This window comes from Vibrio sp. 10N.222.47.A9, from assembly GCF_963872585.1.
Lineage (GTDB): Bacteria > Pseudomonadota > Gammaproteobacteria > Enterobacterales > Vibrionaceae > Vibrio > Vibrio splendidus.
The window spans coordinates 57,672-143,377 of sequence record NZ_CAWNBB010000019.1; the positions used below are offsets into that span (position 1 = coordinate 57,672).

The window sequence follows — 85,706 nt, forward strand, 5'->3', positions numbered from 1 at the left end:
TTCTTTGTGATGTTCTTACCACAGTTTGTGTCGACGAATATTGAAGCGACTTCTGGTGAGCAAATGCTCGTTCTGGGTTTATTGTTGAATGTTCTCGGCTTAACGTTCAACTTTTTGCTGGTGGCTTTAGTGGGTACGATTGGTAAGTCTCTCGTAGAGAATGCTAAGTTTCGTACCTATCAACAGAAAGTCATGGGCGGAGTCTTCATCGTGTTGGCTATCTGGATGTTGTCCTCTTTCTTTACTTCGTAGACGAATCAAACCAGACATCTTCTAGCGGTTAGTCGCTGAGACAAAAATGGACGCTTCGAGCGTCCATTTTTTATATCTAACCGTTACATGCTGAACATGTTAACTGCTATGAGTTCAACTCTTGTTGATGCTGTTCAATCAGTTTATTCATGTCTTCTTCACCGCGTAGGCGAGTGTCTTCGTAGGTTTCTGTCCCTTCGAACTTTGTCACAGTCTCATAATAGACTTTTACTTTTGGTTCTGTGCCTGAAGGTCGAACGATAATGCGTGTGCCATCTTCTAGGTGATAGATGAGAACATCACTTGAAGGCAGGTTAATCGCTTCAGTATTGCCACCAATGACGAAGCGTAAAGAAGACTGCAGATCTTCAATCACAGAGATAGCAACACCGTTTATTGCTTTAGGTTGTGCCGCTCTGAGTTTAGAACCAATCGATGGTGAATCTGGGTCAAGAGCAATGCTTCGCTGCGCGTTGGTATGAACACCATGTTCAAATGAAATTTGAGCGAGAAGATCCCAAACCGTTCGGCCTTGAGATTTCAACTCTTCAACCAATTGAGCAAACACGACGATAGCAGACAGCCCATCTTTATCTCGTACTTGGGTACCAATTGTGTAGCCTAACGCTTCTTCATAGGCGAACAAGAACTCATTCTGCTCATCCTCCAACTGCATCCCAATATTCGCCAACCATTTAAAGCCTGTCAGCGTTTGGAAATAAGTCGCACCATGGGACTGAGCCACTTTTTCAAGCAGAGTTGAAGATACGATACTGTTACCAACTAACTGGTTTTTGGTATGCGGCTTTGAGAGTAAATAATGAGCAAATAGCACGCCGACTTGATCGCCCGTTAGCATTTTATAGGTAGCATCATCAGTTCTAGCTGTATTGTCAGTTCTAACCGCAACGGCAAATCGGTCTGCATCTGGATCATTGGCGCAAGCAATGTCGGCATCAACACTTTTTGCTAAGTTAACCACGAGATCCATTGCCCCTTTTTCTTCAGGATTCGGGAAGTTCACGGTTGGGAAGTTGCCATCAGGCTCTCTTTGTTCGGCCACACTGAAGACTTTGTGGAATCCAGCATCGTGAAGAAGATCTTCCGCCATTTTTGCACCCACCCCATGCATTGCCGTGTAGGTGATGGTGGTATTCGCCGATTCAAGAGCGTTATTCACGTACGGACTTTGATTAATAGCAGCACGGTACGTTTGATAATAACCCTCAGTTAACCACACCAGTTTACCTTGCGTTTCGGCATCACTTAGGCTCATTAAAGGGATCGGCTTGGTCGATGCGATATCGATTTCAGCGGCAATGCCCGCATCGTGAGGGGGAATGATTTGAGCGCCATTCTCCCAGTATACTTTGAACCCATTGTATTCCGGCGGGTTGTGGCTCGCCGTAACAACAACAGCGGCAGCCGCATTGAAATGCTCAATACCAAAAGCAACGATAGGTGTTGCAGCGACATCGGAGGTTAGGTACACCTTAATGCCCAAAGCGGTGAGCACAGAAGCCGTATCAATTGCGAATTGCTTTGAATCTAAACGCCCGTCATAACCCACAACGACGCCACGAATCGAGGCATTGGCGACATGTTCAATCAAGTAATGGCCAAGGCCTGTTGCCGTTTCTTGTATCACCAAGCGATTCATTCTATTTGGACCGCATCCTACTTTGCCTCTTAACCCTGCGGTTCCGAATTCTAATCGTTGAGTAAAGCGGTCTTCTAGTTCGTCGTGCATTCCCTCATCAATGAGGTGTTGAAGCTCTTCACGAGTTCTTGGATCTGGGTCTCTCGCTAACCAGTTCATTGCATCTTGCATAATCACTAAACCTTTTAATGTCGGTATGACTTACTGTTGATTTAATTTAAGTGATATTGATTATCATTTCCATGAAAGCAATCGTAAAACTCAATATAAAATAATTTATAACGGCGAGGGCGCGTGGATTAAGCCACTCTCAATAATTGACTGTTTAATAAGTAAACTTACCTTGAACAATTGGATATTACTAACTAGCCTTTTACATAAATATAACAAAATTTAACAAATTCGCCGTTTTTGAGTCTTTCATGGAAACTTCCAACGCTTATAAGCCGTATTAGCTCTTAGGTTGAGATGAGGTCAGCAGCCCGTTTACAGGCTAGTTGCTGTGAGTTGTAGATTGAGATTCAGCCTTTCATGTGCATTTGGAATAACAATGAATGTTGTTCAGCTCGCAATGACATATAGCTCGTAATGAAATACAGCTCGTAGTGAAATACAGCTCGCAACGACATTTAGGTCGCAAGTATCCAATTAGGAAGGATAAGGAGAGATCTTTTGAAAAGATTACTGGTTAGGCTAGGGTGGCTTTTGAAAAGTTTTGTTGTGGTTTTGGTATCGCCTTTGGTGCATGCCAGCACTGAATACAACATGACTCAAGGTGTCACTGAGATCAGCGGTAAGGTATACGAACTTCATATGCTGATCTTCTACATCTGCTGTGCGATTGCTTTTGTTGTTTTTGGTGTGATGTTTTATTCAATTCTGAGACATCGAAAGTCGAAGGGGGCGGTTGCTACTCATTTTCACGAAAGTACGAAAGTCGAAATCCTTTGGACCATCATTCCTATTATTATCCTCATCGCTATGGCCATACCCGCGACCAAGACCTTAATTGCGATGGAAGACACCTCTCAATCAGAACTCACAATCAAAATTACAGGCTCGCAATGGAAGTGGCACTACAGCTACTTTGGCGAAGATGTTGAGTTTTTCAGTCTTTTAGCGACCAGTGATAAAGAGATTGAAGGCATTGAAGTGAAAGGCGCGCATTACCTGTTGGAGGTTGATAAGCCGCTTGTACTGCCTATCAATCGTAAAGTCCGCTTTTTGATGACTTCCGATGATGTTATTCATTCATGGTGGGTGCCAGCATTTGCCGTTAAGAAAGATACCATTCCGGGTTTTATCAATGAAGCTTGGACAAAGATAGATGAGCCCGGTGTTTATCGAGGCCAGTGTGCTGAGTTATGTGGTCGTGCTCATGGCTTCATGCCGATAGTGGTACAGGCTATGGAGGAAAACGAGTTTGATGCATGGTTAGCGGACCAGAAAGAATTGGCGATAACCGCACAACAAGCCGCGCAAGATGCATTAGATGCGTCACTTTCTTTGGCAGAGCTCAATACTATTGGCGAAGAGGTATATAAAACTCGTTGTGCAGTTTGTCACCAAGTGAATGGCGAAGGTATTCCCGGAGCATTTCCTGCCATCAAAGGAAGCCCTATTGCGCTTGGCGATGTGGGTGTTCATATCGACACCATTGTTTATGGTCGTGGCGGAACGGCGATGCAGGCGTTTGATAATCAGTTAACCGAGAAAGAGATCGCAGCGGTAGTGACCTACCAACGAAACGCTTGGGGTAATGATACGGGCGATATTGTTCAGGCTTCAGATGTAAACGCTTATAAAGCCAAGCAAGAAGGCGGAGGCCAAGCAGCTGACGAACAAGGTTCAACGGACGAAACGCAAGGTTCAACGGAACAAGCACAAAACGATGCTAAGGAGCAGTTATGAGTTCACCAATCAATAAGCCGGTGAAATCGGCTCCTGCAGAAGACCAAGTTCTGAGCCATTCTGCGGAAGGTACGCTGGGCAATGATGATTTGCCTGTTGACGATCACGACTCACATGCGGCACCTAAAGGCTGGGCTCGTTGGCTTTACTCAACCAATCATAAAGACATCGGTACACTTTATCTGTGGTTCAGCTTTGCGATGTTCTTAACGGGTGGTGCCATGGCAATGGTGATCCGTGCTGAGCTATTCCAACCCGGGTTACAACTTGTTGAGCCAGATTTCTTCAATCAGATGACTACAGTCCATGGTTTAATCATGGTATTCGGTGCCGTGATGCCAGCATTTACGGGCTTGGCTAACTGGATGATCCCGATGATGATCGGAGCTCCAGATATGGCGTTGCCGAGAATGAACAACCTCAGTTTCTGGATCTTGCCTTTTGCGTTTCTAATCTTGATCGGATCTTTGTTTACTGAGGGAGGTGGGCCGAGTTTTGGTTGGACATTTTATGCGCCACTCTCGACAACTTATGGCCCAGACAGTACGGCATTGTTTGTGTTCTCAGTTCATATTATGGGGATCAGTTCGATCATGGGGGCGATTAACGTCATCGTAACCATAGTGAACATGCGCGCACCGGGTATGACTTGGTTCAAGCTACCGATGTTCGTATGGACATGGTTAATTACCGCTTTCTTACTGATAGCCGTGATGCCCGTGCTCGCGGGTGCGGTGACTATGGTGCTGACCGACAAATACTTTGGGACGAGCTTCTTTGATGCCGCAGGTGGTGGGGACCCGGTGATGTTCCAGCACATATTCTGGTTCTTTGGGCACCCCGAAGTGTACATCATGATCTTGCCGTCTTTTGGTATTGTCTCGGCGATCATCCCAGCATTCAGTGGTAAGCGTCTGTTTGGTTATCACTCTATGGTTTATGCGACCTGTAGTATCGCATTGCTGTCATTCTTGGTTTGGGCGCACCACATGTTCACCACGGGTATGCCAGTATTTGCAGAATTGTTCTTCATGTATTGCACCATGTTGATCGCTGTGCCGACTGGTGTGAAAGTCTTCAACTGGGTCGCGACCATGTGGCGAGGGGCTTTGACTTTTGAAACTCCAATGCTGTTTGCGATTGCCTTCATTGTTCTGTTTACGATTGGTGGGTTATCCGGATTGATGCTCGCTATCGTGCCAGCTGATTTCCAATACCACGATACCTACTTTGTTGTGGCTCATTTCCACTATGTTCTGGTGACAGGTGCTGTGTTCTCAATTATGGCCGCCGCCTATTACTGGCTGCCGAAATGGACTGGGCATATGTACGACCACAAGCTCAGTCTGTGGCATTTCTGGACGTCGGTAATTTCAGTCAATGTACTGTTCTTCCCGATGCACTTTTTAGGGTTAGCGGGTATGCCGCGTCGTATTCCAGATTACGCGATTCAGTTTGCTGATGTTAACCAAGTGGTATCGATTGGTGGTTTTGCCTTTGGGTTGTCTCAGCTGATTTTCTTATGGCTGGCTATTAAGTGCGTAAGAGGGGGAGAGCCTGCTCCAAGCAAGCCTTGGGATAGAGCTGAAGGTCTTGAATGGACAGTACCAAGCCCTGCGCCTCACCACACCTTTACTCATCCACCTAAAGTGGATTAGAGGGCAGACCCATGAGTGATAAGCAAAGCGACCCCAATCAAGATAAAAAACAACTAAAGCGCCTGTCCAATAAGCGATCGACTAAAAAGCTGACGGGCTACTTGGTGTTGAGTGTAGTTGCGATGTTTGGCTTCGGTTTCGCTTTGGTGCCGCTCTACGATGTGATGTGTGAGGCTTTAGGGATCAATGGCAAAACTAATACCGTTTCAGCGGTGCAACCTCAGGGAATGCAGCCCGACTATTCTCGTACGGTTCGCGTTGAATTCATGTCCCACATCAAGCCAGATATGCCATGGCAGTTTTCGCCTGAGGTTCGAGTGTTAGAGGTTCATCCTGGAGAAGTGGTTCAAACTAACTACATAGCTAAAAACCTATCCGGAGCCTCATTAGTTGGCCAAGCAGTACCGTCGGTTTCTCCAGGTATGGGGGCAACTTACTTCAATAAAATGGAATGCTTTTGCTTTAATCAGCAGCCATTGGACGGGCACAAGAGCGCAGAAATGGGTTTGATATTTTACATTGAGCCAGATATTCCAGAATCGATACATACGCTTACGCTCTCTTATACGCTGTTTAACATCACGAGTCAGGTGAATGTAGAGGCAAGTAAGCCTGAAGTGAGCACATCAACATTGAACACACTACAATCTGGCTCACCAAAAGCGAGCACACTCGCAAGTAACTAGGGATTTACAGAACCAGTATCAACATAAGGAGTTGAGCGATGAGTTCTAAAAAGGAAGTTTATTTCGTTCCACATCAAAGCCACTGGCCATTGGTGGGTGCCGTCGCACTATTTTTGGTCGCGGTTGGCGCTGGCTTGACGGTGCAAAATATGGGTACAGACGCCGCTGGTGGTGTATTTGGCAAAGCGGTGTTGTTAGTCGGATTTTGTGTGTTGCTTTACATGCTCGCAGGATGGTTTAGTAATGTGATCACGGAATCATTAAGTGGTCTCTATTCTGAGCAGATTTCTCGTTCTTTTAGACAAGGAATGAGCTGGTTCATCTTCTCTGAGATCATGTTCTTTGGCGCTTTCTTTGGCGCGCTTTTCTATGCTCGAATGATTTCTGTCCCTTGGATTGGTGGGGCGGGCAACAATGCTATGACCCATGAAGTGTTGTGGCCGATGTTTCAATCAATGTGGCCGTTAACGACGACACCTGATGGCGTGACGACAGAAGCGATGTCTTGGCAAGGTATCCCGCTTAAGAACACCATTATTCTGCTGCTTTCTTCTGTGACTCTGCACATGGCACATATCAGTCTTGAACAAAATAAGCGCATGGCTTTGATCGTCTGGTTGGAGATAACCATCGTTCTGGCTGGCTTCTTCCTGTTCTTCCAGGTTGAAGAGTATCTTCACGCTTATCAAGAGATGGGGCTGACACTTCAGTCTGGCATCTACGGCAACACCTTCTTCTTGTTGACTGGGTTCCATGGTTTGCATGTCTGTTTAGGAACGATTTTTTTGATTGTGTTACTGGCGAGAGTTGCGAAAGACCACTTCACTCCGAAAGACCACTTTGCGTTCCAAGCGGGCAGTTGGTATTGGCACTTTGTTGATGTGGTTTGGTTAGGGCTGTTTGTGTTTGTTTATGTGCTTTAGCGGTTGAGCCTATAGGGGATTAATAAGGGCGAGGGTTGGGAGTTATCACTCCTGAACCTAAAGCCAGTAACAACAGTAGCACGACAACGGCTGACCACATGACTCGACGACCCAAGAAGTGACTCAGTCTTTTGCCATTGTGTTTACCTGAGGCGATTTGGATTAGACCTTTCATCAAATTGAAAGCGATAAAAAACAGCAAAGCGACCAATACAATTTTAAACAACAACACAAAGGTAGATGACGCCATAGTGATAACTCCAAACCGATTGATTGATGATGAACACAAGTTCCGCAGTAAAGGTTTTTGGATAGCGGTTGTTTTAACTGTGGTTTCAGTCGGCATTTTAATCAAGTTGGGTTTGTGGCAGTTAGAGCGTGGTAACGAGAAATTGCGTTATGAACAACAGCTATCAGAAAGAGCGCAGCAATCGCCTAGGTCATTGGACACGGTTATCTCTGAATGGAAGGACTCGCGTACACAAGCGCAAGGTGCATCTGAACAGCAGTTTTTAAATGGTTTGAAGGTTGATGTGGAATTGGAAACACCAAGTGGTTTGGTGGTCTTGTTAGACAATCAGATTAACCAAGGAGCGGTGGGGTATGTGATTTACATGTTGGGAAAGGTTCGTCTTGAAGATGAAAACAATTCCTTAGTGGCTGAAAAACAGTTGTTGATCGATCTGGGGTTTGTTGCGGCAAGTAATGACAGAAGAGAACTACCGCAATTAGGAAACACAACACTACCAACCAAAATGTCAGGGCGTTTGTACACTCGTTCAGTGAATCCTTTAAGTCATGAGTTGGGTTTAGAAAATACGACACCGAATAGAATCCAAAACCTAAACATAGCAGCGTTATCACTGTACACAGGACAAGCCGTTTTACCCTTTGTCTTCCAACCGCAAAGCTTAGAATCGTGGCCTTATGAGTTGTTATGGCGACCGACGGCAATGAAATCTGAGAAGCACTTCGGTTACTCATTTCAATGGTTTGTAATGGCAGCGGTACTTTTGTTTTTGATGTTGTTAATTGGCTATCGGTACCTAAAAACGACACCTATCACGGAGAACAACGATGGATAAGTCTCAAGCACAAGTGAACAGGGAAAGTACCGAGGCAAACATGGCTGAGCTTAGAAGCCGTCGTACTAAGGGACGTTTGGTATTAATCGGACTCGTTTTAATTTTCGCTTTGCCTGCGATTATCGCCAAAACAGTGTTGGATCAGAATTGGTATACGTCAGGTGTCACTAACTCAGGCGAATTGGTCGAACCAAGAATTACACTAGCGGATTTCGGCGTAACGGTACCCATGGCTGGAGAGGGTTGGGTTGTGGGTTATATCGCTCCCACAGAGTGTGAAAGCTTATGCGAACAACAACTCCATTATTTGAATCAAAGTTACTTGGCGCTAGGGAAAAACAAAGAGCGAGTGACCGCCGTTGTTTTCGTCTCAGAAGGTAACTCGTTGTCGGGTTCGCTCAACAAGCCTGATTTATCTTTGTTAGCAGGTGGTGATCAATTAAGTACTGAGTTTGCACCCGCTTCCATTGTCATAATTGACCCACTCGGGCAATTGGTTATGGAATACAAAAGTGTTTCTGATCCTTCGCAGCTAGTCAGCCAATCTAAAGGCATGATTCATGATCTAAGAAAGCTGCTTAAGCTGTCACGAGTTGGGTAGTTAATCAGCTTAAGTTGATAAGCTTGAGTTGATGAGCTTGAGTTGATGAGCTTGAGTTAATGAGCTTTAGCAGATTGCGTTAATGCTGAGTGTTGTTAGCGAAAAGGGAATAAGTATAGGGAGATAAACGATGCAGAATAAAGCCCCTGATTTACTCATGCACATGATGAGATTAACTATCTTGTTAACCCTTACCGTGATTGTGCTCGGCGCTTATACCCGTTTGTCTGATGCTGGCCTTGGCTGTCCTGACTGGCCTGGGTGCTATGGAAAGATCACCGTTCCCTCGAATACCCAAGCCGTTAATCAAGCCAATCTACAATTCCCAGAACGAGCTCTCGAAGCAGACAAAGCTTGGATAGAGATGATCCATCGCTACTTTGCTGGCTCGCTCGGGTTGCTTATCTTCGTTGTTGTTGCTTGGTGCATCAAAAAGAACATCACCTCTGTTGGACTTCCTTTGCTTATCTCCGCCACTGTGATTTTCCAGGCCCTGTTAGGTATGTGGACGGTGACTCTAAAGCTTATGCCTGTTGTGGTGATGGCACACCTTATGGGCGGGTTCACGCTACTGTCACTGCTCTGTTTACTCTATTGTCGTCTGTCTAATGTCCAACAGCACTTTGGTGAGTCTGTTTCCCATTCTCCTCTTAAAGCGTGGGCATTGTTTGGGTTAATCGTTGTGGTTGGTCAGATATTACTAGGTGGATGGACATCGTCTAATTATGCCGCTCTGGTGTGTACCCAATTACCTATTTGTGAAGGTAACTGGATGAGCTATTTAGATTTCAAGAATGCCTTCGATTTTGCTCAACACGGCCATGATAACTATGAGTTTGGTGTGTTGGAATATCCCGCGCGATTAACTATACATGTCATGCACCGGTTCGGGGCTATCGCCGCCACACTAACGGTGTTGATGATTGTTTATCAGCTTTGGCAGCTTGAAAAAGGACCGCAAAGAAAGCTGGCTGTCACTTTGGCGATAGTGTTGTTTACACAGGTCAGTTTAGGGATCAGCAATGTATGGTTTCACCTACCGATCTCGGTAGCCGTTTTGCATAATTTGGTGGCCGCTCTGTTACTTGTCACCATGGTTGTTACAAACTTTGTGGTTTGGCAACGTCAACCGAGTGAGTACTTGATGAAGAACGATGTATTACAAGGAGGTAATCATGGTCACTAGAACATCAACACAACAAGGAGTGGTGCTTCAAGACATAGCTTCAAGCCAAGATATCGCTGCCAGTCAAGAGATAGCAGCCAACGGAGAAAGTGTTCTAAAAAATGAGCTGGCATCGAAAAACAAAGCTACTTGGAAGGTCTATTTAACGCTGACCAAACCCAAGGTAGTGGCTTTGATGTTGCTAACGGCATTGGTTGGAATGTGTTTGGCTGTGCCTAATGGATTACCTTTACAGCAAACTGTGTTCGGGATGATTGGGATAGGGCTGATGGCAGGTTCGGCGGCTGCATTCAACCACTTGATCGATAAAAAGATCGATGGGCAAATGACTCGAACAAATCGACGCCCTTTACCATCCGGTGAACTGAGTAGTGTGCGTGTGTTCAGCTTTGCAGCGGGTATCGGCTTACTTGGGTTCGCTACGTTAGTAGTGTGGGTCAATCAACTCACCGCTTGGTTAACCTTTGCAAGCTTATTGGGTTACGCAGTGATTTATACCATGTACTTAAAACGAGCGACGCCGCAAAACATTGTGATAGCAGGGATCGCTGGTGCAATGCCTCCGCTATTGGGCTGGACGGCGGTTACCAATGAATTGCACTCAAATGCTTGGTTGTTGGTGATGATCATCTTTATTTGGACACCTCCTCATTTCTGGGCGTTGGCAATTCATCGTCGTGACGAATATGCCAAGGTGAATATTCCCATGTTGCCCGTGACCCACGGAATCGAATACACCAAGACTTCAATTTTGCTCTATACCTTGCTGTTAAGCATCGTGTGTGTGTTACCAGTATTAGTTGGCATGAGCAGTTGGATATATCTGAGCGCGTCTTTGGTGCTCAACGGTGGGTTTGTCTATCACGCGTGGGTTCTGAAATATCGTGATGAGCCTAATATGGCGATGAAGACCTTTAAGTTCTCTATCTATCATCTCATGATCTTGTTTGTGGCTCTGTTGGCAGACCACTATCTACTTTGATAACCGCATTTCTGCTGTTGCTGAATAAGAAAACGGATGCTCTGGGCATCCGTTTTTGTTTGGCTAATTACACAAGCTCACATACTTGAAAGTAAGTAACTCGCTAACAATTAGTCCACTTTGTTCCATGCATCTTGCCAGTGTGAACCGACACCTGGTTCGTACTGAGTTGCTGTTGGAGCCCATTGAACACAGTAGCCAGAGTATGGGAACTCTTTACACTGATAAACGCCATCATCGCTGCTTAGAACCTTTGTTCCTGCAGTGTAATATTCAATGCTTTCTGGGAAAACGAAGTCGTAGTCGCCCGCTGGTGGCGGCGTTTGCTCGTCCATAAGGTGGAAATCAAGCGTGTTCTGATCAACTAAGTTACCTTGGTCATCTTTGGTCACAACCACAAGCATGTGGTGACCAGCTTCTGACTTAGAAAGAGTCAGTTGAATATCTTCAACTTGTCCGTCTGTTAGGTCTGATTTCTGAGATGCAAGTGCTTCACGGTGATGGTTGTACACGGTAAGCTCGGCGTGGATATCGCCTGTTGCCGCTAGCGTAAGGTCAAGCTGAGTAGGTTGGCTCTCATCGATAATGTACTCTGACTCTAGACCTGTTACTTCTAGCTCATGCTCGGGTTCTGGAGTATCAATCTTGTAGCCGATTTCAACACTGTTAAAGCCAGAGCCTGCTTTTAGATAAACAGGGTTCGTGCCGTAAACGGGTGCGAAATCGCCTTGGTCATTCAATTGGCCTGCTTTGATTTGCGTCTGCTCTTGATTGATCTTAGAGGCAAGTGCGTAAGACCAGTTATTGGCTTTGCCTTGATCAGAACTTTCAATCACAAGCTCTGTGCTGTATGAAGCGTTCTCACCAGATTGGTCAAATACACGCGTATAAACAGCGTCACCAACATTCAGGTCTTGTGTCGGGTTGATTTGACCACCTTGATCCCAATCAGGAATGATAGGGCCGTCGCCATCAAACTTCACATCGATAACGTTGTAGAAAGCCGCTGCAGTGTCACCTACATCCCATACCGCAAGGATCACTTGATAACCTTCGCGTTCTGGCACATTACACAAGTGGCTTACTTGCATCGGTGGCTGTTCCATATTGCCTTCAACAACACAGAATGGCGTTAAGTTGAAAGAGCTGCGCGCCAAAGGTTGGTTTGGGTTCCAGTCGGGTTGAGTAATGTAGTATTTCCAGTCGCGAGTCTTGTGATTAGCAGTGAACGTCCACTCGAAGTATTGAGAACCAGACTTGATCGGGCGTTTAACCCAGCGATCGGCTGTCTGTTCGTCAAGCGCTGCTGCTAAAGATGATTGCGCGCTGGCAATTTTTCCATCTGCAGGGCCGACTTCAGGGAAGCCTTCAGGGCCTTCCACACTTTGTGGCTCATATTGGATACCACCACAGTTGGTGTTTTTTTGTTGTGTATCACTCGCTGGGAACTTACATAGGGCGACACGACTCTCAGCAACGCCATTATTGTATGCCGAAACATAACCGTGACCGAAGCTTGCTCCACTTACGCTAAGTAGCGATAGTGCGATGAGCGATTTTTTTGGGAGTTGTTTCATTATTTGTCCTTACTGTATTTGGCCGACAAAAAAGAGAACACTCCAGCATGCATTGACACTTAAATCCTATTAAGTGGCGGCCCCGCTATCATAGACAGAATAATTGTCGACAGACCGGTGGCTTTGCGTCCTATTCTTTCAAATAGTTTGCCAGAAGTGCGTTTGAGCAAGCGAAATGTAGCCAACCAGTTTTATAAATGCGAATCAATAGATTGAAATGTGGAATGCCAATCTCGAACTTTTAATTCTTAATACAAATTAACTTGCTATATGTTTAGTTCGCTAACGTATAAATTATTGATATAAATGAAGAAAGTATTTGCTCTAATCGCTTTTGTGAATGCTTTTCGATTGTGATGTTTTGTTCTGCACGACAATTGCGCGCATATCAAAACCAAACCTTTGGTTTCCACTAACCAAACCCTGACATGCTATGTATGAAAAGCCGGACAATTGATTGGTATGAATTATATAAAGGAGTCGGTATGGAATTCACAGAACTAGATAGAGACGCGTTATATCAAACGTGGATGTCACAAAAATCGAGAATGCGTATTACGCAGATGGAGTTTTCAAAAAAGCTTGGAATGAACCAGCTTGATTTCTCTAGAGTGCTAAGAGGCGAGACGCCATTAACGATGTCTTTCGTTAGTCACTTTTGTCGTTTACTTCATTTAGAGCCTAGGAATGTTTTTCCTTCACTTAAAGAAGGTAATGAGTCAGGGCCAAAGGTGGTCTACCTGAAAAGTAGAATGAGCGTTGATGGTGAGATCCAAAATGCTTATATCGAAGGAAATCAGGTAATCGTAGAGTATGCACACACCGTTCAGCATGATTAATTTTAAAGCTAGCTCTGATTTTTACCCCCCCCCCCTTTTTCTACAACCTTTTCACATAGGGTATGGCATACTTAGTTAGATTCCTTAATTTTAGCTAAGTGCGTTATGAACTCTTTAAAAGTCCTTTTGCTTGTTGCAACCAGCATTTTCTTGTTTGGTTGTGCAGGCGGCCCAATTAGAACCGCTACTAAATTTACCAGCTACGAAGATTTTCAGGCAGGGACTGACGGAGGTGTCGACTTGGTTTGGGCAAGGGTTGGGCTACGTGACGCACAGCGTTTGAAATCCAAGTTAGATGACTACGATTCTGTAGTGATCGACCAAATTTTTGTTTTAGCAGAAGAAGGTTCGTTGGATCAGGAAGAGATTCAGGAACTCACTGAGCACATGGTTGAACGCTTGGAAGAGAAAATATCGCCTCATAAAACGATTGTCGATGAACCGACAGGAAAAACGCTGCGCTTGAGTATCGCTCTGAGTAACGTTGAAACGCCCAATCCGATCTTAGCTGTGACCAGTAGTGTACTGCCGTTTGGCCTTGCGATGTCTACCATATCTAAGGTCACGACCGGTGAGCATACCAATGTGGGAAGCGCCAGTGTTGAACTCTTGGTAAGTGATGCTCAAGAGGGTACACCATTGTTTGCAGCCATCAACCGTGAAGCGGGTAATAAAGACTTTTCAACCATGATTGACTCGCTTGATGATGCCAAAGATGCGATCAACTATTGGGTTGAACGTTTAGGTGATACTCTACGTCATATCGATGACGCTTAGAAAGAGCCTGTAATGCTAGAGAAAGAGAACCTGATTAAACTTGCTAGAATGCAAATGCCATTTGGTAAATACGCTGGTCGTACGTTGATTGACTTGCCTGAAGAATATTTGCTGTGGTTCGACAAAAAAGGGTTCCCCTCTGGTGAGCTAGGTGACTTATTAAAACTGTGCCTTGCTCTGAAAATTGAAGGGCTTGATAGCGTTGTCAAACCATTGAAAAGAATGTAGTTGAATAGAGAGCTTGCGTTAATCACGTGAGCTTTTTTTGTTTTCAAGTGCTACACAATACTACATGTATGCTGAAGCTTGAAGAATAGCTGCTCTTGTCTTCCTTGAAATTACGCAATCGATAGCGTGTAAATAATGCTATACAGGGTGTTTCTAATATAAAACACAAAAAAAATTGCGTTTATTTTCAATTAGTGATTGAAACTAGAGTTTTTACTAGTTAAGTTACAAGGAACAAGAAGATTAGTGCTGAAAGAAAGTTACGTGAGACAACGTACATTCAGCTCAAGGATAGAAAAAAGGAAGAAGTAAGCAATGTTCCAGACTGATGATGTAAGAATTAACAAAGTAAAAGAGTTATTACCACCTGTTGCTGTTTTAGAAAAGTTTCCAGCGACAGAAGTTGCTTCTTCTACAACCTTTGAAAGCCGCAAAGCGATCCACAATATTTTAGAAGAAAGCGACGACCGCTTGCTTGTTATTGTTGGTCCATGTTCTATTCATGATACAGAAGCTGCTCTTGAGTACGGCAAGCGTTTGAAAGTGTTGCGCGACGAACTTGGCGATAACCTTGAAATCGTAATGCGTGTTTACTTTGAAAAGCCACGTACAACCGTTGGTTGGAAAGGTCTAATCAATGACCCGTACATGAACGACACGTTCAAGCTAAATGATGGTCTTCGTCTTGGACGTAAGCTACTGCTTGACCTAACTGATATGGGAATGCCGACGGCAAGTGAATTCCTAGATATGATCACGCCTCAATACGTAGCAGATCTAATCAGCTGGGGTGCAATCGGCGCACGTACGACAGAATCTCAAGTTCACCGTGAATTGGCTTCTGGCTTATCTTGCCCAGTTGGCTTTAAGAATGGTACGGATGGCAACATCAAGATCGCAACAGACGCTATTCGTTCGGCAAGTGCTTCGCACCACTTCTTATCTGTGACTAAGTACGGACACTCAGCAATTATTGAAACAGTGGGTAACCCTGACTGTCATATCATTTTACGTGGCGGTAAAGAGCCAAACTACAGCGCTGAGCATGTAGGTAAAATCAAAGAAGAACTAGCAGCGTCAGGCCTTCCACAAAAGGTAATGATTGATTTCAGCCACGCAAACAGCTCTAAGCAGTTTAAGCGTCAAATGAATGTATCTGATGACGTTAGTGCTCAAATCTCAGGCGGTGACAAAGCTATCTTTGGTGTGATGATTGAATCTCACCTTGTTGAAGGTCGCCAAGATCTTGTTGATGGTAAAGCTGCAACTTACGGCCAATCTGTTACTGATGCATGTATTGGTTGGGCAGATACTGAAACAGTACTTCGCCAGTTGGCAGACGCTGTTGAAGCTCGCCGCAACAAGTAATCTAATCATTATAGCCAGTCACTAAACGACTGAAAATTCAAAGCCCTTATTAGCAATCGCTAGTAAGGGCTTTTTTGTGGTTCTTAGTTGTAAGCGGAAAGTGCCTTGTACTCTTAAATGAGAAAAGACAGTAACTCGTCGACTTTAAGTGACAGTAAAGTTCTATCTTGCTTGGTTTCCACGTTGAGGCGTATCAACGGCTCTGTATTGGACTTTCTTAAATTGAAGCGCCATGTGCCCATATTCATGCTGAGCCCGTCTGTGAGATCGATCTCAACGGCATCAACTTGATAGTGCGACAACACATAAGCCATGACTTGTTCTGGGTCTGAAACCTTACGATTGATCTCTCCCGAAGAAGGGAATCTATCCATACTCGAATTGGTCAATTGGTGAAGAGATTGTTGAGTTTTCGACATCAGTTCGATAATAAGCAGCCAAGGAATCATTCCTGAATCGCAATACCCAAAATCACGGAAATAATGGTGCGCACTCATTTCACCACCGTACACAGCGTTTAATTCTCGCATCTTCTCTTTGATGAGCGCATGCCCAGCTTTGACTGCAACAGCCTTCCCACCAAGCTTATTGGCGACTTCAATTGTGCTCCATGTCATACGCATATCGTGCAACACTGTGGCGTTAGGCTCTTTTAACAAAAATGCTTCAGCGAGCAACCCGACAATATAGTAACCCTCAATATAATTACCGTTTTCATCAAAGAAAAAGCAGCGGTCAAAATCACCATCCCACGCAATCCCTAGATCGGCCGAATGTTCTAACACAGCATTTCGAGTCGCTATTTGGTTTTCTATAATCAATGGATTGGGAATACCATTAGGGAAATTTCCGTCAGGAGTATGGTGAACCTTGATGAAGGTGATAGAGGCACTGAGTTCTTTAAATTTCTTCTCTAAAGCATCAATGACACGTCCTGCAACGCCGTTTCCTGCGTTAACCACAATCTTCATTGGGGAAAGTTTAGAAGGTGTTATGTAGGAGAGTAGGTGGTCTATATAAGGGGCGAGAATACTGGTCGATATGCAGGAGTTATTTGATTGAACATGAACGATCGGCAAATCGGCGTTCAGCTCTTGATACAGTTCTTTAATGCGTCGTTTGATTTTATCTAAACCACTGTTTTTACTGATGGGGCTAGCGCCAGCACTGACCAGTTTCATTCCGTTGTAATTGATTGGGTTATGGCTGGCTGTGATTTGTATTCCGCCAATCGCTTTTAGGTGACGAGTCGCAAAGTAGACTTCTTCAGTGCCAGTCATCCCAAGATCAATGACGCTTATCCCGGACTCGATTAAGCCTGCAGTAATGGCTTCTTGCAGTGACAAAGACGTTTCACGGTTATCTCGACCAATAACGACTGGGTGCGATGCACTTGGGGTCTTGGCATTTCCTGACAGGAGATATTCGCCAAACGCCTTTCCAAGCAGATAGACAAACGGCTCATTGATTTGGCTACCAATGATGCCGCGAATGTCGTTGTTCTTAAAGCAGCTAAGATCTAATGTTGGTTTCATTTGATTGTCGCCGCTTCTATTTCGATTTCTTGTTCTGAGACGAAGAAGCTTGTTCGTTTCGAACATCTCGCCCATAGCTGTCTTGATATCGAATGATATCGTCTTCACTTAAATGGCTGCCAGTTTGAACTTCAATCATTTCAAGAGGTGTCTCGCCAGGGTTCTCTAGGCAGTGGATGTGACCTAAAGGGATGTAAGTCGATTGATCTTCTTCGATGAGATAGGTTTTCTCATCGTTGGTCACTTTCGCAGTACCTGCTACTACTACCCAATGTTCCGCTCTATGATGATGCATCTGTAGTGAAAGCTGATGCCCCGCTTTTACGGTGATACGCTTAACTTTGTCTCGCTTTCCTAAATCAATCACATCGTATTTACCCCAAGGCCTAAAGACCTCGCGATGATGTACATACTCCGTTCGACCAGCCTGATTCAGTTGGCTAACAATCGACTTAACACCCTGAACCTTGTCTTTGTTCGCAACCAATATTGCATCTTTGGTCTCGACAATAATCAGGTTATCGACACCTACAGTAGCAACTAGCTTGTTTTCAGCATGAATGTAGTTGTGTTGAGAGTCGACGGTTAACACGTCACCTTCAATGACGTTGTTATGCTCATCTTTGTCGCTTACATCCCAGATAGCAGACCATGAGCCAATATCATTCCAACCGACATCCATCGGGATCACAGCTGCGTGCGAGGTTTTCTCCATCACGGCATAATCGATGGAATCGTTTGGGCTACTTTTGAATGCTTCAGCGTCGATACGGATAAAGTCGAGGTCGGTATTTTGCTTTGCAAGAGCGAGTTTACAAGCCGCTAATATCTCGGGGTGGTGTTCGGCGAGTTCTTCAAGATAGCGTGATGCCTTAAACATGAACATGCCACTGTTCCATAGGTACTGTTCTGAGCGAATGTATGCTTCTGCGGTTGCTTTATCGGGCTTTTCTACAAAGCACTCAATGTTGTAAGCGTAATGGGTTGGTTGGTCTGTAGTGTTGGTTTCTAGTTGTAGACTAGAGACAAGAGGTTGCCCTTGTTTGATGTAGCCATAGCCAGTCTCTGGAGCATTTGGGGTTATACCGAATGTCACTAGTTTTCCTTGTTTTGCGTACTCAACACCACGGTTAATCGATTGTTGGAATTCAGAGGTTTTAGCGATGTGATGGTCGGCAGCAAGCACTAATAAGATTGGGTCAGCCGCTTCTCCTTTAGTGTCATGAGACTTGGTCAAAGCTTGCAAGGCTGCAAGTGCGATGGCTGGCGCAGTATTTCTACCGACAGGTTCTAACAGAATGCCACTGTGCAGAACGTTAGTTGAGCGAATTTGTTCAGCAGCGATAAAACGATGCTCTTCATTACAGATAATGAATGGCGCATCGCAGCTGCTATCCGTTAGGTGTGCGTCGATACCTTGCAGGCGTTGAAGTGTTTGCTGAAGCATCGATTGTTCGCCAGCAATATTCAGGAATTGCTTAGGATAGAGCTCTCGAGACAGTGGCCAGAGGCGGCTTCCAGAGCCGCCAGCTAGGATGACAGGTAAAATCATAGAGTGGTAATTGTGTGCATTAGAATACTGCCATCATATTACCACGCTTCACGCTTATTACTTATCGATAACCAAGAAGGATGTTGACTATCGATGACCTTCCGTAGGGGAGTTCAACATATCTTTGGGATCGCTAACATTCTGATTATCACCTAGGCTTTGAACGCTGTTATGACCTTGAACATTAGAAAAGTCTAGAGGGTCAATCTTGAGTGTCTGTGTTGGGAACGCGATGTCTGCATTGTGTTTATGAATAATCGCCAGAACCTGTAACAGAACGTCTTGCTTCACCTTGTGGTACCTGATCCAGTTGACCGTTTTTGTGAAGGTATAGATAAAGAAGTTCAGCGTTGATGGCCCAAATTTGTCAAAGTTAACGATCAACGTCTGTTTGGCATCAATATCTGGGTGGGCCTCGAGCATGGTTCTTACATCATCAACAATGAGCGCCAATTTGTCTGCATCTTGATAACGAAGACCAAAGGTTTCATTGATTCTACGATTCAACATTCTCGATGGGTTCTCTACCACAATACTACTGAACACCGAATTTGGAACGTACAAAGGACGCTTATCAAAAGTGCGGATAATCGTCATGCGCCAGCCAATGCGTTCGACAGTACCTTCGATTTGACGATCGGGAGAGCGTATCCAATCACCGACTTTAAAAGGGCGGTCGAAGTAAATCATCATGCCACCGAAGAAGTTCGACAGTAGATCTTTAGCGGCTAAACCGACGATTAAACCACCGACACCACCAAAGGTAAGCAAACCCGATAGGCTCAGCCCAAACGCCTGCATGATGGTTAAGCCACCCATCACCATAAAGAACAGTCGAGCCACCTTTGCGATAGCCTGTACTGTGGTTTCGTCTCTGGTTTTTTGCTCTAAGACATACTCTTCAGAGTTACTGATCATTCGCAGCGTAAACCAAACAAACGTAGATATGATCAGTATGTGTTTAAGTGTTCTTAGCCAGTTGATTTCATTACCAAACTGGTCTTGAAGAATCAAGCCAACAGACACGGTAGCAGGCCAGCACCAAAGCAACGTACTGACAGGTGTTTTTAAGGCCTCTAGCAGTAGGTCATCCCAATGAAATTGGGTTTTTTTGACCAAGATTTCCAGGCGATTATGGACAATTCGCCAAGCGACCCAAGCGAAAAAACTCGCAATAGTGATGAATAGGACGCTATTTGCCCAATCGCTATGGCTCTGGTTGATGTAGGTTTGTACTTGGGTTATGAATTCATTCATTGTGTGTACTGCCGCAGAAATTATGGGTTAGAAATTAGCAGAAATCACTTTTGTTCTCTACCTTTATAAATCAATCGATTAGCTGACAATTGTATCTCTATATGGATATATAGTCGTTTTTTTGTATGAAGACAATTTTGTTATTTGTTTTCGATGCTACGTAGCTTTGTAAGTGGAGTAATAAATGAGTGACAAACAATATGCAGTTATCGGCTTAGGGCGTTTTGGGTTATCTGTATGCAAAGAGCTACAAAGTTCAGGGGCGCAGGTGCTCGCTGTCGATATTGATGAAGAGCGAGTGAAAGAAGCGGCTAATTTTGTTTCACAAGCGATTGTTGCGAACTGTACGAGCGAAGAGACAGTTAAAGAACTAAGGCTGGACGATTACGATATGGTGATGGTGTCGATTGGCTCTGATGTTAACTCCAGTATTCTAACGACGCTAGTGGTAAAAGAATCAGGCGCAAAAGCCGTTTGGGTGAAGGCGAACGATAAGTTTCACGGCAAGATCCTTTCTAAGATTGGTGCCGATCATATCATCATGCCCGAACGAGACATGGGTATTCGCGTTGCGCGTAAAATGTTGGATAGACGCGTTCTTGAGTTTATCGACCTTGGCAGCGGTTTAGCGATGACTGAAATTGTTATTGGTTCTAATTTTTTGGGTAAGAAACTTGGTGACCTTAAGCTGTGCAAAGAAAATGGTGTTGAGGTACTTGGTTTCAAGCGAGGCCCGAACCTAACTAAAGCACCTGAACTGGATGTGAGTTTAGAAATTGGGGATGTGGTGATCATCGCTGGGCCGAAAGAGACCTTATCTAGAAAGCTACGCAATTGGTAACTGGCAATCGGAAATAAGGTAACAGTATGAATTCGTTGAAACGAAAAGGTACTTTCTACACACTTAAGAGTGATAAAAAGCCACGTAAAGGCTCTGAACCTAAGATTATCCTTACGAGCTTCTTAGGCGTACTTATCCCGTCTGCAATATTGTTGACCCTACCCGTGTTCTCTGTGACAGGTCTAAGCTTTACGGATGCACTGTTTACCGCCACGTCGGCGATCAGTGTGACAGGCTTAGGTGTTGTTGATACCGGTCAGCATTTCACCTTGGCAGGCAAAATCTTACTGATGTTCTTGATGCAAGTCGGCGGGTTAGGGCAGATGACCCTTTCTGCGGTGCTGCTCTATATGTTTGGTGTTCGGCTCAGTTTGAAACAGCAAGCATTAGCGAAAGAAGCATTGGGGCAAGATCGTAAGATTAACCTCAGGAAGTTAGTGAAGAAGATCATCATTTTTGCATTGGTGGCGGAATTTATAGGTTTCGTATTGCTCTGTTTTCGTTGGGTTCCTGAAATGGGATGGGCAACAGGGAGCTTTTACGCGTTATTTCACGCGATTTCCGCATTCAATAACGCAGGGTTTGCGTTGTTCTCAGACAGTATGGTGAGCTTTGTTGACGATCCACTGGTGATCTTTACCTTAGCTGGCTTGTTCATTTTCGGCGGATTAGGCTTTACTGTTGTGGGCGACCTATCGACTAACTGGCGGAAAGGCTTCCAACATCTGCATTTACACACCAAGATTATGCTAACGGCGACACCGACGTTATTGGCGGTGGGCACGGTGATGTTTTGGTTATTGGAGAGAAATAACTCAGCGACGATGGAGGGCTTGTCGACACAAGGGCAGTGGCTGGCGGCATTTTTCCAGTCAGCGAGTGCTCGTACTGCTGGTTTTAATAGTGTGGATTTGTCTCAGTACACTCAGCCTGCATTGTTGGTGATGATAGTACTGATGTTGATTGGTGCCGGTTCAACTTCCACTGGTGGTGGGATTAAAGTATCGACCTTTGCGGTTGCATTTGTTGCGACTTGGACATTCCTACGTCAGAAAAAGCATGTCGTGATGTTTAAACGTACTGTGACCTGGCAAGCGGTAACAAAGTCATTGGCCATTATTGTGGTAAGTGGGGCGCTATTAACCACTGCAATGTTTTTGTTAATGCTTACTGAAAAGGCGGCGTTTGATCGAGTGATGTTTGAGGTAATTTCGGCCTTTGCGACGGTCGGATTGACTGCTGGGTTAACCGCAAACTTAACTGAACCGGGGAAATACATCATGATTGTGGTAATGGTGATTGGACGAATCGGACCTTTGACTTTGGCTTACATGTTAGCTCGCCCTGAGCCTTCGTTGTTGAAATACCCTGAAGATACGGTGTTAACAGGTTAATAAGGTTAACAGGCTAAGGTTGACCCTTCTTGTTAGTGCGTTAGAAAAACAAAGCCAGCGAATATGCTGGCTTTGTTTTTTAGAGGTTCAGAGGTTTAAAGTAAGTTTCTGAATTCTTAGCCCTCGAACATCTCTACATATTCTTCGTAGCCTTCGTCTGCCAGTTTATCCGCTGGAATAAAGCGCATTGCGGCTGAGTTCATGCAGTAACGTAACCCTGTTGGTTTTGGACCATCTTTAAATACATGTCCCAGGTGAGAATCGCCAAACTTACTGCGAACCTCTGTTCTTGGGTAAAGCAGTTTGTAGTCAGTAGTTGTGACTACATAAGCCTCGCTGATTGGCTGTGTAAAGCTCGGCCAACCTGTACCTGATTTGTATTTGTCTTTTGAAGAGAATAAAGGCTCACCCGTTACGATATCAACGTAAATGCCTTCCTGCTTGTTGTCCCAGTACTTATTGTCAAACGGGCGCTCTGTTGCGTCGTCTTGTGTGACATCGTATTGCAGTGAAGTTAGAGAAGCTTTGATCTCTGCATCAGACGGCTTGCTGTATGTCTTAGCATTGGCTGTCGCATTCTTACCATTGATGATCTGACGGATCGTTTGCGGGTTTTCTTTTCTATCATCGCCGAAGACTTTATCTAGGTACTGATCACGACCAGAAGCGTAGCGGTAGTAGTTATAACGAACTTTGCTCTTCTTGTAATAATCTTGGTGGTAATCTTCTGCTGGCCAGAATTTTTCAAACTTAATCAGTTCTGTTTTTAGTGGTTCACCAAAGATCTGAGCTTTGTCTATCTCCATCATGAAGTTTTGAGCGACGTCTTTCTGTTCTTGGTTATGATAGAAAATAGCAGGTCGATATTGTGGACCTCTATCTACGAAAGAGCCTTTGTCGTCGGTTGGGTCGATGTGTTGGAAGAATTGGTCAAGCACCTGTTCATAGCTGACCACATCAGGGTTATAGGTCACATTGATTACTTCGATGTGGCCAGATTTACCCGATGAAACTTGTTTGTAGGTTGGGTTTTCTAATTTACCACCAGAATACCCAGAGATAACGTCTGTCACGCCTGTCAGTTTTTCTAGATCGGATTCTGTACACCAAAAACAACCACCAGCCAGTGTCGCGATTTCAGTTTTACCTGAACTAGCCGTTTTATCCATTGTATTGGCAGTGCCAGTCTGGCTTACAAACAGCGAAATCAGTGGTAGTGTAACCACGAGTGATACCAATATTTTAGATAATTTATTCATAGATACCTCATCTTGACGTTTTTCTCATTCGATTTTGAATGTACGAATAGAGACAGGTTTTAGATGGAAAAAATTACACTATTCATGAAAAAAATATCTCAAATAGAAAATCTTGCTCATAAATGCCGCCAGTAGTAGGGTGTAGGCATTGATATAAAATACCAAATAATGATGACGTTTTCGTACATCTAAGGAACAACATGCAAGCAGAAGTTAAATGGGTCGAAGGCTTTAAATTCCTCGGTCAATCTCAATCAGGCCATTCTATTGTTATGGATGGAAGCGGCGGTGCTACTGCGCCAAGCCCGATGGAAATGGTGTTAATGGCTGCTGGTGGCTGTAGCTCTGTTGATGTAGTGGACGGTTTGAAATCTGCGGGTCAAAGCATCACTGGTTGCAATGCAAAGCTTGAAACCAAACGTCGTGAAACAGCGCCGAAAATCTTTACTGTGATTAATATTCACTTTGAAGTGTCTGGTGACAACCTTGATCCTGAGCAGGTCGCTAAGGTGTGTGCGGATTCATTAGAAAAGTACTGTTCTGTATGTCTAATGTTGGGTGCTGGCGTAGAGATGACTCATAGTTGGGAAATCGTCTAGTCTTCTGATTGTACAGCTTGGCGGTAGGCTAATCTTTACGGCTTACGGCTTATCGCTTACGGTTTTTAGGCATAGCCAGACAAAGAAAAGGGCGGAGCACTTTAAAGTGCTCCGCCCTTATTATTTTAACTAAGGTAGAGTGCTATTATTCAGCAGCTTCTACGATAACTTCTTCAACTTTGACTTCTTCTTGGTATTCAAAACCAGGGATCGTTGCGTCAACACGACGGTTTTGAGCACGACCTTCAGCTGTAGCGTTTGATGCAATTGGATTCTCTTCGCCTTCACCTGACGCTGTAATACGGTCTGCTTCAATGCCTTGCTCTTCGATGTATGCGGCTACAGCAGCAGCACGTTTCTTAGAGATCATTAGATTATACTCAGCTGCACCTGTTGAGTCGGTGTGACCAACAACATCAACTGATGATTGAGGGTGAGCTTTAAGTACTTCAACTAATGGCATTAATGCAATTTTACCATCTGTAGACAGTTCAGTACTGTTTGTCTCAAACATACCTTGAGAGAAGCTCTCAGTTTGCGCTTTAGTAACAACCACGGTTGTCTTCTCTTCAACAACAACTGCTGGTTCTGTGATTGGCTCAGATGGCGCTTGAGTCACTGCTACTGCAGAAGCTGTTGCAGCCGCCGCTGATGCTGTTGTGTTGCCAGTACCGAAGTTGTAGCTAACACCAACTGATAGTAGGTTCGAGTTCAGGTCTTGAACGTAGTTGTCGTCGAAATCATCAAAGTATTGGTATTCAACACGTAATGCCCAATCAGAAGATAGTTGCTTCTCTACACCGATACCAGCAGAAAGAACGACGTCATCCTCGCCACCGTGTGAAATGTAAGCAGGACCTGCTTTAAAGAATACGTCAAACTCTTGTTGTACTGCTAGGCGGTACATTGGAGTTAGCGAGATTGCGATCAGTGGATCGCTGAACGCAGCTGTTGTGCCGTTCTTTGAAAAGCTTGTCTTGTAGTCGCCAAGGAAGTCTGAGCTTAGCTCAATACCAAACTTGTCATTAAAATTGTAGCCAGAGTAGATGCCTGCACCAATTGCATCATCATCACACTTTTCACCGCTTACGCATGCGCTGTCTAGCCAGCCCACGCCCACTTTTGCACCCACGTAAGTCGTTGCAGCAATAGAAGGCGCTGCTGCTAGGCCTGAAGCGGCTACAACAGCACACATGATTTTTGACAGTTTTTTCATAATTTTTTCCTTGGATTAACTCTTATTTTTATCTGAACTTACCAGTAAAACGATCACTTATTGGGTTACGACACTGCTTATAATAAGTAAATCAAGGTGTTGGTTCAGGTGAACCTGTTTCTTTCTCAGTACTTATATTGTTAATCTGATTGCGTATTGGAGTCAATGAAATTGTTAAATATTATATATTTAAGATGCCTTTATTGTTGATTTTATCATTTGTTGGAATGTTTATGTTTAAGCTATAGCCTAGCCTCGTCTATTTACCAGTGGCGCTACGGGTAATAAGTAAAAAACTTGCGCTTTATCATGCTTATAAAACAAAAATCCCCACCCAATATGTATAACTCGAATGAGTACATGATTGGATAGGGATTTGAATTAAAGCGATTGGAGATGTTTTTCACGTACTTTACGTCACGTGAACATCTCGCTTTTGCTTATGGGCACTCTCCTGCCAGTAAACGCTGTTCAATATCTGCAATGACGCCTGGTAGGTCTGCAATGGTATCGATCAAGTAGTGCGGGTTTGATTCGTTTAGCCTAACGCTTGCTTTTTCACGTGCAGCTGTAAGTGTTGTCTCGTCTGCATCTAAATATTCTTGATACGTTAAGCCTGCTTCGTTACCTGATAGTACAAGGCCTACTGTCCACATACCTGCGTTGTGACCTTCATCGATCCCAGGTGCTGCATCATCCACTTTCACACATGCTGAAACGCTGGTTACGCCAAGGTCGATTACGTTTTTAAGTGCCATAAATGGAGCAGGGCGACCGCCTTGAGGTAAGTCATCGGTCGCTACCACGTTATCTGGTCGGTAACCGTAATCTGCAGCAGCAGGAATTAAAACATCCATCACTTCACGTGGGTAACCTGAACAAGACCCGATCTTCACGTTCTTCTCTTTTAAGTTATTGACCACTTCTATCGCGTTTAAAATTGGAGCTGCGTGATCGGCTACTTTCGCTTTTTGAAGAGGCATGAATGCCGCGTAGATCGCGTCAACATCTTCACTTGTCATGGAGCGTCCGAATTGAGCCTTCCAACGAGCGTCAACGGCTGGAATTCGACCAACTGCTTGGATGTGGTCCCATTTGCCGATCCCCATAGGTTCACGCGCTTCTGCTAAGTCGATATCAAAGTCGAAACCTTGTCTGAATGCTTCAACGAAAATACTGGTTGGAGCAAATGACCCAAAATCAACGATAGTGCCGGCCCAGTCAAAGATAACCGCTTGGATAGGTGATGTTGTGTTCATAGTCGTGTCCTATTTCTGTTCTCTCCCAACTCAAGTTGTTCTGGGAGATGAATGATTGTTTTAGGTTATTGGTTGCTTGAAATTATTTCTTCAAGACATGCTTTAAAAGGTGGTTTAAAGGTACTCAAAGTCTTTGCAGACTTTTGCTATCGCTTTTTCGAATACAGACAGAGCGACTTCTAGTTCGCTGCGGCTGATGATCAATGGTGGGCTCAACTGAATCACATTACCTTGTGACACCTTAAAGCTCAGGCCATCGTTTAGACATTGGTAAAGCACGGCTTCTGCTTCATCGAAAGCTCGGGTTTTGGTGATGTGGTCAGTGACCAATTCCACCCCCCAGAGCAGGCCGATGCCGCGAACGTCACCAATGACTGGGTACTTCTCTTTCATTTTAAGCAGCTGTTCACGCACGAATGCGCTGTCCGCTTGTACTTTTTCAAGTAGGTTTTCTTGTTCAATTACTTCCATGGTTGCGAGTGCTGCCGCGCAACCAATAGGGCTTTTCTCATGGGTGTAGTGACCAAGAGATACTTGCGCTGCCGTGTTGTATTTGTCTTTTGTGATCATGGCTGCGATTGGTACTAAGCCGCCGCCAAAACCTTTACCGATACAAAGAATGTCAGGCTCGATATCAAAAGCTTGGTGTGTAAACCATTCGCCACTGCGACCCATGCCATTAGGGATGTCATCAATGATCAACAGGACGTTGTGTTTGTCACAAATCTCACGGATGCGCTTCCAGTAAGCTTTGCTTGGTACTTGCACGTCTGTGTTACGCACTGCTTCTGCAATGAAGGCACCAATGCCACCTTCTTTTTCAATCACGTACTCTAGGTAATCGGCATAATGCACATCACATGTGGTCTCGTTCGCATCGCCGGAGTTTTGCCCGCGAAGCGATAAAGAGTCATTAAGCGGGAAAGCACCACGATAAGAGACCGCTGGTGGAATGCGTTCTACGCCAGCCATTAATGGCCCCATGCCTTCGCGGAAACACGCTTCGCCACCTACTGAAATTGCATCGAGTGACGCGCCATGGAAGGAATCCCACAATGAAACGACTTTGAAGTTGTTGGTGACATGTCGAGCCAGTTTGAGTGCCATACCAATCACCGATGTGCCACCTGGAGCAAACAACACGCGATTCAAATCACCACCACAGATCTGTGTCAGCTTTTCAGCGCACTGAACCGCAGTTTCATTGGTAAAGCGACGCGGTGAAAACGGCAATGACGCCATTTGCTGAGTCACTTTATTAATGATGTGTGGGTGACCATAACCCAACTGATGAACGTTGTTACCGTGAAAGTCCATGTACTTCTTGCCAGTCGTATCTTGAATGTAGATGCCTTCTGCGGCTTCAAGTGTGTCTAGGCAAGGCGTTGACATGGCTTGATGAAGAAACACGTCAGCATCACGCTTTAACATTACTTGAGTCGCATCATCGTTTAGCGATTCGTTCCATTTTTCGCGTGCTGGCGTGGTGTTCACATCGCCTTCGCTTCGAAAGTGTGTGGCCTTTAGAATAGGCTCTTGATTGATCGTCGTCATTATTTGATGTCCCAGTACATAGCGTTTTTCACCGCGCCAATGAGAGCTTCAATGTCTGACGGATACACTTCACCGATGTTACCGATTCGGAAGCAGTCTGCGTTTGAAACCTTACCGGGGTAAATCACAAAACCTTGTTCTTTCAAACGATCATAGAATTCCTTGAATTGGTAATCGCTATGAGTTGGAGAATAGAAAGAGGTAATGATCGGTGAATGAAGATCATCATTAAGCAGTGGCTCAAAGCCAAGAGAGCGCATACCTGCAACCAATGTGGTTTGGTTGGTTTGGTAGCGATTATGACGAGCTTCGATGCCACCTTCTTGCTCCAATTCAAGTAGAGCTTGGTAGAAAGCACGCACTGTATGAGTTGGAGAGGTGAAGCGCCATTTACCATGGTTGCTTTCCATGCAGTGCCATTGGTCAAACAGGTCAAGGCTTAATGAACGAGCTTGGCCTTTGCATTTTTCCAGTTCCGATTGCTTCGCAATAACAAAGCCGAATCCAGGTACACCTTGAATACACTTGTTTGCTGAGCTGATCATGTAATCGATACCTAACTCAGCTATATCCATAGGGATGCCACCAAAACTCGACATCGCATCTAGAATGACGGTTTTGTTGTGCTGTTTTGCCAATTTGGCGATGTCTTCGATTGGATTCAACATACCCGTAGTGGTCTCACAGTGCACAATCGCAACGTGAGTAATGTCTGAATCCATAGCCAATGCCGTCTCCATTTCGTTCAAGTCAGGCTGTGATGTTTCACCTGGGGAAACGACATGGCATGGAATGTTTAAGTATTCTGAGATTTGAGCAATACGAGCACCATACGCACCGTTGTCAACAACAAGAAGCTTGCCGCTTTTTGAGATAACGCTACCGATTGCTGCTTCAACTGAAGCGGTGCCGCTACCTTGCATTAGTACGCTTGTATAACCCGTTTGCTTAGTCGCTAAAGTCACTAGCTTGCTACGAATCACTTCAACAACGTCTTTGTTGTATTCATCATCCCAAGTACACCAATCTTTTAGCATCGCTTGGCGAACGGTTTCAGAAGTAGATAGAGGACCCGGTGTCAGCAATAAGTATTCGTTTCTCATGTTCAATTCTCGTGATTTGTATTTTGGACTATACCAATGTTTGCGATTACTTTAGCAACCAATTTAAACGGCCGTAAATAGCCCAAACGTTATTTTCACAAAAGCTTCATATTCAAATTTGTCACTTGTGTTGAGAAATTTTCCGATCTTTAAACTGCCATTTTTTGTTCATTTAATCGTCATAAAAGCCAGTTAGCTTAATACTCGAAATCTGGTACATACCAATGCAAAGGTGTGTGTTAACAACCTAAATGAATTTATGGACATAGAAGCCTCTTGATGGGGCTTCTAGCTTCTAACCTTGGCATCGGGCCTGACTGGAGAAAATGATGAAAAACCGTTTTATGAAAGGATCACTTGCAGCGTTAGTAACTCTACTCGCTGGTAATGCTTATGCAGCACAGGAAGTGACGGTTTACACCGCTTTTGAAACTGACATTTTAGCGAAATACAAGAACGCATTTGAAAGTGAAAACCCAGACATCAACATCAAGTGGGTACGTGATTCAACTGGGATCATGACGGCAAAATTATTGGCCGAAAAAAACAACCCGCGTGCAGAGGTAGTTTGGGGACTTGCTGGTTCTTCAATGGCACTGCTTAAAGAAGAGGGCATCCTCAAACCTTATACGCCTCAAGGTGTAGAAGCATTACGCGCTAACCTTAACGACCCACAGTCTACTCAAGCTTGGTACGGTAATGATGCATTCTTCAATGCAGTTTGTTTCAACGAAGTGGTCGCTAAGCAATTGAACCTACCGGCACCTAAGTCTTGGGATGACCTAACGAAACCTATCTACAAGGGCCACATTGCTATGCCAAACCCAGCATCTTCTGGTACGGGCTACATGCAGGTTTCGGCTTGGTTACAAAACATGGGTGAAGACCAAGGTTGGAACTACATGCAGAAGCTAGACCAAAATATTGCTCACTACACGCACTCAGGTTCGAAGCCATGTGTTCAAGCCGGTATGGGTGAAGTCGCTATCGGTATTTCTATGGCGAGCCGTGGCGCTAAGCTGAAAACTCAAGGCGCTCCACTTTCAGTTATTACGCCTGAAGGCATCGGCTGGGAATCTGAAGCGGTAGGCCTTGTTAAGCCTTCTGATGCAGCACAACGTGTTATCGATTGGTCTATTTCTAAAGCGGCAAACGAGCTTTACATCGAAATGTACCCAGTTGTTGGTCACCAAGATGTGACAGGCAAAGCAGAGAACTTCCCTAATGTAGAAAAGAACATGGCAAAAATGGACTTCGCTCGCATGGGCAGTGAACGTGCCGAGGTTCTTAAAACATGGTCTGACAAGTTTGACGCTAAATCAGAGCCAAAATCTTAATCTGACGACCTATTCAGTTACTTAACTATTTAGCTATTTAGCTCATTAGAAGTTAGAAATCAGTAAAGGAAGGCTTCGGTCTTCCTTTTTTAGTTTTACGCCTTTAGGTTTTTAGTAAGGTACAACAAATGAAAAAGCACTACTCATATTGGTTCAAGCAAGCATTGGAGCAGGAATTTGGCAGCATCAAGGCGGGGCTAGAGTCCTCTAAACCGCTTCAAAAAGACATTAACTGTGATATCGCCATTGTTGGCGGTGGCTATACGGGCTTATGGACGGCGATTTTAATCAAACAACAGCAACCCGAAAAGCATGTTGTCGTGATTGAAAAAGGCCTATGTGGTAGCGGTGCTTCTGGTGCGAACGGCGGTTGCATGCTGACGTGGTCAACTAAGTATCCGACGCTGAAAAAGCTCTACGGAAAAGAACAAGCGAAATGGTTGGTTAAGGAATCGGAAAAGGTTATATACGAGATCGAAGCCTTTTGTAACGAACACAAGATTGACGCGCATCTATATCGAAGCGGTACTTACTACACGGCGACCAATGAAGCGCAAAAGGGTGGAATGGAACCTGTTGTGAATGAGTTGGTCAAGCAAGGCATAAATAGTTGGAAGAAGTGTGATAAGTCTTTGGCTGATAAAGCGGGATCTGATCGCCACATTGAGGGTTACTACTCAGAAGCTGCGGGTAGTGTGCAGCCTGCGTTATTGGCTAGAGGTTTGCGCCGAGTCGCTCTAGAACTGGGTGTTGAAATTCACGAAAACACAGAAATGACATCACTCGACTATGGCTCCCCAGCTCTAATTCAAACCAAAGGCGGTTCCGTATTTGCGGATAAAGTGATTTTGGCACTCAATGCGTGGATGCTCGATCACTTTAAAGAGTTCAAACGCAGCATAGTGGTTGTTTCTTCAGATATGGTGGTGACCAAGCCTATTCCTGAAAAGCTCAAGCAGTTTGGTCCAGAGAAAGGGGCAGCGGTGGTAGATTCGCGTATCTTTGTCCACTATTACCGAGATACCCAGGACGGACGACTCATGTTGGGCAAAGGCGGTAATAAGTTCTCGTTTGCCAATCAAGTTGAAAGCATGTTTAACCAAACGACCAACTACCTGCCGATTCTCAATCAATCCTTCCAAAAACTGTTTCCTAAGTTGGAGCAAAGTGAATTCGATTACAATTGGTCTGGCGGCTCAGATCGTTCGGTCACCGGTCTGCCATTTTTCGGTAATCTAAAAGGCCAAGGCAACATCTATTATGGGCTTGGTTATTCAGGCAATGGCGTTGCTCAAACCCGTATGGGCGGAAAAATTTTGTCAGCAATGGTACTCGATATCGACAATGCATGGACACGAAGCGGTTTAACCAAAGGCCCATTAGGACACTTCCCACCAGAGCCATTTCGTTGGGTAGGTGCGATGATGGTGCGTGATGCGGTCCGAAGAAAAGAGAACGCGGAAGATTCGGGTAGCACGCCATTGTGGCTAGATAAACAGTTATCCAAACTCGCAGGTGCGGCGGGCAAAGCCGACAAGGTTGAATCATAGATTAATCTAACGTTTAAATTAGAAGTTTACATTTAGGCTCTCAGTGATTTATGGGCAAGTCACTGAGGGCTTTCAACGTTGAACGAACTTTTAATGCTTATTATATCTGCAATATAACTGTCATTTAGCTACTATAAATTTGTCACTCAACTGCAATATTCTCAGTTTAAATTTGGTATATACCATATAGAGAGTGCTGTAGTATGAGCAACCAAACTTATTTGAATATTGAAAACGTTGTAAAGCAATTTGGCCAATTTACAGCGTTAAAAGACATCTCCCTATCGATAGATAAAGGCGAGTTCGTCTGTTTTCTTGGCCCGTCCGGCTGTGGAAAAACCACCTTATTACGTGCGATTGCAGGTCTAGACTTGCCAACTTCAGGTTCCATTGAGCAGAACGGTAATGATACGACCTTCTTGCCACCAGAAAAGCGCGACTTTGGCATCGTGTTCCAATCTTACGCTTTGTTTCCAAATCTCACTGTGGAAGAAAACATTGCGATTGGTCTGAAAAACCAAGGCATGTCGACCAAAGAAGCCCTTGAGACGGTTGAGTCTTGGTTGGAGACCATCGGTTTACCAACGTCTGGCCAAAAGTATCCGAATCAGTTGTCTGGCGGACAGCAGCAGCGTGTTGCTTTGGCTCGCGCGTTAGCGTTGTCTCCAGGCTTGTTGCTACTCGATGAGCCTCTTTCTGCGTTGGATGCGAAGGTAAGAACACACCTGCGTGATGAGATCTGCCAACTGCAACGTAAGCTGGGTATCACCACTATTATGGTGACGCACGACCAAGATGAAGCTCTAACGATGGCCGACCGTATTGTGGTTATGAATCATGGTGTTATCGAGCAGGTAGGTGCCCCACAAGAGATCTACCAAAAACCCGTCAGTCGTTTTGTGGCTGAGTTTGTTGGTAGCATGAACTTCATTCAAGCTTCTGTCGCAGCGCAAGGCAAGATACGTATTGCTGAGTCGATGCTACCGTTGCCGGGCTTAGATAACCTCACTCCAAAACTTGGTGATGTTTTCGATATTGCCGTTCGTCCAGAGCAAATCCAGTTTGTTGATCGTTTTAGTGAATCCTTGCCAGTGAGAATCGTATCAAGCGAATTCTTAGGGGCGTTTTATCGTGTTGAGTGTCAATTGCAACATGACTCAACGGCGAAAGAGATCATCGTTGATGTATCGGTCAAAGAGTTCAACCGATTGAAGCTGCGTCGCAGTGATATTCGTTATGTGGCGTTTGACCAAGAAGGGCTGAGAGCTTACCCATCGAAAAGCCTGCAAGTGATGAAAGACGAGGCGGCGTAAATAATCATGGAATCGACTCAAATGATGCAATCTAAGCTGCTAATTCAACGACGAGTACAGCCTTTTCTTGCTCGATTAAGTAAAGACAACGTAATTCTGTTTGGGCTGTTGGCCTTTTTGTCTGTGGTCATGACGCTGTTTATCCTGATGCCACTGTGGGCAATGTTGAAAAAAAGCGTTCAGAATGCAGACGGAGAATTTGTAGGATTACAGAATTTCGCAACGTATTTTGCTTCTCAAAGCCTGTGGCAGTCGGTAGGTAACACGTTTACGCTTGGGCTGTTAGTAACGGTTGTCGTGGGTGTATTAGCGTTTGGTTATGCCTATGCGTTGACTCGTTCATGTATGCCTTTCAAGGGGCTTTTTCAGGTGTTGGGTTCAGCGCCGATTCTTGCTCCTTCATTGCTTCCTGCCATCAGTTTGATCTTCTTATTTGGTAACCAAGGTATCGCTAAAGAAGTCTTGGGTGGCAACTCGGTTTATGGCTTGATTGGTATCTCACTGGGCCTGATATTCTGGACGTTTCCACATGCCTTGATGATTCTTACCACTTCGTTAAGAACGTCTGACGCTCGTCTGTATGAGGCGGCACGTGCACTCAATACTTCATCGCTAAAAACCTTCTTCATGGTGACGTTACCAGCGGCAAAGTATGGTTTGATCAGCACTCTGATCGTTGTGTTTACGCTGGTGGTTTGTGACTTTGGTGTGCCAAAGGTGATTGGAGGCAGTTATAACGTTCTATCGACAGACATCTTTAAACAAGTGGTAGGGCAGCAGAATTTCTCTATGGGCGCGGTGACCAGCATCCTATTGCTATTGCCTGCGTTGCTTGCGTTTACCGTTGACCGCTGGGTTCAAAAGAAACAGAAGAGCTTGTTTGATACTCGCTCCGTCGCTTACCAACCAGAGCCAAACACTCTACGTGATGGCATGTGTTTCTTTTATTGCACGATCATCTCTGCTGCTGTTGTTATTGTGCTAGGCATGGCGATATACGGATCTATGGTCACTTTCTGGCCTTGGAATAAAACGTTAACGCTAAATAATTATAACTTCGCAGAGATGAGTACTTATGGTTGGACGCCATTTTTCAACTCTTTAACCCTCGGCTCTTGGACTGCGATCATCGGTACCGTATTGATTTTCTTAGGCGCGTATTGCATTGAGAAAGGCCGCGCCTTCGGTCCTGTTCGTCAAACAATGCAAATGCTCAGTGTGGTACCGATGGCTGTTCCGGGTATGGTGTTGGGTTTGGGATATATCTTCTACTTCAATGACTTGAGTAACCCACTCAACTTCTTGTATGGCACGATGGCGTTCTTGGTGATTAATACGGTGGTTCACTACTACACAGTCGGCCACATGACAGCGTTAACCGCATTAAAACAGCTGCCTGAGGAAATAGAAGCGACGGCGGCTTCGGTTAACCTACCGCAATACAAGCTGTTCTTTAAGGTGACGGTACCCGTTTGTCTGCCTGCGATTTTAGATATTGCGACATACCTGTTTATTAATGCACTTACCACGACATCTGCGGTAGTATTCTTGTATTCTACCGATACGATACCTGCGTCAGTTTCAGTACTGAATATGGATGATGCGGGGCAAACGGGTGCAGCAGCTGCCATGGCGGTGATGATCATGATATCGGCAGCGAGCGCGAAGTTGATTCATATGTTAATCAACAAGTTATTCGAGAAGCGCACCCAAGCTTGGCGTAAACGCTAGCGAACCATTTTATATTGCAGTTGGCCAAGGAGTGGCTGACGACAAGAACAAGAATAAAAGGAAATGAAGTGCAGTACGTAAAAATCAAAGATGTCATCGTAGAGCAGATAGAGTCGGGGATGTTAACACCACGACAGAAGCTGCCTGCGGAGCGAAAACTGGCTGAATCGTTTGATACAACACGAGTTACGTTACGTGAAGCCTTGTCTTCACTTGAAGCGGAAGGGCGTATTTATCGAGAAGACCGACGTGGTTGGTTTATCTCTCCTGCGCCACTGCGCTACGATCCAACACAAACGCTGAACTTCACGAATATGGCTTTGTCGCAGAATCGTAAGCCGAAAACAGAGTTGGTGGCGGCGAAAGGCATGTTAGCGACCAAGGAAGCAACTAGGCTTCTTGAGCTGCAACCTTTTTCGGATGTTTATCGAGTAGACAGAGTTCGTTATCTTGAAGACAGACCCGTTGTGTATGTGACCAACTACATTCGACCTGAGCTGTTCCCTAATTTGCTTGATTATGACTTGTCTAAATCGTTGACGGACATCTACCGTGAGCACTTTGGCGTGGTGTATCAGAAGATCCGTTACCGAGTGAGCACAACGTCTTTGCTTGGCGAAACCGCGCAAGCCCTGCGTGCGACTTCTGGCTCTCCGGCTATGGTGGTTGAGCGTGTTAATTACAATCAAGACGGTGATTTGATTGATTGCGATATTGAATATTGGCGTCATGACGCGATCAGCATTGAGTCGATCGCACAGCTAGAGCGCTAGTCATACGTTATAACGTTGGCATACCTGCAATTATGCAGGATTGCCCAATTGAAACGCTCAAAGGTCTCTTATTCGGAGGCCTTTTTTATCACCTGTTGTCAGCCGTTGTGCTAATTCATCAATAATTTAGGAATGAAATGGAATTCTCTGCCATTGTCATCGTGATCATTTCGGCTCTGCTTCATGCGGGTTGGAACGTTTTAGGTAAGTCTAATCAAGGATCGGGTTCGTCATTCTTCTTAGCCTCTGGCTTTGCCGCTGCCGCGATATTGACACCTTACTTGCTCTGGTATGTTCACAGTGTAGGACTATCAAATATCTCACTTCCATTCTGGCAACTGGTTTTCTTGAGTGGGATCTGTCAAATCATCTATTTGATTGGGTTAGGCGCGGCCTACAAACAAGCTGATATCGGAGTGATTTACCCAATGGCAAGAGCACTGCCCGTGTTGATGGTGGGTTTAGGCACGGTGTTGATAGGCTATGAATTGTCGGCGAATCAATGGATTGGGTTCACTTTAATAACATTAGGCTGCTTGTTTGTACCAATTAAGCAGTTTTCAGATCTTAGGTTAAAAGCGTATCTCAACCTTGGCGTACTGTGGGCGTTGATCGCGGCCATTGGTACCACGGGCTATTCCATCATTGATAAAGAAGCGCTTCTGTTACTCGATCCTTTGAGCACAACAGTTATAACTAACAAGCACACCGCGATTTTCTATCTAGGCATTCAGTTTTGGGCGATTGTGATTCCACTGAGCCTGTGGCTGCTCGTGTCGAATCAAAAAATCGAATTTCATAATGCTTGGTTATTGCGTAAAAGAGCAACACTTGCTGGCATCATGATGGCTTCGACCTATGGCCTCGTATTATTTGCGATGACCATGACTGAAAATGTCAGCTTGGTTGTCGCTCTAAGGCAAGTAAGCATCATCTTCGGCGTAGTGATGGGGATCTACTTTTTAAAGGAAAAGTGGCACGTCACTCGCGGTGTAGGTGTCTCTTTTATTATTGCCGGCTTAGTTATATCACTGACTTAAAAGGTTTTTTCCTTTCCTTCCCTACTTACAATGTGACTTTTCAGTCACATTGCCCTTATTGATAGCAAACGTTTTACTAATGTTAAAGATGTGATCCTTCTCATAGACAAGGCTGTAAAGTTACCGGTAACATCCACCTCAACGTTACCGGTAACATATAATAACAAGCCGGACTCTGTGAAACTCATAAGGATACCCAAATGAAAGCTCTGACTAAAACGCTGATTGCCGCTTCCCTCACTGGTCTATTTGCTACTTCAGCAATGGCTGCAGACTTTAAACTTAAGATTCAATCTTCAGATCCATCTGGTGATTTGAACTTCAAGGTTCAGCAGAAGTGGGCCGAGCGCGTAGAAACGATGTCTAACGGACGTATCGATATCGATCTACTTCCTGTTGGTGCTGTGGTTAAGCACACAGAAACGCTAGGCGCGATCAAAATGGGCATCCTAGATGGTCACATCACAGCAACAGGTTACTTCTCTGGTAAAGATCCAGCTTTTGGTCTTATCGGTAACATGGTTGGTGCATGGTCAGACACAACACAGCTGCTTCAGTACATGAACTACGGAGGTGGTAATGAGCTAATGACTGAACTGTACAAGCCTTACGGTGTTCAGTTCGTTGGTGCTTCAACAACCGGCGTTGAATCATTCATTTCTAAAAAGCCAATCGACGGTGTAGCGGATCTTAAAGGTCTTAAACTGCGTGCGCCTGAAGGCCTAGTACAACAAGTATTTGCAGCCGCGGGTGCGACTCCAGTAAACCTGCCAGGTTCTGAAGTATTTACTGGCCTAAGCAAAGGCGTAATTGATGCAGCGGACTACACGGTATTCTCTACCAACCAAAAAGCGGGCATGAACGACATTGCAACACATCCAGTTCAACCGGGTTTCCATTCACTACCGCTTATCGATATCTCTATTTCTCAGAAGAAATGGGACAAGATGCCAGCTGATCTACAAACAATGCTGCAAACATCAGTGCGTGACTTCTCTTACGACATGACGACTCAGCTGAAAATGGCTGACCAAGCGGCACTGAAAGAAGCTCAAGCGAACCCAGAAATCACTATCCATGATTGGTCTCAAGAAGAGCGTAAGAAGTTCCGTGAAATCGCGAAAGGCCAATGGAAAGTATTTGCAGAGCGTTCTGATAACGCAGGGAAAGTTTACACCTCAGTGACTGTGTTCCTAGAAGAAAACGGCTTACTGTAATTTAAACTTAGTTTACTGACGGGGGAGGGCATTGCTCTCCCGTATTCTCCCAGGAAATTTGGCCCATGACAGACAAAACTCCCCATGCCCCAGCTGAAAACGACGAGCAACCAAGAAATGCGCTTGATCGTTTTGTTATAAAGTTCAGTAATCTCGTGAGCTGGTTTTTTATCTTTACTGTATTGATTTCATTTTATGAAGTTGTGATGCGTTACGCATTCGATGCCCCGACCACATGGGTACATGAAACAGCTTCTTTCATCGGTGGTTCTTTATTCATTATTGGTGGCATCTACGCGTTTGCTGCGAATAAGCATGTACGTGTGGTTCTTATCTACGATTCAGTGTCTAACCAAGCACGCAAATATCTTAATCTTGTTCACCACATTGTGGGTTTGGCCTTTGCTGGCATGCTCGCTTATGCGGCTTACTTCACCGCAGAGGAAGCATGGTTTGCACCATGGGGTGAATTCCGCCTTGAAACATCAGGTTCAGTGTTAAACGCGCCTTATCCTGCGCTGCTGAAAGGCCTGATTTTTGTCGTTTTGTGTGTTCTTGTTGTCCAGTTTGTATTGCACCTAATCCAAGAGTTGATGGGTCTAAGGAAGAATAACGATGTTTGATTTATCTTCTATTGGTATCGCATGGGGCAGCTTGCTCATGCTGGTTATGATGATTGGCTTGCTACTGACCGGTATGCAGCTAGCGTTCGTAACAGGCTTTGTCGCGATTTTCTTCACTCTATGCTGGTTTGGCCCTGATGCCTTACCTTTGATCGCAAGCCGTACTTACAGTTTTGCTTCTGGTTATGTGTTCTTAGCAGTACCGATGTTCGTTTTGATGGCGGCTTTATTAGACCGTTCGGGCATTGCTCGCGATTTGTTTGATGCAATGAAATCTGTCGGCCGTAAAGTACGTGGTGGTGTGGCAGTACAAACCTTATTAGTCGCGGTTCTATTGGCTTCCATGTCCGGTGTTATCGGGGGTGAAACGGTATTACTGGGTATTCTGGCACTGCCACAAATGCTTCGTTTAGGTTATGACCGTAAGCTTGCTATCGGTACAACCTGTGCAGGTGGCGCACTTGGTACCATGCTTCCGCCAAGTATCGTACTGATCATCTACGGTATGACAGCCAGCGTATCGATTGGCGACCTGTTCAAAGCTTCTTTCTTACCTGCGTTTATTCTTGCTGGCTGTTACATCGGCTACGTGTTGATTCGCTGTAAGCTGAATCCTTCTCTGGCTCCTCTTCCGAGTGATGATGAGACAGAAGAAGATATCGCAAATCAGCCAAGCTACTTCAAGGCTCTGTTCTTCCCACTGCTTTCTGTAGCAACAGTTCTAGGTAGTATCTACACGGGTATCGCTTCAGTAACAGAAGCTTCGGCTTTGGGTGTGGTTGGTATCATGATCAGTGCGCTTATCCGTGGTGAGTTGAATTTCAACATGCTGAAAGAGAGTGCCATCGCAACCATGCGTACCTGCGGCATGATCATGTGGATTGGTATAGGTGCTAGTGCATTGGTTGGTATTTACAACCTGATGGGCGGTATTGATTTTGTTGAAGAAACCATCCTTGCGCTCAGTGGTGGTAACGCGACAGTAACGCTATTAATCATGATGGCTATCTTACTGGTTCTAGGCATGTTTCTTGACTGGGTAGGTGTGGCACTTCTAACAATGCCAATCTTCGTTCCAATCATTACTGGCCTTGGGTTCGACCCAGTTTGGTTCGGCGTTGTGTTCTGTCTAAACATGCAGGTGTCGTTCTTGTCACCACCATTTGGTCCCGCGGCTTTCTACCTGAAATCGGTAGCACCAAAAGACATCAGCTTAGGTGAGATTTTCTCTTCACTACTGCCGTTCATTGCACTTCAAGTATTGGTGCTGGCACTGGTTATTATCTTTCCTCAGCTCGCGCTTTGGTGGCAATAACAGCAAAGGTTCCAGAGCGAATTTAACGTTCAGGAACCTATCAACAACAACACAAGTTTAACTATTAGATTCGATTGTCAGCCCCTGTTTTGGTTGGGGCTTAGGGAAGGCTTGCCTTATGAAAAGCAAAAAAATACTCGTGATGGGCGTATCTGGATGCGGGAAAAGCCTAATTGGTAGCCGTATCGCACAGGCTTTAGAGCTTCAATTCTTTGATGGCGATGACTTCCATCCGCAAAGCAACGTAGAAAAAATGCGTCAAGGTATTCCGCTGACTGACGAAGATCGTCAAGGATGGCTAGAAACACTGAATAAGCAATATATCGAACAGCCAAGTGCTGTGATTGCTTGTTCTGCATTGAAATCTCAATATCGCGACATTCTACGAAAGAATAATGAAGGTTTAGTTATCGTGTACCTACAGGGTAGCTTCGACACCATTTGGAACCGCCATAAAGCGCGCGAGAACCATTACTTCAATGGTCAAGAAATGTTGAAAAGCCAGTTCGCAACCTTGGTTGAACCGAATGAAGCTGATGCGTTGTTTGTTGATATCTCACAAGATGTCGAACAGGTAGTAGAAAGTGCACTCAAACAAATTAAGCAGATAGGCTAAACCATGACTCAGTTAAAAAACGACATCGCGATGATTGGTTTGGGTGTGATGGGCAAAAGCTTAGCGTTGAACCTACTCGACAATGGATTCAACGTCGCGGGTTTTGATTTAAACGCTGACAACATTGAACGTGCAAATTCAGAAGCAAAGCTGCTTAATGAATCGTTTACTGGTAAAGGTCAGTTCACACAAGGGACTAGCCTTGAGCATGTGCTGCAAGGGCTCGCGAAGCCGCGTGTAATCGCTTTGTCGGTTCCTGCTGGAAAACCTGTCGATATCGTCGTGAATAGCTTGCTTGATGCTGGCTTAGAAAATGACGACATTGTTATCGATACAGGTAACAGCTTATGGACAGATACCGAGGCACGCGAAGTGAGCTACAAAGGCAAACTGCGCTTCTTTAGCACCGCCGTTTCTGGTGGTGAAGAAGGCGCTCGTGTTGGCCCTGCGCTGATGGCGAGTGGCGACCAATCAGCTTGGCAATATGTGAAACCGATGTGGGAAGCGATTGCTGCAAAAGTGGATGCTAATGGGCTACCGGTTGGTCAGTTTGAAGCGGGTGAAGCATGCGCTGCGTATGTTGGTCCTTCTGGTACAGGGCACTATGTGAAAATGGTACACAATGGTATTGAATATGCCGACATGCAGCTTATTTGCGAAGTGTACCATTTCATGCGTGATGTACTTGAAATGCCAGCTCAAGAGATTGGCCAAGTTTTCGAACAGTGGAACAACGGTGTACTTAATAGCTACTTAATGGAAATCAGTGCCGACATTCTTCAACAAGAAGATTTGGCTACGGGTAAACCATTTGTTGATGTTGTACTTGATAAAGCAGGGCAGAAAGGCACGGGATTGTGGACAGCAGTTAACAGCCTTCAAGAAGGGTGTCCAACCCCAACCATTGCTCAAGCGGTTTATGCACGTGCGATGAGCGGTCAAAAATCACAACGTATTCAAGGGAGCAAACTGCTAAAAGGCAATGTTGCCGATGCGAGTCAGTTGGATAAAACAGAGGTTATTTCTGAGCTTCATGATGCTTTGTATTGCGCCAAACTGTCTGTTTATGCACAAGGCTTTGATTTATTAAAGACAGCGTCAGACAAAGAGGGGTGGAATCTCGATTTCACTCAAATAGCTAAGATCTGGCGAGCAGGTTGTATTATTCGTGCAGCATTCTTACAAGGTATTACATCGGCTTATCAACAAAATGGTGAGCTGGCGAACCTGTTGTTTGACGAGGTTTTCATCAAACAAGTGGAAGAGCGTGAGCTTGCTTGGCGTATCGCCGTTGCTAACTCCGCTTTGTATGGTGTGCCGATGCCGGGGATCAGTTCTGCATTAAGCTACTTTGATTCTCTGCGCTGTGAAGTGTTACCAGCGAATCTATTGCAAGCGCAACGTGACTATTTTGGTTCTCATACCTATTCGCGAGTCGATAGAGAGGAAGCCGAAAAATTCCATGTCACTTGGAGTCAGTCTCCGAGAACTGAAGTAAAAGTAAACGCTTAAACAATCAATAACGCCCTCAACAAGAGGGCGTTTGTAATTTTGACGCTGTATCAACATTTTACTAAATTAGGCTTCAAATTCCACGTCAGTCGGATACACTGTTACCAGTAACATAACTCAAAAATAATAATTACTAATTATGTCGAATAAGAAAAAACGTCCAACATTACAAGATGTTGCCAACTTAGTTGGTGTCACCAAAATGACCGTCAGTCGCTGCCTGAGAGACTCTTCTCAAGTATCAGAAGCACTGCGAGATAAGATCAGCGCTGCAGTAGACGAGTTAGGTTATATCCCTAACCGCGCACCAGACATTCTTTCCAACGCAAAAAGCAATGCGATTGGTGTTTTGGTCCCCTCGTTAACTAACCAAGTTTTTGCTGAAGTTATTCGTGGTATTGAGCAAGTCACCGCGCCTGCGGGTTACCAAACCATGATTGCTCACTATGGCTATAGTGCAGAACTGGAAGAGCAGAGCATCGCTTCGCTGCTTTCTTACAACGTTGACGCGATTATCCTTTCAGAAAACGTGCACACCGATAGAGCGCGTAAAATGCTCCAAACCGTTTCTATCCCAGTGATTGAGATTATGGATTCGGTGTCTCCAAGAATTGAACAAGCCGTCGGCTTTGATAACTTCGAAGCGGCAAGAGCGATGACCAAAACCATGCTCGATAGAGGGCGCACTAATATTGCTTACTTAGCGGCTCGAATGGATGAGCGTACTCGCTTGAAAATGGCAGGCTACGAGCATGCGATGCAAGAAGCCGACAAAACGCCAGTAACGCTGCAAACGGAAGACGCTTCCTCGTTTACTCTTGGTGCAAAACTGATTGGCGAGTTACTTGAGAAGCACCCTGAAGTGAATGGCATTTTTTGTACTAACGATGATTTGGCCATTGGTGCTTTTTACGAATGTGTACGACGTGGTATTCAAGTACCAGAGCAGATGGCGATTGCAGGTTTCCACGGACACGACATCACCGTGGCGATGACGCCGCGTTTAGCGACTGTAGTAACACCTAGGGAGCAGATCGGTAAAGTCGCAGCACAGCAAGTTGTAGCGCGTTTGCAAGGCAACAATGAATGGGTCGCGAAGCTAGATCTTGGTTATGAGATTGAAGTGGGGGAGAGTATTTAATTTTACACTTAGACTTTGATTTTCATCGGATTCAAACTAAGACGCCCTTAACGAGATGAACTTCGCTAAGGGCGTTTTCTATTTATCTAGCAAAAAGATGTATGTAGTAATACCAATCGTAGCAAATAACTGGTCATCCTAGCTTGTTAAAAAACTTGATAACTTCGTTAGAATTTTTGATTGTAGAATAACTACTTATCGAAAAATTCAGCCTTGTTCTCAAGCTTTTTTTCTGCGCTATTTCTGAACACTTACTTACTGTGATTGGTATAGCAGACTTAACCAGCTAAAGCTTGAGCATCTTGTTGCTTCAACACTTTGTGGCCATCTTCAGTGACGCCACGTTTCCAATAACTACTGATGTAGATGTTCTCTTTCGCGACTTCTTTTTCGTTGCGGAAGTACTGTCTTAGTTCGCGCATGCTCTCAAATTCACACGCCGTCCATACTGAAACCTGCCCCTCTAACCATTCTGTGTTGCGAACTGTTTGTGAAAGTGTTTCTTCAGTTTCATCTTTAATTAACCAAGTGACTTTTATACCTTGAGGTACTTCAAGTGCTTGCTTGTCTGCTGCTGAATTGATCTGAATGACAGCGTGACCTGCTGCGTGTTCCGGAAGTGTTTTTACTTTGGCAGAGAGCGCAGGTAGCGACGTCATGTCTGCCACCAAGAAGAACCAATCCGATTCTAGATTCAGCCCTTGAATTAATCCAGGGCCTGCCACTGAAACCGTGTCACCTACTTCTGCGTTCATTGCCCATCTTGCAGCAAAGCCACATTGCAGATCTGTGGTGATGTGGCGTACGAAATCAACCTCAATCCACTTTTCTACTGGGTTGTATTGACGAATGGTGTAAGTGCGCATGGTTGGGCGCTCACCTTCGTTCAGTTGGCTTAAATCAGTGGTGCCGAGTGACGAGAACAAAAGCTTGATGTAGCCGCCGGCACATTCGGTTGGGTACTTACTTAATCCTTCACCGCTAAGCGTTATACGTTGCATATTCGGTGTAATGGTTGAGGTTTGAGTAACGGTTAATGTGATAGGGCTAGGCTTGCTCATATAAGGCTCTCTTAGATTTTGATTTTCACATCATAATCCTGAACAGGAAAACACTCAATACTAATGGTTATCATTTACCTTTATTTACACAGCGCAACGTAACCTGAACCTCCATCTAGTTACCTACCAATCCTGACATCTATTTATCTTGATACCCATATCGACAAAAAAGCCCTTTAGAAAACTAAAGGGCTTGATGAACGAGCTTGTTGAATAAGAGTGTTATTAGCTGTTTGCTTGCTCTAGTTCAATCGTTTCATCAGCGGCTTTCGCAGCGTCTAGCATCTTACGAATAATGAACGATGCTGCCATTGCGATACCAACCATTACTACCGCTAGGATAGTTAGTAGTTGGAAGTAATCACCGTAAACCGTTTGAACGATCTCTTGTGTGATCTCTTGGCCTTTCTCAAGTGCAATAGACGTTGAGAATACAGCACCAACAATGCCTGATAGTGCGATTGCGACAGAGAATAAGCTTACTGAGAAGTTCTCGATGTGCTTAGGTGCAACAGACAGAATGAATGCTACAACCATAGAACCAACAATAACCTCACCAAATGCTAGGAAGAAGTGGATTGCTAAGAACACTTCAGGGCGAATCAGAATATCTTCACCAACGGTTGTTACTGCCATCGTTAAGATACCGAAAGCGATCGCCGTCAGAATGAAAGAGAAACCTACTTTGGTTGCGGTAGAGAAATGAATGTTTTTCTTTTCTAGTTTAGAGAAGATGCCCGTAATGATAGGGCCTGCAACCATACACCAAAGTGGGTTCATTGCCATTGACGCTTCAGGGGCTACTGGGATGAAGCCGAATAGATCGCCACGCATTGTGTTGATTGCAACCATTGTCATCGACGTCATCATTTGGCCGTAGTACACGAAGAAACATGTCGTCAGGAATGTGATGATTAAGATCGTACCCATCTTCAGCATGTCTGACTTCTTCGATTTCATCATCAAAGAGACAAAGTAGATGATCGCTGCACCACCAATTGCGTATACGATGTTCTGGCCGATATCCATGTTAGAAAACATGAAGAATACCAAGCCAATCATTGCAGCAGAAAGGCCAAGGAATGCAGCCCAATGTTTAGTACTTACTGGTTTTTGGTCGATTTCAGCACTTGCTCCAACAAGGCCTTTGCGAACAAAGAGCATCATCAGAAGTGCAGCACCTGCTAGAGCAGCCGAAAGAAGGAAGCCACCGTGGAAACCAACAACAAGCACTAGCATCGGGAACAAGTACTGGCCTAAAAGCGCACCAATATTGTTGACTGAGTAGTTGATAGGATAGCAGTTTTCGAAATCTTCCTGAGTTTTGAACGTGCGTTTGTAAAGACTTGGGTAAGAAGGGGACATCAAACCACGCGCATAACTCGCTAAAGCAATACCACATAATGCCATTGGAACATTGGTCGCCGCGGCACCGAGTACCAGTAGAGCATAACCACTTGCGAACCCTAGAAAGGCAATGGTCAACGATCGGTATGCGCCTAAAAATTTGTCGGCGATGAAGCCACCTGCAATAGCAAATAGCGGTCCGATTGCAGAGAAAGCACCAACAACCATCATTGTGTCGGCTTCATTGTAGTTAAGATCTTCAAGGAAGAAACGAGTCAAGATCACCATGACGCCATAGAACGAAAGTCCAAACATCATTTGGCAGAACATCATTGATTTGTTTAATCTATTCCACATTATTTTATTCTCACATTAGTATTAAGATGTAGTGTAATAACCTAATTATAATACCATCACTAGCAATACATAAAATGAAACATGCATCCCAAACAGAACTTTACTCGATATACCTTTTCTTATGAGTGCATTGATATTTCTCATGAATGAAATTTGCAATGTTAGATTTTGATAATGGATGCATAACTGTGAGAAATTTAGCTACCTTCATTTGTGGCTAAGTAATGAACGGATAAAGGAAAAGTTAACATTGGTCATCTTATAAAATGTTCAAGTGAGTATCACTTTCAATTGGCTGTTGGATTTTAGCCAATAAAAAGGCCAGCTTGGTGGCTGGCCTTTGTTTGGATATCGAAAACTAAGTTTACAATAACGGTTCTGAGTGAGGTGATGCCTCGTCATGCGTGTCAGCGATGTATTGCGTTTCAACTATTCTCTGTATCTCGACTATTCATCGCATCTAGCTAGTCACCGCATCTAACTGGTCACCGCATTTAATTGGTCACCGCAACTAGCTATTCACACGGTGGCGCCATGTGGATCACCGCTAAACCACCTAAAGACGTTTCACGGTACTTCTTGTTCATGTCTTTACCTGTTTGGTACATGGTTGCGATAACCTTGTCTAACGAGATAAGACACTTGCTGGTGCGTTTTAGAGCCATACGTGATGCGTTGATGGCTTTCATTGCACCCATTGCGTTACGCTCGATACATGGCACCTGAACAAGCCCGCCGATCGGATCGCATGTCATGCCTAGAGAGTGCTCCATTGCGATTTCAGCTGCGATACAGATTTGCTCGTTGCTGCCACCGCGCAAAGCGGTTAAGCCAGCAGCAGCCATTGATGAAGATACGCCAACCTCACCCTGACAACCTACTTCCGCGCCAGAAATTGAAGCATTGGTTTTGTATAGGATGCCGATAGCGCCAGAGACTGCCAAGAAGTCTTTCAGCTGCTTAGTGTCGAGCTCTTTAATGAAACGGTGGTAGTACATTAATACCGCAGGAATAACGCCAGCCGCACCATTGGTTGGAGATGTTACCACTTGGCCACCCGCTGCGTTTTCTTCACTTACAGCAAAGGCAAACAGGTTAATCCAATCCATGATCTCCATTGGATCATTTTCAATCGAAGCATTCGCTTCCAATTTTTTCAAAAGAGCTGGCGCTCGACGAGTGACTTCTAGTCCACCATCAAGAATACCTTCAGTATCAAAGCCACGCTGCATACACAGAGACATCACCTTCCAGATTTGGTCGGCTTTTTGGTCAATCACGTCCATGCCTTGAAAAGACACTTCATTGCGAAGGATTAAGCCACCAAGGCTAAGCCCTTGCTGTTCTGACAATTCAAGTAATTGGTCGGCAGAAGAAAAAGGGAACTCAACTTGTGTTTCTGCTTCTTGCTTGCCGTTTTGTAGCTCATCAGCGGTTGCGATAAAGCCACCACCAATTGAGTAGTACGTTTCCATATCTAGAAGACTACCGCTTGCGTCAAAGGCTGAGATTGTCATGCCATTTTCATGAAGCGGAAGATTAGTTTTATGGAAGAGTAAATCGTTTTCTACATCGAAGTGAATTTCATGGTTACCGCTAACCAGTAGAGATTTATCTTCAATCGCTTTACGCATTGCTTGGTTAGCACTGGTAATCTTAATGGTGTCGGGGCGGTTACCGAGCAAACCTAACAAAGTTGCTCTGTCTGTGTGGTGACCAATACCCGTCAATGATAACGAGCCATATAAGTCGATTTGAATACGCTTCACTTGCTTAAGCTGAGCATCAATTTTTTGGGTAAAGTTAAACCCAGCGATCATTGGTCCATTTGTGTGGGAGCTGGACGGGCCAACCCCAATTTTGTAGATATCAAAAATAGACAGCATAGTAACTTCCTGTGAAGACGGTTCGATGAACGAACTCTGGTTAAAGTATATCTTTTGTTAACCTCACTTCTTTGAGTGAGCGTATTCTTTCAATGAGATTAATGTTAACAAGCGTGTAGTTCGATGAAATACAAGACCGTGCTATTTTTGCTTTATAGCTGCACGTTGATTCTTGTGTACCTTAAGATGTTGCTATCAATAGTGAGCATTATTGCGAGCTACATTTAGGAATTTAAAAATACTTTTGTTAAGAACTATTGTATACATAATTCACTCCATCTAATCACTAAAACGAGACTTGAACATAAAATGAGCATTAATCACCTCCTTATTGTGCTAGGTAAGCGACTTAATGGGAATAAATTGACTGATGAAGGCATCAGTCGAGTTGATGCTTTGGTGGAGTATCTGGCGGGGCCTTTGGCAGAAGAGTCTATTCAGAAAACGGGTGTTGCATTTTGTGGTGGGGTGACAAAAGGTCAAACCACCTCTGAAGCGGATGCAATGCACCAGTATTTTCGAATTCTGGAAAGCCAGCGAGAATATCCGTTTTCCTTGGGGGCGATTTTGCTTGAGCAGAACTCGACAAATACGGTTGAGAACATTCAGAACTTAGCTTCAGAGATGATTGAAAGTGGACTGTTTACCCGTGGGCAGAGTGTGAAGGTGACGTTCGTTTCGAATGACTACCATTTACAACGTATTTTCGAGATCCAATCACTAATGGACGAACAAGGCTTGCTTAAGGTTTTGGTCGAGAAGTGCTCTGCACTTGGGGTGGAACTACAAATCGATCCTCAGCTAGAAGCTCATGTTGCGGTGCCATATCCTCATCAAAATACTCAAGGGCAATTGTTTCTGTTGATGGATGTGCTGACAACCTATCGAGTTTATCTTGAAGGTGTTTCTACGGGTACATTCAAGCGAGATTTGGAGTTAGTTAGGAGGGAGCCTGAAAGACTGTCGTTGGAGGCACTGATAGCTGTAAAGGCCTTAGTAGAGGGGGCGTCTCATTTTGACATCGTCGACAGCTTACTCCCAGTATTGGAGGGCTGTATCCAGCAGACTTCCGTGGGTACCGACATAAAAAAAGTCAGGGAATACCTAGCTCTACTAGATACTAACCTGACTTTATTGAATCGTTATTTAGACCCGGAATCGGATCACACACATCGCTGGTGGCGATAGATGTTTATTTCTTTCTCGTGATGCCAATAACGGTCTTTAAGCTCGCAAACGCAATCAGGCAGTAAGCCAAAAGTTCAGTGCCTTCTTCTGCGATGTTTTTAACCACGCGAACATAATCATCGCCCATAACATTGTGCCAAAAGCTGCCCATGCCAAATAGACGAGAGAACACCAACAGTAGCATTACGCCAGTAACTAGTAAGTTCATGTGTGGGGAAGCAAGAATAAGCGCAAGCTGATCAATGGTTCTTTTACCATTCTTAATCGCATAGAAAATTGCACTGCCAGCAACCAATAGGGCAGGGACAACCCATGCACCATGTACGATCTTGTCGAACCAAAAATCCATTTCACGAATGAACAACACCGCGAAGAATGCGCTGATAAGAAGAGCTGCGTGCTTAACTTCGCGCTTCTCTCTTGCTAAATAAGCAAAAGAGCCAGATGTCACGATAAGCAGTAACTGTTGCAGCATCTCGGTCGCCGAGATCTCACCAACATTGCCATTCAACAATACAAAATCAATTCGAAGTGCAAGGTTTGCGACAATGCCTATCGCTAAAACAACGAGAGCTGTTTGGCATCGTTTGTAGATCACTTGAGATGTCGACTGGGAAAGGGTGAACTCTGGCAGTTCAAACGACATTGGAGTTTGTTCATTGGTTTTAGGTTGGCTTTTCATAGTAATTCAATGTGTAAATATTTGTAACGGGCAGGCATTCTATCGGCCTAGGTTAGGCTAATGTCAGAGCTATGTCAGAAATAAAACAGCGTTCAATTGGTGTGTGTGTACGGTAAACCGCTGCCTTATGGCAGGCAGTTTACGTAACATAATTGAATTTTTAAGGGGGAGGGTTTTAAAGCGTTGATATTGGAAACTTGTAATAGAAGTTATTACTTTTCAGTTTCTTGCTCATGGTTATTGCGGTAGTACTCCCATTGCTCGATACGTTCACCGTCATCGAATACACAGTAAGTTGTACGCTGATTGTTTTCAGTAACCGTGTCTAATTCACCGTCCTGTTGAACACAATAAACCGCGGCTGGGTTAGCGACTGAAACACGTTGGCCTTCGCTATATTCTGCATAGTCGTTTGCACAACCGCCTAATACAACGGCACATACAGCCATCAAACCAAGTTTCTTCATGTTTATCTCCTTTGTGATAACTCTATAATCGAATGCGTTAAGTTCTACAGAACCAGATTAGAAGCTCTATGAAATTAGTATATTTTAGATTTCAGAAAAGGTTGTCCTAATTTGGTCAAGATATTGAAATAGGTTGATATTTCGCTATTTTTAAGTGCTTTTTGAGTGTTTGATCAAGCTGACATAGCTGATGTTATAGCAGGAACGGCCTCCGTCATTAAGGCGCTACTTGATGGTTATTTTGACTCGATAGCCGTGGGCGAACAGCGATCAAAAGCAGAGGGTATGTGTTCTTGTGGGGGACGGAGAACCTCGAATCTATTGATGATTATGATATGATGCCGCCAAATTCAGTAGAGCAGTCAGAATCATGAGACACCTAAAAACAACCATCCACCCTGATATCGACCATCTAGACAATAAAACGGTCTATAAGCGCAACGCTGCCCGCGCCATTGTATTAGATGGAGAAGACATTCTGATGCTCTATACAGAGCGTTATCACGACTACACCATTCCTGGTGGTGGTTTGGATGAAGGTGAAGATGTGATTGCTGGTATGGTGCGTGAACTCGAAGAAGAGACAGGCGCGAAGAATATCCATAGCATTAAGCCGTTTGGTATTTTTGAAGAGTTCCGTCCTTGGTATAAAGACGATGCGGATATGATGCATATGATCTCTTACTGCTACTCATGCAAAATTGATCGTGAGCTAGGTGAAACGGCTTACGAAGATTATGAAGTGAAAAACGGGATGAAGCCGGTGTGGATTAACATTCATGAGGCAATTGCCCATAACGAGAAGACCATGGCCGAGAGCCCTAAAAAGGGCATGAGCATTGAACGTGAAACCTTTTTGTTACATCTCATCGCAAAAGAAATGCTATAACCCTTTTAATAAATCGAGACTGTTTAAAAGTAGAATATTTTTAAACAGTCTCGCTAACCATGAACGAACAATAATACCTACCCCTTTACTTGACCAAACACATCGTAGTTTGAGTTTTAAGCAAAACGCCTCCAGCCCTTAAACAGCTTATCCGGTTTCCAAACAGCATAGAACGTTGATGTATCTAACAGACTTTCAAATTGATTCCTATTTTGAATATATGACTCATCAGCCTCAGTTTGAAAAGTTAAAAACAAAAATTAACCTTTATTTTCATGTTCTTATCCTTATCTTTCACTTGCACGAAAACTTGGCTTCCCTTTTGCTTTATTGAATATGCAGCTTGTTTACTCGGCATCAACACTAATAGACCAGCACTTGATTCGTTCCACCATTTACTTGTTTGAATCACGTTTATTTAATCTGCCGTTTTGAGTTCAAGTACTTTTCAAGGAATTCGCCTTAGCGAAGATAAAGTAGAGGTTTATTATGAAATACAGACAGGTTATTTACCTTATCACAGCGGCAGTCAGCGCCCCTCTCTATGCAACGTCCGTTGATCTAGACTTTTCTAACCATATTGAATCAACAAATTTGAGCACTTGGGCGGGCCCTTCTTACGATGGCACGGTCATTCATTTTTTGAATGTGGGCACACACAATGGAAAAACGATAGATGCGAAAGTGAGCAGTGAAGTTTTTGGTGATGCTACGTTTTTATTCCACACGCCCGATTATAAAGAAGGCCCGGATCAGCCAGACGGAGACATTGGTTTCCTTTATCAAACGAATTCTGCGGGCGCAGCAGGCCTTATCTATACATTCGAATTTTATGACGGAACTGACGGGTTATCTGGCACGTTTTCAGAACCTTATATCGTTCCAGAGTTCGATATGATTGGATATGACATTGATGGCGAACCCGTTCAATCAGAGCAAGTTCGTGTGTTTAAAAGTGAAGGTTTTTACAGCTATCAAACAGGTTCTGCTGGCGCGAGTTTAACCGCTGAGGAAAGCGAAGATGGAGATTCGGTTTTGTTCAGTGGGCCGGGTACAAATTACTCCGAAACCGATACTTCAGGGGCGGTTAAATTTACGTTCAAAAACACCTCGATTGTCACCCTACAATTTGAAACGGTGACGACAAGCGGTAGTAGTTTCCCAAATCCCATTTTTTCCGCGTTCGATGGCAACTGGGATCTCTCCGGATTCACCACTCCAATTGAAAGCTCCGATGAATCTGATTTCGGAGACGCTCCTGATAGTTACGGCACATTGCAGGCAAGTAATGGTGCTGAGCACGCGGTCTCTTCAATACTATATCTAGGCGCGAGTATTGATGCAGATACCGATGGACAACCCGGTGCGTCATCAAATGGCGATGATTTGGATATTGGCGGGAATGATGACGACGGTATTACTTTGTTATCTAACCTAGAGATAGGGCTGGATAGCCTAATCAACGTAAATGTTGTGGGAAGTGGTTATCTTCAAGCGTGGGCTGATTGGGACATGGATGGGGCATTCGCTGATGACGAGCAAATACTGACAAATCATGCAGTAGTGGATGGTAGTCAAGTTGTTCCGATTCGTGTTGGTGATGATGCAGTTGTTGGTGTCGTTCAAACTCGCTTCCGCCTAGCAAGTAGCCCGAACATTCCAAGTGATGGTTATGTAGGCGATGGCGAAGTAGAGGATTATGTTTTCAATGTAACTGACCCAGGAACTACTATCCAACATTCAAATTACTACACAGCGGCGTTCGAAGATAATTGGCCAGAAGTTGGTGACTTTGACTTAAATGACGTCGTGGTTTACTACCGCACTACCATTTTAAGTAAAGATGACGCAGTGCTTCGAATGGATATTACGGGAACCATAATGGCCTACGGTGCTTCTTATGGTAATGGACTAGGATGGAAGCTTGATGGCTTCGATGAGTCAGATGTTGATCTTCAAACGGCTCGAGTGCAAAAGAATGGCGCGACTCGAGTAAATATCTCGCCGTTTACAGGTGAGGACAAAAATGTTGCATCGCCAGGAGGAGACCTCGTTGTTGTCGCTTCGTTGAACCTAAAAAATGATCTTCCGATTCACGGTGAGTGCATGTTCCACCGCACTAATCCTTCTTGTAGCCCGACGTTAGAAGCTGACCAAATGACGTTCAGCATTTCTCTACCGTTTGCTTCTGGAAGCGAGCCGACAGTGAGTTCACTGATGCCATTAAGTGGCTTCGACCCATTCATCTTTGGTGCGGGAGCTGGTTATTACCACGGTGACAGTTTCTCTACATCTCCGGGTAAAGATTTAGAAATCCATACCGCAGACTTACCACCAACGTCTCGTGGCACGTTAGTGAGTGATTTCTATGGCATCGCGCAAGACGATTCAGACCCATCTAGTGATAAATACTATCGAACTACGCAAAATATGCCTTGGGGTATCTTAATTTCATCTCCTTGGAATCATCCATCAGAGTACATTGATATTAGTGAGGCGTATCCTGATTTTGCCGAATGGGCGACCTCAGGAGGTTCAGCGAAACCAACCTGGTACCAAAACCCGACTTCAGACAAAACTTGGTCAACAGAAGACTAATCAAGGAGGATTTATGAAAACAATCAAACTAATACTGAGTAGCGTGTCTCTTGTCTTCCTTTCAGCTTGTGGTGGCGGGGGAGGTGGTGGTAGCAGTAGCGCTTCAGCTCCAAGTTCTGTGACTCCACCAAGTAATGCACCAGCTGGAGGAAGTAGCGCGGTTACCTCTAGCGTTGCACCTGCACAACAGTCTTTGAGTTCGGTAGAGCTCTCTATCCCAGAAGGCTTCGATTTTTCGACTGAAAGGGAAGTTACCGTGAGCGTTGATGTGGCAAGTTCACAGAGCTCCCGAGGCTTTATGAGCATCTACACTGATTTTAATGGAGAGGTTGTCGATTACACCTCACAAGTGTTGAGAACACCGATAAATGAGGACATTGATTTTTCTACGACACTGCTTCTTCCTAATCATGTCGATAGAGTTTGGGTAGAGGTATGGTATCCATCAGCGATGGGAAGTGAAGTGAAGCGTTTAGTGGATATTGAAAACGGGCAGGTAGACGTTATTCTTTAAAGCGAATTTTTCATATAATCAGATATTTGCCGCCATTTTTGGCGGCAAAGTTGTTTCTAGCAATGCTAAAATGTAATAGCGGTAATCAATTATTGAATATGGTTGATATTGTCAACTAAGTGTTTTTGATGTATCTTTACCTCAGTGATGACCCTATCTAGCTTAGATGTCCGGTCATATCGCTAGTTCTCGCTGTGAGCCTGCCCTAAACAAAGAATACTATGAATAAAAGACAGTTTATTGCCCATTATCTGCGCATGAATCGCACCTCGTACTTACTAGCGATTGTGTTCATTTTTCTCGTCAACTGGTTGCAAGTAGAGATCCCTCGTTATATCCAATTGGCGATAGATTTGATTGATGACGCTTCTTCAACTGGCCATCAGCAACTGCAAAGCTATGTTTGGATTGTAGTCGGCATGTCTGTCGCCATGGTGGTGGTGAGAATTCTGTCTCGTATCTATGCGCTTAATCCGGGGCGAATTACAGAAGCAGCGCTCAAAAGTACACTTCTACAAAAGCTGAATCGCTTACCGAGCAGTTTCCATGAACGTTTTGCTTCAGGTCGACTGATCTCGATTATCAATAATGACCTCAGTGGTATTCGCTTGCTGTTTGGTGTCGGCTTCTTGCAGTTCTTTAATGCGTTGCTTGCGTTGTCGCTGACGCCTCTTTACATGTGGCGCATATCGCCAGAACTCACACTGTATTCGATCATTCCTATCTCAATCGCTTTTGTGATTTTCCGTGTGGGCTTCAAGCGAATGAAAGCGCTGCATTTAGAGCACATGAAGCGTCTACAAAACCTGTCTGCTCAATTAATGAGTTACCTGTCTGGGATTGACTTGATTAAGAGCCAGCAGATGTCACCTTGGGTGAAAGCCGAAACTGAAAAGCTTAACCAGTTATTGCTTGAGTGCCGCCTTAAAATCACACGTATTCAAGTCTTCTTTATGCCGGTACTCGACTACGCCAATGACCTGATGAAAATCATCATTCTTGGGCTAGGTGGCTACATGTTGATGAGACAGGAACTCACACTTGGTGAGATTACTGCTTTCCTAACTTACTCGGTTTTGCTCGCTATGCCATTGATGCAGCTTGGCAGAATCGCGACCATCTATCAGCGTGGCATGGTGGGTATTCAAAGTGCACAGACCATTCTTAATGCCAAAGTCCCCGAGCTTGATGAAGATAAGCTCACTGAGTTAGATGTTGAATCGCTAAGGGGAAAAACGTTTTCCGTTCGCAATCTCAGCTTCAGCTATTCGGGTGAAGAGCGTGTGATTCTTGATGACATCAGCTTTGATATTCCTGCTGGTAAGAAAGTGGGTGTGCTAGGTGGAATCGGAGCGGGTAAAACGACATTAGTGAACTGCTTGAACCATCACTTGGATGTACCAGAAAGTTCGGTTTTTCTTGGCGAAAGGGATATCACTAGTTTCTCACGCAGTGACTTGCGTCGTTACGTGAAAACCGTGACTCAAGACCCTTTCCTGTTTTCAGCAACCGTCGAGGACAATATCCGCTTTGGCAGCTTAGATACTGACTTGGCAAAGAGTCAGGTTGATGAAGTGTTGGAGCTCAGCCAATTGGCGAGTGACGTTACTCGTTTTGAGCATGGTGACCAAACCTTAGTCGGTGAGAAAGGGATCATGTTGTCAGGCGGTCAGAAGCAGCGTTTAAGTATTGCTCGCGCCTTATTACAACCCACCGATCTGATCATCATGGACAACGTTCTATCGGCTGTCGACTATGAAACAGAACGTAAGATCTTGGAAGGCTTGTTTAAGCGCTTGGAAAATCAATCAGTACTTGTGGTTTCACACCGTGTTAATGCCCTTGAATATATGGATGAAATCATCGTGTTGAACGAAGGTAAGGTGATCGCGAAGGGCGACCATGCAACGTTATTGAAAAAGTGTGATTACTATTACGATACATGGCAACTACAGCAGAATGAAACGGAGGCAGCAGCATGTTAAAAGGTGTTGATCTCAAGTACCTCAAGCACTTTTTTAAGTTTGCTAAGAAATACAAACGCTCTGCGATTCTAGGCATCGCTATGCTTCCGCTCTCTGTCATTACAAGCTTATTGTTTCCTTGGCTGATCATTCAAGTGATTGATGTACATCTGAGCCATGGGGATATGGATGGACTGCTCGAGTACGTCTTCTATCTAGTCGCAGTTCTGGTGGCGAGTTATGTGGTGGATACTATCTATTCATATAACCTGCGTAAAACGGGTCAATATACGATAACCGACATGCGTTCAGTGTTGTTTGCTCGCGTGCTTAAACTGCCACGTAGCTATTTTGATAACACACCGATTGGCGTAACACTTTCACGATTAACCAGTGACTTGGAAACCATCGGCGAGACATTTGTTCAGTCGGTTGTAGGTCTAGTTAAAGACAGCATCAATACCATTGCTCTGTTGGTGATGATGTTCTTCATTGACTGGCAGTTAACGATGATTGTGTTGATTATCATGCCGCCAGTGATGTATTTGACGGTGTATGTGAGAAACCGACTTCGTGCTTTGTATAAGGTGACTCGTTCTTCGCTCGCTCGCGGTATTGGCTTTTTACAGGAAGTACTATTTGGTATGAAAACCGTTCAGATGTATCGAGCGGAAGAGCAAGTCGAACAACGCTACCAAGGCTATACTGATGAGTTTCTGAGAGCACAGAAGAAAATCAATAAATACGATGCGATTTTGTTCTCGTTTATCTCTGGTATCACCTCAATCACGATCGCAATTATGATCTGGTATGGTTCTGAGCAAGTCATTGAGGGTGCGTTGACATTGGGTGTGCTGATCGCATTCATCAACACACTCGAAAAGGTGTTTGTGCCAATTCGCGACTTTACTTCCCAGATTGCTTCTATTCAAAGCTCATTTGCGGCTTTTGACCATATTGAAGAGCTGTTTGTTGAGCCGACTGAAGAGGAAGGGCGCAACCTGCTGCCATCTAACAAGGTTGAGAAACAGCTCGAACAGTTTGTGATCCTGGAGTTTAAGAACGTGAGCTTCCGTTACAAAAACGACTCTCCCTACGTTCTAAAGAATGTCTCGTTTGTATTGGAGAAAGGGCATCAAATCGCGCTTGTCGGTTCTACGGGGTCGGGCAAGTCGACGATTCTGCGTCTGATCTCTAAAACCTACCAAGATTATGAAGGCAGCATTCTACTGAATGGAATAGAGCTGTCACAGATCTCAAGCGAATACTCTGCTCATTTGTTCTCAATGATGATGCAAGACGTGCACTTATTTGAAGAGACAATCCAATTCAATATCGCGCTGGGTAAAACGCATTTATCTAGAACTGAGGTTGAGCAGGCAGCGCGCTATGTTTATGCCGATAAGTTTATTGAACAATTGCCACAAGGTTATGACTTCCACTTGGAAAAGAACGGCTCCAATTTGTCTGTGGGGCAAACGCAGCTTATTTCGTTTGCTAGAGCGGTTGCACAGGGTGGTCAATTGATGATGCTTGATGAGGCGACCAGCTCGGTAGATTCAATCACCGAAGACCTGATTCAAAAAGCGATGCAGCGTCTGTTTAAGGAAAAAACCGTGATTGCGATTGCACACCGTTTGAGTACCGTTCGTCACTCGGATACGATTCTGGTATTGGAACAGGGTGAAATTGTTGAGCAAGGTAATCATCAACAGCTAGTCGCACACAATGGAATTTACGCCGGGTTATTGAAGGAATCGATTGTCGAAACGGGCGATTCTCAAGTTACGGTAGCTTGATTGTCTCAAATCAGGCTGTTGCTTTCGATGAGACGAACTGGTCTTGTCTATGCTTCTCCAGTTTCTATTGTTTTCTAATATTCCCAATAGGTTAGGGAAATTAAACATATTTTTCGATTATTAATATGTTATGATCTCCCTACTACTAAAGGGGTGTCTTCGGGCATCGGGATGTATGCGAGCAAAACGTAAGTGCTTGTGTCAGTCACTTTCTGGCGAATATGGAATCGAAGATGTTGTTGGAAGAAGTTGTAGAAATTATCGAATTAACCGACTCAGACCATTTATCTCAAGCAATGGAACTGTTTAACGAGCATGGTTTTGTTGATGCTGAGTCTTTACCTTTTATGAATGTTGTTTTTGAAACAGCACCGGATCACCTTGCGAAGAAGTTGTCGCAGATTGGTTTTAAAGGTTTAGTGCAAGTCGAAAAGAATGAAGATGCATCGGGCTTCACCATTATTAATGCTGACCGTGTTCTGCTAAAAGATTCTGCTTAACTGTAAGATTCTTTTTAATGACAAGAATAAGATTCAGCTTAGTGAAAAGACTCTATCCAGTTCAGTAACACCCGTTATGATTATTTGAGGTTAACACAGTGACAACAGCAACCGTTTCATCAACAGAGCAACACATTTCCAATGAACATGCGCTTTTAGGTGCATCGTTATTAGCGTCTCAAAAAGTTGAGTTGGCTCTGTTCAGTGTTATCTCTAAATTAGCTAAAGCACTGCCAAAGGAACAACAGCAGCCACTAGGCTTGGAGTTGGATACCTTTTTAAGGGAAAAGCCAAGTGAGCAAGCCTCTACGCTGAGCCAATACGAACAGACGTTTGGTGAGCAACTTCCTTTAAAGACAAATGAAATCAGCGATTTTATTTATCACCGAAACTTGGTAACTCGTGGCTTTTGGCGTGTGACTGGGGCTGATGTTAAAGGCGGTGAGAAGCTAGCGAACCCAGAGCTTTATTTAAAAGAGTTCTTGGCCAAGTGTGAATACTGGCAAGTGATGCTTGATACTCAAACCAAGTAATCAAATTGAAATAAGAAAGCCATAGCGTACATGCTATGGCTTTTTTGTTTGTGTAAACCATGCTGTATTTTTTAAAGCAGATGATTACCACGAATACTGAGAACATCACTGATATTACTTTAAATATCCCTCCAAAATTTAAAGCATCATCTTCAATACATAGTTCCTAGAGACAAAGTGGTGTTTAAGTGCAGCACAAACATGAAGAACAACTAAACAAGCTAGGGCAATACAACTGGCACGATGTAAATAGAAAAAGAAGCCGTTGATTGCAGGGTCGGTAATTGGGTTATTCACGCTCACCAACCAGAATAACGAATAAGGTTCTTTTAGCATCAAATAACCGGTGCTGAAAACCATAAACATCACTAGATACATCAGGGAGTGAGCAAGTTTAGCAACGCATTTTTGCCCTTGAGGTACAGACAGTGGCATGGTTGGCGATGAGCGGAAGTGACTCCAGACATAACGAACCACGAATAATGGCGTCGCAATGGTCGCCAATGACATGTTGAGCACTGACAGAAAAGAAAACAGTTCTGGATGACTGGTGACATAGTGCATCGCATACCCTGCGACTGTTGCATAGATGATGACAGATGCCATGACCCAGTGCAGCACCCGGCTCATTAAATCGTATCGTGGATTGTTCAAATTAACCTCGCTCTGATCGTTATTAATATAAGATTCATCTCGATGCAATAAATCAACTCTTGGTATATTCGCATCGCGAATTAATTATATAGAACAGTATTACGCGGTATTTTTATAATTTAGAAATTAATGATGTTGCTTCAGGTGTTTTATAATTATCAATGATGTTTTAGAGTGTTAATTCCAATAAGGAGAAGGCAGAATTGCCGACTTTCTAGCTTGTCTTGCGATTAAGAGATACAGTTAACAAAGATAAAATATATAAGGAACGTATAAATGCTTCGAATCCTATTGATTGCAGTGTTCTCACTGGTCACGACCATGAGCTTTGCAAGCGAGGAAGTTAAATACTCAGAGAAAGAGTATGTAGACCGACCATTGATGGAACGCTATATCTTAGATGAGCTGAAGCAGTTGCGAATGGAACAGCAAGATCTGGAAAGGCGCTTGACCATTCAGATGACCGATCGTGAGCTTACAGTCGCCGATAAGTCATTGAACTATGCCAATGTCACGGTCACGTATTTCTTCTACATTATTGCGGGTGTTGCTTCTCTTATTGCATTGGTTGGTTGGCAATCACTGAAAGATCTCAAACACACCACCAAGGAAATGGCTGACCAGCGACTTAATTCGATTGCTCAAGACTACGAGAAGAAATTCAATGTTCTTGAAAGGGATCTTAAGCGTAAGACCAGAATTATCTCAGAGAACAACCGAGAAATAGAAATCATCAATGAGATTCACAATTTATGGCTCAGAGCGCAAAACGCTCAAACCGCCGAGCAGAAGATTGAAATTTACGATGAGATATTGAAGGTTCGTCCGGGTGATTTAGAAGCGTTGACCTATAAAGCGGATGCTGCGATGGATATGCAGGAATACCACTGGGCAATGAGCCTATGTAACCGCGTGTTAGAAGTGGATGACCAAAATGCCCACGCCTTGTATCAACGTGCTTGTTCGTATGCAAGGTTAGGAGCAGAAGGTCAGGCTATCGATGACTTAGAGCGTTCTATTGAAGCGAGTGGTTCAATGAGAGAGTTGCTAGCTGAAGAGCCAGACTTTGAGATGCTGCGCGGCTTAGATCGTTTTGAAGCGCTTTGTGAAGAGTAATGTCACATAAGGTGGTGGGCTTCACATGCCCACCATATTTTGGCAACTTTTGTGGAACGGTTTCTTACATTTCGTTTATTCTTTTCAATTAATTGTTATGTTATAACACTTGCCAAGTTCCTTGTTATAACCGCTAAGTATTTTATGAAGTTCCTCCCTATTGGCCTGATCGTTATCGCTATCAGTGCATTCTCGCTTTCCGTTTTGCTCCATTTTCAATCCGAAGTACCAGAAGAAATCTCAATTCAAGTCACCCCTTATAAAGATTTATTAACTCATCAAGAGGGGGCATCAAACTCATATACAGATTCAGAGGCAAGCTCAAGAACGTTGGTAAAAGTTCATTACTTTGTGAAGGTTGGAGATACGCTCAGCAACATCTTTTCGTCATGGAAACTGCCTTATGAGACAGTTCAAAAAGTGATGGAAGCGGATCTTGAGTCTTTGAAGCTCGATACAATAAAGCCCGGCGATCACCTAGAGTTGCTTTTGGATAGTGACTCTAAACAACTCGTAGAGCTGATTTTCCATGAAAGTCTCGTAGAGCAAGCTGTCTTCACTAAAAATGATGATAGAAGCTTTAATTACCAATTCCATGAAATGCCTGGCGAATGGAAAGAAAAGCTCTACAAGGGCACCGTTCATGGCAGTTTTTCAACTTCAGCATACAAAGCGGGATTAACAACCGCCCAGATAGCCAATATTACTCGAACGTTGAGAGACAAGATTAACTTCTCAAAGCAGTTAAGAGCGGGCGATGAGTTTAATGTGTTGGTCAATGAGCAATACACAGGCGACCATCTAACAGGAAAAACAGAGATCCAAGGCATATCGATTACGTTACGAGGTAAGGAAGTGGCCGCGTTTCTTGCTCCGGATGGACGCTTCTACGACAGAGAGGGTAATAGCCTTGAGCAAGCGTTCAATCGCTACCCAATAGACAAACAATTCCGAAGAATTACTTCGCCATTTAACCCATACCGTAAGCACCCAGTGACCGGACGTATATCTCCGCATAATGGTACTGACTTCGCAACACCCGTAGGGTCGCCAGTTTATTCAACCGGTGATGGTCGAGTTATTGCTATTCGTAACCACCCGTATGCGGGGAAATACATAGTGATTGAACATAACAGTGTTTACAAAACTCGCTATCTGCACTTGAGCCGATTCTTGGTTAAGAAGGGGCAACAGGTTAAGCGTGGGCAGAAAATTGCGTTGTCAGGCACGACTGGTCGCGTAACCGGGCCGCATTTGCATTTTGAAGTACTGGTGCGTGGAAGAGCGGTGGATTCGATGAAAGCGAACTTACCTTTAGCGAGTTCTATCTTACCCGAAAATAAAGGTGCATTCTTGGCGAGAGTTGCCTCGTTTGATGACATGCTCTCAGGGCAAAAGGTTGCACGAGTAACATCAAGCTAAGTGTCAGCTTATAACCGTTCTAACCCTCTGGCGGCTAATTATCAAAGGGTTGGAACGAGTTTTCATTAGGCTGCCTGAACGCTCAGTAGCCTAATAGATTAAGCGACGACAACCGCTGTGCCGCTTGCAGATACCATCAACATGCCATTACCTGTTCCTAATACTTCATAATCTATATCGACACCTACCACCGCGTTGGCACCCGCTTCAATCGCTTTTTGCTCCAACTCTTTGAATGCGTAGTTGCGTGCTTTTTCTAATTCTTTCTCGTAGGTGCCAGAACGTCCACCCACAAAGTCACGAATTCCTGAAAACATATCTTTGAAAACGTTCACCCCTAGAATGGCTTCTCCGGCAATAACTCCTTTGTAATCGACAATACGTTTGCCTTCAACAGATTGAGTGGTGGTAATAATCATAATGGCCTCTTGTAAGCTTGATGAGCTGTTACTCGCTGTATGGATTGATAGTTTGGTCTTACTCTTGAATAACATCGCTCAGAGTTGTCTCTGAGCGTGTGAATTCATGCCTCAACCATGTTCTCAGTTTTAGCACACTTTCTTGTTTTAATTTGTTTTTTGGGCAAACAAAATAGAAATCTTGGTGTGGGTTAGCGACGGGTTCGCCCAACTCCACAAGCATCCCATGGCTGATGTCATCTTTCACAAACAAGCGGTGAGTGACTAAAACACCAAGCGAACGAATTGCAGCTTGCACGGCTTGAATCGAGACATCGAACGTCAAGTTACTGTGGAACGTCGGCATTGGTATTTGATAATGATCACACCACACCTGCCAGTCATGCTGTCGTCTTGGGTTAAACGTACCAATGGTTGGGTTTTGTTTCACAAGTTGCTGGACGTTTAATCCGGTCTGGTTTTTCAATAGAGCAGGGCTGCACACCAAGACCAGGTCATCGTCGCCGAGCTTTTCGCTGTAATATTGTTCCCACTCGTTTGGCTTGCCATGTACGAGGGCAATATCGACACCTTCTTGTTCGATATCGAAAGGGCCTGTTAATGTCGAAATACGGATATCAAGAGAGGGAGCAAAGGCTTGGAAGTCGGGCACTCGAGGGATCCACCAGTGCATGGCGAGTGAATTGACCATGTTGAGAGTAATGCGGTGATCGTTAGGCGTTCTGGCAAGCTCTTCTGTCGCTTCTATCACCTGTTCCAGTGCTGGCGCGACTTTACGATAATATCGCTTACCTGCGGAATTTAGAACAACACGACGGCCGACACGTTGGAACAGCGGCTTATTGACCAGTTGCTCCAATGATTTGATAGCTTGGCTTACCGCAGAATGACTGACGTACAACACGCGAGCGGCGTCGGTCATGCTGCCTGTTTCAGCTACAGCGATGAACGCATAAACGGATTTAAGCGGAACGAGTTTTTTCATTGGTAAGTTTTCCTTACAGTTATGGTTAATATTACTCGCTATTTTTCATCACGTCACGCTTCTAAAATAGGTGTCATAGGAGGTGATAATTATGTCTGATATTACCAAGGCGACGACTTTCATGTTGTTGTCGACGTTCAGTTTGTCTTTGAGTGGCTTGATGGCCAAGTATCTGTCTGAAGTGATGCCAATCTCGTTACTCAGTTTTGTGCGTTTTTTGTTACCCAGTCTGTTCTTATTCTTATTCTTGATGTTTTACAAAATAACGAAACCTTCACTCGATATGTGGAAACCTTTAGTGATGCGAGCGATCTTTATGGTGGCGTGTCAGTGGTGTTTCCTTACTTCACTACAAACCTTAACGCTGGTTGAAGGTGTGGTGTTATTCAGTACGGGTCCGCTGTTTATTCCATTGTTAGAAAAATTAATATTCGGAACCAAGATTCATACAACGACTATCGCATGTTTAGCCATTACATTTTTCGGCGTAGTGATGATGGCAGGGGATTGGTCGCAGTTTGAATTTGGTTCAGAGTTCTTTAGGCCAGCGTTGTTGCTAGGGTTATTGGCGGGTGTGTTTAATTCGGGTTCACAAGTGAGTTTGTATCGAGCATCCAAGACTAGCCTGACACCCGCAGAGCTTAACGCGTGGACGTTCTTGGTCGCGGCAATCATTGTGATACCTATGCTCGTGTTGACTTCTGTTTCTGCTGTACCAGATGTACTTAAGGGGGATAGTGTGTATGGAGCTTTAACGACTTTGCTGTCGTTTGATGACTTGCGTTGGATTGGACTTGGTGCATTTGGACTCGCACTGTTTACCATCAATACTCAAATTTTCCGCTCCAAGGCTTATAAGCTTGCAGATAGCGGTTCCCAGTTGGCACCACTGATTTTTACTAACATGCTGTTTAGCGCCTTATGGCAGGGTTTGTTCTTTGATGATGTGTTTTCTACTCAGCAGATGATTGGCATTAACTTGATTGTTGTGGCAAGCATTACCAACACTCTACTAGCTAAAAGACACAGCAAGGCAAAAAACAAGCAAACACCGCGAGTCACAGTGGCTGTAGCGACTGTAGTGGACGTTGCGGTGTTGGACTCTGCGGCTAAAAGCTAATCATTGACCTTATAGCCTAAAGACTAAATGGTTAGCTCAAACTTAAAATAATGAGCGTATGTACTCTTTGACTCGGTCGATGTGTTCGTTTGGTTCAATCTCGCAACGCTGTTTAGTCTCTAGGAATCGCTCAGCGTATTTGTCGTAGATTTTGTTTTCTAAGAACAGCAAATACAGCTTGGGATCGATATGACCGCTGGTGGCCATGTCGGTCATGATGTTGAGTGATTCGCTTAGGAGTTTGCCTTTCTTATACGGGCGATCACTAGAGGTGAGCGCTTCAAAGACATCAGCAATGGCCATCGCTCTGGACGGTAGAGGTAATTGGTCTTCGCTTAAGCCTCTTGGGTAGCCCTTACCGTCGATACGCTCGTGGTGTCCGCTGGCGATATCCGGAATATTCTGGAGGTAAGACGGATAAGGCAGCTTGTTAAGCATGGTGAAGGTTTGAATAATATGATCGTTGATCATGAAACGTTCTTCATCGTTTAACGTGCCACGACGAACTTTCAAGTTGTGCAGTTCACCTTGGTTGTATTTGACCTCTCCTGGCTTAAGCACAAACGCTTCTTGCCATACATCAGCAGGGCTAAAGCCATTATCCCACGGTATTTTATGTTCGGGTTTATCAGCAAGTAGCGGTTCCATCACCGGTAGTATTTGGTCTTTTCTTGCTGGCTCAGCTTCACTCTTCTCTGTCGTGTGTTGTTGTTCATTGAATCTCTCTTTTTCAGACCAAGATAACCCTAGCTGATCGTCGAGTGTTCGTTTCCATTGGCGCTTGGCTATTCGGTCTAAGCGTTCTAGTTGTTCGTCCGTCATCGACTCTCCACCAAGGTTACATTCAGCAACAAAGGCAAATTCTTCATCCAATTCTGACAAGCTTTGTTCGAGGATCTTAAGCTGATCCTCTTGAAGCGCTCCGTTCGCTATAGCTTTCCAGTAGTCGGTTTCAGCCTGTTGTTTTAACAGTTCGAAACGCATTCGCACTTCGTGGATTCGGTCGTAAATGGTTTCCAGTTTTGTCGCTTTGTCTACGACATACTCGGGTGTGGTTACCTTGCCGCAGTCATGAAGCCAAGCGGCGAGCATTAACTCTTCCCATTGTTTACTATCCAATGAGAATTGCGGGTAATAACGGTCATCATCAATGGTTGCTTGAGTCAGCCATTTGGTCAGTTCAGGCACGCGTTGGCAGTGCCCGCCCGTGTAAGGTGATTTTGTATCAATCGCTGATGCAATCAACTCGATAAAGGCATTAAGCATGTCTTTCTGTTGCTGCATTTGGTCGATGTTGTCTTTGGCTATTTCCGCAAAACTGAGCAGTTCTCGTAAGAAGGCGTGCTTGTCTGCCTGCATCTTGGTAATCGGTCTTTCATAGCCAATTGCGACGATACCCACCAACAACTTCTCACGGTTTAATAGTGGAAACAGGTACAGATCTGAATTGAAGATCGAATCTTGGTAATAGTTGAGAACATTGTCTTCTCGGTTTAAGTGGATGGTTTCTCCGGATTTAAGCTGGCACAGCAACCAAGGGGTGTGCTTGATGAAGTCATTGATGTCGGCCTTAAAGGGAAGAATGGCGAGGTTCGCGGCCGTATCAAACACATCTTTCTCTTTTGATTGAGTGAAGAGGACGATGGTTTCTGCTTTGGTAATTAAATAGCTTTGATGAGCAATATTTTTGGCTAATATCGAAAATTCCTGATTACCTGCCGTGTCTCGAAGTAGCGTAATAAGATCATGAAGCGTGTGTTCCATCAGCTCAATTGAGTGGGCGAGGTTAGCCACTTCTTGAATCATGCTTTTGGGATAATGAGTTCGCCTGAAGTCAAATCGTGCGATGTTGTCGGTGAGTTGCATCAGTGTATTGAGTGGCTGAGACAGTCTATTAGCAACAAACCATACGATAGCGAAGCAGATGAACAACATCCCAATCGCGACGGCGACTTGCTTGTCACGCATCGAGATAAGATCAGAGAGCAACTCATTGTGTGGCGTAGCCTCTGCCAAATATAAAGTGACATTCTGAGTGAGCTCAACAGGCGTTAGTGTTAATGCCCAAGTGTTTAGGTTGTACTCAACGTTTTTTAGGTTGAGGTTTAATTTCTCCTCGTCGGAGATAAGTGGTGCTATGACGGATGCTTTCAATGCTTCCATCTGTTCACGTTTGGGCACATTGAAGAAGCTTTGGTCTTGCTCACTGCCAGAGAGTTTCCCCGTCGTTTGGTTATTCGTTTTCTCAGTTTTACTTGTGTCGTTAGGCTGGGAGGTAAGCTTGGGAATCGATAGATCAAGTTGATGTTGGCCGAGAAGATTGAAATGTTGATCGAACAGAGCGAGTCGGGTTTGTGGAGAGTAGGCCAATTCACTGATCTGGGAAGAGAGAGATTTCAACGTGAAGTCGGCACCAACGACATGCTTGCCATCCAAAGAACGTCTAGAAAGCGTGATGCCATTGGTTTGCAGGAAATAGAACAGGTAGGGCTCAGAGAGTTGTATTGAGCCGTCAGGCTTTGCGTTACGAAACCAAGGTCGAGTCGTGGGGTTGAACTTACTCTCGGCTTGTCGGGTACTGATCACTTGGTGTGCGCCATCGAGAAAGGTAATAAAGTTTTCACCATCTAGATTGGTGCTACTGACCATCATGGTCGCTTTGGCGGGAGCGTTGTTGTCGGCTCTCTGTTTAATGGAACTCAGAGGGCGAAAGATTCGGAAATTGCCATCTTCAGAGCCATAGAACAGAGCGACTAAATTGGTATTTTGTTTGAAGATGATATCGACTGAAGCAAGCCAAGATTCTTTTTCGACGGAGGAGGTTTGATGAGCAACAAACGGGCTCACTGCCATCACGTTTAAGGTTGTGATGACTGGGGCAATAGCTTGTTTAAATACCGATTCCAGCTTATCGCGATGTTCATTACTGACTTCGCGCACGGTGCCTAAAAGCAGTTCTTGAGAGTGCCGATAACTTATCGAAATCAGTACGGTACCGACAAGAGTGGTCAAAATTAAGAAAAGGCTAGTGATGTGGATACTCAGCGGATATCGTCTTCTTCTCATCTAACACTCCAGTTTGTAGACTGGTTTAAGTATTGACGAACTTGGGTAGGTTGCAAAAAATTGGCGTAATTACCGAGTATGTTCGATTTTACTTAGATAAGAAAAGCGTTAGTGTCGCCTGGTTAGCCACGTATTATCGTGCTGTGTAAATGAACTCACAATAAACCCTTATGTTTAGGTGCTAATTGTCACTTTCAGCTGATAAACTGGTCGAATTGTTGCCATTAAGCATTCCTTTTCAGAAGCACTCCTTTTCAGAAAAAGGTGCAGGCACTCCTTTCCAGAAAGAGGCTCAGAGTTACTTTCTGGAAAACGTTTTTTGACTAAGCGAAGAGAGCATTGATTCATGGAACTCAAAGTAGATACCCACACCCACACATACGCAAGTGGCCATGCTTACAGCACGCTGATCGAAAACGCTAAGTCGGCAAAGCAAAACGGTTTAGCTATGTTTTGTACTACTGACCATTCAGAGTCTATGCCGGGCGCGCCACACTATTGGTTCTTCAGTAACCAGCGTGTACTTCCTCGTTTTATTGAAGATGTCGCAATTATTCGAGGTGTCGAGTCAAACATCATGAACACACAGGGTGAAATCGATATTCATCCGAGCGTTGATAAGAACCTAGATTGGGTGATCGCGAGTTTTCATGAGCCAGTATTTCGTCCATCGGATGTCGCTACCCATACAGAAGCATTGTTGAATGTGATTAAAGGTGGTCGAATTGATGCGCTTGGTCACTTAGGAAACCCTAATTTTGATTTCGATTTTGAAGCTGTGATTCAATGTGCGGCGGAACATAACGTAACGATTGAAATCAACAACACCACACTCAAAGGCAATAGCCGAGTTGGCAGTGTTGACCGCTGTTATGAGATTGCAAGAATAGCGAAAGCGAAAGGTGCGTTTATTACGACAGGTAGCGATGCGCATTTCTGCGTAGATGTCGGTGGCTTGGACTTAGTCGCTGCATTGTTAGACAAAGTAGGTGTGGATTCGAATAAAGTGGTCACTCATTCGCCACAGCAGTTTTTGGCATTTTTAGCATTGCGTGGCCGCCAATCTATTGCTGAATTTTCGGTATTTGAGTGATGGAATGTCCGTTACTTTATACTTTTTAGTCATTGGTTAGTTAGCTAGTTTGCATTTCGACACAATCAATTTTTGTGCCCGACGGATTTTTGTATACACTAGCCGAAAATAATAAAGTCGAAGTGCCACAACAACGATGGCGCTATCTTCAAAGACATCGCTTCACCTGGAGAAACAATGAAAACTCGCTCAATCCTTTTATCTGGCTTAATCGCTGCTTCGCTATTGTCTGGCAACGCTTTTGCTAATGTTGACCTTAAGAAAAACATGCAAGAAATGAAGCTTGCGTTCAAACAAGCAGCAGAAGCTCAAAATATTGAAGAGATGCAAAAGCCTATCGTACGTATCGACACGCTAGTTGCAGAGCTCAAAACGGGTGTTTACCCAATTGAGAAAGAAGAACACTTCATGGAAGGTTTCAAAAAGATCAGTGCATCGATTGATAGCATTGAGAAGAAGCTAGACCAAGGTGAATTTGAATCTGCACAGCAAGAGCTTCGTACTATCGATGGCCTTCGTGAAGAGTATCACGAGAAGCGTAATCCAAGCATTTGGAGCAAGATCTTCGGTTAATCTGCTAATCAATTGAGTTTGCTTGTTAGCGTATCAAAGAGCAAAGCCTTAAGATTTGATTTCTAAAACGCCGCCTTACATTATTCTTATCAAGAAGGTGTAAGGCGGCGTTTTTCATTGTCTTTTTTATAAACAGTCTGTTATGTAGAGTTTCACCACATTTTCTTGGCTCTTTCGTTGTAACCAGTTTTTAACTAAAAAGAGTGTGCGTTAGCTTCAATTTTCTAACCTGATGTTAATTTTTACGTTTACCTATATAACAAGTGCCTCATAATAAGGAAAATTTATAAAGATTAGGAATAATGCGCCGAACTTCGTTCAATTTCTCCATGTTACTCGCTACAGCATTAAGCTGGGTGCTAGTGACATTAATGCCTGTTATCAATGCTCATGGTAATAGTGCGGGAGTATGGGCGTCGTTATGTACGGTCAACGGCTTTGAACTGGTTCAAATTGAAGAAGGCGAACCCAATACTCACAAAGGAAAGCCGTGTCCCTTTAGCCATTTTTCCACGTTTCACCAAGACGAACTTCCAACTACACTACTGACAACTCGACTGAGTTCTATTGTCTCCGACAGCTACGCTTTTTTGGCTCTAAGCGAACGCTATATGAGGCAAGCCCCGCGCGGCCCTCCCTTTGATATTGCTTAAACCTACCCCACTAAAATAATTAAAAAATAAAGTATTAAGTAAAGTTAACCATGCTCAGATTACTTTCTGATTTTTCAGAAGGTATGTTTGCGTGTGTCAAAGGAAATAATAATGTTGAGAAATGAATCTCAAACCCCTGCGAAAGCACAAGCGACTTCGCAGTCTAAAAGCAGTGCAACAACCGGTTCGGAAACCAAACTAAAAAGCAAAGACCGCAATAAAACTCTCTACTTCCTCACTTGGCGCTGGCACTTCTATGCCGGGCTATTCGTTATCCCGTTTATGCTAATGCTGAGCATTACAGGCTTGGTGATGCTGTTTGATGATGAAATCGAATTGGCTTTCCACCACGAAGCCATAGAGATTGTTGCATCGGGCGACCCTATTAAGGTTTCACAACAGTTAACTGCAGTGCAGAATCAATACCCACAAGGTACGGTGACACAGTTTGTACCGAGCAAAGTCCCTGATCTTGCGAACCGATTTTCTGTATCACTTGAAGATGGCACTTCCGTTTTCGCCACGGTGAATCAATACACTGGCGAAGTGGTAGGAGAAATCCCGCGTAGCGATAGCCTGTACCAGCTGGCGAATGACATTCACGGCACTTTGCTGATTGGTGATTGGGGTGATTACCTAATTGAAGTCGCAATAAGCTTGTCTATTCTGTTGCTCATCAGTGGTATTTACTTATGGTTACCGAGAGATAACGCGAGCCGCGCTGGTTTTCTTAAGCTTCGATTTGGTTCAGGAACGCGTGTTTTAATGCGTGATCTGCATGCGAACATCGGTGGAACACTGTCATTCATTCTTCTGTTATTTATTCTATCAGGATTATCATGGACAGATTTTTGGGGAGGTAAGCTAGTGCAAGCATGGAGTACTTTTCCTGCTCAAATGTGGGACGACATTCCTCTGTCTAACGAAACGCATGCTTCTTTAAATCACGGGTCTGAAGAGGAAATGCCTTGGAACCTAGAGCAAACTCCACTGCCTTTGTCTCAAGATAAGCCAGCAGAACACGTCCACCAAGTAGAAGAAGCGTCTGAAGCTCATGATCATTCTAAGATGGGTGAGGATCATTCTCAGCATGTGTTATCTGCCAGTAATTTCTCGATTGATGATGTGATAGCAAAAGCTCAATCTCTTGGTTTTACACAATATAAAGTCAATTTCCCGCGCTCAGAAACGGGCGTTTACACTGTGGCTGCCAATACCATGGGCGGTGACATCATCGATCCAACCCAAGATCGTACGACTCACCTTGACCAATATTCAGGGCGCATTCTAGGAGAGGTGACGTGGCAAGATTACAATTTATTCGCCAAAACTTTAGCCGTCGGTATTTCTCTACACCAAGGTGACATCAGCATCATCAACAAGCTTCTAAATGCGTTGTTCTGTTTGGCATTCATTGTGGTGTCAGTGACTGGTGGAGTAATGTGGTGGATGCGCAGGCCTTCAGGCCAAAGAAAGCTGGGAACGCCACCGAAGTTTGGCGATGCAGGCTTATGGAAAGCAGGTTTAGTGACTGTGGTTGTTATTTCGGTACTGTTTCCACTCGCGGGTGCAACGATTGTGACTGCAATGCTATTGGATTGGTTACTGTTTTCACGCGTTGAGAGATTCAAAGCCGCGTTGAGTTAATTGACACGTAAACGGACTTTCTTGACTTGAGAAAGTCCGTTTTATTAATCAGATGGGCGATTCTTTTGTGAGGAAGACTTTAGACTTGATACCGCTCTAGATTTGATAAAGCTTTAGATCTGATACAGCTTTAGATCTGATAAAGTTCTAGCGGCAGGCCGTCTGGGTCTGCGAAAAACGTAAATGATTTCCCCGTAAACTCATCAACTCGAATTGGTTCGACTTCAATGCCTTGTCCTTCCAAATAGCTTTTGACATGTTGAACGTCATCAACACAAAAAGCCAAATGTCTCAGCCCTTGAGCTTCCGGAAAGCTTGGTCTTTCAGGTGCGTCAGGGAAGCTGAATAATTCTATTTGAGCGCCATTAGGCAGAGCCAAGTCAAGCTTGTACGACTGGCGCGCTTCACGATAATTCTCAGCAATCACTTCAAGCTTTAAAACTTGCGTATAAAAGCGTTTAGAGACTTCGTAGTCTGAGCAAATAATGGCGGCGTGGTGTATTCCTTTCAGCATCAGTTTATTTCTCCTGCCAGCTTGTCACCCAAGTGTTCCATCGCATAATCAATGAATACACGCAATCGGGCAGGCATGTACTTGGTTTGAGCAAACTGCATCGCGATTGCACCATGGTAATTACTCTTGATGGTCCAATCTTCCAACACTTGTACAACAGAGCCTTCAGCCAGCGCATCTTGAATTACAAAGTCATGGAAAATACCTACGCCTAGACCTTCTTTCACACCTTTTAGTCGCATTTGCGAGTGGTTCACCGCGTAACGTCCGCTGACGGGGACTGTGTAAAACTCATCATCTTTAAGAAAGTCCCAAATGTGGTCTTTATCTGTTTCTGCAAGGTATAAGCAGTCGTGCTCAGAAAGCTCGGTAGGGTGGTGAGGAATTCCTTTGGCATCTAGATAGTCGGGGCTCGCACATAACACGAGGTTCGTTTTGCCGAGTTCTTTCAATACCAAACTCTCGTCTGGCTTATCGGTAAGGCGAAACGCAATGTCGATGCCTTGACGTAAAATATCGATGTCGCCATCGGCGGCTCTTAACTTAAGTTGGATCTCAGGGTACTGATTCAAGAATGGAACAACGAAAGGCTGCAATACCGAGTTCAAGAAGGCTTCAGGCGCCGCTACCGTTATCGAGCCTGCAGGCTCAGTATGGTCTGAGGTAGACAGTTCAACCGCTTGTTGCGCCGCATTAATCATGACCACGCTTTGGTCGTATACCAACTGGCCTGCTTGCGTGATGATCAATGTACGAGTGGTTCGTTCAAACAGCTTTACTGAGAGTGCTTTTTCTAGACGTGTGATCAATTTACTCAACGCTGAAGGTGTCACGCCTAGCTGCTTTGCTGCGGCGGTAAAGCTACCTTCATTCACAACTAAGATAAACGAGGCGAGATCGGGAAGTAGGGCGATGAGTTTTGGGTTAATCATAAGTATCCAGTTAGACTGATTTCAACGGTGGCCATAACCTTGATTGTGAGTGATATCTTCTAATTTGTGAATCAATTTCATCAATTGATACGCGCAATAGTAGTCGTGATGGAAGCCGTTCTTTTGTTGTTCCTATTTCATATTACTCAGTTATTCAGATCTCAAGTCAATATGGCGATTCCGTTCCTTCAAATTGGTTGCTAGATGCTTTTTGTTATATGAATGTAAATACTTGTGATTGCTTGTTAAATTTAATTTAAACAGTGTTAGTATCCTCCCAACTTGTGCTGAATCGAATCAGCCATATTTCATCGTTCGAAGAGAGCTTTTAACTTCGAGTTCGGAAGAGCAAAACATAGTCAGAGGTAAGTATTTTGCAACGTACTGATATCACCCCAACGCAATCTCCCGCGTTAGCCGCGTTAATTAATAACGATTATGAGCTTAATTTCCAAGAGTTTATGGACCAAATACAACTGGCGAATAAACCCATGTCTCTGGCTTCTATTCGGTTCATATTGGATAACATCGAGCTGAGTAAAGAAGAGATCAAGTCGTTGGCGAGTTTTGATAAAGAAACATACTGCCGACAAAGACTTTTCAAGAATGACCACTGCGAAGTTTTAATTTTGAGTTGGCTAAATGGGCAAAGAAGTAAAATACACGATCATTTGAATACGTCTTGTGGCGTAAAGGTTCTACATGGGCAAGCAACGGAAACCTTGTTTGAAACGGCGGCTAATGGTCACATTTTTGCTTCTCAGTCGACTCATTTCCAAGAGGGCAGTGTGACCGTCAGTAAAGATAATGATATCCATCAGATATCGAATCTACAGGCTGGAGATGAACCGCTCATTACGTTACATGTGTATTCGCCCCCTTTAAGCCAATTCCACCTCTATCAGCTAGAGAGCGGTAAGTCGGAGCTGCTCGACATACAACAAGACTGCTGGGCCTACGAGATTTAAAGTGCGTTAAACGGAGACAACTTTCTACTTAAATGGTCATGATAAGGCTAAAAGGAGGCGTAGAAAGTCTGTCGTTTAATTTTGCTTTAACGCTATGCATTATAAAATTTTATACTATTTATGAACTTCGCATATCCACGGTAGTCATAGGGCTCACAAATATAAAATAATGAGCTGGATAAATTATGACTAAACGTGGGTTAGTGTCTGTGGCATGTGCCACGCTGCTAGGTGGAGGTGCGTATTTCTATTTTCAAACTTCAACGCCTCCTGAAGCCTTTCCAACCCTAACGGTCTCCACAGGGACGATCGAAAAGCAGGCGGTTGCGGTAGGGTATATCGTTCCCGCGCATTCTGTGTCTATTAAATCTCAAATCGACGGGATCGTTGGTGAAATCTATGCCGGTGTTGGTGAGTACGTAACGCAAGGTCAGCCGCTTATTAAGGTTCGTCCTAACCCTACCCCGAAAGCGTTGACTGATGCCTCGACCGAACTGATGCGAAGTGAGGCGAACATTGAGTCAGCAAAACAACAACTCGCTAACCTGCAGAGTTTGGTCGAACAAGAAATCATTCCTAAGAACTACGACGAATATGTGACTGCACGTTCCAATGTGAAATCAGCACAGGCTGACGTTATGCAAAAACGTCAGAACCTCGAATTGATTCAAAGCGGGGAGTCGACAATTGGTAACTCTCGCCTAACCTCAACCATTTACGCTCCGATAGACGGTACGGTGTTGAATCGAAAAGTCGAGGTAGGAGAACCGATTATTTCTACTGAATCGAGCCAAGCGGCAACAGAAATGATGTCATTGGCCGATATGAACAGCCTGATTTTTAAGGGCAGTGTTAGTGAGCATGATGCCGCACAACTTACTCCGGGGATGCCAGTAACACTGACCGTTGCACCTTATCCAAGTATCGAAATAGAAGGAGTGCTGACTAAGATTGCGATTCAGTCTGAAAGTCTTAACTCGACAGCTGATAGTAGTTCGGGCAAAAGTTTTGATAACGGTTTTGAAGTCGAAGTTGGCGAGCTCAAAATACCTCAAGACGTCCGGTTACGTTCAGGGTTCTCATCATCTGCTCAGATAATTCTAGTTAAATCAGAAAATGTACTCACTTTACCAGAGCGCGCACTGCAATTTGAAGGCGATAGCCCTAACGTATTAATCCCAGACAGCTCAGAACAAGGCTTCCACAAACAAGCGGTAAAACTGGGCCTATCCGATGGCATCAATGTTGAAGTCATCGAAGGTGTGGAGTTAGACGAAGCCGTCATCGATAACAGTATGATGGGGGCAGCTCATGGTTAAGCCAGCGCTGTTTAGTTGTTCACAGCGATCAGACAAACCTCTATCACCTCGTAAATTGCCCCTGTTGAGTGTAGGCAGTTTGCTATTAGCAACTGTGCTTAGTTGCCCTTCATATGCCATTTCTATTGAACAAGCATGGCAGCGAGCCAAACAGACGGATCCTGATTACGAGAAAGCCCGAATTGGTGTTCAACTCGGTGAGAGTTCGGTGGATTTAAGTCGCAGCTCTTTATTACCCGCTTTAAGCGCGAGCGCTTCAGCAGACTGGAGCGAAGACCGCAGTAGTTCAAATCGGTATGGTGCAGAGCTGTCTCAGGTTATTTGGGACAGTAGCCTTTGGTCTGAATTAGATAAAGCACAATCAGATTATCTGAAATCCCAGCTGGAATTGGCTCAAGCACATAATGATTTGGCGGCTAAGTTACTTCTGGTTTATCTCGATATAGGCAGTGCTCAAGGTAACTTACAGCTCACCAACAGTAAGTTAGAGGAAGGCAGCAAGCTGCTAAAAATCTTCGAAAAACGCTATCTAGCAGGCAAAGTGAAATCGATTGATGTGGAAGAGATGCGTGCTAATCAGTTGTCTGACAAAGCCAATATTCTGCGAGCAAAGGCAGAGTTAGAAAGTAAAAAGTCAGAGCTGGAAGCGCTGATAAACCAAGCTCCTGATTCGGTCGATCAAATTCGTACTGAGAACTTGGTTGAGCCTCCTATGCTGGTGGCTTCTCAGCAGCAATGGCTCAAGCTAGCGAGAAATAATAGCCCTGAATTACTGGTTGCCATAAAAGACGTTGAAGCACGCGAGCTAGACAAAAAGTCCGCCCAAGGAGGTTATTACCCGACAGTTAAAGGGCAAGTGGGCTATAACGACAGTGATCGGTTGGACAACGGTGAGTTTAACGCGGGTTTAACTCTTAGTGTTCCTATTGACTTAAATGGTTCAACACGCGCCAAAGTGGATCAAACCTCGCTTAACTTGTTGACGGCTAAGCAGGATTTACGAAAGGTTGAAATAGACATCAAGAAGCGAATTGATCAGAACTTTACTCAAGTAAAGCTCAACTGGGAACGAGTGTTAATGGCGCATGATGTTGTAGCGTCTCGCGCAGAGGTGTTGAGTAGCAAAGAAAAGTTATACGACGCGGGTTTCCTGGAAGCCTCGGATGTTATCAATGCACATAACAGCTTATTTGATTCAAGGTTCCTTTTACAGACCAACTTATATGATTATTGGCGTCAGAGAATAGGCCTGCTACAGACAACCGGTAAATTAGATGATGAAGCGATGGCGCTGATATCTCAGGCGCTACACCATGGTTAATCTTTTTCTTCAGACTTGGCAAACGTTGTTGGCGCATCGGATGAAAAGTGCCTTGGCTATTATTGCAATTTCATGGGGCGTACTGTCTGTTGTTGTTTTAATGGCGTTAGGGGAAGGCTTCTATCGTTATCAAACGAAGTCTTTCTCATTTTTGGTCAATGACACTCAGGTTGTGTTTCCCTCTAGTACGAGTAAACCTTGGCGGGGCTTGCCCTCAAGGCGCGAAATAAACCTTGAACAAGATAAAATAGAGCTGATCCAGCAGGCTGGTTTTGTTAAAGAGGCGTCTGCTGTTTACCTTAAATGGGATACCAGCGTGACGAACACTCAAGGGCATAATATTGGCAGTATGGTGAGTGGTGTTGCTCCCTCTTATTTTCCTATCTCACAAAATAAGTTGCAGCCTGGTTCACGAAATATTTCGGTGACGGATATGGAAAACCACACACGGGTGGTTGTATTGGGTGATCGAATCGCTCAAATGGGCGGAGTCGACATTGGCGATCATATCAAGATCAACGGTATTCCATTCTACGTCATAGGTGTGATGGTCGATAATGAAGGAGGGATCTCTTTCGGTGAGAGTCGACGAGTTTTTGTGCCCCAAACTACTTATCTTGATCTCTGGAACGATAAGCCATGGCAACTGCTATTAAAGCCTGTAGAAGCCATGGATTCCGCATCGTTTAGACGTAATATTGTTAATTTTTTTGCTAAACAGATGCACTTTGACCCTACTGATAAAGATGCGGTCTATCTGCCTGACTTTAGTGAGGGTGGAGACGTGATTACCGGTATCTTTCGTGGTATTCAAATATTCCTGACGGCCAGTGGCGCTATGACTATGGCGGTTGGCGCTTTGGGTGTGGCTAATATCATGTTTCTCTCTGTTACGGAAAGAACTCGGGAAATTGGCGTTCGGCTGGCGATTGGTGCAACACAGGGTTCCATCATGTCTCAGTTTATTATTGAGGGGCTTATCTTAGTTACCTTAGGATCCATCGTGGGATTAATGGCGTCCTTTGGTACGGTTTATTTGCTTGGCTCGATGGCGTTACCAGAATGGATTGGATCACCTGTTATCACGTTAAGCTCGATTGGAATGGCGTTAACGGTGACACTGATTCTGGCGTTCCTAGCCTCTTACTTTCCTGCAAAACGGGCGTCTCGTCTAACTCCTGTTGATGCACTTAGTGCGAGGGTTTAATCATGCTATTACCGATGAGACAAATCTTTCAGGAAATGTCTGCAGAAAAGCTACGACTTGGGCTCACGATTCTGGCTGTTGCGTGGGCAACCTTGTGTATTTCAGCGATGCTATCGGTGGGAGAAGGCATTAGGCAAGGCGTGCTTAAAACGGCACAAAATGGCAATGGTAATTTGATTTATCTATCAGGGGGGATGGCTACGGTTGATTATGGATCTTTTCATCAGGGCAAGCCGCTGACTCTAACAGTAGAAGATACGAAAGTTGTAGAGGCTCTGCCGAACATCAAAGCTGCTGTGCCGACAGCTGTGTGGGATGAATCACTTACTGTTGGGGAGCGAGGGTCTTGGAAAAAAGCGTTAGCCGTAACGACTGAATTTCAGTCGGTGACGAATCTCAAGACACGTCCAGGAGGGCGTTGGTTTAATCCTCTAGACCAAACGCAACAACGCAAAGTCATCGTGTTGGGTTACCTTTTAGCGGCCGATTTGTTTAACCCTAATGAAAGCTTTAGCTGGTTTGCTACTGTCAAATTAGAGATTAATCCCGTGGGGAAAACAGTAAAAATTGGCAGCCAAGAGTTTACGGTGATTGGTGTACTAGAGAAAAACAGTGCCAAGGTTGAACAGGGAGATAGCATCAATTATTCGAGCTTTGTTCCTTTCTCTACATGGCAGCGTTTTAATATTAACGGTGACATTAGTGGTATCAACGTTCAACCTCATGATGGTGTCGACAGAGTCAAACTTGCAGATACGATTCGTCAGGTTATTGCGCGCAAACATGGTGCTAGTGTCAGTGATGAGCAGGTCGTTCAGGTTGAGGATATGTTCCTCAAACAAAAAACGATGCAACAATTCTTAGTTGGTCTGCAGGGGTTCCTTGGTGTGATTGGTTTTATCACTTTGGCAGTGGCGGGCATAGGTATTGCTAACGTGATGTATGCAACGGTGAAACGATCCACACGAGATATTGGCGTGAGAATGGCGGTCGGTGCTACTCCAGGGATGATTCGCATGCATTATCTGGTTCAGTCATTGATGACTATGATGATGGGCGGTTTATTGGGCTTAGTAATCACTTATACACTGATTGCTGTAATTCGCTCGTTAGAGCTTGAAGGCAACATGTTTTATGAGCGTCTTGGTAAACCTGTGCCTGAGCTTTCATGGTTGGTTGTCACCATTGTTGTTTTGACGTTGGTGGTTATTGGTGTCGCTGCGGCTTGGCTTCCGGCTAATCGTGCGGCGAAAGTGACTCCGATGGAGGCACTACAAAGTGAATGATGAAATCAAAGACAGCGGAGAGACCATGTCTAACAAATTCTTAGTGGAACTCTCAAATATCGGTAAACACTACTCAAACGGTGATACTGAAATACGTGCATTAGACGGTGTCGATCTCTCGATTGAGAAGGGAGAGTTTTTGTCTATTTTAGGCCCGTCAGGATCCGGTAAATCAACGCTGATGAATATGCTGGGTTGCCTTGATAAGCCGACGGAAGGGGAGTATCAGCTAGATGGAAAAAATGTTGCTGCGTTGAGTGCTAATGATCTTGCTGGTATTCGGAATCAAAAAATTGGTTTTGTATTCCAGAGTTTTAATTTGCTTGAGTATGCATCTGCATTGGACAATGTTGCTCTGCCTCTCGTGTACTCAGGGATCAAAGCCAAAGAGCGTCGTAAGCGTGCGGCGGCATTACTTGAACAAGTAGGGTTGGGCGATCGACTTGACCATAAACCGAATCAGCTGTCTGGTGGTCAGAAACAGCGTGTCGCTATTGCTAGAGCTTTGGTTAATGATCCTCAGATTATATTAGCTGATGAGCCAACAGGGGCTCTGGATTCCAAGTCTGGCGCTGAGATAGAGGCTTTGTTTAATCAGCTTCATGCTGAGGGCCGAACATTGATTATCGTGACGCACGATAATTCGCTGGCTGAACGAACTAAGCGCATAGTGACGATCAAAGACGGTAAAGTATTGTCTGATCGCCAAGGGCAACATTGCTCAACCTAGAACCTAGAAAAAAGCAGCTTTCGCTTAGAGCCACTTCCTCACGAAGTGGCTTTTTTCTTAAGTGTTTAACACTGATCTTGTACGGACGATATTGAGTGAACTACACTGATAAAAAAGCTAGGTAAGTAACAGATGAATAAAGAAAATTTCTCAATAGAGTTAAAACGACTTCGTGAATCAATCTCTATTTCACAGGAAGAATTTGCAGAGTTGCTTTCCAATTCTCATAGAGCGTTTTTTGGTGTCAATCAGGTGATGGTCAGCCAGTGGGAAAGGGCAAAGACGTTGCCTAGTTTTGTTCGTCGTCTTGGTATCGCGAGTTTCTTTCAGGTCGATTACGACTTTTCCGTTGAAGAAATGGTACAGGTGAAAGCGGCAACCAAGAACGTGGAACGCCCATTCAGTATTGATATTGGTTATGACTATGAGGTGACGAGTGTTGAGTCATATAATATGGGAGCAATTCCAGCGAAAAGGCTTAAGTCGATTCAAGGAATGCATCTAAAAACCTATGGTAAAGATTTTATCGAGGTCTCTCAGCATCTGGGTGTGAAAAAAGAAGATATGCAGGTGCTTTGTTTTTTTTTCGAGGGGGTCATTATTGGTCATGTGGTGTATGACGGCTTAAGTAAGATGCTCTGCAGTGTTGGCGCGGTTAGCATTGTGATTCGTCGTAAGATCTTCGATTACATGGCGGATAATTTGTCTGATACTGAGTTTCGCTTTCCGACCCTTGACCCTGCTATGTGCCAGTTCTTGTATGACCTGTATTTAGAACCTTATATGAGTAAGCTCGGCATGCCGTTTTTCAAGGCAGATATCAAGAAAGTGGTGAAAAATCCTTTTTCTCAGAACATCCAAAATAAACACGATATCTACTTTAAGTACATCCGTTACCACGACCTTAAGCAGAAGAAGAAAAGTGTCGAGTTTGTTTTAAGATCTAGTCTGTAAAAGTGCTCTACATGACCAATCTTAGGTCGGTTAAAGGCAGAGGTTTTGAGTACAAGAAGCCTTGATAGCGATCAAACCCTAGCTGGTGGATCATTTGACGTGTATCTGCGTCTTCAACGCCTTCCGCAACGGTTTCAATGCCAGATTCTTTGCAGTATGCCAAAGTACGCTTAACTAAATCGGAGCTTGCTGGCTCAATACTATTCACAATCGATTTATCGAACTTCACTTCATCGACATTAAGGCTAATCACCTTATTCATGTCTGAATAACCGATACCAAAATCGTCGATAGAGATTCTGACGCCCAGAGACTTAAAGCGCTTTATCTGCTCACAAAGCTGCTCATCTAACTGATCATTTTCACTTAGCTCAAAGGTAAGCTTTTCTGCTTTGAAAGATGCATTCCAAAGTAATTCACGAACCTTTTCGACATTATCAGGGTTTGCTAGCACTTTCTTGCTGATGTTTACCGCCAAGCTTAGATGAATGGAAAGCGATTTGACCTCCGTTAGAGATTGTTCAAGCACGCTAAAGAAGATTTCTTCTTCATAACCCAATGCAAACGCGCGATCAATAAACACGCCCGGAGAGAAAATCCCTTCTTCTGGAATATCTAAACGAAACAGCGCTTCAACCCCAGTCACTTTCTCGACACTAGGCTCAACCTTTGGCTGATAAAAGCAGGTGTGCCAATCATTCTTGAAAGCTTCTTGTATGGTGTTGTCAGATAGGGTCATTTGCTTGGTTTCTCTTCTCATCGTGTTTCATTTGTATAGCGGCGTTGCTGGTGCGCATTCAGAGAGAAGCGGGCATTCATCACTATATCGTTCTGAGATGAAAAATTGAGATTTGATATGAATGCGAAATTAGACAGGGACGGAAGGCAATTTGACGTTAAAAAGAACAGGTAAGACGCGTTTATGTGCCCTGCGTCACTGGGATGAACTATTATTAGTGCCTGTGATTCATTAATGTTTTTCCAACTAAAGGGATAATCGAGAAGGGGATGTTCAACTAGAATAGGGGTATAAGTTTTACAGTGTAAATGATCGAATTGAAATCGTTTACATTCCCTACATAATGCGGCGCGCGATGCTGCTGAATAATAATTAGGAAGGAATAGACAATGTCTTCTGCATTTTACCAACAGATTCAAACTCAAATCGAAGAAGTTAAAGAAGAAGGTCTTTACAAGTCTGAGCGCATTATCACTTCTGCACAAAAAGCAGCGGTTTCTATCTCGACTGGTGAAGAAGTACTAAACTTCTGTGCAAACAACTACTTAGGTCTTGCAAATCACCCAGCTCTTATCGAAGCAGCTAAAGATGGCATGGATCAACACGGTTTTGGTATGGCTTCTGTTCGTTTCATCTGTGGTACTCAAGACTCTCACAAAGAACTAGAGCAAAAGCTATCTACGTTCCTTGGTAAAGAAGACACTATCCTTTACACATCTTGCTTTGATGCAAACGCTGGCCTATTCGAAACGATTCTAGGTAAAGAAGACGCAATCATTTCTGATGCTCTAAACCACGCATCCATCATTGATGGTGTTCGTCTGTGTAAAGCAATGCGCTTCCGTTACTCGAACAACAACATGGAAGAGCTAGAGCAACAACTTATCGCAGCTAAAGAAGCGGGCGCTCGTCACACACTAATCGTAACTGACGGCGTGTTCTCTATGGACGGCGTAGTGGCTAACCTTCCTGCTATCTGTGACCTTGCTGATAAGTACGGCGCACTAGTGATGGTTGATGATTCTCACGCAGTTGGTTTCATGGGTGAAAACGGCGCGGGTACTCACGAGTTCCACAACGTTGTTGACCGTATCGACATCATCACAGGTACGCTTGGTAAAGCAATGGGTGGCGCTTCAGGCGGTTACACTTCTGGTAAGAAAGAAGTGATCGACTGGTTACGTCAGCGTTCTCGTCCATACCTATTCTCTAACTCTGTTGCACCAGCAATCGTATCTGCGTCTATCCGTGTTCTAGATCTTCTTGCGGAATCTGGCGACCTACGCACTCAACTATGGGAAAACTCTGCTCACTTCCGTACTCGCATGGAAGCTGCTGGTTTCACTATGGGCGGTGCTGACCACGCAATCATCCCAATCATGCTGGGTGATGCAAAAGTAGCGGCTGAATTCGCAGAGCGCGCACTAGAGAAGGGCATCTATGTTGTAGGTTTCTCTTTCCCTGTAGTACCAAAAGGTCAAGCTCGTATCCGTACGCAAATGTCTGCTGCACACTCTCGTGAGCAACTAGACCGTGCAATTGATGCGTTCATCCAAGTTGGTAAAGACATGGCTATCATCTAATTTTAAAGGGGTGCCTTATGCATCCTTTGATTAGATAGAACAACACCCAATAGAACAATAGATTTTTGATTCTCGCCTTACAGTTAGGCGAGATGAACTGGATAACATTATGAAAATTAAAGCACTTTCTAAGCTTAAGCCTGAAGAAGGCATCTGGATGACCGAGGTTGAAAAACCTGAAATGGGTCATAATGATCTTCTTATCCGTATTAAGAAAACCGCAATTTGTGGTACTGACGTACATATCTACAACTGGGATGAGTGGTCACAAAACACAATCCCAGTACCTATGGTAGTAGGTCACGAATACGTGGGTGAAGTTGTTGGCATTGGCCAAGAAGTTCGTGGTTTTGAAATCGGCGACCGTGTATCTGGCGAAGGTCACATCACATGTGGTCACTGTCGTAACTGTCGTGGCGGCCGTACTCACCTTTGTCGTAACACTACAGGTGTTGGTGTTAACCGCACTGGTGCCTTCTCTGAGTTCCTTGTGATCCCAGCGTTCAACGCATTTAAGATCCCCGCAGAAATCTCTGACGATCTAGCATCAATCTTTGACCCGTTTGGTAACGCAGTACACACAGCGCTTTCTTTCGACCTAGTAGGCGAAGACGTGCTAATCACTGGTGCTGGTCCAATCGGTATCATGGCTGCTGCTGTTGCGAAGCACGTAGGTGCTCGTCACGTTGTAATCACTGACGTAAACGAATACCGCCTAGACCTTGCTCGTCAAATGGGTGTAACTCGCGCAGTAAACGTAATGGAAGAGAAGCTTGAAGACGTAATGGCTGATCTTGGCATGACTGAAGGCTTCGATGTAGGCCTAGAAATGTCTGGTAACCCATCTGCGTTCAACAGCATGCTGACTAACATGAACCACGGCGGTAAGATCTCTCTACTAGGTATTCCACCATCAGACATGGCAGTAGACTGGAACCAAGTAATCTTTAAAGGCTTGGTTATCAAAGGTATCTACGGTCGTGAGATGTTCGAAACTTGGTACAAGATGGCTTCTTTGATTCAATCTGGCCTAGATCTAACACCAATCATTACTCACCACTACAAAGTGGACGACTTCCAAAAAGGCTTCGACGCTATGCGTAGCGGGCTTTCTGGTAAGGTTATCCTTGATTGGGAATAGTCTAAATCAGGCTCTAATTAGCAAAAGTCGACAGTGAAAACTGTCGCTTTTTTACGTATAAAACCGCTAAATAACGCTTGATTACAGTGTCTGCCGCCATTTTGTCGCCATTAACCCTCTAAAGGATTGAGGTGTACAGCTTGTATCAAATGTTACGGAGCAAAATGAGAAGACGCCATTGTCTGCAAAATTTTAGTGTACCCAAGAATACGCCGTGTTCCTGAGTTTTGACTCGTTACGTCAGATACCTCAGGAACATAGGTGCTAGGTGTCTTAATGAGACCTAATTGATCGTTTTCCAAACTTTGGCTGTTTCTTGAAAAACTAAAGTAAATGTATAATCGTAATTGTTGCTTCCAGGATCGTTGATAGATCCATCTGTTGGGTTATCAATGATTTGCCCCATATTATAATTGTCGTTGCTGTCGTATGTGCAACTACAGTTTTCAAACAGTAGCAGGTACTCGGTCCCAGAAGTTAGATTTTTTGTTGGCAAGCTGATTTCATTCCAGCCGCCATTGATAGTTACGTTTGAAGCTAACGATTCAATCGCTGCTAAATCTTCCTTTGGTACTATTGAAATGTTGATTGTACTTTCAGCTCCCGCCATGAGCTCTATTGCTGAGAGCGTAGCGTTCCTATCTAAGGTGAACGTTTGAGCGAAACGGATAGAGTTACTAGCGCTCATGTTACCGTTGTTTGAGGTACCAATCGATTGCTCGTTCGTACTTATTAGTAACTGAAGTGCAGATATGCCTGCATTGAAAACCAACGTACCATCTGGCGTCGTATCCTTATTTACATTATCGAGTTCGGATTGAGTAAAGTAGTTCACTAAAGCCGCGGCATCGTCACCTTTAGGCCCTTGCGCGCCGGCTTCACCTTGTGAGCCCGTGTCACCTTTAGGCCCTTGCGTGCCAGCTTCACCTTGTGAGCCCGTGTCACCTTTAGGCCCTTGCGCGCCGGCTTCACCTTGTGAGCCAGTATCACCTTTAGGCCCTTGCGTGCC

The 85,706-nt window shown here is 44.4% G+C and carries 76 protein-coding genes and 1 riboswitch (1 of these 77 only partly in view); of the genes, 52 read left to right on the plus strand and 24 right to left on the minus strand.

The features are described 5' to 3' along the window. Positions 1–252 carry the 3' portion of a LysE family translocator gene (locus tag AACT19_RS03085; RefSeq protein ID WP_076645159.1) on the plus strand. 381 nt of this gene lie to the left of the window's left edge, so the window shows 252 of its 633 coding nt (coding positions 382–633); the start codon falls outside the window, past its left edge; its stop codon occupies positions 250–252. A gap of 106 nt (positions 253–358) precedes the next feature. Here the strand turns inward: AACT19_RS03085 and AACT19_RS03090 are convergent, their stop codons facing one another. Then, entirely contained in the window at positions 359–2,083 is a 1,725-nt protein-coding gene (locus AACT19_RS03090) for a phospho-sugar mutase (RefSeq protein WP_076645161.1), read from the minus strand. Between the two features lie 501 nt (positions 2,084–2,584). Between AACT19_RS03090 and coxB the strand changes: the two genes are divergently transcribed. Genes coxB through AACT19_RS03110 form a run of 4 tightly spaced genes read left to right on the plus strand, consistent with a single transcriptional unit; the run spans position 2,585 to position 7,090 of the window. Then, the gene (gene coxB / locus AACT19_RS03095; protein WP_076645163.1) at positions 2,585–3,823 is read left to right on the plus strand and encodes a cytochrome c oxidase subunit II; all 1,239 of its coding nucleotides are present in this window, start codon (positions 2,585–2,587) and stop codon (positions 3,821–3,823) included. Continuing rightward, the gene (ctaD, locus tag AACT19_RS03100; protein WP_017088645.1) at positions 3,820–5,481 is read left to right on the plus strand and encodes a cytochrome c oxidase subunit I; all 1,662 of its coding nucleotides are present in this window, start codon (positions 3,820–3,822) and stop codon (positions 5,479–5,481) included. Before coxB ends, ctaD begins: the two co-directional genes overlap by 4 nt. An 11-nt stretch (positions 5,482–5,492) precedes the next feature. Next, positions 5,493–6,167 (plus strand): cytochrome c oxidase assembly protein, encoded by a 675-nt coding sequence (locus AACT19_RS03105; protein ID WP_076645165.1) that lies wholly within the window; start codon positions 5,493–5,495, stop codon positions 6,165–6,167. 38 nt (positions 6,168–6,205) lie between these two features. Further along, entirely contained in the window at positions 6,206–7,090 is an 885-nt protein-coding gene (locus AACT19_RS03110) for a cytochrome c oxidase subunit 3 (protein WP_017079647.1), read from the plus strand. Between the two features lie 19 nt (positions 7,091–7,109). Here AACT19_RS03110 and AACT19_RS03115 read toward each other — a convergent pair whose 3' ends face one another. Continuing rightward, positions 7,110–7,340 (minus strand): DUF2909 family protein, encoded by a 231-nt coding sequence (locus AACT19_RS03115; RefSeq protein WP_029203703.1) that lies wholly within the window; start codon positions 7,338–7,340, stop codon positions 7,110–7,112. A gap of 1 nt (position 7,341) precedes the next feature. Between AACT19_RS03115 and AACT19_RS03120 the strand changes: the two genes are divergently transcribed. The 4 genes from AACT19_RS03120 (at position 7,342) to cyoE (ending at position 10,944) form a co-directional block, all read left to right on the plus strand. Further along, positions 7,342–8,175 (plus strand): SURF1 family protein, encoded by an 834-nt coding sequence (locus AACT19_RS03120; protein WP_076645167.1) that lies wholly within the window; start codon positions 7,342–7,344, stop codon positions 8,173–8,175. Next, positions 8,168–8,776, plus strand: a complete 609-nt coding sequence (locus AACT19_RS03125) for a hypothetical protein (RefSeq protein ID WP_009845658.1) — start codon at positions 8,168–8,170, stop codon at positions 8,774–8,776. Before AACT19_RS03120 ends, AACT19_RS03125 begins: the two co-directional genes overlap by 8 nt. Positions 8,777–8,906: 130 nt before the next feature. After that, on the plus strand, positions 8,907–9,962 hold the full coding sequence (locus AACT19_RS03130; protein ID WP_076645169.1) for a COX15/CtaA family protein: 1,056 nt from the start codon (positions 8,907–8,909) through the stop codon (positions 9,960–9,962). After that, positions 9,952–10,944, plus strand: coding sequence for a heme o synthase (gene cyoE / locus AACT19_RS03135; RefSeq protein ID WP_076645171.1), 993 nt, complete (start codon positions 9,952–9,954; stop codon positions 10,942–10,944). The genes AACT19_RS03130 and cyoE overlap by 11 nt, the downstream gene beginning before the upstream one ends. Before the next feature lie 110 nt (positions 10,945–11,054). Here the strand turns inward: cyoE and gbpA are convergent, their stop codons facing one another. Beyond that, on the minus strand, positions 11,055–12,521 hold the full coding sequence (gbpA, locus tag AACT19_RS03140) for an N-acetylglucosamine-binding protein GbpA (protein WP_076645173.1): 1,467 nt from the start codon (positions 12,519–12,521) through the stop codon (positions 11,055–11,057). 72 nt (positions 12,522–12,593) lie between these two features. Next, positions 12,594–12,683: riboswitch (cyclic di-GMP riboswitch) on the minus strand. A gap of 323 nt (positions 12,684–13,006) precedes the next feature. On the opposite strand from gbpA, the gene AACT19_RS03145 reads away from it, so the two are divergent. From AACT19_RS03145 to aroG, 4 genes are all read left to right on the plus strand, one after another. Beyond that, a complete protein-coding gene (locus AACT19_RS03145) occupies positions 13,007–13,360 on the plus strand; it encodes a hypothetical protein (RefSeq protein WP_017066796.1) in 354 nt (117 codons plus the stop codon). A 105-nt stretch (positions 13,361–13,465) separates the two neighbouring features. Then, positions 13,466–14,137: a DUF3313 domain-containing protein gene (locus AACT19_RS03150; protein WP_076645175.1), complete on the plus strand. Its 672-nt coding sequence runs from the start codon at positions 13,466–13,468 to the stop codon at positions 14,135–14,137. Between the two features lie 12 nt (positions 14,138–14,149). Continuing rightward, positions 14,150–14,365, plus strand: a complete 216-nt coding sequence (locus tag AACT19_RS03155; RefSeq protein WP_004730103.1) for a DUF3820 family protein — start codon at positions 14,150–14,152, stop codon at positions 14,363–14,365. 315 nt (positions 14,366–14,680) lie between these two features. Continuing rightward, on the plus strand, positions 14,681–15,733 hold the full coding sequence (gene aroG, locus AACT19_RS03160; protein ID WP_004730106.1) for a 3-deoxy-7-phosphoheptulonate synthase AroG: 1,053 nt from the start codon (positions 14,681–14,683) through the stop codon (positions 15,731–15,733). A 113-nt stretch (positions 15,734–15,846) separates the two neighbouring features. Here aroG and AACT19_RS03165 read toward each other — a convergent pair whose 3' ends face one another. From AACT19_RS03165 to AACT19_RS03175, 3 genes are all read right to left on the minus strand, one after another. Continuing rightward, a complete protein-coding gene (locus tag AACT19_RS03165) occupies positions 15,847–17,268 on the minus strand; it encodes a phosphomannomutase (protein ID WP_076645177.1) in 1,422 nt (473 codons plus the stop codon). A 16-nt stretch (positions 17,269–17,284) separates the two neighbouring features. After that, on the minus strand, positions 17,285–18,820 hold the full coding sequence (locus AACT19_RS03170) for a mannose-1-phosphate guanylyltransferase/mannose-6-phosphate isomerase (RefSeq protein ID WP_076645179.1): 1,536 nt from the start codon (positions 18,818–18,820) through the stop codon (positions 17,285–17,287). Positions 18,821–18,907: 87 nt separating this feature from the next. Further along, positions 18,908–20,077: a mechanosensitive ion channel family protein gene (locus tag AACT19_RS03175; RefSeq protein ID WP_076645181.1), complete on the minus strand. Its 1,170-nt coding sequence runs from the start codon at positions 20,075–20,077 to the stop codon at positions 18,908–18,910. Between the two features lie 184 nt (positions 20,078–20,261). Between AACT19_RS03175 and AACT19_RS03180 the strand changes: the two genes are divergently transcribed. Beyond that, the gene (locus tag AACT19_RS03180; RefSeq protein ID WP_017079662.1) at positions 20,262–20,918 is read left to right on the plus strand and encodes a potassium channel family protein; all 657 of its coding nucleotides are present in this window, start codon (positions 20,262–20,264) and stop codon (positions 20,916–20,918) included. 26 nt (positions 20,919–20,944) lie between these two features. Beyond that, entirely contained in the window at positions 20,945–22,312 is a 1,368-nt protein-coding gene (locus tag AACT19_RS03185) for a TrkH family potassium uptake protein (protein WP_017094662.1), read from the plus strand. Positions 22,313–22,428: 116 nt separating this feature from the next. On the opposite strand, the gene msrB is transcribed toward AACT19_RS03185, so the two are convergent. Then, positions 22,429–23,571, minus strand: coding sequence for a peptide-methionine (R)-S-oxide reductase MsrB (gene msrB / locus AACT19_RS03190; RefSeq protein ID WP_076645183.1), 1,143 nt, complete (start codon positions 23,569–23,571; stop codon positions 22,429–22,431). A 200-nt stretch (positions 23,572–23,771) separates the two neighbouring features. Between msrB and AACT19_RS03195 the strand changes: the two genes are divergently transcribed. Continuing rightward, positions 23,772–24,170: an OsmC family protein gene (locus AACT19_RS03195; protein ID WP_017064824.1), complete on the plus strand. Its 399-nt coding sequence runs from the start codon at positions 23,772–23,774 to the stop codon at positions 24,168–24,170. Between the two features lie 145 nt (positions 24,171–24,315). Here AACT19_RS03195 and AACT19_RS03200 read toward each other — a convergent pair whose 3' ends face one another. The 4 genes from AACT19_RS03200 to phnW form a co-directional block, all read right to left on the minus strand. After that, positions 24,316–25,386, minus strand: coding sequence for an OmpA family protein (locus AACT19_RS03200; RefSeq protein WP_017064823.1), 1,071 nt, complete (start codon positions 25,384–25,386; stop codon positions 24,316–24,318). Between the two features lie 440 nt (positions 25,387–25,826). Continuing rightward, complete coding sequence (gene phnX, locus AACT19_RS03205) at positions 25,827–26,645, minus strand: phosphonoacetaldehyde hydrolase (RefSeq protein WP_076645185.1); 819 nt, start codon at positions 26,643–26,645, stop codon at positions 25,827–25,829. A gap of 114 nt (positions 26,646–26,759) precedes the next feature. Further along, a complete protein-coding gene (locus AACT19_RS03210; protein WP_076645187.1) occupies positions 26,760–28,199 on the minus strand; it encodes an aspartate aminotransferase family protein in 1,440 nt (479 codons plus the stop codon). Further along, positions 28,199–29,302, minus strand: coding sequence for a 2-aminoethylphosphonate--pyruvate transaminase (phnW, locus tag AACT19_RS03215; protein ID WP_076645189.1), 1,104 nt, complete (start codon positions 29,300–29,302; stop codon positions 28,199–28,201). Before phnW ends, AACT19_RS03210 begins: the two co-directional genes overlap by 1 nt. A gap of 326 nt (positions 29,303–29,628) precedes the next feature. Here phnW and AACT19_RS03220 point away from each other — a divergent pair, with 326 nt between their 5' ends. The 12 genes from AACT19_RS03220 (at position 29,629) to gntR (ending at position 43,470) form a co-directional block, all read left to right on the plus strand. Continuing rightward, positions 29,629–30,639 carry a putative 2-aminoethylphosphonate ABC transporter substrate-binding protein gene (locus AACT19_RS03220; RefSeq protein ID WP_017085444.1) on the plus strand — a complete coding sequence of 337 codons (1,011 nt, stop codon included), beginning with the start codon at positions 29,629–29,631 and terminating at the stop codon, positions 30,637–30,639. Positions 30,640–30,767: 128 nt separating this feature from the next. Beyond that, on the plus strand, positions 30,768–32,189 hold the full coding sequence (locus AACT19_RS03225) for an FAD-dependent oxidoreductase (protein ID WP_076645191.1): 1,422 nt from the start codon (positions 30,768–30,770) through the stop codon (positions 32,187–32,189). Positions 32,190–32,392: 203 nt separating this feature from the next. Beyond that, the gene (locus AACT19_RS03230; RefSeq protein WP_004730144.1) at positions 32,393–33,502 is read left to right on the plus strand and encodes a putative 2-aminoethylphosphonate ABC transporter ATP-binding protein; all 1,110 of its coding nucleotides are present in this window, start codon (positions 32,393–32,395) and stop codon (positions 33,500–33,502) included. Between the two features lie 21 nt (positions 33,503–33,523). Continuing rightward, positions 33,524–35,233, plus strand: coding sequence for a putative 2-aminoethylphosphonate ABC transporter permease subunit (locus AACT19_RS03235; protein ID WP_410468421.1), 1,710 nt, complete (start codon positions 33,524–33,526; stop codon positions 35,231–35,233). 68 nt (positions 35,234–35,301) lie between these two features. After that, positions 35,302–36,006: a phosphonate utilization transcriptional regulator PhnR gene (gene phnR / locus AACT19_RS03240; RefSeq protein ID WP_010428770.1), complete on the plus strand. Its 705-nt coding sequence runs from the start codon at positions 35,302–35,304 to the stop codon at positions 36,004–36,006. Positions 36,007–36,143: 137 nt separating this feature from the next. Continuing rightward, positions 36,144–37,046 (plus strand): EamA family transporter, encoded by a 903-nt coding sequence (locus tag AACT19_RS03245; RefSeq protein ID WP_076645195.1) that lies wholly within the window; start codon positions 36,144–36,146, stop codon positions 37,044–37,046. 200 nt (positions 37,047–37,246) lie between these two features. Continuing rightward, complete coding sequence (locus AACT19_RS03250; protein WP_009845626.1) at positions 37,247–38,263, plus strand: TRAP transporter substrate-binding protein; 1,017 nt, start codon at positions 37,247–37,249, stop codon at positions 38,261–38,263. Positions 38,264–38,328: 65 nt separating this feature from the next. After that, positions 38,329–38,886 carry a TRAP transporter small permease subunit gene (locus AACT19_RS03255; protein ID WP_017085449.1) on the plus strand — a complete coding sequence of 186 codons (558 nt, stop codon included), beginning with the start codon at positions 38,329–38,331 and terminating at the stop codon, positions 38,884–38,886. Continuing rightward, positions 38,879–40,201, plus strand: a complete 1,323-nt coding sequence (locus tag AACT19_RS03260; protein ID WP_065606581.1) for a TRAP transporter large permease — start codon at positions 38,879–38,881, stop codon at positions 40,199–40,201. The genes AACT19_RS03255 and AACT19_RS03260 overlap by 8 nt, the downstream gene beginning before the upstream one ends. A 118-nt stretch (positions 40,202–40,319) precedes the next feature. Further along, a complete protein-coding gene (locus tag AACT19_RS03265; protein ID WP_076645197.1) occupies positions 40,320–40,817 on the plus strand; it encodes a gluconokinase in 498 nt (165 codons plus the stop codon). Positions 40,818–40,820: 3 nt separating this feature from the next. Further along, on the plus strand, positions 40,821–42,329 hold the full coding sequence (gene gndA / locus AACT19_RS03270) for an NADP-dependent phosphogluconate dehydrogenase (RefSeq protein WP_076645199.1): 1,509 nt from the start codon (positions 40,821–40,823) through the stop codon (positions 42,327–42,329). 139 nt (positions 42,330–42,468) lie between these two features. After that, complete coding sequence (gene gntR / locus AACT19_RS03275) at positions 42,469–43,470, plus strand: gluconate operon transcriptional repressor GntR (RefSeq protein ID WP_017094990.1); 1,002 nt, start codon at positions 42,469–42,471, stop codon at positions 43,468–43,470. A 278-nt stretch (positions 43,471–43,748) separates the two neighbouring features. On the opposite strand, the gene AACT19_RS03280 is transcribed toward gntR, so the two are convergent. The 3 genes from AACT19_RS03280 to AACT19_RS03290 form a co-directional block, all read right to left on the minus strand. Beyond that, positions 43,749–44,531, minus strand: a complete 783-nt coding sequence (locus AACT19_RS03280; protein WP_076645201.1) for a siderophore-interacting protein — start codon at positions 44,529–44,531, stop codon at positions 43,749–43,751. Positions 44,532–44,756: 225 nt separating this feature from the next. After that, a complete protein-coding gene (locus AACT19_RS03285) occupies positions 44,757–46,235 on the minus strand; it encodes a peptide MFS transporter (protein ID WP_076645203.1) in 1,479 nt (492 codons plus the stop codon). A 515-nt stretch (positions 46,236–46,750) separates the two neighbouring features. Beyond that, positions 46,751–48,121, minus strand: coding sequence for an L-serine ammonia-lyase (locus tag AACT19_RS03290; RefSeq protein ID WP_076645205.1), 1,371 nt, complete (start codon positions 48,119–48,121; stop codon positions 46,751–46,753). Positions 48,122–48,430: 309 nt separating this feature from the next. On the opposite strand from AACT19_RS03290, the gene AACT19_RS03295 reads away from it, so the two are divergent. After that, positions 48,431–49,309, plus strand: a complete 879-nt coding sequence (locus tag AACT19_RS03295) for a YdcF family protein (protein WP_076645207.1) — start codon at positions 48,431–48,433, stop codon at positions 49,307–49,309. A gap of 4 nt (positions 49,310–49,313) precedes the next feature. On the opposite strand, the gene AACT19_RS03300 is transcribed toward AACT19_RS03295, so the two are convergent. After that, entirely contained in the window at positions 49,314–49,991 is a 678-nt protein-coding gene (locus AACT19_RS03300; RefSeq protein WP_017081259.1) for a hypothetical protein, read from the minus strand. A 212-nt stretch (positions 49,992–50,203) separates the two neighbouring features. Further along, positions 50,204–50,458, minus strand: a complete 255-nt coding sequence (locus tag AACT19_RS03305) for a putative hemolysin (RefSeq protein ID WP_076645209.1) — start codon at positions 50,456–50,458, stop codon at positions 50,204–50,206. 370 nt (positions 50,459–50,828) lie between these two features. On the opposite strand from AACT19_RS03305, the gene AACT19_RS03310 reads away from it, so the two are divergent. The 7 genes from AACT19_RS03310 to AACT19_RS03340 all read left to right on the plus strand — a co-directional run bounded on the left by AACT19_RS03310 (position 50,829) and on the right by AACT19_RS03340 (position 59,255). Beyond that, positions 50,829–51,347, plus strand: a complete 519-nt coding sequence (locus AACT19_RS03310; RefSeq protein ID WP_076645211.1) for an NUDIX hydrolase — start codon at positions 50,829–50,831, stop codon at positions 51,345–51,347. A gap of 489 nt (positions 51,348–51,836) precedes the next feature. Next, positions 51,837–53,945, plus strand: coding sequence for an LruC domain-containing protein (locus AACT19_RS03315; protein ID WP_076645213.1), 2,109 nt, complete (start codon positions 51,837–51,839; stop codon positions 53,943–53,945). Between the two features lie 13 nt (positions 53,946–53,958). Then, positions 53,959–54,459, plus strand: coding sequence for a hypothetical protein (locus tag AACT19_RS03320; protein WP_076645215.1), 501 nt, complete (start codon positions 53,959–53,961; stop codon positions 54,457–54,459). 221 nt (positions 54,460–54,680) lie between these two features. Then, positions 54,681–56,444: an ABC transporter ATP-binding protein gene (locus AACT19_RS03325; RefSeq protein ID WP_076645217.1), complete on the plus strand. Its 1,764-nt coding sequence runs from the start codon at positions 54,681–54,683 to the stop codon at positions 56,442–56,444. Next, a complete protein-coding gene (locus tag AACT19_RS03330) occupies positions 56,438–58,222 on the plus strand; it encodes an ABC transporter ATP-binding protein (protein WP_076645219.1) in 1,785 nt (594 codons plus the stop codon). Before AACT19_RS03325 ends, AACT19_RS03330 begins: the two co-directional genes overlap by 7 nt. A gap of 233 nt (positions 58,223–58,455) precedes the next feature. Next, positions 58,456–58,722, plus strand: a complete 267-nt coding sequence (locus AACT19_RS03335; protein ID WP_076645221.1) for a hypothetical protein — start codon at positions 58,456–58,458, stop codon at positions 58,720–58,722. Positions 58,723–58,820: 98 nt separating this feature from the next. Beyond that, positions 58,821–59,255, plus strand: coding sequence for a hypothetical protein (locus AACT19_RS03340; protein ID WP_076645223.1), 435 nt, complete (start codon positions 58,821–58,823; stop codon positions 59,253–59,255). Positions 59,256–59,393: 138 nt separating this feature from the next. On the opposite strand, the gene AACT19_RS03345 is transcribed toward AACT19_RS03340, so the two are convergent. Beyond that, positions 59,394–59,885 carry a cytochrome b gene (locus AACT19_RS03345; protein WP_076645252.1) on the minus strand — a complete coding sequence of 164 codons (492 nt, stop codon included), beginning with the start codon at positions 59,883–59,885 and terminating at the stop codon, positions 59,394–59,396. A 300-nt stretch (positions 59,886–60,185) separates the two neighbouring features. On the opposite strand from AACT19_RS03345, the gene AACT19_RS03350 reads away from it, so the two are divergent. After that, positions 60,186–61,025 (plus strand): tetratricopeptide repeat protein, encoded by an 840-nt coding sequence (locus AACT19_RS03350; protein ID WP_004730180.1) that lies wholly within the window; start codon positions 60,186–60,188, stop codon positions 61,023–61,025. A 144-nt stretch (positions 61,026–61,169) separates the two neighbouring features. Then, positions 61,170–62,447 carry a peptidoglycan DD-metalloendopeptidase family protein gene (locus AACT19_RS03355; RefSeq protein WP_076645225.1) on the plus strand — a complete coding sequence of 426 codons (1,278 nt, stop codon included), beginning with the start codon at positions 61,170–61,172 and terminating at the stop codon, positions 62,445–62,447. 98 nt (positions 62,448–62,545) lie between these two features. Here AACT19_RS03355 and AACT19_RS03360 read toward each other — a convergent pair whose 3' ends face one another. Next, positions 62,546–62,866: a heavy metal-binding domain-containing protein gene (locus AACT19_RS03360; RefSeq protein WP_004730185.1), complete on the minus strand. Its 321-nt coding sequence runs from the start codon at positions 62,864–62,866 to the stop codon at positions 62,546–62,548. Positions 62,867–62,924: 58 nt separating this feature from the next. Continuing rightward, a complete protein-coding gene (locus AACT19_RS03365) occupies positions 62,925–63,851 on the minus strand; it encodes a LysR substrate-binding domain-containing protein (protein ID WP_076645227.1) in 927 nt (308 codons plus the stop codon). Positions 63,852–63,942: 91 nt separating this feature from the next. Between AACT19_RS03365 and AACT19_RS03370 the strand changes: the two genes are divergently transcribed. Further along, complete coding sequence (locus AACT19_RS03370; RefSeq protein ID WP_076645229.1) at positions 63,943–64,971, plus strand: DMT family transporter; 1,029 nt, start codon at positions 63,943–63,945, stop codon at positions 64,969–64,971. Positions 64,972–65,013: 42 nt separating this feature from the next. Here AACT19_RS03370 and AACT19_RS03375 read toward each other — a convergent pair whose 3' ends face one another. Beyond that, complete coding sequence (locus AACT19_RS03375; protein ID WP_076645231.1) at positions 65,014–68,037, minus strand: HD domain-containing phosphohydrolase; 3,024 nt, start codon at positions 68,035–68,037, stop codon at positions 65,014–65,016. Positions 68,038–68,383: 346 nt separating this feature from the next. Here AACT19_RS03375 and AACT19_RS03380 point away from each other — a divergent pair, with 346 nt between their 5' ends. The 4 genes from AACT19_RS03380 (at position 68,384) to AACT19_RS03395 (ending at position 72,003) form a co-directional block, all read left to right on the plus strand. Beyond that, positions 68,384–69,130 carry a phosphatase gene (locus AACT19_RS03380; RefSeq protein ID WP_076645233.1) on the plus strand — a complete coding sequence of 249 codons (747 nt, stop codon included), beginning with the start codon at positions 68,384–68,386 and terminating at the stop codon, positions 69,128–69,130. 177 nt (positions 69,131–69,307) lie between these two features. After that, a complete protein-coding gene (locus tag AACT19_RS03385; RefSeq protein WP_004730193.1) occupies positions 69,308–69,703 on the plus strand; it encodes a cytochrome b562 in 396 nt (131 codons plus the stop codon). Positions 69,704–70,005: 302 nt separating this feature from the next. Beyond that, on the plus strand, positions 70,006–70,356 hold the full coding sequence (locus tag AACT19_RS03390) for a hypothetical protein (protein ID WP_061023346.1): 351 nt from the start codon (positions 70,006–70,008) through the stop codon (positions 70,354–70,356). Positions 70,357–70,467: 111 nt separating this feature from the next. Then, a complete protein-coding gene (locus AACT19_RS03395; RefSeq protein ID WP_076645235.1) occupies positions 70,468–72,003 on the plus strand; it encodes a PepSY-associated TM helix domain-containing protein in 1,536 nt (511 codons plus the stop codon). 130 nt (positions 72,004–72,133) lie between these two features. Here the strand turns inward: AACT19_RS03395 and gloA2 are convergent, their stop codons facing one another. Both gloA2 and AACT19_RS03405 read right to left on the minus strand, forming a co-directional pair. Beyond that, the gene (gene gloA2 / locus AACT19_RS03400) at positions 72,134–72,517 is read right to left on the minus strand and encodes an SMU1112c/YaeR family gloxylase I-like metalloprotein (RefSeq protein ID WP_076645237.1); all 384 of its coding nucleotides are present in this window, start codon (positions 72,515–72,517) and stop codon (positions 72,134–72,136) included. Next, positions 72,517–73,449 (minus strand): LysR family transcriptional regulator, encoded by a 933-nt coding sequence (locus AACT19_RS03405; RefSeq protein ID WP_004730200.1) that lies wholly within the window; start codon positions 73,447–73,449, stop codon positions 72,517–72,519. Before AACT19_RS03405 ends, gloA2 begins: the two co-directional genes overlap by 1 nt. A 374-nt stretch (positions 73,450–73,823) precedes the next feature. Between AACT19_RS03405 and AACT19_RS03410 the strand changes: the two genes are divergently transcribed. The 7 genes from AACT19_RS03410 (at position 73,824) to AACT19_RS03440 (ending at position 81,234) form a co-directional block, all read left to right on the plus strand. Continuing rightward, positions 73,824–74,417, plus strand: a complete 594-nt coding sequence (locus tag AACT19_RS03410) for a cysteine dioxygenase (RefSeq protein WP_076645239.1) — start codon at positions 73,824–73,826, stop codon at positions 74,415–74,417. A 185-nt stretch (positions 74,418–74,602) separates the two neighbouring features. After that, positions 74,603–75,736: an efflux RND transporter periplasmic adaptor subunit gene (locus AACT19_RS03415; protein ID WP_017111828.1), complete on the plus strand. Its 1,134-nt coding sequence runs from the start codon at positions 74,603–74,605 to the stop codon at positions 75,734–75,736. Next, positions 75,729–77,057 carry a TolC family protein gene (locus AACT19_RS03420; RefSeq protein ID WP_076645241.1) on the plus strand — a complete coding sequence of 443 codons (1,329 nt, stop codon included), beginning with the start codon at positions 75,729–75,731 and terminating at the stop codon, positions 77,055–77,057. The genes AACT19_RS03415 and AACT19_RS03420 overlap by 8 nt, the downstream gene beginning before the upstream one ends. Continuing rightward, on the plus strand, positions 77,050–78,264 hold the full coding sequence (locus tag AACT19_RS03425) for an ABC transporter permease (RefSeq protein WP_076645243.1): 1,215 nt from the start codon (positions 77,050–77,052) through the stop codon (positions 78,262–78,264). The genes AACT19_RS03420 and AACT19_RS03425 overlap by 8 nt, the downstream gene beginning before the upstream one ends. Before the next feature lie 2 nt (positions 78,265–78,266). After that, entirely contained in the window at positions 78,267–79,550 is a 1,284-nt protein-coding gene (locus AACT19_RS03430; RefSeq protein ID WP_076645246.1) for an ABC transporter permease, read from the plus strand. A 25-nt stretch (positions 79,551–79,575) separates the two neighbouring features. After that, complete coding sequence (locus AACT19_RS03435; protein WP_026012387.1) at positions 79,576–80,280, plus strand: ABC transporter ATP-binding protein; 705 nt, start codon at positions 79,576–79,578, stop codon at positions 80,278–80,280. Positions 80,281–80,412: 132 nt separating this feature from the next. After that, positions 80,413–81,234, plus strand: a complete 822-nt coding sequence (locus tag AACT19_RS03440) for a helix-turn-helix transcriptional regulator (protein ID WP_076645248.1) — start codon at positions 80,413–80,415, stop codon at positions 81,232–81,234. Between the two features lie 7 nt (positions 81,235–81,241). On the opposite strand, the gene AACT19_RS03445 is transcribed toward AACT19_RS03440, so the two are convergent. Continuing rightward, entirely contained in the window at positions 81,242–81,994 is a 753-nt protein-coding gene (locus AACT19_RS03445) for an EAL domain-containing protein (RefSeq protein WP_083717866.1), read from the minus strand. Positions 81,995–82,362: 368 nt separating this feature from the next. On the opposite strand from AACT19_RS03445, the gene AACT19_RS03450 reads away from it, so the two are divergent. Together AACT19_RS03450 and tdh are read left to right on the plus strand one after the other, a co-directional pair. Then, a complete protein-coding gene (locus tag AACT19_RS03450) occupies positions 82,363–83,556 on the plus strand; it encodes a glycine C-acetyltransferase (protein ID WP_017059545.1) in 1,194 nt (397 codons plus the stop codon). A gap of 109 nt (positions 83,557–83,665) precedes the next feature. Continuing rightward, positions 83,666–84,697, plus strand: coding sequence for an L-threonine 3-dehydrogenase (gene tdh, locus AACT19_RS03455; protein WP_076645250.1), 1,032 nt, complete (start codon positions 83,666–83,668; stop codon positions 84,695–84,697). A gap of 283 nt (positions 84,698–84,980) precedes the next feature. On the opposite strand, the gene AACT19_RS03460 is transcribed toward tdh, so the two are convergent. Next, positions 84,981–85,706 (minus strand): collagen-like triple helix repeat-containing protein (locus AACT19_RS03460; RefSeq protein WP_165689835.1); only part of this gene is annotated, 726 nt, incomplete at its 5' end.

What these genes read in the sequence shown, in the direction of transcription:
- AACT19_RS03090 (WP_076645161.1), bottom strand. Translation starts at nt 2,083, where the DNA reads ATGCAAGATGCAATGAACTGGTTAGCGAGAGACCCAGATCCAAGAACT.
- ctaD (WP_017088645.1), top strand. Translation starts at nt 3,820, where the DNA reads ATGAGTTCACCAATCAATAAGCCGGTGAAATCGGCTCCTGCAGAAGAC.
- AACT19_RS03105 (WP_076645165.1), top strand. Translation starts at nt 5,493, where the DNA reads ATGAGTGATAAGCAAAGCGACCCCAATCAAGATAAAAAACAACTAAAG.
- AACT19_RS03110 (WP_017079647.1), top strand. Translation starts at nt 6,206, where the DNA reads ATGAGTTCTAAAAAGGAAGTTTATTTCGTTCCACATCAAAGCCACTGG.
- AACT19_RS03115 (WP_029203703.1), bottom strand. Translation starts at nt 7,340, where the DNA reads ATGGCGTCATCTACCTTTGTGTTGTTGTTTAAAATTGTATTGGTCGCT.
- AACT19_RS03125 (WP_009845658.1), top strand. Translation starts at nt 8,168, where the DNA reads ATGGATAAGTCTCAAGCACAAGTGAACAGGGAAAGTACCGAGGCAAAC.
- AACT19_RS03130 (WP_076645169.1), top strand. Translation starts at nt 8,907, where the DNA reads ATGCAGAATAAAGCCCCTGATTTACTCATGCACATGATGAGATTAACT.
- cyoE (WP_076645171.1), top strand. Translation starts at nt 9,952, where the DNA reads ATGGTCACTAGAACATCAACACAACAAGGAGTGGTGCTTCAAGACATA.
- gbpA (WP_076645173.1), bottom strand. Translation starts at nt 12,521, where the DNA reads ATGAAACAACTCCCAAAAAAATCGCTCATCGCACTATCGCTACTTAGC.
- AACT19_RS03145 (WP_017066796.1), top strand. Translation starts at nt 13,007, where the DNA reads ATGGAATTCACAGAACTAGATAGAGACGCGTTATATCAAACGTGGATG.
- AACT19_RS03150 (WP_076645175.1), top strand. Translation starts at nt 13,466, where the DNA reads ATGAACTCTTTAAAAGTCCTTTTGCTTGTTGCAACCAGCATTTTCTTG.
- AACT19_RS03155 (WP_004730103.1), top strand. Translation starts at nt 14,150, where the DNA reads ATGCTAGAGAAAGAGAACCTGATTAAACTTGCTAGAATGCAAATGCCA.
- aroG (WP_004730106.1), top strand. Translation starts at nt 14,681, where the DNA reads ATGTTCCAGACTGATGATGTAAGAATTAACAAAGTAAAAGAGTTATTA.
- AACT19_RS03165 (WP_076645177.1), bottom strand. Translation starts at nt 17,268, where the DNA reads ATGAAACCAACATTAGATCTTAGCTGCTTTAAGAACAACGACATTCGC.
- AACT19_RS03170 (WP_076645179.1), bottom strand. Translation starts at nt 18,820, where the DNA reads ATGATTTTACCTGTCATCCTAGCTGGCGGCTCTGGAAGCCGCCTCTGG.
- AACT19_RS03175 (WP_076645181.1), bottom strand. Translation starts at nt 20,077, where the DNA reads ATGAATGAATTCATAACCCAAGTACAAACCTACATCAACCAGAGCCAT.
- AACT19_RS03180 (WP_017079662.1), top strand. Translation starts at nt 20,262, where the DNA reads ATGAGTGACAAACAATATGCAGTTATCGGCTTAGGGCGTTTTGGGTTA.
- AACT19_RS03185 (WP_017094662.1), top strand. Translation starts at nt 20,945, where the DNA reads ATGAATTCGTTGAAACGAAAAGGTACTTTCTACACACTTAAGAGTGAT.
- msrB (WP_076645183.1), bottom strand. Translation starts at nt 23,571, where the DNA reads ATGAATAAATTATCTAAAATATTGGTATCACTCGTGGTTACACTACCA.
- AACT19_RS03195 (WP_017064824.1), top strand. Translation starts at nt 23,772, where the DNA reads ATGCAAGCAGAAGTTAAATGGGTCGAAGGCTTTAAATTCCTCGGTCAA.
- AACT19_RS03200 (WP_017064823.1), bottom strand. Translation starts at nt 25,386, where the DNA reads ATGAAAAAACTGTCAAAAATCATGTGTGCTGTTGTAGCCGCTTCAGGC.
- phnX (WP_076645185.1), bottom strand. Translation starts at nt 26,645, where the DNA reads ATGAACACAACATCACCTATCCAAGCGGTTATCTTTGACTGGGCCGGC.
- AACT19_RS03210 (WP_076645187.1), bottom strand. Translation starts at nt 28,199, where the DNA reads ATGACGACGATCAATCAAGAGCCTATTCTAAAGGCCACACACTTTCGA.
- phnW (WP_076645189.1), bottom strand. Translation starts at nt 29,302, where the DNA reads ATGAGAAACGAATACTTATTGCTGACACCGGGTCCTCTATCTACTTCT.
- AACT19_RS03220 (WP_017085444.1), top strand. Translation starts at nt 29,629, where the DNA reads ATGATGAAAAACCGTTTTATGAAAGGATCACTTGCAGCGTTAGTAACT.
- AACT19_RS03225 (WP_076645191.1), top strand. Translation starts at nt 30,768, where the DNA reads ATGAAAAAGCACTACTCATATTGGTTCAAGCAAGCATTGGAGCAGGAA.
- AACT19_RS03230 (WP_004730144.1), top strand. Translation starts at nt 32,393, where the DNA reads ATGAGCAACCAAACTTATTTGAATATTGAAAACGTTGTAAAGCAATTT.
- AACT19_RS03235 (WP_410468421.1), top strand. Translation starts at nt 33,524, where the DNA reads ATGATGCAATCTAAGCTGCTAATTCAACGACGAGTACAGCCTTTTCTT.
- AACT19_RS03245 (WP_076645195.1), top strand. Translation starts at nt 36,144, where the DNA reads ATGGAATTCTCTGCCATTGTCATCGTGATCATTTCGGCTCTGCTTCAT.
- AACT19_RS03250 (WP_009845626.1), top strand. Translation starts at nt 37,247, where the DNA reads ATGAAAGCTCTGACTAAAACGCTGATTGCCGCTTCCCTCACTGGTCTA.
- AACT19_RS03255 (WP_017085449.1), top strand. Translation starts at nt 38,329, where the DNA reads ATGACAGACAAAACTCCCCATGCCCCAGCTGAAAACGACGAGCAACCA.
- AACT19_RS03260 (WP_065606581.1), top strand. Translation starts at nt 38,879, where the DNA reads ATGTTTGATTTATCTTCTATTGGTATCGCATGGGGCAGCTTGCTCATG.
- AACT19_RS03265 (WP_076645197.1), top strand. Translation starts at nt 40,320, where the DNA reads ATGAAAAGCAAAAAAATACTCGTGATGGGCGTATCTGGATGCGGGAAA.
- gndA (WP_076645199.1), top strand. Translation starts at nt 40,821, where the DNA reads ATGACTCAGTTAAAAAACGACATCGCGATGATTGGTTTGGGTGTGATG.
- gntR (WP_017094990.1), top strand. Translation starts at nt 42,469, where the DNA reads ATGTCGAATAAGAAAAAACGTCCAACATTACAAGATGTTGCCAACTTA.
- AACT19_RS03280 (WP_076645201.1), bottom strand. Translation starts at nt 44,531, where the DNA reads ATGAGCAAGCCTAGCCCTATCACATTAACCGTTACTCAAACCTCAACC.
- AACT19_RS03285 (WP_076645203.1), bottom strand. Translation starts at nt 46,235, where the DNA reads ATGTGGAATAGATTAAACAAATCAATGATGTTCTGCCAAATGATGTTT.
- AACT19_RS03290 (WP_076645205.1), bottom strand. Translation starts at nt 48,121, where the DNA reads ATGCTGTCTATTTTTGATATCTACAAAATTGGGGTTGGCCCGTCCAGC.
- AACT19_RS03295 (WP_076645207.1), top strand. Translation starts at nt 48,431, where the DNA reads ATGAGCATTAATCACCTCCTTATTGTGCTAGGTAAGCGACTTAATGGG.
- AACT19_RS03300 (WP_017081259.1), bottom strand. Translation starts at nt 49,991, where the DNA reads ATGAAAAGCCAACCTAAAACCAATGAACAAACTCCAATGTCGTTTGAA.
- AACT19_RS03305 (WP_076645209.1), bottom strand. Translation starts at nt 50,458, where the DNA reads ATGAAGAAACTTGGTTTGATGGCTGTATGTGCCGTTGTATTAGGCGGT.
- AACT19_RS03310 (WP_076645211.1), top strand. Translation starts at nt 50,829, where the DNA reads ATGAGACACCTAAAAACAACCATCCACCCTGATATCGACCATCTAGAC.
- AACT19_RS03315 (WP_076645213.1), top strand. Translation starts at nt 51,837, where the DNA reads ATGAAATACAGACAGGTTATTTACCTTATCACAGCGGCAGTCAGCGCC.
- AACT19_RS03320 (WP_076645215.1), top strand. Translation starts at nt 53,959, where the DNA reads ATGAAAACAATCAAACTAATACTGAGTAGCGTGTCTCTTGTCTTCCTT.
- AACT19_RS03325 (WP_076645217.1), top strand. Translation starts at nt 54,681, where the DNA reads ATGAATAAAAGACAGTTTATTGCCCATTATCTGCGCATGAATCGCACC.
- AACT19_RS03330 (WP_076645219.1), top strand. Translation starts at nt 56,438, where the DNA reads ATGTTAAAAGGTGTTGATCTCAAGTACCTCAAGCACTTTTTTAAGTTT.
- AACT19_RS03335 (WP_076645221.1), top strand. Translation starts at nt 58,456, where the DNA reads ATGTTGTTGGAAGAAGTTGTAGAAATTATCGAATTAACCGACTCAGAC.
- AACT19_RS03345 (WP_076645252.1), bottom strand. Translation starts at nt 59,885, where the DNA reads ATGAGCCGGGTGCTGCACTGGGTCATGGCATCTGTCATCATCTATGCA.
- AACT19_RS03350 (WP_004730180.1), top strand. Translation starts at nt 60,186, where the DNA reads ATGCTTCGAATCCTATTGATTGCAGTGTTCTCACTGGTCACGACCATG.
- AACT19_RS03355 (WP_076645225.1), top strand. Translation starts at nt 61,170, where the DNA reads ATGAAGTTCCTCCCTATTGGCCTGATCGTTATCGCTATCAGTGCATTC.
- AACT19_RS03360 (WP_004730185.1), bottom strand. Translation starts at nt 62,866, where the DNA reads ATGATTATTACCACCACTCAATCTGTTGAAGGCAAACGTATTGTCGAT.
- AACT19_RS03365 (WP_076645227.1), bottom strand. Translation starts at nt 63,851, where the DNA reads ATGAAAAAACTCGTTCCGCTTAAATCCGTTTATGCGTTCATCGCTGTA.
- AACT19_RS03370 (WP_076645229.1), top strand. Translation starts at nt 63,943, where the DNA reads ATGTCTGATATTACCAAGGCGACGACTTTCATGTTGTTGTCGACGTTC.
- AACT19_RS03375 (WP_076645231.1), bottom strand. Translation starts at nt 68,037, where the DNA reads ATGAGAAGAAGACGATATCCGCTGAGTATCCACATCACTAGCCTTTTC.
- AACT19_RS03380 (WP_076645233.1), top strand. Translation starts at nt 68,384, where the DNA reads ATGGAACTCAAAGTAGATACCCACACCCACACATACGCAAGTGGCCAT.
- AACT19_RS03385 (WP_004730193.1), top strand. Translation starts at nt 69,308, where the DNA reads ATGAAAACTCGCTCAATCCTTTTATCTGGCTTAATCGCTGCTTCGCTA.
- AACT19_RS03390 (WP_061023346.1), top strand. Translation starts at nt 70,006, where the DNA reads ATGCGCCGAACTTCGTTCAATTTCTCCATGTTACTCGCTACAGCATTA.
- AACT19_RS03395 (WP_076645235.1), top strand. Translation starts at nt 70,468, where the DNA reads ATGTTGAGAAATGAATCTCAAACCCCTGCGAAAGCACAAGCGACTTCG.
- gloA2 (WP_076645237.1), bottom strand. Translation starts at nt 72,517, where the DNA reads ATGCTGAAAGGAATACACCACGCCGCCATTATTTGCTCAGACTACGAA.
- AACT19_RS03405 (WP_004730200.1), bottom strand. Translation starts at nt 73,449, where the DNA reads ATGATTAACCCAAAACTCATCGCCCTACTTCCCGATCTCGCCTCGTTT.
- AACT19_RS03415 (WP_017111828.1), top strand. Translation starts at nt 74,603, where the DNA reads ATGACTAAACGTGGGTTAGTGTCTGTGGCATGTGCCACGCTGCTAGGT.
- AACT19_RS03420 (WP_076645241.1), top strand. Translation starts at nt 75,729, where the DNA reads ATGGTTAAGCCAGCGCTGTTTAGTTGTTCACAGCGATCAGACAAACCT.
- AACT19_RS03425 (WP_076645243.1), top strand. Translation starts at nt 77,050, where the DNA reads ATGGTTAATCTTTTTCTTCAGACTTGGCAAACGTTGTTGGCGCATCGG.
- AACT19_RS03430 (WP_076645246.1), top strand. Translation starts at nt 78,267, where the DNA reads ATGCTATTACCGATGAGACAAATCTTTCAGGAAATGTCTGCAGAAAAG.
- AACT19_RS03435 (WP_026012387.1), top strand. Translation starts at nt 79,576, where the DNA reads ATGTCTAACAAATTCTTAGTGGAACTCTCAAATATCGGTAAACACTAC.
- AACT19_RS03440 (WP_076645248.1), top strand. Translation starts at nt 80,413, where the DNA reads ATGAATAAAGAAAATTTCTCAATAGAGTTAAAACGACTTCGTGAATCA.
- AACT19_RS03445 (WP_083717866.1), bottom strand. Translation starts at nt 81,994, where the DNA reads ATGAGAAGAGAAACCAAGCAAATGACCCTATCTGACAACACCATACAA.
- AACT19_RS03450 (WP_017059545.1), top strand. Translation starts at nt 82,363, where the DNA reads ATGTCTTCTGCATTTTACCAACAGATTCAAACTCAAATCGAAGAAGTT.
- tdh (WP_076645250.1), top strand. Translation starts at nt 83,666, where the DNA reads ATGAAAATTAAAGCACTTTCTAAGCTTAAGCCTGAAGAAGGCATCTGG.